General features: G+C 70.1%; 90 protein-coding genes, 1 tRNA gene and 3 pseudogenes (2 of these 94 only partly in view). 65 read left to right on the top strand and 29 right to left on the bottom strand.

All coding sequences use genetic code 11. From position 1 onward, the window contains the following. Nucleotides 1-58, bottom strand: the 5' end (the start) of a protein-coding gene (locus LUX31_RS06785; RefSeq protein ID WP_235473865.1) for a thiamine pyrophosphate-requiring protein. It extends 1,781 nt beyond the left edge of the window; only the first 58 of its 1,839 coding nucleotides appear in the window; its start codon is at nt 56-58; its stop codon lies off the left edge, out of view. A gap of 238 nt (nt 59-296) precedes the next feature. On the opposite strand from LUX31_RS06785, the gene LUX31_RS06780 reads away from it, so the two are divergent. After that, entirely contained in the window at nt 297-1,091 is a 795-nt protein-coding gene (locus tag LUX31_RS06780) for an RNA polymerase sigma factor SigF (protein ID WP_235473864.1), read from the top strand. Here the strand turns inward: LUX31_RS06780 and LUX31_RS06775 are convergent. Further along, nucleotides 1,072-2,265, bottom strand: a complete 1,194-nt coding sequence (locus LUX31_RS06775; RefSeq protein ID WP_235473863.1) for a GAF domain-containing protein — start codon at nt 2,263-2,265, stop codon at nt 1,072-1,074. The genes LUX31_RS06780 and LUX31_RS06775 overlap by 20 nt on opposite strands. A 67-nt stretch (nt 2,266-2,332) precedes the next feature. On the opposite strand from LUX31_RS06775, the gene LUX31_RS06770 reads away from it, so the two are divergent. The 4 genes from LUX31_RS06770 (at nt 2,333) to LUX31_RS06755 (ending at nt 6,579) form a co-directional block, all read left to right on the top strand. Next, a complete protein-coding gene (locus tag LUX31_RS06770) occupies nt 2,333-3,073 on the top strand; it encodes an ANTAR domain-containing response regulator (protein WP_235473862.1) in 741 nt (246 codons plus the stop codon). Between the two features lie 341 nt (nt 3,074-3,414). Then, nucleotides 3,415-4,140: a hypothetical protein gene (locus tag LUX31_RS06765; protein ID WP_235473861.1), complete on the top strand. Its 726-nt coding sequence runs from the start codon at nt 3,415-3,417 to the stop codon at nt 4,138-4,140. A 136-nt stretch (nt 4,141-4,276) separates the two neighbouring features. Next, nucleotides 4,277-5,524 carry an aminotransferase class I/II-fold pyridoxal phosphate-dependent enzyme gene (locus LUX31_RS06760; protein WP_235473860.1) on the top strand — a complete coding sequence of 416 codons (1,248 nt, stop codon included), beginning with the start codon at nt 4,277-4,279 and terminating at the stop codon, nt 5,522-5,524. Further along, the gene (locus tag LUX31_RS06755) at nt 5,521-6,579 is read left to right on the top strand and encodes an MBL fold metallo-hydrolase (protein WP_235473859.1); all 1,059 of its coding nucleotides are present in this window, start codon (nt 5,521-5,523) and stop codon (nt 6,577-6,579) included. The genes LUX31_RS06760 and LUX31_RS06755 overlap by 4 nt, the downstream gene beginning before the upstream one ends. A gap of 277 nt (nt 6,580-6,856) precedes the next feature. Here the strand turns inward: LUX31_RS06755 and LUX31_RS06750 are convergent, their stop codons facing one another. Continuing rightward, entirely contained in the window at nt 6,857-7,486 is a 630-nt protein-coding gene (locus LUX31_RS06750; protein WP_235473858.1) for a DedA family protein, read from the bottom strand. After that, nucleotides 7,483-8,259 carry an MBL fold metallo-hydrolase gene (locus LUX31_RS06745; protein ID WP_235473857.1) on the bottom strand — a complete coding sequence of 259 codons (777 nt, stop codon included), beginning with the start codon at nt 8,257-8,259 and terminating at the stop codon, nt 7,483-7,485. Before LUX31_RS06745 ends, LUX31_RS06750 begins: the two co-directional genes overlap by 4 nt. Before the next feature lie 124 nt (nt 8,260-8,383). Here LUX31_RS06745 and LUX31_RS06740 point away from each other — a divergent pair, with 124 nt between their 5' ends. The 6 genes from LUX31_RS06740 (at nt 8,384) to dnaK (ending at nt 16,490) form a co-directional block, all read left to right on the top strand. Further along, nucleotides 8,384-8,818 (top strand): hypothetical protein, encoded by a 435-nt coding sequence (locus LUX31_RS06740; protein WP_235473856.1) that lies wholly within the window; start codon nt 8,384-8,386, stop codon nt 8,816-8,818. A 94-nt stretch (nt 8,819-8,912) separates the two neighbouring features. After that, nucleotides 8,913-10,997, top strand: a complete 2,085-nt coding sequence (locus LUX31_RS06735) for an alkaline phosphatase family protein (protein ID WP_235473855.1) — start codon at nt 8,913-8,915, stop codon at nt 10,995-10,997. Nucleotides 10,998-11,148: 151 nt separating this feature from the next. Then, on the top strand, nt 11,149-12,210 hold the full coding sequence (locus tag LUX31_RS06730) for an ATP-binding protein (RefSeq protein ID WP_235473854.1): 1,062 nt from the start codon (nt 11,149-11,151) through the stop codon (nt 12,208-12,210). Continuing rightward, entirely contained in the window at nt 12,207-14,009 is a 1,803-nt protein-coding gene (locus LUX31_RS06725) for a vWA domain-containing protein (RefSeq protein WP_235473853.1), read from the top strand. The genes LUX31_RS06730 and LUX31_RS06725 overlap by 4 nt, the downstream gene beginning before the upstream one ends. Before the next feature lie 76 nt (nt 14,010-14,085). Continuing rightward, nucleotides 14,086-14,514, top strand: a complete 429-nt coding sequence (locus tag LUX31_RS06720; RefSeq protein ID WP_235473852.1) for an OsmC family protein — start codon at nt 14,086-14,088, stop codon at nt 14,512-14,514. Nucleotides 14,515-14,624: 110 nt separating this feature from the next. Then, the gene (gene dnaK, locus LUX31_RS06715) at nt 14,625-16,490 is read left to right on the top strand and encodes a molecular chaperone DnaK (protein ID WP_235473851.1); all 1,866 of its coding nucleotides are present in this window, start codon (nt 14,625-14,627) and stop codon (nt 16,488-16,490) included. Between the two features lie 102 nt (nt 16,491-16,592). Here dnaK and LUX31_RS06710 read toward each other — a convergent pair whose 3' ends face one another. The 3 genes from LUX31_RS06710 to LUX31_RS06700 all read right to left on the bottom strand — a co-directional run bounded on the left by LUX31_RS06710 (nt 16,593) and on the right by LUX31_RS06700 (nt 19,342). Beyond that, nucleotides 16,593-17,408 carry an SAM-dependent methyltransferase gene (locus LUX31_RS06710; protein ID WP_235473850.1) on the bottom strand — a complete coding sequence of 272 codons (816 nt, stop codon included), beginning with the start codon at nt 17,406-17,408 and terminating at the stop codon, nt 16,593-16,595. A gap of 92 nt (nt 17,409-17,500) precedes the next feature. After that, nucleotides 17,501-18,364, bottom strand: coding sequence for a helix-turn-helix domain-containing protein (locus LUX31_RS06705; protein WP_235473849.1), 864 nt, complete (start codon nt 18,362-18,364; stop codon nt 17,501-17,503). A gap of 132 nt (nt 18,365-18,496) precedes the next feature. Further along, nucleotides 18,497-19,342 (bottom strand): helix-turn-helix domain-containing protein, encoded by an 846-nt coding sequence (locus LUX31_RS06700; RefSeq protein WP_235473848.1) that lies wholly within the window; start codon nt 19,340-19,342, stop codon nt 18,497-18,499. 108 nt (nt 19,343-19,450) lie between these two features. On the opposite strand from LUX31_RS06700, the gene LUX31_RS06695 reads away from it, so the two are divergent. Together LUX31_RS06695 and LUX31_RS06690 are read left to right on the top strand one after the other, a co-directional pair. After that, a complete protein-coding gene (locus tag LUX31_RS06695) occupies nt 19,451-19,756 on the top strand; it encodes a 4a-hydroxytetrahydrobiopterin dehydratase (protein ID WP_235473847.1) in 306 nt (101 codons plus the stop codon). A gap of 21 nt (nt 19,757-19,777) precedes the next feature. Next, nucleotides 19,778-20,518: a class I SAM-dependent methyltransferase gene (locus LUX31_RS06690; protein WP_235473846.1), complete on the top strand. Its 741-nt coding sequence runs from the start codon at nt 19,778-19,780 to the stop codon at nt 20,516-20,518. Here LUX31_RS06690 and LUX31_RS06685 read toward each other — a convergent pair. Continuing rightward, complete coding sequence (locus tag LUX31_RS06685; protein ID WP_235473845.1) at nt 20,490-21,023, bottom strand: hypothetical protein; 534 nt, start codon at nt 21,021-21,023, stop codon at nt 20,490-20,492. The genes LUX31_RS06690 and LUX31_RS06685 overlap by 29 nt on opposite strands. After that, the gene (locus tag LUX31_RS06680; RefSeq protein ID WP_235473844.1) at nt 21,020-21,499 is read right to left on the bottom strand and encodes a hypothetical protein; all 480 of its coding nucleotides are present in this window, start codon (nt 21,497-21,499) and stop codon (nt 21,020-21,022) included. The genes LUX31_RS06685 and LUX31_RS06680 overlap by 4 nt, the downstream gene beginning before the upstream one ends. Before the next feature lie 71 nt (nt 21,500-21,570). Between LUX31_RS06680 and LUX31_RS06675 the strand changes: the two genes are divergently transcribed. Further along, nucleotides 21,571-22,587 (top strand): helix-turn-helix transcriptional regulator, encoded by a 1,017-nt coding sequence (locus LUX31_RS06675; RefSeq protein ID WP_235479818.1) that lies wholly within the window; start codon nt 21,571-21,573, stop codon nt 22,585-22,587. A gap of 42 nt (nt 22,588-22,629) precedes the next feature. Continuing rightward, a complete protein-coding gene (locus LUX31_RS06670; RefSeq protein ID WP_443045931.1) occupies nt 22,630-24,528 on the top strand; it encodes a rhamnogalacturonan lyase in 1,899 nt (632 codons plus the stop codon). A 70-nt stretch (nt 24,529-24,598) separates the two neighbouring features. On the opposite strand, the gene LUX31_RS06665 is transcribed toward LUX31_RS06670, so the two are convergent. Both LUX31_RS06665 and LUX31_RS06660 read right to left on the bottom strand, forming a co-directional pair. Next, complete coding sequence (locus LUX31_RS06665) at nt 24,599-27,259, bottom strand: cellulose binding domain-containing protein (RefSeq protein WP_235473843.1); 2,661 nt, start codon at nt 27,257-27,259, stop codon at nt 24,599-24,601. Nucleotides 27,260-27,495: 236 nt separating this feature from the next. Further along, entirely contained in the window at nt 27,496-30,411 is a 2,916-nt protein-coding gene (locus tag LUX31_RS06660) for a glycoside hydrolase family 48 protein (protein ID WP_235473842.1), read from the bottom strand. A gap of 276 nt (nt 30,412-30,687) precedes the next feature. Here LUX31_RS06660 and LUX31_RS06655 point away from each other — a divergent pair, with 276 nt between their 5' ends. Then, nucleotides 30,688-32,196: a cellulase family glycosylhydrolase gene (locus tag LUX31_RS06655; RefSeq protein ID WP_235473841.1), complete on the top strand. Its 1,509-nt coding sequence runs from the start codon at nt 30,688-30,690 to the stop codon at nt 32,194-32,196. Nucleotides 32,197-32,332: 136 nt separating this feature from the next. Continuing rightward, a complete protein-coding gene (locus LUX31_RS06650) occupies nt 32,333-34,039 on the top strand; it encodes a glycoside hydrolase family 6 protein (protein WP_235473840.1) in 1,707 nt (568 codons plus the stop codon). 133 nt (nt 34,040-34,172) lie between these two features. Here the strand turns inward: LUX31_RS06650 and LUX31_RS06645 are convergent, their stop codons facing one another. Continuing rightward, a complete protein-coding gene (locus LUX31_RS06645) occupies nt 34,173-34,352 on the bottom strand; it encodes a hypothetical protein (protein WP_235473839.1) in 180 nt (59 codons plus the stop codon). Nucleotides 34,353-34,375: 23 nt separating this feature from the next. Here LUX31_RS06645 and LUX31_RS06640 point away from each other — a divergent pair, with 23 nt between their 5' ends. From LUX31_RS06640 to LUX31_RS06630, 3 genes are all read left to right on the top strand, one after another. Further along, the gene (locus tag LUX31_RS06640; RefSeq protein ID WP_235473838.1) at nt 34,376-35,290 is read left to right on the top strand and encodes a class I SAM-dependent methyltransferase; all 915 of its coding nucleotides are present in this window, start codon (nt 34,376-34,378) and stop codon (nt 35,288-35,290) included. 114 nt (nt 35,291-35,404) lie between these two features. Further along, on the top strand, nt 35,405-36,106 hold the full coding sequence (locus LUX31_RS06635; protein ID WP_235473837.1) for an SDR family oxidoreductase: 702 nt from the start codon (nt 35,405-35,407) through the stop codon (nt 36,104-36,106). A 105-nt stretch (nt 36,107-36,211) separates the two neighbouring features. After that, nucleotides 36,212-36,985, top strand: coding sequence for a VOC family protein (locus tag LUX31_RS06630; RefSeq protein ID WP_235473836.1), 774 nt, complete (start codon nt 36,212-36,214; stop codon nt 36,983-36,985). A 28-nt stretch (nt 36,986-37,013) separates the two neighbouring features. Here LUX31_RS06630 and LUX31_RS06625 read toward each other — a convergent pair whose 3' ends face one another. Next, complete coding sequence (locus LUX31_RS06625) at nt 37,014-37,850, bottom strand: aldo/keto reductase (RefSeq protein WP_328285643.1); 837 nt, start codon at nt 37,848-37,850, stop codon at nt 37,014-37,016. 212 nt (nt 37,851-38,062) lie between these two features. On the opposite strand from LUX31_RS06625, the gene LUX31_RS06620 reads away from it, so the two are divergent. From LUX31_RS06620 to LUX31_RS06610, 3 genes are read left to right on the top strand one after another with little or no spacing between them, the layout of a single operon-like run. Further along, entirely contained in the window at nt 38,063-38,245 is a 183-nt protein-coding gene (locus tag LUX31_RS06620) for a hypothetical protein (protein ID WP_235480197.1), read from the top strand. Between the two features lie 26 nt (nt 38,246-38,271). After that, nucleotides 38,272-39,063 carry a polysaccharide lyase gene (locus tag LUX31_RS06615; protein ID WP_235473835.1) on the top strand — a complete coding sequence of 264 codons (792 nt, stop codon included), beginning with the start codon at nt 38,272-38,274 and terminating at the stop codon, nt 39,061-39,063. Nucleotides 39,064-39,074: 11 nt separating this feature from the next. After that, nucleotides 39,075-40,955 (top strand): discoidin domain-containing protein, encoded by a 1,881-nt coding sequence (locus tag LUX31_RS06610; protein WP_235473834.1) that lies wholly within the window; start codon nt 39,075-39,077, stop codon nt 40,953-40,955. Between the two features lie 6 nt (nt 40,956-40,961). On the opposite strand, the gene LUX31_RS06605 is transcribed toward LUX31_RS06610, so the two are convergent. After that, nucleotides 40,962-42,788, bottom strand: a complete 1,827-nt coding sequence (locus LUX31_RS06605) for an AMP-dependent synthetase/ligase (RefSeq protein ID WP_235473833.1) — start codon at nt 42,786-42,788, stop codon at nt 40,962-40,964. Nucleotides 42,789-43,121: 333 nt separating this feature from the next. Continuing rightward, a complete protein-coding gene (locus LUX31_RS06600; RefSeq protein WP_235473832.1) occupies nt 43,122-43,985 on the bottom strand; it encodes a LysR substrate-binding domain-containing protein in 864 nt (287 codons plus the stop codon). A gap of 171 nt (nt 43,986-44,156) precedes the next feature. Between LUX31_RS06600 and LUX31_RS06595 the strand changes: the two genes are divergently transcribed. Then, nucleotides 44,157-45,266 (top strand): bile acid:sodium symporter family protein, encoded by a 1,110-nt coding sequence (locus LUX31_RS06595; RefSeq protein WP_235479815.1) that lies wholly within the window; start codon nt 44,157-44,159, stop codon nt 45,264-45,266. On the opposite strand, the gene LUX31_RS06590 is transcribed toward LUX31_RS06595, so the two are convergent. Then, on the bottom strand, nt 45,205-47,106 hold the full coding sequence (locus tag LUX31_RS06590) for a sialidase family protein (protein ID WP_235473831.1): 1,902 nt from the start codon (nt 47,104-47,106) through the stop codon (nt 45,205-45,207). The genes LUX31_RS06595 and LUX31_RS06590 overlap by 62 nt on opposite strands. A 334-nt stretch (nt 47,107-47,440) precedes the next feature. On the opposite strand from LUX31_RS06590, the gene LUX31_RS06585 reads away from it, so the two are divergent. Next, nucleotides 47,441-47,872, top strand: a complete 432-nt coding sequence (locus LUX31_RS06585; RefSeq protein ID WP_235473830.1) for a MarR family winged helix-turn-helix transcriptional regulator — start codon at nt 47,441-47,443, stop codon at nt 47,870-47,872. A gap of 107 nt (nt 47,873-47,979) precedes the next feature. On the opposite strand, the gene fdhD is transcribed toward LUX31_RS06585, so the two are convergent. Beyond that, complete coding sequence (gene fdhD / locus LUX31_RS06580) at nt 47,980-48,837, bottom strand: formate dehydrogenase accessory sulfurtransferase FdhD (RefSeq protein ID WP_235473829.1); 858 nt, start codon at nt 48,835-48,837, stop codon at nt 47,980-47,982. Nucleotides 48,838-49,181: 344 nt separating this feature from the next. Here fdhD and LUX31_RS06575 point away from each other — a divergent pair, with 344 nt between their 5' ends. From LUX31_RS06575 to LUX31_RS06565, 4 genes are all read left to right on the top strand, one after another. Continuing rightward, nucleotides 49,182-50,516, top strand: coding sequence for an OFA family MFS transporter (locus LUX31_RS06575; RefSeq protein ID WP_235473827.1), 1,335 nt, complete (start codon nt 49,182-49,184; stop codon nt 50,514-50,516). Further along, nucleotides 50,491-50,637 (top strand): MFS transporter small subunit, encoded by a 147-nt coding sequence (locus LUX31_RS37810; protein WP_443045930.1) that lies wholly within the window; start codon nt 50,491-50,493, stop codon nt 50,635-50,637. The genes LUX31_RS06575 and LUX31_RS37810 overlap by 26 nt, the downstream gene beginning before the upstream one ends. 145 nt (nt 50,638-50,782) lie before the next feature. Beyond that, nucleotides 50,783-51,736, top strand: coding sequence for a beta-ketoacyl-ACP synthase III (locus LUX31_RS06570; protein WP_235473826.1), 954 nt, complete (start codon nt 50,783-50,785; stop codon nt 51,734-51,736). 113 nt (nt 51,737-51,849) lie between these two features. Continuing rightward, entirely contained in the window at nt 51,850-52,530 is a 681-nt protein-coding gene (locus tag LUX31_RS06565) for a GntR family transcriptional regulator (RefSeq protein WP_235473824.1), read from the top strand. Between the two features lie 82 nt (nt 52,531-52,612). Here LUX31_RS06565 and LUX31_RS06560 read toward each other — a convergent pair whose 3' ends face one another. Then, complete coding sequence (locus LUX31_RS06560; RefSeq protein ID WP_235473822.1) at nt 52,613-53,041, bottom strand: PaaI family thioesterase; 429 nt, start codon at nt 53,039-53,041, stop codon at nt 52,613-52,615. 264 nt (nt 53,042-53,305) lie between these two features. On the opposite strand from LUX31_RS06560, the gene LUX31_RS06555 reads away from it, so the two are divergent. The 16 genes and pseudogenes from LUX31_RS06555 to LUX31_RS06480 all read left to right on the top strand — a co-directional run bounded on the left by LUX31_RS06555 (nt 53,306) and on the right by LUX31_RS06480 (nt 74,500). Continuing rightward, entirely contained in the window at nt 53,306-54,487 is a 1,182-nt protein-coding gene (locus tag LUX31_RS06555; RefSeq protein WP_235479814.1) for an ROK family transcriptional regulator, read from the top strand. Nucleotides 54,488-54,665: 178 nt separating this feature from the next. After that, nucleotides 54,666-56,186, top strand: a pseudogene (locus tag LUX31_RS06550) (sugar ABC transporter ATP-binding protein); the annotation flags it as partial. 176 nt (nt 56,187-56,362) lie between these two features. After that, nucleotides 56,363-57,382, top strand: coding sequence for an ABC transporter permease (locus LUX31_RS06545; RefSeq protein ID WP_235473819.1), 1,020 nt, complete (start codon nt 56,363-56,365; stop codon nt 57,380-57,382). 17 nt (nt 57,383-57,399) lie between these two features. Next, nucleotides 57,400-58,446 carry a substrate-binding domain-containing protein gene (locus LUX31_RS06540; RefSeq protein ID WP_235473817.1) on the top strand — a complete coding sequence of 349 codons (1,047 nt, stop codon included), beginning with the start codon at nt 57,400-57,402 and terminating at the stop codon, nt 58,444-58,446. A 148-nt stretch (nt 58,447-58,594) separates the two neighbouring features. After that, on the top strand, nt 58,595-59,845 hold the full coding sequence (locus LUX31_RS06535; protein WP_235473816.1) for a Gfo/Idh/MocA family protein: 1,251 nt from the start codon (nt 58,595-58,597) through the stop codon (nt 59,843-59,845). Between the two features lie 15 nt (nt 59,846-59,860). After that, on the top strand, nt 59,861-60,865 hold the full coding sequence (locus tag LUX31_RS06530) for a sugar phosphate isomerase/epimerase family protein (RefSeq protein ID WP_235473814.1): 1,005 nt from the start codon (nt 59,861-59,863) through the stop codon (nt 60,863-60,865). Between the two features lie 81 nt (nt 60,866-60,946). Further along, nucleotides 60,947-63,493 (top strand): PQQ-dependent sugar dehydrogenase, encoded by a 2,547-nt coding sequence (locus LUX31_RS06525; protein WP_235473812.1) that lies wholly within the window; start codon nt 60,947-60,949, stop codon nt 63,491-63,493. A gap of 12 nt (nt 63,494-63,505) precedes the next feature. Next, nucleotides 63,506-64,873 (top strand): ThuA domain-containing protein, encoded by a 1,368-nt coding sequence (locus tag LUX31_RS06520; protein WP_235473811.1) that lies wholly within the window; start codon nt 63,506-63,508, stop codon nt 64,871-64,873. Between the two features lie 91 nt (nt 64,874-64,964). Beyond that, nucleotides 64,965-66,302: an inositol-3-phosphate synthase gene (locus LUX31_RS06515; protein WP_235473809.1), complete on the top strand. Its 1,338-nt coding sequence runs from the start codon at nt 64,965-64,967 to the stop codon at nt 66,300-66,302. Continuing rightward, nucleotides 66,299-67,288, top strand: a complete 990-nt coding sequence (locus LUX31_RS06510; RefSeq protein WP_235473807.1) for a sugar phosphate isomerase/epimerase family protein — start codon at nt 66,299-66,301, stop codon at nt 67,286-67,288. The genes LUX31_RS06515 and LUX31_RS06510 overlap by 4 nt, the downstream gene beginning before the upstream one ends. After that, nucleotides 67,285-67,923, top strand: a complete 639-nt coding sequence (locus LUX31_RS06505; RefSeq protein WP_235473805.1) for an EboA domain-containing protein — start codon at nt 67,285-67,287, stop codon at nt 67,921-67,923. The genes LUX31_RS06510 and LUX31_RS06505 overlap by 4 nt, the downstream gene beginning before the upstream one ends. Further along, nucleotides 67,923-68,771 (top strand): TatD family hydrolase, encoded by an 849-nt coding sequence (locus tag LUX31_RS06500; RefSeq protein ID WP_235473804.1) that lies wholly within the window; start codon nt 67,923-67,925, stop codon nt 68,769-68,771. The genes LUX31_RS06505 and LUX31_RS06500 overlap by 1 nt, the downstream gene beginning before the upstream one ends. Before the next feature lie 3 nt (nt 68,772-68,774). Continuing rightward, nucleotides 68,775-69,944 (top strand): metabolite traffic protein EboE, encoded by a 1,170-nt coding sequence (eboE, locus tag LUX31_RS06495; RefSeq protein WP_235473802.1) that lies wholly within the window; start codon nt 68,775-68,777, stop codon nt 69,942-69,944. A gap of 230 nt (nt 69,945-70,174) precedes the next feature. Next, a complete protein-coding gene (locus LUX31_RS06490; protein WP_235479813.1) occupies nt 70,175-71,542 on the top strand; it encodes a nucleotide pyrophosphatase/phosphodiesterase family protein in 1,368 nt (455 codons plus the stop codon). Between the two features lie 60 nt (nt 71,543-71,602). After that, nucleotides 71,603-72,643 (top strand): sugar phosphate isomerase/epimerase family protein, encoded by a 1,041-nt coding sequence (locus LUX31_RS06485; protein WP_235473801.1) that lies wholly within the window; start codon nt 71,603-71,605, stop codon nt 72,641-72,643. 228 nt (nt 72,644-72,871) lie between these two features. Beyond that, nucleotides 72,872-74,500, top strand: a pseudogene (locus LUX31_RS06480) (IS200/IS605 family accessory protein TnpB-related protein). On the opposite strand, the gene LUX31_RS06475 reads toward LUX31_RS06480, so the two are convergent. Next, nucleotides 74,497-75,867: an OFA family MFS transporter gene (locus LUX31_RS06475; protein WP_235479812.1), complete on the bottom strand. Its 1,371-nt coding sequence runs from the start codon at nt 75,865-75,867 to the stop codon at nt 74,497-74,499. The pseudogene LUX31_RS06480 and the gene LUX31_RS06475 sit on opposite strands and share 4 nt — an antisense overlap. A gap of 193 nt (nt 75,868-76,060) precedes the next feature. Next, nucleotides 76,061-77,293: a formyl-CoA transferase gene (gene frc / locus LUX31_RS06470; protein ID WP_235473797.1), complete on the bottom strand. Its 1,233-nt coding sequence runs from the start codon at nt 77,291-77,293 to the stop codon at nt 76,061-76,063. A gap of 118 nt (nt 77,294-77,411) precedes the next feature. On the opposite strand from frc (LUX31_RS06470), the gene sucC reads away from it, so the two are divergent. The 6 genes from sucC to LUX31_RS06440 all read left to right on the top strand — a co-directional run bounded on the left by sucC (nt 77,412) and on the right by LUX31_RS06440 (nt 83,854). After that, on the top strand, nt 77,412-78,542 hold the full coding sequence (sucC, locus tag LUX31_RS06465; RefSeq protein ID WP_235473796.1) for an ADP-forming succinate--CoA ligase subunit beta: 1,131 nt from the start codon (nt 77,412-77,414) through the stop codon (nt 78,540-78,542). Nucleotides 78,543-78,553: 11 nt separating this feature from the next. After that, on the top strand, nt 78,554-79,453 hold the full coding sequence (gene sucD, locus LUX31_RS06460) for a succinate--CoA ligase subunit alpha (RefSeq protein ID WP_235473794.1): 900 nt from the start codon (nt 78,554-78,556) through the stop codon (nt 79,451-79,453). A gap of 113 nt (nt 79,454-79,566) precedes the next feature. Continuing rightward, a complete protein-coding gene (locus LUX31_RS06455; RefSeq protein ID WP_235473793.1) occupies nt 79,567-81,123 on the top strand; it encodes an aldehyde dehydrogenase family protein in 1,557 nt (518 codons plus the stop codon). A gap of 36 nt (nt 81,124-81,159) precedes the next feature. Then, nucleotides 81,160-82,389: a formyl-CoA transferase gene (gene frc / locus LUX31_RS06450; protein ID WP_235473792.1), complete on the top strand. Its 1,230-nt coding sequence runs from the start codon at nt 81,160-81,162 to the stop codon at nt 82,387-82,389. Between the two features lie 52 nt (nt 82,390-82,441). Further along, on the top strand, nt 82,442-82,996 hold the full coding sequence (locus LUX31_RS06445) for a beta-class carbonic anhydrase (protein ID WP_235473791.1): 555 nt from the start codon (nt 82,442-82,444) through the stop codon (nt 82,994-82,996). Between the two features lie 54 nt (nt 82,997-83,050). After that, a complete protein-coding gene (locus LUX31_RS06440) occupies nt 83,051-83,854 on the top strand; it encodes an acyl-CoA dehydrogenase family protein (protein ID WP_235473790.1) in 804 nt (267 codons plus the stop codon). Between the two features lie 48 nt (nt 83,855-83,902). On the opposite strand, the gene LUX31_RS06435 is transcribed toward LUX31_RS06440, so the two are convergent. Further along, on the bottom strand, nt 83,903-84,586 hold the full coding sequence (locus tag LUX31_RS06435) for a GntR family transcriptional regulator (RefSeq protein ID WP_235473789.1): 684 nt from the start codon (nt 84,584-84,586) through the stop codon (nt 83,903-83,905). A 256-nt stretch (nt 84,587-84,842) separates the two neighbouring features. Between LUX31_RS06435 and LUX31_RS06430 the strand changes: the two genes are divergently transcribed. The 5 genes from LUX31_RS06430 to LUX31_RS06410 are packed head-to-tail and all read left to right on the top strand — an operon-like array spanning nt 84,843 to nt 90,959. After that, nucleotides 84,843-85,322: an NAD(P)H-dependent oxidoreductase subunit E gene (locus LUX31_RS06430; RefSeq protein WP_235473788.1), complete on the top strand. Its 480-nt coding sequence runs from the start codon at nt 84,843-84,845 to the stop codon at nt 85,320-85,322. After that, nucleotides 85,319-86,944: a formate dehydrogenase beta subunit gene (locus tag LUX31_RS06425; RefSeq protein ID WP_235473786.1), complete on the top strand. Its 1,626-nt coding sequence runs from the start codon at nt 85,319-85,321 to the stop codon at nt 86,942-86,944. Before LUX31_RS06430 ends, LUX31_RS06425 begins: the two co-directional genes overlap by 4 nt. Next, complete coding sequence (gene fdhF, locus LUX31_RS06420) at nt 86,941-89,769, top strand: formate dehydrogenase subunit alpha (RefSeq protein WP_235473784.1); 2,829 nt, start codon at nt 86,941-86,943, stop codon at nt 89,767-89,769. The genes LUX31_RS06425 and fdhF overlap by 4 nt, the downstream gene beginning before the upstream one ends. A 1-nt stretch (nt 89,770) precedes the next feature. Continuing rightward, on the top strand, nt 89,771-89,983 hold the full coding sequence (locus LUX31_RS06415) for a formate dehydrogenase subunit delta (RefSeq protein WP_232838468.1): 213 nt from the start codon (nt 89,771-89,773) through the stop codon (nt 89,981-89,983). A gap of 40 nt (nt 89,984-90,023) precedes the next feature. Further along, nucleotides 90,024-90,959, top strand: a complete 936-nt coding sequence (locus LUX31_RS06410) for a LysR family transcriptional regulator (protein WP_235473782.1) — start codon at nt 90,024-90,026, stop codon at nt 90,957-90,959. Between the two features lie 9 nt (nt 90,960-90,968). Here LUX31_RS06410 and LUX31_RS06405 read toward each other — a convergent pair whose 3' ends face one another. Beyond that, nucleotides 90,969-92,543, bottom strand: a complete 1,575-nt coding sequence (locus LUX31_RS06405; RefSeq protein ID WP_235473781.1) for a FadD7 family fatty acid--CoA ligase — start codon at nt 92,541-92,543, stop codon at nt 90,969-90,971. Nucleotides 92,544-92,798: 255 nt separating this feature from the next. Between LUX31_RS06405 and oxc the strand changes: the two genes are divergently transcribed. Both oxc and frc (LUX31_RS06395) read left to right on the top strand, forming a co-directional pair. Next, on the top strand, nt 92,799-94,547 hold the full coding sequence (gene oxc / locus LUX31_RS06400; RefSeq protein ID WP_235473779.1) for an oxalyl-CoA decarboxylase: 1,749 nt from the start codon (nt 92,799-92,801) through the stop codon (nt 94,545-94,547). A gap of 29 nt (nt 94,548-94,576) precedes the next feature. Then, nucleotides 94,577-95,833, top strand: coding sequence for a formyl-CoA transferase (gene frc / locus LUX31_RS06395; RefSeq protein WP_235473778.1), 1,257 nt, complete (start codon nt 94,577-94,579; stop codon nt 95,831-95,833). A gap of 76 nt (nt 95,834-95,909) precedes the next feature. On the opposite strand, the gene LUX31_RS06390 is transcribed toward frc (LUX31_RS06395), so the two are convergent. Together LUX31_RS06390 and LUX31_RS06385 are read right to left on the bottom strand one after the other, a co-directional pair. Next, nucleotides 95,910-96,347, bottom strand: coding sequence for a PAS domain S-box protein (locus LUX31_RS06390; protein ID WP_235473776.1), 438 nt, complete (start codon nt 96,345-96,347; stop codon nt 95,910-95,912). A 192-nt stretch (nt 96,348-96,539) separates the two neighbouring features. Continuing rightward, nucleotides 96,540-97,511, bottom strand: coding sequence for a 2-dehydropantoate 2-reductase (locus tag LUX31_RS06385; protein WP_235473774.1), 972 nt, complete (start codon nt 97,509-97,511; stop codon nt 96,540-96,542). A 236-nt stretch (nt 97,512-97,747) separates the two neighbouring features. Here LUX31_RS06385 and LUX31_RS06380 point away from each other — a divergent pair, with 236 nt between their 5' ends. The 3 genes from LUX31_RS06380 (at nt 97,748) to LUX31_RS06370 (ending at nt 101,558) form a co-directional block, all read left to right on the top strand. Next, nucleotides 97,748-98,422, top strand: a complete 675-nt coding sequence (locus LUX31_RS06380) for a GntR family transcriptional regulator (protein ID WP_443046043.1) — start codon at nt 97,748-97,750, stop codon at nt 98,420-98,422. Nucleotides 98,423-98,549: 127 nt separating this feature from the next. Beyond that, nucleotides 98,550-98,634 (top strand) — tRNA-Leu (locus LUX31_RS06375). Between the two features lie 389 nt (nt 98,635-99,023). After that, the gene (locus LUX31_RS06370) at nt 99,024-101,558 is read left to right on the top strand and encodes a tetratricopeptide repeat protein (RefSeq protein ID WP_235473771.1); all 2,535 of its coding nucleotides are present in this window, start codon (nt 99,024-99,026) and stop codon (nt 101,556-101,558) included. On the opposite strand, the gene LUX31_RS06365 is transcribed toward LUX31_RS06370, so the two are convergent. Together LUX31_RS06365 and LUX31_RS06360 are read right to left on the bottom strand one after the other, a co-directional pair. After that, a complete protein-coding gene (locus LUX31_RS06365) occupies nt 101,540-103,243 on the bottom strand; it encodes a hypothetical protein (RefSeq protein WP_235473770.1) in 1,704 nt (567 codons plus the stop codon). The two genes, LUX31_RS06370 and LUX31_RS06365, sit on opposite strands and share 19 nt — an antisense overlap. Nucleotides 103,244-103,640: 397 nt before the next feature. Further along, nucleotides 103,641-103,889, bottom strand: a pseudogene (locus LUX31_RS06360) (hypothetical protein); the annotation flags it as partial. Between the two features lie 77 nt (nt 103,890-103,966). On the opposite strand from LUX31_RS06360, the gene LUX31_RS06355 reads away from it, so the two are divergent. Continuing rightward, a complete protein-coding gene (locus LUX31_RS06355; protein ID WP_235473768.1) occupies nt 103,967-104,197 on the top strand; it encodes a hypothetical protein in 231 nt (76 codons plus the stop codon). A gap of 53 nt (nt 104,198-104,250) precedes the next feature. On the opposite strand, the gene LUX31_RS06350 is transcribed toward LUX31_RS06355, so the two are convergent. The 3 genes from LUX31_RS06350 to LUX31_RS06340 form a co-directional block, all read right to left on the bottom strand. Further along, nucleotides 104,251-107,079, bottom strand: coding sequence for a golvesin C-terminal-like domain-containing protein (locus LUX31_RS06350; protein WP_235473766.1), 2,829 nt, complete (start codon nt 107,077-107,079; stop codon nt 104,251-104,253). Nucleotides 107,080-107,258: 179 nt separating this feature from the next. Further along, entirely contained in the window at nt 107,259-109,454 is a 2,196-nt protein-coding gene (locus LUX31_RS06345; RefSeq protein ID WP_235473765.1) for a trypsin-like serine protease, read from the bottom strand. A gap of 50 nt (nt 109,455-109,504) precedes the next feature. Beyond that, on the bottom strand, nt 109,505-110,050 hold the full coding sequence (locus tag LUX31_RS06340; protein ID WP_235473764.1) for a hypothetical protein: 546 nt from the start codon (nt 110,048-110,050) through the stop codon (nt 109,505-109,507). A gap of 391 nt (nt 110,051-110,441) precedes the next feature. Between LUX31_RS06340 and LUX31_RS37435 the strand changes: the two genes are divergently transcribed. The 3 genes in view from LUX31_RS37435 to LUX31_RS06315 are tightly spaced (at most 55 nt apart) and all read left to right on the top strand, a layout consistent with a single transcriptional unit that may run on beyond the window. After that, the gene (locus LUX31_RS37435) at nt 110,442-113,801 is read left to right on the top strand and encodes an ALF repeat-containing protein (protein WP_268828120.1); all 3,360 of its coding nucleotides are present in this window, start codon (nt 110,442-110,444) and stop codon (nt 113,799-113,801) included. Nucleotides 113,802-113,856: 55 nt separating this feature from the next. After that, nucleotides 113,857-115,263, top strand: a complete 1,407-nt coding sequence (locus tag LUX31_RS06320; protein ID WP_235473762.1) for a NucA/NucB deoxyribonuclease domain-containing protein — start codon at nt 113,857-113,859, stop codon at nt 115,261-115,263. Nucleotides 115,264-115,277: 14 nt separating this feature from the next. Further along, a protein-coding gene (locus LUX31_RS06315; protein WP_235473761.1) for a DUF6461 domain-containing protein crosses the window boundary here: on the top strand, nt 115,278-115,343 show its start. It continues 582 nt past the right edge of the window; 66 of the gene's 648 nt are visible here — the first part of the coding sequence; it begins with the start codon at nt 115,278-115,280; its stop codon lies beyond the right edge, outside the window.

Below are 115,343 nucleotides of genomic sequence, written 5' to 3'. Positions count from 1 at the left end.
GTTCCACACCCCACTCCCGCAGCCGCTGCAGGACCTGGTCGGCAACCTTGGTGCTCATGAGAACTCCCGGGAGCGGAGACGTACGAGTGGTTCTGTGCCGAGTCACCAGGTCCCGTCCCCGAAAACCTGTTTGGCGGGCATGGGGCGGGGCAGCCGCAACATCAGTGCTTCGGACAGGAGGCACGTCCGTGGGAGCGGTGTACCGCCGACCCGGGTGTGTCTGTCCGGGCTGGACGCGCGCTTCCACGGGGACCGTCCGTCCAACCCTGAGCACTCCGAGGGAGTTGCGTCGCATCATGCGAACCCAAGTGAGTCCGAAGCGTCATCCCCACCATGACGCCCCCGACACCGCCGAGTTGTTCCGCAAGCTCGCCGCCCTTCCCGAGGGCCAACAGCGCGACACCCTGCGCCAGAGGATCGTCGAGGCCTGGCTGCCCATGGCCGACCGGCTCGCGGGCCGCTTCCGCAACCGCGGCGAGAGCATGGACGATCTGCGCCAGGTGGCCGCGCTGGGCCTGGTCAAGGCCGTCGACCGCTACGACCCCGCACTCGGGAACGCCTTCGAGAGCTATGCCGTACCCACCGTCACCGGTGAGATCAAGCGCCACTTCCGGGACCACATGTGGACCCTGCATGTACCGCGCCGGGTCCAGGACCTGCGCAACCGCGTACGGTTCGCCTCCCAGGACCTGGCGCAGACCATCCCGGGCCGCAGGCCCACCGTCGCTGAGATCGCCGAGCACGCCAACATGAGCGAGGAGGACGTCAAGGTCGGCCTGGAGGCCCTGGAGAGCTTCACCGCGCTCTCCCTCGACGCCGAACTGCCCGGCAGCGAGGACGGATACTCCCTCAGCGACGCCCTCGGCGCAGCCGACCCGGCCCTCGACACCGTCATCGACCGCGAGGCCGTCAAGCCCCGGCTGCGGGCGCTGCCCGAGCGTGAACGCGACATCCTCTACATGCGGTTCTTCGGGGACATGACCCAGAGCCGTATCGCCGAGCAGCTCGGCATCTCCCAGATGCACGTCTCCCGCCTGATCAGCCGCTCCTGCAACCGGCTGCGGGACCAGGTCATGAAGGACGTCGCCTAGATCCGGAACGACCGGGTGATCCGTTGTCCTTGCGCGCCTTCTGCGGCAACTCACCCATAGCCAGGGCGATGTGACGGGACATCATGTCCATCGTCTGCGCCTCCGCCAGCGAGAACGCCGGCCGTGTGCCGCTGCGGAACAGGGTGAGCACGCCGTGGACGACGCCGTCGCGGGTCAGCGGTACGCACAGCAGGGACGTCACGTTCGCCTGGACCAGGACCGGTGCACCGGTCGCGTCGAGGCCGAAGGCGTCCGGATCGTCGGGGCGAACCCGCGGCGCGGGGGAGCCACCCCGCGCCGCCTCGACGACCAGCGGACAGTCGGCGGGATCCTGAGCCGCGACGCCGGCCGTGTCCGTCCCGGACGGCCCCAGCACGGTCGTACGGGACGGACGGGCGCCGCCCGTGTCGGCGATCACCCAGTCCGCGAACCGGCCGTGCAGCACCCCGGCCGCCCGCTCCAGAACCGTCTGCGGATCATGGGACGGGCAGGTCAGCAGGGCCGAGGTCATGGCGTCCAGGAGGTCCAGCAGGGTCGCGTGCCGGGTCGCCTCGGAGAGATCGGGGAGGGCCGCGGCCGGGTTCCCCGCCGGTTCGGGCCGGCTCGGCGGCAGACTCAGGTCCGCGGGCTGGAGCACCACCAGGACCGTGGCGCGGGGTTCGCCGTTCGGTCTGAGCCCGGTGAGGGTCGTGTGCACCGGTAGGGACGGGCGCTGCTGGAGCCGTACGGTGAGGCCCCGGTCGCCCTCGCCACGGGCCACCGCCGCGACCTGGGAGCGGAACGCGGCCCGGTCGGCGTGCACGAGGAAGCCCGTCAGCGGACGGCCCGTCGCATAGCCCGCGCGGGCGCCGGTGAAGGCCGTCGCCGCGGGGTTCAGGCGACGCACCACTGTCTCGCGGTCCGTCAACGCCACGGGCAGCGGGAGCTGTTGGAAGATCATCCGCAGCAACTGCTGGTCCTGACGGTCCCGTTGACCCGCGCCTGCGGAGGGCAGGGTCGACGACAGCCGCTCGTACCAGGGCCACAACTGGTCGGCCACATGGTCGAGTTCGAAGATGGCCGCGTCCAGGACGGTCGGGAGGTCGTCGGGCGGTACTGACCTCGCAGCCTTCAACTCGGCGACCCTGCGCACAAAATCCACAAGTTCCTCACCGAATTCATCAGTCTGCGCCATGACATGAACCTAACCCGTTTTCCTTGTGGACAAGCGGGCAGGCGCGGAAAAGAAGGAGGTGGGCGCGATGCCGGACAGCGATCAACTCGGCCACTGGGCAAGGGAGTCGACCGAATCGACCGTGCCCGGACGCAGACTGTCGGAGCTTGTCGAGCAGGCCGTCCGCTGCACCGCCGACTGCTGCGGGGCCAGCAGCATGGTGACCGAGACAGGCACCGGAACCGCACAGGAGACGGGTCCGGAACGCTCGGCCGCCGTCACCCATCCCGACCTCGCGGGCCTCGTCACCGTCCAGCTCCGCTCCGGCGACGGGCCCATCCCGGCCGCCCTCGAACGCGGTACGCCCGTCGACTCGGCCGACCTGTTGAACGAGCGGCGCTGGCCCGAGTACCGAGCCGTGGCGCTCGACTCGGGGGTCCGCTCCAGCGTCACGCTGCCCTTCCGGCGCTCCGGGCTGACGGTCACCCTCAGCCTCTACAGCTTCCGGCCCGGCACCCTGGAGGACGCCCCGCACGGTCCCGTACGGGCGCTCGGCGACCTCGCGGCCACCTGTCTGGTCCGCGACCGCTCCTACGGCGCCGCCCTCACCGAACTGGAGCAGCTCGGCACCGCCCTGCGCACCCGGCCCGTCGTCGACCAGGCGTGCGGCATCGTCATGCACGTCCTGGGCTGCGACGCCGACGACGCCTTCGGCATACTGCGCCGGATCTCACAGGCCACCAACCGCAAGCTGTCGGAGGTGGCGGCGCGTGTGGTCGCGCGGCGGGGGCGGGGCTTGGAAGGGGAGCTGGTCTCCCTGTCGAACTGACGGTCGGGTTGGGGGGTGGTGGTTGGGCGAGCGCGGGTGGGGGTGCGCGAGGGTCGGGCGGTGCTGGTGGTGCTGGTGGTGCTGGCACCGGCACTTACAGATGCCGGTCGGCACGGGTACATCCACAGGTCGGCAGCGCAGGTACGGGCCCCGGCGCAGGGAGGCGCGAGCAGGAACCGGCGGATGCGGTCGGCCACCGGCAGCGGGTGTGTCACCCGCTCGGGTGTGCGCGTCCCGCGAATGGTGTCCGGCCGCGCGCGCCCCACGCCCCGTCGGGCTGTCATGGGGATGCGGGGCATCACCCGACGTGCTCCGCAGCCGCCGCTCGAAGGAGCCCAGCCATGCGCCGCACCGCCCGTGTCCTGTCCGTCGCCGCCCTGGCCGGTGCCGCCCTGGGCATCGCGGCCCCGGCCGTGTCCGCGGACGCCGCCGGGGAGGTCAGCCCGGGCACCGTCGGCCCCGGCGGCACCGTCACCGTCTCCGTGGCCTGCGAGGCGACCGGCGGGACCCCGCCCGTGTCGATCGACGCGCACTCGCAGGGCTTCGAGCTGGGCACCGTCCAGCTCCAGCAGGTCCCCGGCACCGACGACCCGACGGCCGGCCCCGCCTACAGCGGCACCGCGAAGATCGCGCCCGACCTGACCTTCGAGGCCGACCAGAGCGCCGGCGCACCGGCCTCCGAGCTGTCCGCCGACGGTATGTGTCCCGGGCAGGCCGGTGGCCAGGGCAAGGCGTGGAAGGCGACGTTCACCGTCACGCGCGACGGCACCGGCACCTGCGCCACCCAGTCGCACGGCGTCGACACCCAGAGCGGCGGCTCCCTGACCGGCGACTTCCAGGGCTTGGGCACCTGCCCGACGCACACTCCCACGCACGTCCCCACACACGTCCCCACACACCCCTACGAGCCCACCCCCGCCCCGGTGCAGCGCGGGGTGGAGGCCGGTCAGGGCGGTGCGTTCACCGACTCGGTGCCCGCGCTGGTCGCCGGGGGAGTGCTGATCACGGGCGCCGCCGGGGCCGCCGTACACCGGCTCCGCCGCAGGAACACGTCCGCGCGCGGGTGACCCGGGATGCCGCCCGCGCCGTCCGCGCGGCCGGCCGAGGCAACCCGAGCGGGCTCCCATGGGTCCCTGTCACCGTGGGTACCAGCACCCACAAACAGCCACCAGGCACCGCACCAGCAACCGCGCGGAGGTACGCATGCGGCGGACGGACCCCCAGGGGCACGGCCCCGTCCGCTACGGCCCGCCGCTCCCCGGCGACGGACTCCCCGTACTGCCCGAACTCGCCGCCGTCCTCGCCGCCGCGGCCACCCGCCCCGACGCGCAGCCGACCGGCGGCGGCCCCGCGCTCCTCGACGCGGCCTGCGGCTACTGGGCCCGGCGCGGACTGTCCGCCGACCTCGACCGGGTGGCCGCGGCCCCCGGCGCCCCGGCCCTGCTGCTCGCACTGACCGCCGCGATCGGCGGCGACGTCCTGGTGCCCCGGCCCTGCGCGGCCTGGTGGGAGCCCCAGGTGCGGGCGTTGGGCAGATCCGTGTTCCATGTGGGCACGCCCGCCGAGTGCGGGGGCGTGCCGGACCCGTACGCCTTCCTGGAGACCGTACGGAGGGTGCGCGCCGAGGGCGGTGATCCCCGGCTGCTCGTCCTCTCCGTGGCCGACGACCCGACGGCGACCGTCGCCCCGCCCGAACTCCTGCACGAGACCGTCGAGGCAGCGGCGGCGGAGGGCCTGCATCTGGTCAGCGACGAGACCTGGCGCGACACCCTGCACCGGCCGCACGACACCGTGCTGCTCAGCCCGGCCGAGATGCTGCCCGACAAGGTCACCGTCGTCACCGACCTGTGCGGCGCGCTGCTGCCGCCGGGCTGGCCCGCCGCCCTCGCCCGCTTCCCCGCGAACGCCGAAGGCGACGCCCTACGCTCGCGCGTGCTCGACGTCCTCACCGCGCTCGACGCCCGGATCGCCGAACCGGTCGCCGCCGCTGCGGCCTACGCCCTCGGCGAGCCCGCCCCGGTCACCGAACGGCTCACGGCCGCCGTACGCCTGCACGCGCGCGTGGCCGTCGCCGTGCACCGCGCGGTGATCGCCGCGGGCTGTCTGGCCCGGCCCCCGCGCGCGGGCCGCCATCTGTACGTCGATCTGGGCCCCCTGCGGACCGCCCTCGGTGCCCACGGTGTCGGTGACGCCCAGGAGCTGGAGGACTTCCTCACCGCCCGGCTCGGGATGCCCGCGCCGGGCGGTCACCGGTTCGGGGACGACCTCGCGGCGCTGCGCGTCCGGCTGGCCACGGGCGCGCTGCTCGGCGACACGCCCGGGGAACGGACGCAGTCGCTCAGATCACCCGAACCGTTGGAACTGCCACACGTGCGACGCGCGTTGACCCTGATGGGATCGATCTTCGACGATCTCCGTGACGACGCTCAGCGACGGGAGCCTCCTCGATGACGCAGCAGTCCGAGTCGACCACGACCAAGAGCATCAGCACAGGCACAGGCACAGGCACAGGTACTGGTACTGGCACTGGCCCGACCACGACTCCTGAGGTGCTTCAGCCGCCGCACGGCGACCGGGTGTGGCCGCGTTCCTTCGCCGACCGCCTGACCGCTCCGCTGCCCGGCCTCCGGGGCATGGCCAGATTCGCCAGGGAGGGCGCGGTACGGCCGACGCCGGAAGGTCTCGCCGACATTCCGCGTCTGCCCTTCGAACCCGGCCCGCTGCCCCGCGTGGACGCGCGCACGGTCGCCGTCTCCTGGGCGGGGCACGCCAGTTGGGTGGTCAGGATCGGCGGGCTCACCGTCCTCACCGACCCGGTCTGGTCGCGCCGCATCCTGGGGACACCGGCCCGGATCACCCCCGTGGGCGTCGCCTGGAGCGCGCTGCCGCGTGTCGACGCCGTCGTCATCAGCCACAACCACTACGACCACCTGGACGCCCCGACGCTGCGCAGACTCCCGCGCGACACACCGGTGTTCGTGCCGGCCGGGCTCGGCCGCTGGTTCCGGCGCCGCCGGTTCACCCACGTCACCGAGCTGGACTGGTGGGAGACGGCCGAACTGGGCGGCGTCCGCTTCGACTTCGTGCCGGCCCATCACTGGTCCAAGCGTGGCCTCACCGACACCTGCCGCACCCTGTGGGGCGGGTGGGTGCTCACCGACCTGGACGGTCAGCGGGTCTACTTCGCGGGTGACACCGGGTACGGGCACTGGTTCGCCTGTATCGGGCAGCGGTATCCGGGGATCGACCTCGCGTTGCTGCCGATCGGTGCGTACAACCCCCGGTGGTGGCTCAGTGATGTGCACTGCGACCCGGAGGAGGCGGTGCAGGCGGCCGTGGACCTGGGGGCGCGCCGGATGGCTCCGATGCACTGGGCGACGTTCGTCCTGTCGGCCGAGCCGGTCCTCGAACCGCTGACGCGGGTACGGGCGGCGTGGGAGAAGGCAGGCCTGCCGCGAGAGGACCTGTGGGACCTGCCGGTGGGGGGTTCGCGGGTGCTGGCCTGAATTTTCCTCGCCCCCGCCGCCCCTACCCGTCCCATCCTTCTGGGGGCTGCGCCCCCAGACCCCCGCTGTCGGCCTGAACGGCCTCGTCCTCAAACGCCGGACGGGCTAAAAGATCCAGCCCCTCCGGCCTTTGAGGAGCGGAGTCCCGGAAGCGGGGTGCAGGGGACGCAGTCCCCGCCGGGGGTTCAGGGGCTGCGCCCCCTGACGGGGTCGAAGGGGCGGAGCCCCTGGGGATGGGACGGGTAGGGGCGGCGGGGGCGAGAACCGGGCCGTTCTCTCAGGCCGCCCCGCGGACCCCGCGCACCCGGCGCCACACACCCGGCGCCGCGCTGATCGTCAGGGTCAGGGCGACCGCCGCCACCACGCCCTCCCAGGGTTCGTCGAACAAGGAACCGCCCAGGACGCCGATCAGTTGGTACGTGGCCGCCCAGGCCAGGCAGGCCGGGACGTCGCCGCGGGCGAAGCGGCGTACCGGCCACTTCGCCATCAGGCAGGCCAGCATCACCGGGATGCGGCCGGCCGGTACCAGGCGGGAAAGGACCAGGACCGTCACTCCGTGCTCGCTCAGCCTCTCCTGGGCCTGGGCAAGGCGGTCCTCCGGGGCCCTGGACTCGATCGCCGCCAGCCAGCGCGAGCCGTTCTTCGAGCCCATCCCGCGCCGGCCCAGCCAGTACAGCGCCACATCGCCGAGGAACGCGGCCAGCGCGGCGACCGCGAACACCAAGGTCATGGCGAGCGGGGAGGTCTCGTGGAAGGCGACCACCGCCGCCGAACTCACCAGCGCCCCCGTCGGCACCACCGGCACCAGCGCCCCGATCAGCACCAGCAGGAACAGCGTCGGGTAGCCGATCGCCTGCCCGGCCGCCCCCTGCCCCGAGGTCGCCGCGCCGGCCAGGAGCACGTTCACGGCGCGACCTCCAGGCGCATGCTCTCCCCGTGCTCCAGCCGGTGCACCTCGACCGAGGGCGCACGCTCCGCCGCGAGGCGTACGAACTCCTCACCCGGCGAATAGAACTCGTGGGGGCGTACGGCGTCCATCCCGATCGGCCAGTACGTGCCGTAGTGCACCGGCACGGCGGTGCGCGGCGCCAGTCGGGTCAGCGCCTCGGCCGCCCGTTCGGCGTTCAGATGGCCCTCGCCGAGGTACGGGCCCCAGCCGCCCACCGGCAGCAGTGCCACGTCGACCGGCCCGACCTCCTCGGCCATCGACTCGAACAGGCCCGTGTCCCCGGCGAAGTACGTCCGCGCCTCGCCCTCGATCACGTAGCCGAGCGCGGGAGCCCGCTGCGGTCCGAAGTTGAGCCGCCGCCCGTCGTGCCGCGCAGACACGGCCCGTACGACCAGGTCACCGACCTTGGTGTGGTCCCCGGGGGCCACCTCCGTGATCCGCAGGTGCGCCAGGCGGCGCGTCAGGCCCGGCACCGCCTTCGGTGCGCCCCGGGGCACGATCAGGTGTGCGCCGGGCGCGAGGCGCGCGAGGGAGGGGACATGAAGGTGGTCGGAGTGAAGGTGGGAGACGAGCGCCACCTGCGCGCTCCATGCGCCGGGCGGCGGCAACTCGCCCCGTCGACGGCGCAGATGGGCGAGCCGGCGCACGAACAGGGGGTCGGTCAGCAGACGTACGCCCGAGTCCTCGACCGTACAGGTGGCGTGCCCCCACCACGTGATGTCCACCGGCACCCCTTTGCCTCCTTCGCGCGACTCCCCGAAGACTACGGGCAGGAGTAGGGTCGGCGGGAAACCCGGGGCGAGTGGGGAAAACCCTGAGGTGAACGGGGAAGCCCGGAGCTTTGAGGGGGACGCCATGGGACACGCGCACGCCGCCTCCGGCCTGCCCGGCCAGCCGCCGCGGGTCACCGCGATCGCCAGTCTGACGCCGCTCGAAGAACTCGACGAGGAGCCGTTCCTCGTCGACTCCCGAAGCCAGCACGCGATGTGCGCCCGCTGGGCCGCCGAACATGGGTATGTCGTCACTCGTGAGTTGCTCGTCAACAGTCTGCGTCCCGACCACTCCGCCCTCTGGGACGGCGTCGAACCCGGCCTCGACCTCTTCGTGGCGCCCAGCCAGCGGGTCCTGGAACAGGCGCTGACCTCGGTCGACGAGTTCACCGCCGAGTGCGAGCGGCGCGGGGTGCGGGTGGAGACGGTGGGCCGCGCGGAACCGTCGTACGACGCCCAGATGAAGGCCCGGGTGCACCGCCGGCTGTCCATGCCTACCGCCGGGTACGACGGTCGCTGATCCCGCACAGGGCACGCCGGGCCGCGCCCGCCCGTTGTGACAGGGTGGGTGCAGGCCCGCCACGGGGACGGGCCGGGACGTGAGGTGTGCGGGCGTGGGTGCGGGGCCTTGGCGGCGGATCGCCAGCCAGATCGGGCGGAGCGTCGCGGTGTGGGCCGTGTCGACGCTCACGATGCTGGTGCTCGCGGGCATCCTGCCGGACTTCCAGATCCGGAGCGACGACGGCGACAGCGCCACCCGGATCGCGATCACCGCGGCCATCGGTGCCGGCGCCTTCGGTCTGCTGTCGGCGCTGGCCTGGCCGGTGCTGGTCCGGCTGCTGCTGCTCGTGCCCGCCCTGGTCCTCGGCCTGCTGGTCTTCTTCCTCAACGGCTTCCTGCTGCTCGTCGCCCTGCGGCTGACCCCGGCCGACCGCCCCGAGGTGGCGCCGGAGACGGCGGTGGTGGTCGCCGCGGTGATGTCCGCCGTGGCCTCCGCGACGGGCGCGGCCCTGGCCGTACGGGACGACGACGCCTACCGCAGACGGCTCTACCGCCTCGCCGACCGACGTGGCACCGCACGGCCGCTCACGGGGCCCACGACGCCCGGTGTGGTGTTCCTGCAGCTCGACGGCGTCGGCCACGACGTCCTGGTGCGGGCCGTCGAGAAGGGGCTGATGCCGACCGTGGCGGGCCTGCTGGACGCCACCCACCGGCTCACTCCCTGGCGTACCGACTGGTCCAGCCAGACCGGCGCCAGCCAGCTCGGCATCCTGCACGGCACCAACCACGACATCCCCGCCTTCCGCTGGTACGAGAAGGACAAGGGCGAGGTCATGGTCTGCAACCGGCCCACCAGCGCCGCCGAACTCCAGCGCCGGGCCGTCGAACGCACCGGCGACGGCGGCCTGCTCACCGTCGACGGCGCCAGCCGGGGCAACCTCTTCAGCGGCGGCGCCGACCAACAGGCCCTCGTGCTGTCCATCGCGGTACGGCGGCGCGGCCGGGAGAACCGTTCCCGGGCGGGGTACTTCGCCTACTTCTCCGACCCCGCCAACGCCGTCCGCACCGCCCTGTCCTTCGTCGCCGAGGTCGGCCGCGAGATCGGCCAGTCGACCAGGGCCCGGATGCGGGAGATGCGCCCGCGCGTCGCACGCGGGGGCCTTTACCCCCTGGTCCGCGCCTTCGCGACCGTCGTCGAGCGGGACGTGGTCGTCGCCGCTGTGATGGGCGACATGCTCGCCGGGCGCACCGCCGTCTACGCCGACCTGGTCGCGTACGACGAGGTCGCCCACCACTCCGGACCGCACAGCCGCGACACGGAGAAAGTCCTCCAACGCCTCGACCGTTCCCTCGCGTTGATCGCGAACGTCGCCGAACACGCCCCGCGCCCGTACCGGATCGTCCTCCTCTCCGACCACGGACAGAGCCCCGGCGAGACCTTCCGGGGACGGTACGGACTCACCCTCGGCGACCTGGTCCGGGCCGGCTGCGGGCTCCCCGTGTCGCGCAAGGCACAGCGCACCCACAGCGGGGCCGAGGCACGGGCCGCCGTACGCGCCGCGCTGCGCAGGCCCGTCGAGGAGAACGGCGGCCGGCACGTGCCCACGGGCCGTAACTCCGAACCTCTGGTGCTCGCCTCCGGCAACCTCGGCCTGATCTCCTTCCCGGACGTGCATCACCGCATGACCAAGGAGGAGATCGACGCCCGCCACCCCGCGCTGCTCACCACCCTCGCCAACCATCCCGGCGTCGGCTTCGTCCTCGTCCGCAGCGAGGAGCACGGCGGAGTGGTGCTGGGCGCCCACGGCGCGGAGATCCCGGTGGACGAGTTGGACGAGCCGGACGGTGAACACCCCGGTCCGCTGGCCGACTTCGGGCCCGGCGCGGCCGACGCGGTCCGCCGTACGCACTCCTTCCCGCACACCGCCGACATCATGGTCAACTCCTGGTACGACCCGGCCGAGGGCGAGGTGCTCGCCTTCGAGGAGCAGATCGGCTCGCACGGCGGGCTCGGCGGGGCCCAGGGCAGGCCCTTCCTGATGGCGCCGGTCGCGCTGTCCGCCGCGGTCGAGGAGGGGGAGGAACTGGTCGGCGCCGAGCACATCCACCGCGTACTGCGCCGCTGGCTGCGCGAGTGCAACGGTCCGCAGGTGCCCCTGGAGGCGCCCCGGGATCCGGGGGACCAGCGGGCGGCCTGAGTCGGGGCAGTCGTGGTGGCCGGGGCAGCCGTGCCAGCAGGGCCGCCGAATAATCGGCTGCGCCCACGCGCCTCCGTACCCACACTGTTCGTACCGGACCCCGCGCTGTCGCGCGCACTCCGTCCTCTACGAACCCCCTGGAGTTTTCTGTATGCAGGCTGCCGTCACCGTCACTCCCGCCCGGATTCCGGAGCTGCTGCTCGGTCTCGCGACCGTGCGGCCCGTGTTCCTCTGGGGCGCCCCCGGCATCGGAAAGTCCTCCCTGGTAAGGGAGTTCGCTCAGGCGCTGGGACTGGAGTGCGTCAGCCTGCTCGGTACACAGCTGGCGCCGGAGGACCTGATCGGCGTACCGCAGATCCGCGACGGGCGGTCCGTGTTCTGTCCGCCGGAGGCCATCGCCCGTGACGAGCCGTACTGCCTGTTCCTGGACGAGCTGAACGCGGCCACGCCCGACGTCCAGAAGGCGTTCTACTCGCTGATCCTGGACCGCCGTATCGGCAACTACGAGCTGCCGAAGGGCTCGATCGTGATCGGCGCCGGCAACCGCGCCACCGACAACGCCCTCGCCCGCCCGATCGCCTCCGCCCTCGTCAACCGCCTCGCCCACGTGCATCTTGAGGCCTCGCCGAAGGACTGGCTGGTCTGGGCCGCGAACAACGACATCCACCCGTGGGTCGTGGACCACCTCACCGACCGGCCCGACCACCTCTGGTCCAAGCCGCCGAAGACCGAGGAGCCCTTCTCCACGCCCCGCTCCTGGCACATGCTCTCCGACGCCCTGCACTCCTTCGGGCCCGCGCTCGACGAGGAGACCCTGAAGGTGATCGCGCACGGCGCGCTGACACCGACGCACGCCACCGCGTTCTGCGGGTACGTCAAGATCGTGCGCAGCCGGTTCGGCATCGACGCGATCATCAAGGGCGACGCGCGCTGGCCCCACCGCATCGAGGACCGCGACCTGCTCTACTACCTCGCCGAGTCGTTCCGCGGGCGCCTGGTCAAGGAACTCCCCGTCAGCAAGGGGCACATGTCGCCCAACGGCCGCGAGGCCGCGTACCGCGCCAAGTCGCTGCTCGTGCAGCTCGCCGAGATCTCGGTGGAGGTCGCGCAGAGCGTCATCGCCGCCGACGCCGACGGCAACCCCCTGCTGCCCGCCTGGTTCCTGGTCGAGGCGGCGCGGGACATGCCCCGGCTGGTGGAGGCGCGTCGGTGAGCCGGGCGCGCAAGCAGGCGCAGAAGAAGAAGGACCTCGCGCGGGAGGCGTACGAGGCCGGGCTGGCCCTCGTACGCGCCAACCCGGCGCTCGGCTCGGTGGACTTCGTCACCTGCCGGAACGAGGACTGCGTCCTCTCGCCCCGAGACGGACTGGTGTGTGTCGACTCGGACGGCGTGCTGCACGTCCACCCCACCCGGCGCGCCGAACCGGCCGAGTGGGCGTGGGCGGTCGCCCACGGTCTCATCCACCTCGGTTTCGGGCATGTCCCGGCGGCGAAGGGCGACCGCGTCCAGCCCGACCGCTACGACATCGCTGCCCGCTGCGTCGTTGTCAACCGCTTCCTGCTCGGCTTCCCGGTCGGCACCGCCCCCGAACTCCTGCCGCACGCCTACCCCGACGGCGACGAGGAGCAACTGGCCGCCCGCTGGCGGCGCGCGGGCTCGATCCCGGTCGCGTTCGAGCGCTGCGGTACGGCGGGCAGCGAGCCCGACCAGTGGCTCGAACCGTACGACAAGTGGGCCCCGGCGGTCCCCGACTGGCAGCTCGCCTTCGCCTCCGCCCTGACCCGCACCATGGCGACGGCGATGGACGTGGCCGGCGGCCGACGCGAGTCCATGTCCGACGACGCTGCTCGACTGCGGCCCTGGGAAAAGGCGTTGAGCTGGTTCGTCACCTCCTACCCGCTGCTCGGCGGGATCGCGGCAGGCATCAAGCTCGTCGCCGACCTCGAACTCGTCCACGCCCACGGCATCTCCGTCGCCGCCGTCAACGCGGAGGCGGGCGAGATCTACATCAACCCGCTCTGCCAACTGGACGACGAGGAATGGCGGTTCGTCCTCGCCCACGAGATGCTGCACGCCGCCCTGCGCCACGGCGACCGCTGCGGCACCCGCGACCCGTACCTCTTCAACGTCGCCTGCGACTACGTCATCAACAGCTGGCTGACGGAGATGGACGTCGGCACCGCGCCCCAAGGGCTGCTGTACGACGTCGAGTTGAAGGGCCTCTCGGCGGAGGAGGTGTACGACCGGATCGCGACCGACCTGCGCCGGATGCGCCGCCTGTCCACCCTGCGCGGGAAGGGTGCCTGCGATGTGCTGGGCAGCCCGCTCGGCTCACCGCGCGACTACGTCGACCTCGACGAGTTCTACCGGCGCGGTCTCGGCCAGGGGCTGAACCTGCACGAGCAGCAGGAACGCGGGTACCTGCCCGGCGGGTTGGTGGAGGAGATCCGCGCGCTCAATCATCCGCCGCTGCCCTGGGACGCCCAACTCGCCCGCTGGTTCGACGAGTTCGTGCCCCGCCCGGAGCCCGTACGGTCGTATGCGCGCCCCTCGCGCCGGCAGTCCTCCACGCCCGACATCCCGCGCGCGGGGCGGTACTTCCCGCCCGAGGAGATCGCCCGCTGCACCTTCGGCGTGGTCCTCGACACCTCCGGGTCCATGGACCGCACGCTGCTCGGGAAGGCGCTGGGCGCGATCGCCTCGTACGCCGGCGCACGGGACGTACCGGCGGCGCGCGTCGTGTTCTGCGATGCCGCCGCTCACGACGCGGGCTATCTGCCGGTCACCGAGATCGCCGGGCGGGTCCGGGTGCGCGGGCGCGGCGGGACGGTGCTCCAGCCCGGCGTCGATCTGCTGCACCGGGCCGACGACTTCCCGCCGGGGGCGCCCGTGCTGGTGATCACGGACGGCTGGTGCGACGTCCTGCGGGTGCGGCGTGAGCACGCCTATCTGATTCCGCAGGGCGCTCGTCTGCCGTTCACCGCACGTGGGCCGGTCTTTCGCGTGCAGTGAGCCGGAAGTGGGCCGGAGTGTGATCGGATGGGGGGTACGAACCCCGGCATCGGGATCACACGCGAAAGGAAGAACCGTGGCTACCACGCGCTCTGCACACACCGTCTGGGAAGGCAACCTGCTGGAGGGCAGCGGCGTTGTCACCTTCGACTCCTCCGGAGCCATCGCCGAGCAGCCCGTGACGTGGGCGTCGCGCGCCCAGGACGCGAACGGCAAGACCAGCCCCGAGGAGCTGATCGCCGCCGCCCACTCCAGCTGCTTCTCGATGGCGTTCTCGCACGCCCTCGCCGGCGCCGGGACCCCGGCCACCAAGCTCACGACCTCGGCCGACGTCGTCTTCCAGCCGGGTGAGGGCATCACCGGCATCCACCTCACCGTGGAGGGCACCGTGCCCGGCCTCGACGAGGACGCCTTCGTCGCCGCCGCCGAGGACGCCAAGGAGAACTGCCCGGTCAGCAAGGCCCTGACCGGTACGACGATCACCCTGTCGGCCAAGCTCGCCTGACGTTCGTCGGGAGTTTTTCACGCCCCCTGCCGCGCCCCTCGATGTCCGAGGTGCGCGGCATCGTCGTTTCCGGGTACCTCATAGGAGGGATCCGGAGGAAGGGGACAGCTATGGCGCGTGCGGTCGGGATCGATCTCGGGACCACGAACTCGGTGGTGGCCGTTCTGGAGGGCGGTGAAGCCACCGTCGTCGCGAACGCCGAGGGGGCGAGGACCACGCCGTCCGTCGTGGCCTTCGCGAAGAACGGCGAGGTGCTCGTCGGCGAGGTCGCCAAACGGCAGGCCGTGACGAACGTGGAGCGCACGGCCCGCTCCGTCAAACGCCATATGGGCGACGGGGCCTGGCGGTTCCCGGAGCAGGGTTCCGTGGACGGCACCCGCTACCGCGCCCAGGAACTCTCCGCGCGCGTCCTGCAGAAGCTCAAGCGGGACGCGGAGGCCTATCTCGGCGAGGACGTCTCGGACGCGGTGATCACCGTCCCGGCGTACTTCGACGACGCCCAGCGCCAGGCCACCAAGGAGGCCGGGGAGATCGCCGGCCTGAAGGTGCTGCGGATCATCAACGAACCGACCGCCGCCGCCCTCGCCTACGGCCTCGACCGGGGCGAGGAACAGACCGTGCTCGTCTTCGACCTCGGCGGCGGCACCTTCGACGTGTCGCTCCTGGAGATCGGCGACGGCGTCATCGAGGTCAAGGCGACCAACGGCGACACCCAACTCGGCGGCGACGACTGGGACCAGCGGATCGTCGACCACCTCGTCAAACGCTTCAAGGGGCAGCAGGGCATCGATCTCGGCAACGACAAGATGGCGCTGCAACGGCTGCGCGAGGGCGCCGAGAAGGCGAAGATCGAGCTGTCGAGTTCGTCCGAGACGACCGTCAATCTGCCCTACATCACCGCCTCAACGGACGGGCCGCTGCACCTTGAGGAGAAGCTGACGAGGGCTCAGTTCCAGGAACTGACGGCTGACTTGCTCGACCGCTGCAAGACTCCCTTCAGTCAGGCGATCAAGGACGCGGGGGTGAAGCTCGCCGCGATCGACCACGTGATCCTGGTCGGCGGCTCGACCCGGATGCCCGCCGTCACCGAACTGGTCAAGGAACTCACCGGCAAGGAACCGCACAAGGGCGTCAACCCGGACGAGGTCGTCGCGCTGGGCGCCACCCTCCAGGCGGGTGTCATCCGCGGCGACGTGAAGGACGTACTGCTGCTCGACGTCACCCCGCTGTCCCTCGGTATCGAGACCAAGGGCGGCATCATGACCAAGCTGATCGAGCGCAACACGACCATTCCGACCCGGCGTTCGGAGATCTTCACGACGGCCGCCGACAACCAGCCCTCGGTCGGCATCCAGGTCTATCAGGGCGAGCGCGAAATCGCCGCGTACAACAAGAAGTTGGGCGTCTTCGACCTCACCGGGCTGCCGCCGGCGCCGCGTGGCGTGCCGCAGATCGAGGTCGCCTTCGACATCGACGCCAACGGGATCATGCATGTCTCGGCGAAGGATCTCGCCACCGGGCGCGAACAGAAGATGACCGTCACGGGCGGCTCGGCGCTGCCCAAGGACGACATCGACCGGATGATGCGGGAGGCGGAGCAGTACGCCGACGAGGACCGTCGGCGTCGGGAGTCGGCCGAGACGCGTAATCATGCGGAGCAACTCGTCTATCAGACCGAGAAGTTCGTACGGGACAACGAGGAACGGGTTCCTGCGGAGGCGAAGGCGGAGGTTGGCTCGGCTGTTGCCGAGGTGAAGGGGTTGCTCTCCGAGGAGGCCGACATCAGTGCGTTGCGGGCTGGGGTCGAGAAGCTTGCCGCTGTCAGTCAGCGGATGGGGCAGGCGATGTATGCGCAGGCTCCTCCTCCTCAGCAGGAGGACGGGTCTTCTGCTGAGGAGGAAGGGGTTGTGGACGCGGAGATTGTTGATGACGAGCGGGAAGCGGGGGGTGGTGACGGGAAGGGGCGGGGGGTGTAGGTGCGTTGCGGGGTGCGGGTGCGTTGTGGCTGGTCGCGCCCACGCGGCGGAGCCGCACATCGATACAGCCCCGCGCCCCTGAAGGAAGCGCTCCGCGCTCCTTCAGGGCTTGCGGGCCACCCCTGCGTACACCGGCACGATGCCCTCTGCCTGGGCCGCTACGTCCTCCGGTTCCGGGCGCCAGCCGTAGACCGGGATCACGCCGGGGCCGAGTAGTTCCAGGCCGTCGAAGAAGTGGTGGAACTCGGTGAGGGGGCGAGGGAAGAAGGGGGTGCCGCTGCGGCGGAAGTGTTCGGTTGCCTTGGCTATGGCCTCGGGGCTGAGGTCCGGGGTGACCTGGGAGAGGATCAGGTAGCTGCCTGGGGCGAGTGCGTCGACGTATGTCTTGACGAGGCCGTGGACGTCGTCGCCGTCGGGGCCGTCGCTCAGGTAGTGGGTCAGCGCGACCAGTGACAGTGCGATGGGCCGGGTGAAGTCCAGGGACTCGGCGGCCAGGCCCAGGATCTTCTCGGGGTCGCGGGCGTCGGCGTGTACGTAGTCGGTGGTGCCCTCGGGCGTGCCGCGCAGGAGGGCTTGTGCGTGCCGCAGGACGATCGGGTCGTTGTCCGCGTACACCACCTTGGACTCGGGGGCGACGCTCTGGGCCACCTGGTGCAGGTTCGGCTCGGTGGGGATGCCCGTGCCGATGTCCAGGAACTGGCGGACACCGGCCTCGGCGGCGACACGCGTCGCCCGCTGCATGAACCGGCGGTTGGCGCGTGCGCCCCGCAGCACCGTGCCGTCCGCGGCGAGGATCTTCCGGGCCAGTTCCTCGTCCACCGGGTAGTTGTCCTTGCCGCCGAGCCACCAGTCGTAGACCCGGGCCGGGTGCGGTCTGCTGGTGTCGATACGGGGGGCTGCGTCCTCGGGTCCGGTCATGCCGTCTGTGCTCCTGAGTCCTGGGTCCTGGGTCATGGCTGCGGTTCGCGTGAGGGGGTGGGGTGGGGGGACGTGGAGCAGGTGCTGTGGGGTCAGTAGCCGTCTCGGTACTCGGCGATGATCTCTTTCGTGCGCTGGGCCGACGCAGCGCCCGCCGTCATGTGGTCCAGCACCTCCAGGTGCGCGGCGACCTCGCGGCGGGAGTCCAGATAGAGCGCACCGGTCAGGTACTCGGTGTAGACCATGTCGGGCAGTTCGGGCTCGGCGAAGCGGAACAGTTCGAAGGGCGCCGACGTACCGGGATGCGGGCCGTCCCTGAACTCGGCGACCTGGATGGTGACATGGCCGCTCTCCGACACGTCGAGGAGCCGGTCCAGCTGCTCGCGCATGACCTCGCCACGGATGCTCACGGGCCGGCGCAGTACCGTCTCGTCGACGATCACCCAGAGGTGGGGCGGGTGTTCGCGGGTCAGCAGCTTCTGCCGGGCCATCCGCAGCGACACATGCCGCTCGACCGCCTCGGGGCCCGTCTGCCCGACCGTCCCGGCCTCCATGACGGCACGCGCGTACTCCGGGGTCTGCAACAGGCCGGGCACGAAGTGGGGTTCGTACGACCGGATGAGCCGGGCGGAGCCCTCCAGGCTCACATGCATACTGAACCAGTCCGGCACGACATCGGCGAACCGCTGCCACCAGCCGGGCTCGTTCGCCTCCTCGGCGAGGTCGACGAAGACGGACGCCTCGTCCTCGGGCACGCCGTACGCCGTCAACAGCGCATGGACGTACGGGATTTTGAGGGCGACCTCGGCCATCTCCATCCGCCGTACGGTCGCCGAGGCCACCCGCAGAACCCGCGCGGCCTCTTCCCGCTTCAGCCCGGCCGCCTCGCGCAGCTCCTGGAGCCGTCTCCCGAGCACCACTTGGCCCACGGTGGGCGCAGCCCGCCGCTCACTCACGCCACGCCTCCCCTACGCGCCGAAGTACAGCGAGCAGTGTGTCACGTTCCGCTGCCGCCTCGACAGGTTCGAGCCATGGAGAAGCGGCGCACTCCGGTCCGGAACCCAGGCTTCCCCATGCCGGGGTCACCGTCAACTCATCATCGAGTGCAGGTACTTGACCGTCGCCGGGTCGGCCGGGAGGAGCGTCTCGATGGCCAGCTCGGCGACGGTGATGTCCATCGGGGTGTTGAAGGTGGAGATCGACGAGATGAAGGAGAGCAGCCGGCCGTCGTGCTCGATCCGCATCGGGAGGGCGAGCTGGGGCACGGGGTCGGTTGTCCGGTCCGTCGGGGTCTCCTCCTGCTCCGGTACCGGGTACGCGGCGACCTCGTCGTACAGCGCGCGCAGCGGCGGTGAGCGGTGCAGGGCTATCTGGCGTTCCATCTGGGCCAGCAGGTGCCCGCGCCACTCGCGGAGATTGCGGATGCGCGGGGCGAGGCCCTCCGGGTGCAGGGTCAGGCGCATCGCGTTGATCGGCGGCGTGAGCAGGGACTCCGGGAGGCCGTCGAGCAGCATCAGGATGCCCCGGTTGGCGGCCATGACGTTGTACGTGGCGTCGACGACGAACGCCGGATAGGGCTCGTATCCCTGGATCAGCCGCTCGACGCCGTCGCGCAGGGATTCCAGCGCCGGGTCGTCGAGGGGGGTCTCGCGGTAGCGCGGGGCGTAACCGGCGGACAGGAGAAGGGCGTTGCGTTCCCGGACCGGGACGTCCAGGTGCTCCGCGAGCCGCAGGAGCAGTTCCTCGCTCGGGCGGGAGCGGCCCGTCTCCACGAAGCTGATGTGGCGGGCGGACGAATCGGCCCGCAGCGCCAGTTCGAGCTGACTGACGCGCCGCCGCTCCCGCCAGGCCCGCAGCAGCGGGCCGACTCCCTCGTACGCCGTGTCCACGGGGCTGCTGGGGCGGGCGGTGTCGCCGGTGGGGACCCTGGTCATACGGGCACGGTAGCCGAGAGGCCGGCCGGTACCCTCCTGACCTGGGCTGGAAGGCGCGGACTGTGGCACGCTGGGAGAGCACGCCACCATCGTGGAAGGAGCGTGGTCATGGCTGTCGAACCGCTGTCGCAGAAGGAGATCGAGGACCGGCTGGCGGAACTGCCGGGCTGGTCGCTCGACGGAGACCGGATCGCCCGCTCCTACCGCCTCGGCTCGCACTTCGCGGCGGCGGCGCTGGTCCTCCACATCGCCCAGGTCCAGGAGGAACTGGGCCACCACTCCGACCTCACCCTCGGCTACAACACGGTGTCACTCACCGTGAACACCCACAGCGTGGGCGGTGCCGTCACGGACCTCGATTTCGAGCTGGCCCGCAGAGTCGAGGACCTCGCACCGGGGCACGGGGCGAGCTGACCGGGCCACAGGATCACGATCGTGCTGGACTACAGCCAGGAGGCCGAGCGGTACGACGCCCTGCGCGGCGGCGAACCCAGGGCCGCCGCAGCGGCGGACGCCGTACTGAGCCTCGTCCCCGAAGATGCACGCAGCCTGCTCGACGTGGGATGCGGTACGGGCATCGTGACCCGGCGGCTCGCTGCCGCGCGGGCCGGGATGCGGGTGGCGGGCGTCGACCTCACCGACGCGATGGCCAGACGGGCCGCCGCCCGGCTGCCCGGTGCCGTCGTACTCGCCGACAGCCGCCAACTTCCCTTCCCGGACGGCCAGTTGGATGCGGTGACCAGTGTGTGGGTGCTGCATCTCGCCGGGCGGCCCGAGGACGTCGGGGCCATCATCGGGGAGTGCGCGCGGGTGCTGCGGCCGGGTGGCGTGTACGTCACCACCGTCGACAAGGGCGCCGCGCACAACGTGGGCAGCGACATCGACGCCGTACTCGCCTCGCGCCCCTGGCGCGCGGCACCGGACACGGCGGCTGTCGTCGAGGCGCATGCCGTCGGGCACGGGCTGGTACCGGCCGGGGAAGCGCGGTTCCGGGGGTGCGGGCAGGGGCGCAGCCCCCGGCGGGCCGTCGCCGACCTGCGGCGCGGCTGGTTCATGACCCTGCCACCGGGCCACCCCCTGGCCGACGGCTTCGCCACCCGCCTGGAGGCCCTGCCCGACCAGGACTTGCCCCGCCCGGACCCGGTGTTCACACTGCGGGCGTTCCGGAAGCCGTAGTCCTCGGGAGGAGTGGCTGTTGCGGGGTGGCGGCGGTGACTCGGCTGAAGGCCATCGTCCAGTTGGTCACCCAGGTCGCCCCGCCGTCGGCCGAGAACGCCTGCTCCCAGTGCGCCGTGCGGTCCGAGATACCCGACCAGACGAACCGCACCCGGACGTCCTTGTCGTCGTACACGTCATCGCCGTGGAACTCGCCCCGGAGGCTGCCTTGTTGGCCGGTGAAGTCGCCCGTCACCGGCGGGAACAGTCGGCCGCTGCCGCTCGCCGACCAGTTGAGCGACCACCTCTCGGTCTCCCGGTCGAAGAGCCGCAGCGTGAGCCCCTTCGATCCGAGGTGCGGCATGTCGATCTCGTCGAGGTTCGCGGCCCCGTCGAACAGGCTCCGGCAGCGGCTCGTCGCGTCGAACTCCTCCCAACCGCTGTCGGGGTCGAGGAAGTCGGCGCGGTGGCGGTTGCGGACCGTCCAGTCGCCGTGCAGGAAGTCGAAGTCGTGCGGGGTGCTCATGAGCGGTCTCCAGTGGTTCCCTCGGGGAGGCTGTCGGCCAAGTAGTCGGCCAGGTCGGAGACTTGGGGTGCCAGCAAGTGCCGTACCCAGGCGTCGCGTTCGTGCAGGATCGGCGGAAGCTCCCAGACGCAGCCGATCCAGGGGAGGTCGGGCACGATGAAGTGCGTGGGGTCCCGGTCCGGGCAGCCCAGCACCGGCTGGCCCGCCGCCGCGCCACGGAAGTGCAGGACGTTGTCCCACACCCAGCTGTACGCGTTGAGGTAGGCGCCGTCGTCGCCGCCCCGGTGCAGGACGACGAAGGTGGCGGGCGGGGTGCCGTCCGGCTCCGGGAGCAGCTTCGGCAGCATCGCGTACGCGGCCTCCGCGACCTCGGGTGCGATGCCGTCCGGGTCGGCCGTGACGTGGTAGCGCTTGATGTGCCGGCCGGCCACCTCGATGGGTGGGGGGACGGTCAGCAGCTTCTCGGTGAAGGGCATGGGGGGACGCTAGGCCTACTTCACTGACAACATGCGTCAGTGAAGTGGACGAAAGTGTGGGTGAGGTGTCCGTGAGGGCCGGTCGGCTGCTGTCCGTGCTTCTGCTGCTCCAGACCCGGGGGCAGATGACCGCCGCCCAGCTCGCCGAGGAGCTGGAGGTCTCGGTGCGTACGGTCTACCGGGACGTCGAGGCGCTGAGCGCGGCGGGCGTGCCGCTGTACGGCGACGCGGGCCACGCCGGTGGCTATCGGCTGCTCGACGGCTACCGCACCCGGCTGACCGGCCTGACCGCCGATGAGGCCGAGGCGCTGTTCCTGGCCGGTGCCCCGGGCCCGGCCGCCGAGCTGGGCCTCGGCCCGTTCCTCGCCGCCGCCCAGCTCAAGGTGCGTGCCGCGCTCCCGGCCGAGCTGCGCGCGCACGCCGACCGCGTCGCCGGGCGCTTCCACCTGGACGCGCCCGGCTGGTACGCGGACGCCGACGACACCCCGTACCTCCCGGCCGTCGCGGACGCGGTCTGGCGCGGGCGGGTGCTGCGGGTACGGTACCGGCGCTGGCGCGAGCCCACGGATGTAGAACGACGACTCGAACCGTACGGACTGGTGCTGAAGGCGGGCCGCTGGTACGTGGTGGCCGGGCCCGGGCCGCGTACGTTCCGGGTCGACCAGATCCTTGAACTGGCGGCGTGCGACGAGGAGTTCGAGCGACCCGAGGGCTTCGACCTGGCCGCGTACTGGACGGCGTACCAGCGGGACTTCCACGACCGGCTCTATCGCGGCGAGGCGGTGGTGCGGCTGGCGCCCGGCGTGCGGCCTGCCGGGCCCGCCGGACGCGCCGTCGAGGTCAACGGCCGTACAGATGAGGAGGGTTGGACCCTGGCGACGGTGCCGATCGAGTCCGTCGAGCGCGCCCACGAGGAGTTTCTGCGCCTGGGGACAGACATCGAGGTGCTGGCGCCGACCGAGCTGCGGAAGCGGATCGCGCGGACGGTGACGGAACTGGCCGCCAGATACGCGAGATACGCCGGAGACACCGGATACGGCAACTCGGCGCACCCGGGCGGCAACTCCCTTGCGGGCAGCGGCGACTGAGGGGTGGAACCCGTCCGTCCCCCCCCGCAGGAGGTAGGTACCGTGCAGTACCCGCAGCCGCACGCACAACCCCATCCCCCCACCCCGATCCGTACGAGACGCCGGACTCTCCTGGCCGCCGTGACCGCCGGAGTCCTCGCCGCCGCAGGGCTGATGTCGCTCTCCGCCGCACCGGCCGAGGCTGCCACCGCCCGGCAGGTCGAGGCGCTCGACCGGGGTGTCGTCAGCGTGCACGTCGACAGCGGCAACCTGGTCAGCTGGCGCTGGCTCGGCACCGACCCGAACGACGTGTCGTTCAACGTCTACCGGGCCGGTGCGTTGGTCAACTCGACGCCGGTCACCGGCTCCACGAACTACTTCCACTCCGGCGCCCCGTCCCAGGCCGACTACACGGTCCGCGCGATCGTCGGCGGCGTCGAACAGGCCGACTCCGTCCACGCGATCCAGTTCCGCACCGGATACAAGGACGTCCCGATCACCCCGCCCGCCGGCGGCACGACCCCCGACGGTGTCGCCTACACCTACGAGGCGAACGACGCCTCGGTCGGCGACCTGGACGGTGACGGCGCCCTCGACTTCGTACTGAAGTGGCAGCCGACCAACGCCAAGGACAACTCCCAGTCCGGGTACACCGGCAACACGATCGTCGACGGCATCAAGCTCGACGGCACCCGGCTCTGGCGCATCGACCTGGGCCGCAACATCCGCTCGGGCGCGCACTACACACAGTTCCAGGTGTACGACTACGACGGCGACCGCAAGGCCGAGGTCGCCATGAAGACGGCGGACGCGACGGTCGACGGAACGGGCGTCGTCATCGGCAACTCATCGGCGGACTACCGCAATTCGAGCGGTTACGTGCTGTCCGGGCCCGAGTACCTGACCATGTTCAACGGGCAGACCGGCAAGGCGATGGGGACGGTCGACTACGTCCCGGCGCGCGGCACCGTCTCCTCGTGGGGCGACTCCTACGGCAACCGGGTCGACCGATTCCTCGCCGGTACCGCCTACTTGGACGGCGTCCGCCCCTCCCTGATCATGGCGCGCGGCTACTACACCCGCACCGTGCTCGCGGCCTGGGACTGGCGGAACGGGGCGTTCACGCGCCGCTGGACCTTCGACTCCAGCTCATCCACCAACACCGGCAAGGGATTTGACGGCCAGGGCTCGCACAGCCTGTCCGTCGGGGACGTCGACGGCGACGGCAAGGACGAGATCGTCTACGGGGCGATGGCCGTCGACGACAACGGCAACGGCCTGTGGACGACCAGGACGGGCCACGGCGACGCCCAGCACCTCGCCGACCTGGATCCGGCGCACGCGGGCCTGGAGTACTTCAAGGTCTCCGAATCGACCTCCCAGCCGGCCGAGCTGTACATCAACCCGGCCAACGGCACGGTCAACTGGAGCCTCGCCGCCTGCTGCGACAACGGTCGCGGAGTCGCCGGGGACATCTGGGCGGGCAATGACGGGGCGGAGGTCTGGTCGGCCTCCGACTCGTCGATCCGCGACGAGGCCGGCGCCACGAAGGGCCGCGAACCCTCCTCCGTCAACTTCCTCTCCTGGTGGGACGGAGACACGGTCCGCGAACTCCTCGACGGCACCCACATCGACAAGTACGGCACATCATCCGACACCCGCCTGCTGACCGGCGCGTCCGTCCACTCCAACAACAGCACGAAGGCCACCCCGGCCCTCTCCGGTGACCTCTTCGGCGACTGGCGCGAGGAGGTCGTCTGGGCGACCAGCGACAACACGGCCCTGCGCATCTACTCGACACCGATCGAGACGACGACAAAGATCACCACACTGCTACACGACCCCATGTACCGCACGGGCATCGCCTGGCAGAACACCGCATACAACCAGCCCCCACACCCCAGCTTCTTCATCGGCAACGGGATGCCTACGGCACCTAGGCCGACGGTGTACACGCCCTAGCGGACAGAAGCCAAGGACGGCGGTCGTGCGGAGCCCGCACGACCGCCGTCCCGTGTCCCACCGAGGTGTGTCAGACCACCGTGCAGGCCTGGTCGCCCACCGTGAACGCCGGCGGCTTCCCGTTCGTCCCCGACCAGCTTCCCGTGAACCCGAAGCTCACCGATGAGCCCGCCGCCACGTTCGCGTTCCAGGTCACGTTCTTTGCCGTCACCGTCGCGCCCGACTGGGTGTACTCGGCGTTCCAGAGTTGGGAGACGGTCTGGCCGTTCGGGAAGGACCAGCCAAGTGACCAGCCTGCCCAGGCAGTTGTGCCCGTGTTGCTGAGCTGTACGTCCGCCTGGAAGCCTCCCGACCACTCGCTGGTCACCTTGTATGTCACCGCGCAGGCCCCCGTGGGGGTCGGATCCGTGCCGCCGCCGCCCCCGCCGCCGGTCGAGTCCGACGACTCGCCGTAGACGACACCCCGTCCGTTCGTCGCCACGTACACGCGCCCGTACACCCTCGGGTCACCGGTGATCGCCGCGCCCGTCCAACCCCACTGGTGGGCATCGTCGTTGATGCGGGTCCAGGTCGCGCCCTTGTCCGTGGAGCGGAAGATGCCGCGCACGCCGGCGATCTTCGCGCTCGTGTAGAGGGTCTGGTACGTCGCACCCGTCGCCGCTTTGCCGAAGCCGATCGTGTCGGCCTGTTCGACGTTCGCCAGCTTGGTGAAGGTCGTACCGCCGTCCGTGGAGTGCCACAGGCCGTACGCCCCGTCCGTCGCGCCGCCCGCCAGCCAGATGTCGCCCTTCGTGCCCGGAAGTGCCTTGAAGCGCACGCTGTCGCCGGCCGGAAGGCCTGTGGCGGCCGATGCCGTGAACGTTGCTCCGCCGTCCGAACTCACGTAGAACTTGCCCGACTTGAAGCCGTAGAAGGTTCTTGGGTCCACCCGGTCCGACTCCACGATCGCGCCCGCCGGGATACCCGTCGACGCCGACCACGAATTGCCGAAGCCCGTCGCGTACTGCACACCCGTGCCCGTCGGGCTCCACACGAACCGGCTGCCGTCCGACGCCGACGCGATCGTGCCGCCGCCGCTGACGCCCGAAGGGTCCGTCCCGGCAAACCAGTTGGCGCCGTTGTCCGTCGAGAACGCGACGTGCGGGCCCGAGTCCAGGTTGCCCACGCGGGCCACGATCCCGGGGTTCGACTCGGCGTAGTCCAGGCTCGTCGTGGACGTGAAGTTCGGTGAAGTGAACATCATCGAGGGGACCTTGGTGAGATCCGTGTGCCGGAAGCCGCCTATGTCGCCGAGCGCGCTGAGCAGCACGGCCCCGCCCGACGGGGGAGCCGCCAGGTCGTTGACCGCCGTCTCCTCCAGGCCCTGGACCATCGGTTTGATGCTGAACTGGCTTCCGCTGTCCCAGTTCGTGAGGTTCTCCGTGCCGTAGATCGTCGCGCCCGTTCCGTACATCATGCGGTTCGAGTCGAACGGGTCGATCTCCAGCGACTCCGTCATCCACCCCAGTTTCGGGCTCTGTTCGGGCGGCGACGGGTTCGCGCCGAAGGTCAGCCAGGGCGAGGACGACACGTCCATCGTGAAGCGGTTCGAGCGGTTGGGGTACGAGGTGTAGTCCCAGGCATTCGTCCAGGTGCCGCCGCTGTCCGTCGATCGGAAGAGCTGCGTGTCCGGCCACCACGAGCTGTACGCCGTCGCCATCACCGTGCCCGGCTTCTGCCGGTCGATCGTCAGCCCGCTGAAGCCGTAGTAGGTGTCCGCCTCCGCGACCGGGCTGATGTTCGTCCACGTGCCGGTCGCCGTCGCGTACCGCCACAACTGGCCCTTGCCGCCGTCGTACGGACCGCCCTTGTCGCTGTACGGCAGGTACAGGTAGCCGTTCGTGGCGTCCAGTACGCCCTTGTGGGCCAGATAGCCGGTGGGCTGGCCGGCGACCCTCGACCAGGTCGCGCCCGCGTCCGTCGAGCGGTACACCGCGTTGTCCTTGTCGGCGACCCCGACATAGATCGTGCGGGTCGCGCTGCCCGCCGTACCCGTCGACTCGTCGAAGGTGACCCAGACGATCCCCTGGTTGTCGCTGGCGTACCCGCTGGTGTCGGTCGGATCCTGCGCGTAGTTGCCGACGTTGGGGAAGTTCGCCACCTGCGACCAGGTCGCCCCCGAGTCCGTCGACCGCCACAGGCCCTTGCCGCTCGGCGCGCCCAGATACAGCACGCTGTTCCGGTTCGGGTCGATCGCGAGCCGCTCACCCATGCCCCGGCCGGGCATGTTGCCGCCCAACTTGAAGGGCAGATCGGCCCGTTGCCAGCTCGCGCCCCGGTCACCGGACCGCAGCACGGCTCCGTTTCCGGGATCCCAGCTGTTCGTATACGTCCCGACAGCCGCGTACACCTTGTTCGGATCCACGGAGTCGGAGGCGAGACTGACCACCCCGGTGTGCCCCCAGCGGTCCCAGCCGACCGAGTCCAGCAGAGGAGTCCACGTCTTCGTCGACTCCTGCCAGCGATAGGCACCGCCGATGTCCGTACGGGCGTACGCCAGGTTCTTCTCGGCCCGGTTGAACACGATGCCGGGGACGAACCCGCCGCCGTCGATCCGGGCGTTCTTCCAGGTGTACGTGTCGGCGGCGAGGGTCACTTCTGCGCCGCTGGGAGCGGCAAGCGCGAGCGGGCTGCCGGTCAACAGACCTGCGGTCAGGGCCAGTACGGCCGTGAGGATACGGGTTCTTCGCATGGGGGTCCTTTCCGGGTGGGGGAGATCGGGGAAGGCAAAGCAAGGGAGGGTAAGGCACGGACGGCAAGCGCTTTCCTCGCGCCGCGAGAGGTGCCGGGCGACCCCCAGTGCGGGAGGGGGCCGCCCGGCGGGCGGTGCGGGGAGCGCCCTTAAGGGGCGCGGGGAACTGCGCGACCAGCCACGTACAACCCGCAGCTTTCGTACCGACGTTCCCCGCGGAGCGCTCCCTCTGGGGGCTATTCGAGAAGCTCCGCGTACGAACCCATGGCGAGGGCTATGTCCGCTTGGGCCCAGAACCGGTGATACGTGAACGAGGGCGCGGCGCCGCCCGCCAAATACCCCTCGATCTTCGACCAGTTGGGGTCGTCCTCGTAGAAGGAGCGGATCGAGTCGAACGTCGACGACGAGTTGATCGCGTCGCCGTTCGGCATCGTGCCGGTCCAGCCCGACGGCACGTAGACACCGTCGTCGAAGCGGTTGTAGTCCGCGCGGGTCTCCGGGACGGCGATGCCCAGGGTGTCCTGGTGGTTGGCCCACATGCCGTCGAGGAGTGCCTTCGCCGTCGTCGCCGCCTCGGTGTCACCGGAGCGGTCGGCGTAGTACGTCAGCGTCTTCGCGTACGCCGCCGCCACACCCACGTCGTTCGTGTAGTCGGCGACGGTGACGTGAAGTCCCGCGTTCGCGCCCGGAGTTGACGCGTTCCAGGTGTCCGGGGCGCCCGACCATTGGAGTGTCGACGGGATCCGGTATGTGCCGTCCGGGTTGATGGTCGTATTGGACAGCGCCCAGTCGACCCACTTGTCCAGGACGGTCTTCGCCGCCGCGTTGCCCGTCTGCTGGTAGTACTCGGCGACCCGCTCCATGGACCACGCCTGGAAGCCGAACCACTGGTTGGACGGCGGGTCGTGGTACACCGGCTGCTGGTCGTAGTACATGCCGTAGAAGGTCGGCGTACCGGCCGGCGGGGTCGCGTAGCGGCCCGCCCAGCTGTTGGTCGCGCCGCCCGCGATGCCGCCCTCGTTGGACTGGAGCCAGCGGTAGAACTCGATCTGCCGGGTCAGGGAGGTCGCCCAATCCGCCTGCCCTGTCGCCGACTTGGGCTTCAGGTCGGCGTACGAGCTGAGCGCGTAGGCCGCCAGGGGGTTCTGGTAGCCGCCGTGCGTGTGGCTGGAGCCGATGCGCCAGGCCCAGCCCGCCGCGGTGTCGGTGGCGCCGCCCCACGCGTAGTACCAGGACATCAGATAGTGCGAGGCGTCCTTGCCGGTACCGGCCGGGCAGGTCGTCGGGCCGACACAACTCCCTATTTTCTTGAAGTACTTGTCGTACATGGAGTAGCGCAGATAGTCGCCCATCTTCGCCGCCTTGCCGACGGTCGCCGAGACATCGGCACCCTTGCCCTGCTGCTTCGCCCAGATGTCCGCCCAGTAGGCGGCCTGCACGGCACGCGCGTCGGCGTCCGGGGCGTTGGTGAACTTCCACTGTCTGGCGTACGACGCGTCGCCGGTGAACAGGTCCAAGTACCCGTTCGTACCGCCGTACTTGAAGGCGTCGCAGGTCGGCTGCGGAACCGTCTCCCACACCGATTCCTGCGGTCCGCGCTGGAAGGTGTTGATGTAGGAGGGACCGGTGTCCGCCGGACCCGCCTCGCACTTGCCGGGCGAGTTGCCGTAGCCGTAGACGTTGTCGACGTCCTGCAGCCAGTGCATACCGTAGACGTCGTCCGTGCCGTACGCGGTCTTCAGCTCGGCCGCGATCGGGTCGGTGCCGACCGAGACGGCGGTGTTGAGCGCGGCCGGGTACTGGCTCGGCAGGTCGTACTCGGGGGCGTACGTCGCCGGTTTCGACGCGTTGTAGAAGGAGTTGGTCGGCTGGTCGGTGTGGGTGGGGATCATGTACTGCTCCATGATCGACCAGGCGCCGTTGAACTTGCTCCAGTCGCCCGTCACCTTGCCGTACATGGCCTGGAGCCACAGGAGGTAGCTGTACGCCTCCGACGTGGTCTCGTGGCCATGGTCAGGCGCCTCGACGATCAGCGTCTCCACCGAGTGGTAGGGGATGCCCTCGGGGGAGAAGTAGCCGCTCGCCGGGTTGGTGATCTTGCCGTAGAGGTCCAGGAACCGGGCGTCGTACACCTTCGAGGCGGCCAGCTCGGTGACGGTGACCGTCGCCTTGGCGTGGCCGGTGGCCGTCGAGTCGAAGGCCGCCGATCCGGTGCCCGTCGCGTTGGCGGTGATGGTCACCTTCTGCGCTGTGTTCCAGTTCGACGGCGTGAAGGTGAGCGAGGCTCCGCCCGTCACCGACAGGCCCGTGTTGCCACTCGCGCGAGCGGTCGTCACGGTGACGTTGGCGCTCGGCTGTGTCGACAGCTTCACGTCGTACGTCGCCGACTGGCCCTGCTGCACCCCGAGTTGGGTCGGTACGGCGACCACGGCGGGACCCGAGGCGACCGTGATGCCGACCGGCGTGGACGGCGCCGAGGCGCCCAGGCTGTCGTATGCCTTCGCCAGCAGTGAATGTGCGCCCACGGCAAGGCCGGTGGCCGAGTAGATGTACGGCGCGGTCGTGTCCGTGCCGAGCAGCGTGGTGTCGTCGTAGAACTCGACCTTGGTGATCGTCGCGCTGTCCGCCGCCGCTGCCGTGGCCGCCATCGGCACCGCGTCACCCTGCGAGTAGACGGCGCCCGCGGCCGGGCTGGTCAGCACGGTCACCGGCGGCTGGTGGGCCCCGGCGCAGGTCGTGCCGTTGATGGCGAACGAGGTCGGCGCCGCGTTGGCGCCGCTGTATGTGAACTGCCCACCGGTGCTGACGGCCGCGCCCGCGGCGATCGTCGCGTTGTATGTGGCGTTCTGCACGGTGACCGTCTGGCCGGACTGGGACCAGGTGCCGTTCCAGCCATTGCTGAGCCTCTGGTTGCCCGCGTAGGCGTACGTCAGTGTCCAGCCGTTGATGACGTCCGTACCGCGGTTGGTGATCGTGAGATCCGCGGTGAAGCCGGAGCCCCAGTCGTTCGTCGTGTAGTCGACGCTGCACTGAACTGCCGCCGCCTGGGCGGGAGTTGTGCCTGTTGCGAGCATGGTCAGGGGGAGGGCGAGGGCCGCCACGACAGCGGTCCAGAACCGCCGCGCGAGGCGGCGTCTGTGTCGGGGGTGCATGGTGCTGGTTCCTCCTAGCGGCTCGGAGGTGCTCGTGGAGATGTGGGGAGGAGCAACAAGCCTTGAACCAGTGGGAGCGCTCCCATAGTGGGGAGAGGTGTGTCAAGGGTCAAGGTGTTTGAAGAGTCGAAAAGATTCGACGGCGACATCTGATGGAAACACGTCAACCCCTCTGTCCTTTACCGTCACTTGGCGCTAGCTTCGTTGACACCAGTGGGAGCGGTTCCATCAGTCGACGCGTCCGTCACGACGCGCCCGATCTGCAAGGAGTCGCTCATGCGACACCCCCCGCGTTCAGGTCTTTTAGTCGTGCTCGGCGCTGCCGTCGCCCTTGTGGGCACCGCGGTCGCGCCGGTCCTCACGGCGTCGGGAGCCACCCCCGCGTGCACGGTGGAGTACTCGGTCACCAGTGAGTGGGACGCCGGCTTCCAGGGTTCCGTCAAGGTCACCAACAACCTGGCGGCGCTCAGCAGTTGGAGTCTCACCTTCGACTTCGGCGCAGGTCAGAAGGTCACCCAGGGCTGGAACGCCAAGTGGTCCCAGTCCGGTGTCACCGTCACCGCGGCCAACGAGAGCTACAACGGCTCGCTGGGCACGGGCGCGAGCGTCAGCGCGGGGTTCCTCGCCTCACGGTCGGGGAGCAATCCCGTACCGGCGTCGTTCAAGCTCAACGGGACGACGTGCAACGTGGATGCGGAGCCGACCCCGACCTCCACCTCGACTCCCAGTCCGACGCCGACTCCGTCGCCCTCCGATCCGCCGGTCCCCGAGGACGGACCGCCGGCCCTGCACGTGTCCGGCAACAAGCTCGTCGACTCCGGCGGCGCCACCCGGCGACTGCTCGGCGTCAACCGCTCCGGCGGCGAGTTCGCGTGCGTCCAGGGCAACGGCATCTGGGACGGGCCCGTCGACGACGCCTCGGTGCAGGCGATCGCCGACTGGAACGTCAACACCGTACGCATCCCGCTCAACGAGGAGTGCTGGCTCGGGCTGTCCAACATCAGGCCCGAGTACGCGGGCGCCAACTACATCGCCGCCGTCAAGGACCTGGTGGCGAAGGTGAAGGCGCACGGCATGACGCCGATGGTCGAGCTGCACTGGACCTGGGGCCAGTACACGGGCAACTCGGCCGGCTGCTCCGACGTACACGCCAGCTGCCAGAAGCCGATGCCCAACATGCAGTACACGCCCGCCTTCTGGACCTCGGTCGCCAACACCTTCAAGGGTGACCCGGCCGTCGTGTTCGACCTGTTCAACGAGCCCTACCCGGACCGCGCCACCTCCACGGCGGCCCAGGCCTGGACCTGCTGGCGGGACGGCGGCACCTGCCCCGGCATCGGGTACGAGGTCGCCGGTATGCAGGATCTGATCGACGCGGTCCGGGCCACCGGCGCCCAGAACGTGATCCTCGCGGGCGGGCTCGCCTACTCGAACGACCTCAGCCAGTGGCCGGCGTACAAGCCGACCGACCCGACGGGCAATCTCGCCGCCGCCTGGCATGTCTACAACTTCAACTCCTGCTCCAACGAAAGCTGTTGGGACTCGACACTCGCGCCGGTCGCCGCGCAGGTCCCGCTGGTCGCGGGCGAGATCGGCGAGAACACCTGCGCGCACTCGTTCATCGACCGGGTCATGAAGTGGTTCGACGACCGTTCCCTGTCGTACCTCGGCTGGACCTGGAACACCTGGAACTGCGCCACCGGCCCGTCCCTGATCTCCGGTTACGACGGCACACCCACGGCCTTCGGTATCGGACTGCGCGACCACCTGCGCGCCATCGGCTAGCGCTCCGACGGGCTGGCGCTCCATCGGTCGGTGCTCCATCGGTCGGTGCTTCAACTCCCCATCACAGCAAGGCGCTTCTCACCCCACCCGGAAAACGAACGGAAGACAACCGGAACACGAGAGGACACCCGCACTCATGAGCCGTACCAGAACAGCGATCCTCGCCGCCATGGCGCTGGTCGCCGGTGCCACCGGCGCCGCCGTCGCAGCCGCACCGGCCGACGTCGGCATCGCCGCGATCCCCTGCACCGTCGACTACCAGGTGCAGAGCCAGTGGTCCACCGGCTTCACCGCCGCCGTGACGGTCACCAACAACAGCGCGGCCAAGTCGAGTTGGGCCGTGAAGTGGTCGTACGCCGGCAACCAGCAGGTCACCAGCGGCTGGAACGCCAAGCTCACCCAGAGCGGGACCGCCGTGACCGCCGCCAACGAGACCTACAACGGCACGCTCGCCACCGGGGGTTCGGTCAGCTTCGGCTTCAACGGCAGCTACAGCGGCACGAACGCGCTCCCGACCTCCTTCACCCTCGACGGCGTCACCTGCAACGTCGACGACGGCGGCGGCACCGACCCGGATCCCGGTACGCCGTCCAACCGGGTCGACAACCCGTACGCGGGCGCCCGGGTGTACGTGAACCCGGAGTGGTCCGCGAAGGCCGCCGCCGAGACGGGCGGCAGCCGGATCTCCAGCCAGCCCACCGGCGTCTGGCTGGACCGGATCGCCGCGATCAACGGAGTCAACGGCGGGATGGGTCTGCGCGCCCACCTCGACGCCGCCCTCCAGCAGAAGGGCACCGGCGAACTCGTCGTCCAGCTGGTCATCTACAACCTGCCAGGACGCGACTGCGCCGCCCTCGCCTCCAACGGCGAACTCGGCCCGACGGAGATCGACCGCTACAAGACCGCGTACATCGACCCGATCGCGGCGATCCTCGCGGACACCAAGTACGCGGGCCTGCGCATCGTCACGACCGTCGAGATCGACTCGCTGCCCAACCTCGTCACCAACACCGGCAGCCGGCCCACGGCCACGCCCCAGTGCGATGTGATGAAGGCGAACGGCAACTACGTCAAGGGCGTCGGCTACGCACTCGGCAAGCTCGGTGACGTACCGAACGTCTACAACTACGTCGACGCCGGCCACCACGGCTGGATCGGCTGGGACGACAACTTCGGTGCCTCCGCCGATGTGTTCAAGCAGGCGGCCACCGCCGAGGGCGCGACCGTGGGCGACGTGCACGGGTTCATCACCAACACGGCGAACTACAGCGCCCTGAAGGAAAACAACTTCACCATCAACGACACCGTGGCCGGCAAGTCCGTCCGCGAGTCGAAGTGGGTGGACTGGAACCGGTACACCGACGAGCTGTCCTTCGCGCAGGCGTTCCGGAATCAGTTGGTCACGGTCGGCTTCCCGTCCGGGATCGGCATGCTGATCGACACGTCTCGGAATGGGTGGGGTGGCGCTGCGCGGCCTGCCGGGCCCGGGGCTACGACCACGGTCGACACGTATGTGGACGGCGGGCGGTACGACCGGCGGATCCATGTCGGGAACTGGTGCAACCAGTCCGGGGCGGGTCTGGGTGAACGGCCTGTGGCTGCTCCGGCTGCCGGGATCGACGCGTATGTGTGGATGAAGCCTCCGGGGGAGTCGGACGGGTCCAGCACGGCGATTCCGAACGACGAGGGTAAGGGGTTCGACCGGATGTGCGACCCGACGTATACCGGTAACCCGCGGAACAACAACAACCTGTCGGGGGCGTTGGCGAACTCGCCGCTTTCGGGGCACTGGTTCTCCGCGCAGTTCCAGGAGCTGATGAGGAACGCGTATCCGGCACTTTAGCTCCGCTGGTTCGGCGGTTTGGTTGCTGCGGCCCGGTGGGGGCTGGTCGCGCAGTTCCCCGCGCCCCTGAAAGCGGGGCGCCCTGCGCACCGGCGTTCATCAGGAGAGGTGAATAGCGATCCGCCAGGGAACCTCAGGCGTTCTTGCCCAGGCCCTGGCGGATCGCGAACTCCACCGCCGAGTAGGTCTTGTCCTCGCGGCGGGCCCGCGCATCCGGTTTTTTTTGCCGTGCGCGTTCGAGGAGGTCGTCCAGGTTTGCCGTATCGGCAACAGAACTGGCCTGGTCGGCGGGGGCGGAGCAGGCTGGTGGCAACGACGACGGGAGGCCCGTAGACCATGGCCCATCAGCACCGGCACGAGCACACGCATGAGCGCACGCACGAGCATGCCCAGGCACACAACCACGGCGACATCGACTTCGCCAAGATGATCCCCATGCTGGAGGGGCAGGCACAGCTGTTCGCCCCGCTCTACGCCGACGCGCTTGCCTGGCTGTCCCGGCAGCAGCCCGAACCGGGGCTGATCGTGGACGCGGGCAGCGGCCCCGGCATCATCTCGGGCTTCTTCGCGGAGGCGTTCCCCGAGGCGCGCATCGTCGCGGCGGACAGTTCGGCGGCACTGCTCGAGCGGGCCCGCGAGAACGCCGAACGCCTCGGCAACACCGACCGCTTCAGTACCATCGAGGCCGAACTCCCGGACGGGCTAGGCGAGTTGGAGTACCCCGCCGACCTGGTGTGGTCGAGCCGTGTCGTCCACCACGTCGGCGACCAGCGGGCCGCGCTCACCGCGCTCGCGGCCGTCCTCGCGCCGGGCGGCACACTCGCCGTCATGGAGGGCGGCCTCCCGGAGCGGAACCTGCCGCGTGACCTCGGCTTCGGGCGCCCCGGACTGGAGACGCGTCTCGACCTGATCGAGCAGACCTGGTTCACCGAGATGCGTACGACGCTTCCCGGCCATGTCCGCGAGACCGAGGACTGGCCGGCCCTGCTCACCGCCGCCGGTCTGCGCCCCTCCGGCACCCGCACCTTCCTCCTCGACCTCCCCGCCCCGCTCACCGACGAGGCCCGCGCCCACGTGATCGACGTCTTCGACCGGCGCCGCACGATGTTCGGGGACGAACTCGACGCCGAGGACCGCGCCACCCTCGACCGCCTGCTCGACCCCGACGACAAGGCGGGCCTGCACCACCGCCCCGACCTCTTCGTCCTGTCCGCGCTCACGCTGTACACGGGCACCAAGCCGAGGGAGTAGCCCGCAGGGGCCCGTCGCTTCTGACTGTCCCTGACGTCCTTGACTTGGAGAGCGCTTCAAGTGATGGACTCTCTGTCGTTCACTGCACACGCACGGAACAGTCAGGGGAAAACCATGACCGACTCACCCGTCGCGCTCATCACCGGTGGCGGCAGCGGTATCGGTGCCGCCGTCGCGCGGCAGTTGCTGGGCGCCGGTCACCGGGTCGTCGTCACCGGCCGGGGCGAGGAGCGGCTGCGCGGCTTCGCCGAGGAACTCGGCCGCCCGGCGGGGTTGTTGACGATCGCCGGGAACGCGGCCGAGTACGACGACGTGCGCGGCGCCGTCGAGACAGCACTCAAGGAGTTCGGGCGGCTGGACACGGTCGTCGCCAACGCAGGGTTCGCCACCCACGACACCGTCGCCGAGGGCGACCCGGCCGGCTGGACCGAGATGGTGCTCACCAACGTGCTCGGTCCCGCGCTGCTCATCAGGGCTTCGATCGACGCGCTGAAGGAGACCCGGGGCCGGATCGTGCTGGTCGGCAGCGTCGCCGGGTTCGTGCACGGGCCGGGCAACATCTACGGGGCAACGAAGTGGGCGGTGACGGGGCTGGCCGAGAACACCCGACGTCAGGTCACGGAGTTCGGCGTCGGCGTGACGCTGATGGCCCCCGGGCGCGTCGAAACCCCGTTCTGGGACAGCTCCGGCAGCCTTCCGCCGGGGCATCTGCTGACGGCCGACCAGCTGGCCGACTCGATCGTCTGGGCGATCCGGCAGCCGGAGGGAGTAGACGTCAACACCGTGGTCGTACGGCCGATCGGGCAGCCCACCTGACCGCCGCCCGATCGGCCGGGAACGGATCAACCGCCGTGCGGGGAAGTGTAATTGTCTGGGATGCTCAGAACGTCCAGGCAGTTCCTCGTGGCGCGGAGGCCGCACATGCTCACGACCGACCAGGTACCGGGCGCGCCGAACTGGGTCGAGCTGCGCACGCCGGACATGCGGGCGGCGAGCGAGTTCTACGCGGCCCTGTTCGGCTGGGAGCGGGACGCCGAGGTGTTCCGGCTCGACGGGACTGTGGTGGCCGGGGTGCGCGAGGCCGAGGCGGTGGTGGGTGGTTGGGCGCTCTCGTTCCACACCCGGGACGCGGAGGCGACGGCCGGGGCGGTGACGGCGGCAGGCGGTGAACGGGCGGTGGAGGCCGGTGCCTGTGTCGAGACCGGCGTTCTGTACGTCACCGATCCCGCCGGCGTCCGTTTCGGCCTCCGCGAGCCCGGGCCGGCCCCGGTTCTCGGCCTTGTGGACGCCCCCGGCGCCCTGTGGTGGACGCAGTACTACACCATGGACGTACCGGGGGCGAAGGCCTTCTACCAGGCGGTGTTCGCGTGGGACGGCATGGATGTCGTCCTGGAACGCGGCGCAGCCTGCAGCATCCTCTCGCCCGCAGGCAAGGGGCTGCCGGGAGCCCAGGGCGCCCTGATGACGACACCGGCCGAGGCCCTCGGGATCACACCGCCCGCCAGCTGGTTCGAGCCGGGGGCGCGCTGGCTGCCGTACTTCACGGTCCTTGACTGCGACACGACCGTCGACGCGGCGCTCGCCCGGGGCGCCACGCTCGTCTACCCGGCCGAGACCCAGCAGGCGATCGGCCGCCAGGCGACGCTCCTCGACCCGTGGGGCGCCGCGTTCGCGGTGAACGCGGGCGCCGCCTAACCCATGGCAACCGTCCTAAGGATCAGGATCAGCCGGACTCGAAGGTCGCCGGGTCCGGGCCCAGCCGCCGGTTCTCGTTCAGCGCGCTGATCGCCGCGAGGTCCTCCGCGTCCAGGCTGAAGTCGAAGACCTCGATGTTCTCCTTGATCCTGGACGGCGTCACGGACTTGGGGATCACCACATTGCCCAGCTGGAGGTGCCAGCGCAGCACGATCTGGGCCGGCGTACGCCCGTGCTTCTGGGCGATGGCCACGATCGCGGGGACCTCCAGCAGGCCCTTGCCGGAGCCGAGCGGGGACCAGGCCTCCGTGGCGATGCCCTGCTCCGCGTGGTACTCACGGGCCGCGTGCTGCTGGAGATGCGGGTGCAGCTCGATCTGGTTGACGGCCGGGATGACCGACGTCTCGGTGAGGAGTCGATCGAGGTGCTCCGGAAGGAAGTTGGAGACACCGATGGCCCGGGCGCGGCCATCCGCGGCGAGCTTCTCGAACGCCTTGTACGTGTCGACGAACTTGCCCTTGGCCGGCTGCGGCCAGTGGATCAGGTACAGGTCGACGTACTCCAGGCCGAGCTTCTCCAGGGAGGTGTCGAAGGCGCGGAGCGTCGACTCGTACCCCTGGTCGCCGTTCCAGAGCTTGGTGGTGACGAAGAGGTCCTCACGGGAGACGCCGGACGCGGCGACGGCCTTGCCCGTGCCCTCTTCGTTGCCGTAGATCGCGGCTGTGTCGATGCTGCGGTACCCGGTCTCCAGCGCGGTGGCGACCGCTCGCTCCGCCTCGTCGTCCGGCACCTGCCAGACGCGGAAGCCCAGCTGGGGCATCTCGACGCCGTTGTTCAGGATGATCGGGGGGACCTTGCTGCTCACGAGCTCTCGATCCTTCAGTCGTCGGAGTGATGCCCCCATCGTCAACGATCACGGGCCGTGGTGCATTCCTGTCCGGGGAATCCGTCGGAACTGACCGATGAGTCGGCGTCGGGGGAGCGAGATTGGCCGGAAATTCATCCGACGTCTTCGGTCCGGACCATTGACCCTGGAACGTCCTGCCGCGACGCTGGTTCGCGCCGACGGCTGAGTTGATGAACTCGGTACATGGATGTGAACGCTCGCGCCCGTCTGGGCAGCCGCAACCCCCGCCCGGCGCGAACGTCGGCGACTACGCGTACTGCATCGCCCGCACCCGGGCCACCAACGACTTCCACGGCCTGGGCGCCTTCCTGATCATGAATGAACAACTGCGCCGTACAGACGGGCAGTTGTGACGAACGACTGAGAGGTGATTAGTGTCATGAGCGCATCCAGAAGGGTGCTACTGGGCGCCGCCCTCGGCGGTGCCGCCGGCGCGGCCGTCGGTCTGCCGACCGCCACCACCGCCCACGCCGCCTCCTGGCAGCAGAAGTGGGCCCCGTCGGCGAGCGTGAACGGCCTCGGCGCCTTCGAGACCATCGAGGACGACCGCGCCGACTCCCACACCTCCGCGAGCCCGCACATCTACGCCACCGGCAACAACTGGCGCTTCAACATGCACACCGTCGACCGCGACACCTCGACCGACCGTCAGCGCCAGGAGGTCACGGGCCTGCGCAACGGAAGCGGCAGCAACTACCTGAAGTGGACCGAGGGGCAGACCTGGCGGATCACCTACTCGATGTACATCCCCAGCTCGCTCAAGGCGACCACCACCTTCACCCACATCATGCAGATGAAGCAGCCGGGCAGCGGCACCTCGCCGCTCGTCGTGCAGTCGCTGCGCCGGGTGAACGGCGTGCAGACCATCGAACTCAAGCTGGCCATCGACAACTTACTGATCGGCCGTACGAACCTGGAGCCGCTGCACAACAAATGGACCGACGTCGACTTCCAGATCAAGGTCGGCAACGGCTCGGCGGGCACGGTCCGTTGGATCCTCACGTCGGGCGGCTCGACGGTGATCGACGCCTCGAAGACCGGCGTCGACACCTTCCTGGCTGACCGGGTGCGCCCGAAGTGGGGCATCTACCGCTCCCTCGGCGATACCTCCGGGTCCCTCCAGGACACCTACCTGCTGCTCACCAACCTCCGCGGCTACCAACTCGTCTGAGGAGCCGTCACATGCCACCACCCCCCACGTTCCGAACCCGTGGCGCGGCGACGATGGTCCTGCTGGTCCTCGCTGTCGTCCTCGGTCTGACCGGCCCCTCGACCGCTCTCCCGGCCCCGCGACAGTCCGTTGCCACCTCTGCCGTTGACAAGGCCGTTGCCGCCAGTCCGCGTGATCTGGAGAACCCCCGCCAGGAGTTCCTGCGCAACTCAGTCGGCGGCCTCTTCCTGCACTGGGGTCTGCGCACCGCGCCCGCCCACACCGACTGCACCGCCTGGGAGAACGACGTCACCAACGGAGGCTGGACGCCCGACTACTGGGTGCGGGAGGCGCAGAAGCTGCACACCCAGTACCTCGTCCTCGCCAGCTTCCACAGCCGCCTCGGCTACGCCCGTGCCTGGCCGTCGGACATCCCCGGATCCTGCTCCACCCAGCGGGACTTCCTCGGCGAGCTGATCACCGCGGCCAAGTCCAAGGGCCTGAAGGTCATCCTCTACATGACCGACGACCCCCAGTGGCACGCCGAGGGCGGTCACGAGTGGCTCGACTCGGCCGCGTACTCCGCCTACAAGGGCACGAACGTCGACCTGACCACCCGCGAGGGCTTCGGGCAGTACAGCTACGACAACTTCTTCGAGGTCATGGACCGTTACCCCGACCTCGGCGGCTTCTGGATCGACAACGACAACGCGTACTGGGAGAGCCACGACCTCTACCGGCAGATCTACGAGAAGCGTCCGCACTACACGCTCAGCAACAACAACGAAGACACCCCGATCATGGACATGGTCAGCAATGAGCAGAAGACGGGAATGACCCCGGCCTACGACTATCCGCAGGCCGTCTACACCGCTCAACCCCGCCTGACCGAGGCCGACTTCAAGCTGCCCTCGACCGGAGCCTGGTGGTACGACGGCTCCGATCCGGCCGTCGACAGAAAACTCACCCTGGGCCGCCTGATCACCAACGCGGGCTCCTCGGTGAAGGCACTGATGGCCGAAACAGCTCAGGTCAACGGTAAGTTCCCGGCGAACCAGGCGGCCTTCAACGACTTCGCCGAGTCCTACCTGGACCCCATCTGGCAGTCCCTGCACGGCACCGAGGGCGGCGGCTACATGTACGGCGGCCTCAAGCCCGGCTTCTGGAACGACGGCGCGCACGGCGTCACGACGATCAGCAGGGCCAACCCCAACCGGCAGTACGTCCACGTCCTGACCCCGCCCACCACCAGCACCCTGCGCATCCGCGACAACGGCTACCGCATCGCCTCCGTCACCAGCCTCCGTACCGGAGCGGCCATTTCATGGTCCCAGTCCGGTGGCGTGCTCACCCTGACCGGGCTCGGCGACTGGGATCCGTACGACACCGTCTTCAAGGTCACCACGGCCGGCCGCCAGGGCATCCTGACCGGCGTCACGACCAGCGCGAGCGCCTCGACGAGCGGTCACGCCGGATCGGCCGCCGCCGACGGCGACCACCTCACCTACTGGGACAGTGACAAGACCCTGCCCGTCGACCTGACCTTCGATCTCTGCTCGGTGAAGCGGGTGCGGTACATCGGGCTCAACCAGCGCGAGGACTCCGTCGCCTACGCCCGCTCCGCCACCGAGCAGTCCGCGCGGATCAAGGACTACAAGGTCTACCTGAGCGACGACGGCTCGGACTGGGGGAGCGCGGTCAAGACCGGGCAGCTCCCAAGTCACCGTGGAATCCAGGTCATCGACCTCACCGCGGCCGACACCCGGTACGTCCGCCTGGAGATCGACTCCACCTGGGCCGCCGCCACCGACACCACCCGCCACCAGCGGCTGCGGATCGACGAGGCCTGGATCGGCAGGGCGTACGCCACACCGACCGCGCGGGCCGCCCTGGACATCGGTCAGGCCCGCTGAAAAGGGTCAGGCCCGGTACAGGGCCTCGACCTCCTTCGCGTACGCGTTCTCGATCGCCTTGCGCTTCAGCTTCAGGGACGGCGTCAGCAGACCGTGTTCCTCGGTGAACGGCTGGGCCAGGATACGGAAGGTGCGGATCGACTCGGCCTTGGAGACCAGGGTGTTCGCGGCGACCACCGCGCGCCGCACCTCCTTCTCCAGGTCCGGGTCGCGCACCAGTTCCGTCGGGGTCAGCTGCGGTTTGTCACGCATCGTGAGCCAGTGCTCGACCGCCTCCTGGTCCAGGGTGACCAGGGCCGCGATGTACGGGCGGTCGTTGCCGACCAGGATGCACTGGGCGACGAGCGGGTGGTCCCGGACGCGTTCCTCCAGGGCCCCGGGGGAGACGCTCTTGCCGCCCGAGGTCACCAGGATCTCCTTCTTGCGGCCGGTGATCGTGAGGAAGCCGTCGTCGTCGAGGGAGCCCAGGTCACCGGTGGCGAGCCAGCCGTCGTGCAGGGTCGCGTCCGTCGCCTTCTGGTTGTTCAGATAGCCCTGGAAGACGTTGTCGCCGCGCAGCCAGATCTCGCCGTCGTCCGCGATGTGCACCGTCATGCCCGGGATGGCCTGGCCGACCGTGCCGTACCGGGTGCGCTCGGGCGGGTTCGCGGTGGCCGCGGCCGTCGTCTCCGTGAGGCCGTAACCCTCGTAGATGTGGACGCCCGCGCCCGCGAAGAAGAGCCCGAGCCGCCGGTCCATCCCCGAACCGCCCGTCATGGCGTGCCGTACGCGCCCGCCCATCGCGGCCCGGATCTTGGAGTACACGAGCTTCTCGAAGAGCTGGTGCTGCATCCGCAGGCCCGCCGACGGACCGGGGCCCACGTCCCAGGCCTTCTCCTCCACGGCCTCCGCATAGCGCACCGCGACCTCGACGGCCTTCTCGAAGGGGCCCGACTTGCCCTCCCGCTCGGCCTTGCGGCGGGCCGCGTTGAAGACCTTCTCGAAGATGTACGGCACCCCGAGGAAGAAGGTGGGTCTGAAGGCGGCGAGGTCGGGCAGCAGAGCCGCCGCGTTCAGCTGGGGCTGATGGCCGAAACGCACCCCACCGCGGATCGCGGCGACCTGCACCATCCGGCCGAAGACATGGGCGAGGGGGAGAAAGAGGAGCGTCGCCACCTCGTCGCCCTTCCTGGAGTGGAACACCGGTTCCCAGCGCTCGATGACGGTGTCCGCCTCGAACATGAAGTTGGCGTGGGTGATGACACAGCCCTTGGGGCGGCCCGTGGTGCCGGAGGTGTAGATGATCGTCGCCGTCGAATCGGGCGTGACCGCGAGCCGCTGCCGGTGCACCATCTCGTCGTCGAGGTGCGCCCCGGCCTCGTACAGCTCCTGCACGGCGCCCACGTCGAGCTGCCACAGCTGGCGCAGCTGGGGGAGGCGGTCGATGACCGTGGCGATGGTCATCGCGTGGTCCTCGTGCTCCACCATCGCCGCCGTCACCTCGGCGTCGTACAGCATCCAGAAGACCTGCTCGGCGGAGGACGTCGGATAGACGGGCACCACCTGGGCGCCGATCGTCCAGAGCGCGTAGTCGAAGAGCGTCCACTCGTAGCGTGTACGGGACATGATCGCGACGCGGTCCCCGAACCGGATGCCCTGGGCGAGCAGGCCCTTGGCGAGGGCGAGCACCTCGTCGCGGAACTCGCCCGCGGTCACGTCCCGCCACTGGCCGGCCTCGTCCTTGCGGCCGAGCGCGACCCGGAGGGGGTTCTCCTGGGCATGCTCGTAGACCACGTCGGCCAGTCCGCCCACGGGCGGCGCCAACGCCAACGGAGGGTTGGTGAATTCGCGCAAACCCGCTCCTAGTGACGCTCCGGCTCGGCGCGGTGAAAGCTACCTCACAGCCCTGTGCCGCGGGAGGGGGTACCAAACCGAACGGTGTTCGGCTTCGACGCCGTCACCGGGCGGAAAATGCGTCTGTATGGGTAGGGGACGGACAGAATCTCTTACGTCGAAGTACGTTCCGGGTCCGTAATCTCCACCGAATCCGACCGAGCCGATCACCGCCCGCACCAGGCCTCTTGGGGCGCTCTTTAAGGTTCAAGGAGCGCTTCGGGCGACCGCTTCGCTCTCTCTGTCTGCGCCCCGGACGCCGTTCTTGTCACACCTGGATCGCAGTTGCGGCCTTCACCGCCGGTGCAGCCGGTCCCCGCTCGTGAGGATCGCCGCCGCCAGCGCGTCCGCCGCGCTCTGGGCCGACGTACGACGACGGCCGTGGACCAGGACGAAGTCGACCCGCCCCAGCTCCGGCAGCCCGAAGCGGTCGGGTACGCGGACCAGGCCGGGCGGGATCAGTCCGCGCGAGTGGGCCATCACACCGAGGCCGGCCCGGGCCGCCGCGATCAGCCCGTTGAGGCTGCCGCTGGTGCAGGCGACGCGCCAGGCCCGCCCCTGCTGCTCCAGGGCCTCCATGGCGAGGGCGCGGGTGATGCCCGGCGGCGGGTACACGATCAGCGGCACCGGGCGGTCGGGGTCAAGCCGGAGCCGTTCCGCGCCGATCCACACCAGCTCGTCGTGCCACACCGGCTCGCCGCGCGGGTCCTCGGGGCGCCGCTTGGCCAGCACGAGGTCCAGCTTCCCGGCGGCCAGTTGCTCGTGCAGGGTGCCCGACAGCTCCACGGTCAGCTCCAGATCGACCTCGGGATGGTCGTACCGGAAGCCCTCCAGGATCTCCGGCAGCCGGGTCAGTACGAAGTCCTCCGACGCGCCGAACCGCAGCCGGCCGCGCAGCCGCGTACCCGTGAAGAACGCCGTCGCCTGCTCGTGCACGTCCAGGATGCGGCGGGCGAAACCGAGCATCGCCTCGCCGTCCTCGGTCAGCTCCACGGAGTGCGTGTCCCGGGTGAACAGCTGCCGCCCGGTCGCGTCCTCCAGGCGCCGCACATGCTGGCTGACCGTCGACTGACGCAGCCCGAGCCGCCGGGCGGCCTGCGTGAAGCTGAGCGTCTGGGCCACGGTCAGAAAGGTCCGCAGATGAGAGGGGTCGTACACACCCTCCACGCTAGCGCGTCATCGCGAAACGTGATGACAGTCAGAGCGGTGTACGGGATTCCCGATCACGAACCCGAGGAGGACGATGGAAAGGGCACGACCGTCCATGAACCTGACATCCCTGTCCCCGAGTAGTGGAGCACCGTGAAACGCCTGAAGTGGCCGAGCTGGATGCCGATCGACCCCTACATCCTGCTGTTGCTCGGGACGGTGGGCCTCGCGGCGCTCCTCCCCGCGCGCGGGACGGGCGCCGACGTCGCATCCGGTGCTTCCACGGCCGCCATCGCCTTCCTCTTCTTCCTCTACGGCGCCCGCCTCTCCACCCGCGAGGCGCTGGACGGGCTGAAGCACTGGCGGCTGCACGCCACGGTCCTCGCCTGTACGTTCGTCGTCTTCCCGCTGCTCGGCCTCGCCGCCCGTGGACTCGAACCGGTGTTCCTGACCCACGACCTCTACACCGGCCTGCTCTTCCTCACCCTCGTCCCGTCCACGATCCAGTCGTCCATAGCCTTCACGTCGATGGCCCGGGGCAATGTGCCCGCCGCGATCTGCGCGGGCTCCTTCTCCTCCCTCGTCGGCATCGTCGTCACCCCGCTGCTCGCGGCCACCCTGCTCGGCAGCACCGGCGGCGGCTTCTCGCTCGACTCGCTCCTGGAGATCGTGCTCCAGCTGCTGGTCCCGTTCGTCGCCGGGCAGCTGCTCCGGCGCTGGATCGGCGCGTTCATCACCCGGCACAAGAAGGTGCTCGGGCTGGTCGACCGGGGCTCCATCCTCCTCGTCGTCTACACCGCGTTCAGCGAGGGCATGGTCGAGGGCATCTGGCACCAGGTCAGTCCGGCGCGGCTCGCCGGACTGCTGGTCGTCGAGGCCGTACTGCTCGCGGTGATGCTGACGCTCACCTGGTACGGCGGCAAGGCGCTCCGCTTCGACCGCGAGGACCGGATCACGATCCAGTTCGCCGGCTCGAAGAAGTCCCTGGCGGCGGGACTCCCCATGGCAAGCGTCCTGTTCGGCCCCCAGGCCTCACTGGCCGTACTGCCCCTGATGCTCTTCCACCAGATGCAGCTGATGGTCTGCGCGGTCATAGCCAAACGCCGCTCGCAGGACCCGGTGGGTTCGGGTGCGCAATGCGCCCCGAAAGGGGCGCGGGGCTGTGTTGATTTGCGGCTCCGCCGCGGGGCGCGACAAGCCCCCACCGGGCCCGCGGCCGACGAACCGCCTACTTCACGGCGCGACTCGCGGTCACCTGATCCAGAGGCAGCCAAAGCACCGTATTGCTAGTGGCCGTAGCCGGATCCACCGTCGCGGTCATCGCCGCGGCGGACAGCTCCGCCGTGCCCAACGCCCGGTCCCACACCCGCACATCATCGATCGCACCTCCGAAGTGCTGCAGACTGTCCATCCGCTCCCCGACATGCACCCCGAACGCCGAGTTGCGACTGACAGACCCGGCAACGTCCGCGACACTCACCGCCGTACCGTCGACGAAGAGCGTGAACTGGCCACCGCCACGACGCAGAGCGGCGAAGTGCCACTGCCCGTCGTTGTAGGTACCCACGGAGGTCGCCGACGCCGTCCTGACCGCCGACGCGCCGTCCCGGACGGTCATCAGCCCCCGGACACGGTTGCTCGCGGGCTCGGCGCGCAGCCAGACCTGCGGCTGGGTGGAGCCGACCCCGCCCATCCACAGCAGCGGCCGGTCACCCGTCGTCGCCGTGGTACGGAACCAGAGGGCCACCGTGAAGTCCTTCGTGCCGAGCGGCAGCCGGTCGCTGTACGGGAGGCGTACGGCGTCGTCCACGCCGTCGAACTCCAGTGCGCCGCCACCGAACACACCGTCGGTCCGCGCGGCGCCGCCGAGAACGGCGGCCGGGCGGGCGCCCGGGGCCAGGTCACGGGTGGTCGGATCGGGGCCGCGCGCCGGGGTCAGCCAGTCCTCGGAGAAGCGGGCGAAGCGGATCTCGTCGCGGGCGTCGACGGTGCCTCCCTCGTACAGCAGGCCCACCATCGTGCTGTCGATCTTCACCAGATCGGAGTAGCCCGACCAGTCCCGGGTGACGACCGTGCCCCGGTCCACGCTGTCCCAGGTGCGTCCTCCGTCGTACGACGAACGGATCATCATCGTCCGGCGCCGGTCGGGATCGCCCGGGCAGGCCAGCAGTACGCGGGCGCCGAAGTCGACGGTGGAGCACTGGACCTGGGGCGCGTAGAGGTCAGGGAGGGCGTGGAACGGGGTCTGGAAGCTGCTGCCGCCGTCGGCGCTGAAGGCCTGGGTGCGGTGTCCGAGATCCGTACCGTCCTGTTCGCGCCCGCTGACCAGGATCACCCCGTCCTGGCGCTCGGTGAGCGTCACCTCGGAGGGTTTCTGCCGGAAGGTGCCGTCGGCCGCGATCGGCCAGGTGTCGGTGGCGCCGACCTTCCAGTGGTTGCCGCCGTCGTCGCTGATGATCAGCGCGGCGTGGTTGGCGCTGATCCGGCTGCCGTCCCACGTCTCGGTGTTGACGCCGAAGACGAGCCGGCCCGCGTGCGCCCCCCGGGTGAGCTGGATGCCGTGCACGGGGCCCGTCGCGTACCAGGAGTTCCACTCGGGCGGCATGATCTCGGCGCTGAGGTCGCGCGGCTCGGACCAGGTCAGTCCGTCGTCGTCGCTGTACTGCAGATGGGGGCTGCGGTCGCAGGGCACCGGGCAGTTGCCGCCGCCCCGGCCCGTGTTCCAGGTCTCCGCGAGGAGGATGCGGCCGGTCTCCCGGTCCACGATCGGCGCCGGGTTGCCGTGGGTGTCGACCCCGCCGTCGTCCACGACCTGGAGCGGACCCCAGGTGACGCCGTCGTCGGTGGACCTCTTGACGACGATGTCGATGTCACCGGCGTCCCCGCAGTTGTCCTTCCGCCCCTCGGAGAACGCCAGCAGCGTGCCCTTCAGGGTCCGGACGACGGCCGGGATCCGGTAGCAGGCATAGCCGGGGTCCTGGGAGGCCCGGAAGAGTACCTGCTGCTCGAACGTGGCCGTCGGGGTGGCCTGTTCGGCGCCCGCGGGGCTCGGCAGCGCGAACAGCAGAGCGGCCGTGGTGAACACGGCCGTGAGGGTGGATCTGAGACGTGCGCGAAGACTTGACGGCATGTGCGGCCCTGCCCTTCAACGTCTGGACTTCATGCGTCTGGACTTCAGAGTTCTGAACGTGAGTCGGTGATTTCAGAGGTCTGGACATCTGAACAACAGGGCATCCGGAAATTCGGACATCCCACGTCCAACTTGCGCGCATCAGACGGTAGTTGGCTGCTCAGCTGCCCCACAAGAACCGCGTGACGCGGTATCAGGACAACCTTGCTATTCGGCCGGGCAGGGCCACGCCGCCGACATCGACCACACCGCACCTCCGCGAGAACCGTTGGGAGTCCCAACGATAAACGTATAACCGTTGGGAGGTCCAATGATTATTCGCTAGTCTTTTCCTATGTCTGCCGAACTTCGTTCGATACGCGTCCTCCCCAGCTGGATCCTGGGGAGGGCAGCCGACCGCGGGCGGGCGCTGGTCGCCGCCGCGCTGGCCCGTGAAGGGCTGAAGATGTGGCATCACGTGGTGCTCTCCGCCGTCGCGGAGCTGGGCCCGGTCGCGCAGGCCGAACTGGTGCGCGGGGTGGGGCTCGACGCCAAGGACATGGTCGGCGTGCTCAACGATCTCCAGGACGCCGGACTGGTCGTCCGCGCACCCGACCCGCACGACCGGCGCAAGAACGCGGTGACGCTCACCGCGGACGGACGGCGGCTGCTGGCCCGCTGCGAACGGGCCGCGCGCAGGGCCAACGACGAGCTGCTGGCGCCGCTCACCGTCGTGGAACGCGAACTGTTGACGTCCCTGCTCACCCGGGTCTCGGGCACCGGGTAGCGGAGGACCGGTGGTAGAGGCGGGGCCCCAGTGGCGCAGGGGGCGCTCCCCGCCGTTCGGGGCCCCGCCGCCGTGCCGCGGGGAAGCCGGTCAGCCCTGGCGGCCGGTCAGCCCTGGGAGGCCGCGGCCGTCAGGGCGATACGGTCCTCGCCCGCGTACACGTTCATGTTGGAGCCCCGGAGGAACCCCACCAGCGTCAGCCCCGACTCGGCCGCCAGGTCGACGGCGAGCGACGAGGGTGCCGAGACGGCCGCCAGTACCGGGATCCCGGCCATGACCGCCTTCTGTGCCAGCTCGAACGAGGCCCGCCCCGAGACCAGCAGGATCGTCCGGGACAGCGGCAGCCGGCCGTTCTGGAGTGCCCGCCCGACCAGTTTGTCGACCGCGTTGTGCCGGCCGACGTCCTCACGGATGTCGAGCAGTTCGCCCTCCTCCGTGAACAGGGCCGCCGCGTGCAGGCCCCCGGTCCGGTCGAACACCCGTTGGGACGCGCGGAGCCGGTCGGGGAGGCTCGCGAGCAGTTCGGGTGCAAGCCGGACCGGGGGAGCGTCGGCGCCGTCGTCGATGGGCCAGCGGGCAGTCGTACGGACGGCGTCCAGACTGGCCTTGCCGCACAGCCCGCACGAGGACGTCGTGTACACGTTCCGCTCCAGCGTGATGTCGGGCAGCACCACGTCCGGAGCCGTCCGCACATCGACCACGTTGTACGTGTTCGAGCCGTCGTCCGTGGCGCCCGCGCAGTACACGATGTTCTGGAGTTCGCGCCCCTCGGCGAGCACGCCCTCGCTCACCAGGAAGCCGGCGGCGAGTGCGAAGTCGTCGCCCGGTGTCCGCATGGTGATGGCGATCGGCTTGCCGTTCAGCCGGATCTCCATGGGTTCCTCGGCGACGAGGGTGTCCGGACGGGCGGAGACCGCGCCGTCCCGGATGCGGATCACCTTGCGTCGTTCCGTGACTCGTCCCATGCCTTGATCAGCCCCGGTTCTGTACGTGCTGGTGGGTGGCCTTCACGGTCTCATTGTCCTGCACGGGCGAGGAGCGTGGCCGTGAGGTGGAACCGTGCTGGCGAATATTGTCTACAGTATGGTAGTTGCCTCGGCAAGGGGTGTGGCAAGACCTGCGGCACGGGTCGGACGGGCCGCGCGAGGCGTCCGTGGCTCGGAAGCGGTGTTCGGCGCTGCCCCGGGGATACCGTTCGTCCGGTCCGAACGACCGTTCGGCGCACCCCGGATACCGCTCACCGCATACGGTCGGCGAGTTCGACGGGCCGTCTTCCCAAGGATGCGGCCGGTTCCTATCGTCCGGGATCATGAGTCCCCCCATCGCGCCACCCGGCTGGAGCCGCTGGCTCGTTCCTCCGGCCGCCCTCTCGGTCCATCTCTCCATCGGCCAGGCCTACGCCTGGAGCGTCTTCAAGCCGCCCCTGGAATCCGCCCTCGGCCTCAGCGGCACGCAGAGCGCGCTGCCCTTCCAGCTCGGCATCGTCATGCTCGGCCTGTCCGCCGCGTTCGGCGGCACCCTCGTCGAGCGCAACGGTCCGCGCTGGGCCATGACCGTCGCCCTGGTCTGCTTCTCCTCCGGCTTCCTGCTCGCCTCGCTCGGCGCCGCCACCGAGCAGTACTGGCTGATCGTCTTCGGCTACGGCTTCGTGGGCGGCATCGGCCTCGGCATCGGGTACATCTCGCCCGTCTCCACCCTGATCAAGTGGTTCCCCGACCGGCCCGGCATGGCCACCGGCATCGCCATCATGGGCTTCGGCGGCGGCGCGCTCATCGCCTCGCCCTGGTCGGCGCAGATGCTGGAGTCGTTCGGCTCCGACAGCTCCGGGATCGCGCTCGCCTTCCTGGTGCACGGACTGTCGTACGCCGTGTTCATGTCGCTCGGGGTACTCCTCGTGCGGGTGCCGCGCGGCGACAAGCCCGCCGCGGGCGGGGCGAGCGGGCCCAGTTCCCTCTCGGGCGTCCAGGTCTCCGCGCGCAGTGCCGTGCGGACCCCCCAGTTCTGGTGCCTGTGGGTCATCCTCTGTATGAACGTGACCGCGGGCATCGGCATCCTGGAGAAGGCCGCGCCCATGATCAAGGACTTCTTCGCGGACAGCTCCACACCGGTCTCGGTGTCGGCGGCGGCCGGCTTCGTCGCGCTGCTGTCGGCGGCCAACATGGCGGGCCGGATCGGCTGGTCGTCCACCTCCGACCTGATCGGCCGCAAGAACATCTACCGCGTCTACCTGGGCGTGGGCGCGCTGATGTACGCCTCGATCGCCTGGTTCGGGGACTCCTCCAAGCCGCTGTTCATCCTGTGCGCGCTGGTGATCCTCTCCTTCTACGGCGGCGGCTTCGCCACCATCCCCGCCTATCTGAAGGACCTCTTCGGGACCTACCAGGTCGGCGCGATCCACGGGCGGCTGCTCACCGCCTGGTCCACGGCCGGTGTCCTCGGCCCGTTGATCGTCAACTGGATAGCCGACCGGCAGGAGGAGGCAGGCAAGACCGGCTCCGCCCTGTACGGAATGTCGTTCTACATCATGATCGGACTGCTCGCCGTCGGCTTCGTCGCCAACGAACTCGTCCGCCCCGTCGACCCCCGCCACCACATCCCCGCACCGAAGGAGGCCGCCGATGGCCGGCGAGAGCAGTCCGTCTGAGAGCGCGGGACCGCCCGACCGGCGGCCCTTGATCGTGTTCGCCTGGGTATGGGTGGGGGCCCCGCTCTGCTACGGGGTCTACGAACTGGTACAGAAGGCGACACAACTGTTCACGGGGTAGGTGTTCGGTCGCCATGGGGTCTGATGGAAGCCGACAACCCTGCCGCGTGAATCCTGTGGCATCGCGTGCCGTCGTACTGGTGAGTCACTGATCAGACTGGTGGATCCCGCTACCGAAATGCAGTAAGCAGTAAGGGGACCCACTCATGAACGGCTCGCGCATCGCCGCCGTCGGTCACTACCAGCCCGCCAAGGTGCTCACCAACGAGGATCTGGCGGGTCTGGTCGACACCAACGACGAGTGGATCAGAAGCCGGGTGGGCATCCGTACGCGCCACATCGCCGGGCCCGACGAGCCCGTCGACGAGCTGGCCGCGCACGCCGCAGCCAAGGCGCTCGCGGCGGCGGGCCTGGCCGCGAGCGACATCGACCTCGTCCTCGTCGCCACCTCCACGGCCGTCGACCGCTCCCCGAACATGGCCGCCCGGGTCGCGAACCGGATCGGCGTCCCCTCGGCGGCCACGATGGACCTCAACGTCGTGTGCGCCGGCTTCACCCACGCCCTGGCCACGGCCGACCACGCGGTACGGGCCGGGGGATCGGTACGGGCACTCGTCATCGGCGCCGACAAGATGTCCGCGGTGGCGGACTGGACCGACCGCACGACCTGCGTACTCGTCGGGGACGGGGCAGGCGCGGCGGTCGTCGAGGCCTGTCCGCCGGCTGAGGGGGGAATCGCCGGCATCGGGCCCGTGCTGTGGGGTTCCGTGCCCGAGATGGGGCACGCCGTACGGATCGAGGGCACCCCCTCGGTGTTCGCACAGGAGGGGCAGAGCGTCTACCGCTGGGCCACCACCCAACTGCCGCGCATCGCCCGCCAGGCCTGCGAGCGCGCGGGACTCGCCCCCGAGGACCTCGCCGCCGTCGTCCTGCACCAGGCCAACCTGCGGATCATCGAACCGCTGGCGGCGAAGATCGGCGCGGTGAACGCCGTCGTGGCCCGCGATGTCGTCGAGTCCGGCAACACCTCGGCCGCCAGCATCCCGCTCGCCTTTTCGAAGCTCGTCGAGCGCGGCGAGATCGCCACCGGCGACCCGGTCCTGCTGTTCGGCTTCGGCGGCAACCTCTCGTACGCCGGACAGGTCGTCCGCTGTCCCTGAGTGCCCCGGTGTCCGTGCGCCCTCCGGCTCCTGTGCACCGTGGACTGTAGACGAAAGACAATTCATACTGGCGTCCCGGCTGCTCTGCCCGGCGCTGACCCAGGGGGACCGCGATGTTCTCGACGACAGGACTGCCGCAGGGCGCGGTACCGAAGCTCGAACGTCCCGGTCCGCTCCGTGACCGGGTGTACGAGGCGCTGCTCGAACTGATCACCACCCGTGCCCTGCAACCCGGCCAGCACCTCGTCGAGAGCGAACTCGCCGGGCATCTGGGGGTCTCCCGGCAGCCGGTGCGCGAGGCGCTCCAACGGCTCAGCACGGACGGGTGGGTCGATCTGCGGCCCGCCCAAGGTGCCTTCGTGCACGAGCCGACGGAGGAGGAAGCCGACCAACTCCTCACAGTCCGCACGCTGTTGGAGGCCGAGGCGGCCCGGCTCGCCGCCACGGGCGTCGGCCGTGCCGGCATCGAGGTGCTGGAGCAGCTGTGCGCCGAGGGCGAGCGGGCGGTGGCCGAGGACGACGTGGACGGCGCGGTCGCGATGAACGCCCGATTCCACGCGAAGGTCATGGAGCTGGCCGGCAACACGGTTCTGGCGGAGCTGGCAGCGCAGGTGGACCGGCGGGTGCGCTGGTACTACACGCCGGTGGCCCGGCAGCGCGGTCGGCAGTCGTGGATCGAGCACCGCGAACTGATCGCGGCGATCGCGGACGGTGACGGACAGCTGGCCACGGAGGTCATGCGGGCCCACACGGAACACACCCGCAAGACGTACCACGAGCGCCCGCGCGACTGAGCGCTCCGCCGGGCTTCCGGCATCTGCGGTATCTGTCGTATCTGGGGGATCCGTGGTAGCTGCGAGTCATGTGCCGCATGCCCTACTCGCCGCCCAGCACCGCCTGCGTCTGTGTCGTCTGGCCCACCCGCCTGCCCTCGTCGTCGTACAGATCCGTCTGTACGACGACGAAGGACCGGCCCACATGCAGCGGCCGTGCCTCGGCCCTGACCTTGCCCGAGCGGACACCTCGGAAGAAGTTGGTCTTCGACTCCACCGTCGAAGTCCCCGCGCCCGGCGGCAGATTGAGGAACGCGCACACCGCGCCGACGGTGTCCGCGAACGCCATCAGCGCACCCCCGTGCAGGGTGCCGCCCACCGTGCACAGCCGCTCGGACCACGCCAGCACGCCCGTGGTGCGCTCGGCCCCGGCCTCCTCCAGCTCGATGCCCAGCTCCGCCGCGAAGGGCAGCGCGGCAAGGATCGTGGCGGCGAGTTCGCCGGGGCGGGGAGCTTCGGGCGGCGTGGTCATGGCTCTCCTCTCACGGTGACGGGCGCGGGCTGAACCAGTGTGCTGTCGCGGGCGGGCCGGGTCGATGACCCGCGAGGTAATGCGCCATGCGTCGGTACGCGGCTCCTCCTTTGTCCTCTCAGAGGAAGAAGTCGGCGGCAATCTGTGCGCAACTTCTTCCCAGTCCCGGCAGCCGCTGCTACGTTCCACTCGAAAGCCCGGCGAAGTGGCCGGAAACCATGGCCGGTTGGTGCCTGACTAGGCGGGGAGGGGCTCGTGAGACGTATGACCGCGCGACCCGCGAACGCCCATCAGGCCCGGCTGCTGCGGCTGTTGCGTGACGGTGGGCCCAACTCCCGGGCCCAGCTGGGGGACCAGGTCGACCTGTCCCGGTCCAAGCTGGCCGTGGAGGTGGACCGGCTCCTGGAGACGGGCCTGGTCGTGGCCGACGGACTCGCCGCCTCGCGCGGTGGCCGCCGCTCCCACAACATCCGGCTCGCCCCCGCCCTGCGCTTCCTCGGCGTCGACATCGGCGCGACCTCGATCGACATCGCGGTCACCAACGCCGAACTGGAAGTACTGGGACACCTCAACCAGCCCATGGACGTACGCGAGGGCCCGGTCGCGGTCTTCGAGCAAGTCCTGTCCATGGCGGCCAAGTTGAAGGCCTCCGGGCTCGCGGAGGGGTTCGACGGCGCAGGAATCGGCGTCCCGGGCCCGGTCCGCTTCCCCGAGGGCGTACCGGTCGCCCCGCCGATCATGCCCGGCTGGGACGGCTTTCCCGTACGGGAGGCGCTCAGCCAGGAACTGGGCTGCCCGGTGATGGTCGACAACGATGTGAACCTGATGGCGATGGGGGAGCAGCACGCGGGCGTCGCCCGTTCCGTGGGCGACTTCCTCTGCGTCAAGATCGGCACCGGAATCGGCTGCGGCATCGTCGTCGGCGGTGAGGTCCACCGCGGGGTGACGGGCAGCGCCGGCGACATCGGACACATCCAGGCCGTGCCCGACGGCCGCCCGTGCGCCTGCGGCAACCGGGGCTGCCTGGAAGCCCACTTCAGCGGCGCCGCACTCGCCCGCGACGCCAAAGAGGCGGCCCAGCAAGGACTTTCGGCGGAACTCGCGGCCCGGCTGGAGGCGAGCGGCGCCCTGAGCGCCGTCGACGTCGCCGCCGCCGCTGCCGCCGGGGACGCCACCTCGCTCGACCTGATCCGCGAGGGCGGCAACCGCACCGGCCAGGTCATCGCCGGCCTGGTCAGCTTCTTCAACCCCGGCCTGGTGGTGATCGGCGGCGGGGTGACCGGCCTCGGCCACACCCTGCTCGCCGCGATCCGCACCCAGGTCTACCGGCAGTCACTGCCGCTGGCGACCGGCAACCTGCCCATCGTGCTGGGGGAGTTGGGCCCCACCGCCGGAGTCATCGGCGCGGCCCGGCTCATCAGCGACCACCTGTTCTCACCCGCGTAGCCACTCCCTTTTCTCACCTGCGTAGCCACTCCGTACCTACGGCTCATCAGTCCCGTAATTACGGCTCACCAGTACAGCGCCCTGCTCTGCCCTGCTCAAATCGCCTGCCCAGCAAGCGATTTGCCCACCCAACGACTTGCCCTGCAACCGGCCCGCACGCCCGCCAAGGGGAACCGTCATGGCACCAGAACCACCGCTGCTCAGCATGTCCGGCATCACCAAGTCGTTCCCCGGCGTCCGGGCCCTCGACGGCGTCGACCTCGATGTCCAGGCCGGTGAAGTGCACTGTCTGCTCGGCCAGAACGGCGCCGGGAAGTCCACGCTCATCAAGGTCCTGGCCGGCGCCCACCAGCCCGACGACGGCACCATCACCTGGCGCGGCGAGCCCGTCACCCTGCGCTCGCCCATCGCCGCCATGCGCCTCGGCATCGCCACCATCTACCAGGAACTCGACCTGGTGGAGCACCTGTCGGTCGCCGAGAACGTCCACCTGGGCCATGAACCCACGACCGCCGGATTCGTCGTGCGCGGAAAGGCGGCCAAGGCCTCGACTGCCGCCCTGCTCAAGCGACTTGGGCACCCGGAGGTCGATCCCGGGCGGCTGGTGGGGGAGTTGTCGGCGGCGCAGCAGCAGATCGTGTCGATGGCGCGGGCTCTCTCCCATGACGTACGGCTGATCGTCATGGACGAGCCGTCCGCCGCGCTCGACCCGGAGGAGGTCGACAACCTCTTCCGGATCGTCGGTGACCTGACCGCCGACGGGGTCGCCGTCGTCTACATCTCGCACCGGCTGGAGGAGATCCGCCGCATCGGCGACCGCGTCACCGTCCTCAAGGACGGCCGGGCGGTGGCGGGCGGACTCCCCGCGAAGTCCACACCGACCCGCGAGGTCGTCGCCCTGATGACGGGACGGAACGTCGAGTACGTCTTCCCGGAGCGCCCGACGACACCGGGGGATGCGGGCGCCGCGCCGGTCCTTCAGGTCCAAGGACTGGCCAGGGAGGGCGAGTTCGCACCCGTCGACCTCACCGTGCGACCCGGCGAGATCGTCGGCCTCGCCGGACTGGTCGGATCCGGGCGCTCCGAGATCCTGGAGACGATCTACGGCGCCCGCAAGCCGACAGCCGGTCAAGTCCGCGTCGACGGCAAGGCGTTGCGGCCGGGCAGCGTACGGGCCGCCGTGCGCGCCGGACTCGGCCTCGCCCCCGAGGAACGCAAGGCGCAGGCCCTGCTGATGCTGGAGTCCGTCACCCGCAATGTGTCGGTCTCCTCCATGTCCCGCTTCGCACGCGGGGGTTGGATCGACCGGGGCGCCGAACTCGGCGCCGCCCGCGCCGCCACCCGCGAACTGTCGCTGCGGCCCGACAACCCCTCCGTACCCGTCCGCACCCTCTCCGGCGGCAACCAGCAGAAGGCGGTCCTCGCCCGCTGGCTGCTGCGCGGCTGCCGGGTCCTGCTGCTCGACGAACCGACCCGGGGCGTCGACGTCGGCGCCCGCGCCGAGCTGTACGCGGTGATCCGCCGCCTCGCCGACGAGGGCCTCGCCGTCCTGCTGGTCTCCAGCGAAGTGCCCGAGGTGCTCGGCCTCGCCGACCGGGTGCTCGTACTGCGCGAGGGCCGCGTCGTGCACACGGCACCGGCCCGCGAACTCGACGAACACCGCGTACTCGACCTCGTGATGGAAGGAGCCCCTGTGGCCAGCGCAAGCGCAGCGGCCGGCAGCTCTGTGGCCGATGCTGCATCTTCCCGGGGGGCGTCCCCCGGACCCCCGGCAGAAGAACAGGTCGGTCCGACTGACCGGCGTGCACCTCGCGAGGCGGACCCGAGTAACCCCGCCGCCGGTAGCCCTGCGGACGGTGAAAGGGGCCCGGCATCATGACGCAGCCTGTCTCCCCGCCGCGTGACAGCACCGACAAGGTCCCGTCGACCGGTCAACTCCCTGCCTGGAAAGGCATGGTGGCCCTCGCCGACGTCCGTACCCTCTCCCTCCTCGGCGTGCTCGCCGCGCTGATCGTCGTCGGCGGCATCACCAAGCCCGACGAGTTCCTCGACACCCGCAACCTCCAACTCGTCCTCACCCAGGGCTCGGTGATCGGTGTCGTCACCGTCGGGATGACCTTCGTCATCATGTCGGGCGGCATCGACCTGTCGGTCGGCGCGATCGTCGCCCTCGCCTCGGTCTGGGCGACCACCGTCGCCACCCAGGAGTACGGCTTCGCGGGCATCCTCTTCACCGCGGTGCTCGTCGGAGTGGGCTGCGGCTTGGTCAACGGGCTGCTCATCGCGTACGGCGGGATGGTCCCGTTCATCGCCACGCTCGCCATGCTGGCCTCTGCGCGCGGACTCGCCCTCCAGATCACGGACGGCAAGACGCAGATCGTCACCATCGACAGCGTCCTGGACCTCGGCGAGCGCGACGCGTACATCCTCGGCATCCCGCCGCTGGTGTTGGTCTTCGCGGTCGTGACGGTCATCGGCTGGCTGATACTGAACCGCACCACCTTCGGTCGCCGCACGGTCGCCGTCGGCGGCAACGCGGAGGCTGCCCGCCTGGCCGGCATCGACGTACGCCGCCAGCGCCTCTACCTCTACCTCCTGTCCGGACTGTGCTGCGGAATCGCCGCCTTCCTGCTGATCATCCTGTCCGGCTCGGGCCAGAACACCAACGGCAACCTGTACGAGCTGGACGCAATCGCCGCCGCGATCATCGGCGGCACCCTGCTCAGCGGGGGTCGCGGCACCATCGTCGGCTCCGTCCTGGGCGTCCTGATCTTCACCACGATCACCAACATCTTCGCCCTGAACAACCTGCAGAGCGACGTACAGCAGATCGCCAAGGGCGCGATCATCGTCGCCGCCGTGCTCGTCCAGCGCCGTACCGCAAGCACGACCTGAGGGAAGGGTTCACCGCCATGCCAGAGTCGACGCCTTTCACGAGCCGCAGAGGGCTGCTCTTCGGGACCGCCGCCGTCGGGGCGGGAGTCCTGCTCTCCGGTTGCACCAGCAACGAGTCCGACGACGAGCCCGCGACCAACGAGCAGCCGGCCGCCAGCGACACCCCCGGCAAGGCCGTCACCATCGGCTTCGCCGGACCGCAGGCCGACCACGGCTGGCTCAACGCGATCAACGACAACGCCAAGAGCCGCGCCAAGAAGTACTCCGACGTGACCCTGGAGATCACCGAGGGCTCCAACGACACCGCCGCGCAGATCGGCCAGATCGAGACCCTGATCAACAAGAAGGTCGACGTCCTGGTGATCCTGCCCGCCGACGGCAAGGCGCTCACCCAGGTCGGCCTCAAGGCCATGCGCGCCGGAATCCCGGTCGTCAACCTGGACCGGATCTTCAACACCCCGCAGGCGTACCGCTGTTGGATAGGCGGCGACAACTACGGCATGGGCCTCAACGCCGGTCACTACATCGGCGAGCAGCTCAAGGACGTGGACGGCGCCAAGGTCATCGAACTCGCGGGCCTCGACAACCTGGAACTGACCCAGCAGCGCACCAAGGGCTTCGACGACGCCCTGAAGAACTACCCGAACATCAAGAAGGTCGCCCGCCAGGCCGCCGAGTTCACGGTCGAGTCGGGCCAGGCCAAGATGGCCCAACTCCTCCAGGCCCAGCCCGAGTTCAACGCCCTGTGGAACCACGACGACGACCAGGGCGTGGGCGCCCTCCGCGCCATCGAACAGGCCGGCCGCGACGACTTCCTCATGGTCGGCGGCGCGGGCGCCCTCTCCGCCTTCCAGGCCATCAAGCAGGACAACGGCGTCCTGAAGGCGACGGTGCTCTACCCACCCACGATGGCCGCCTCGGCCATCGACCTGGCCCGCGCCCTGGGCCAGGCCAAGGGGGTGAGCGGCCTCGCCGAGTTCGAGATCCCGTCATCGATCACGCTCTATTCGGCGGTCGTCGACAAGACAAACGTCGACCAGTACATGCCGACGGGCTTCAAGTAGAGGGACCGGGGCCGGGGGCTGGGGGCGACTTCCAGGGCTTGCGGTTCGGCCGCGCCCCCAAAGGGGCGCGGGGAACTGCGCGACCAGCCACAACGCACCCGCAGCCGACCCGCTGGACCACCCCCCACCACCTGAGGAGGACATCCGCATGGCAGAGCCGCAGGCAGACGCCGCCGAGGCCGACAAGCCGGCACTGGGCATCGGCATGATCGGATACGCGTTCATGGGCGCAGCCCACTCCCAGGGCTGGCGCACAGCGGGCCGCGTCTTCGACCTGCCCCGGCGCCCGCTGCTCGCAGCGATCTGCGGCCGTGACGCCGACGCCGTCCAAGCCGCGGCGGACCGCCACGGCTGGGCCGCGGCCGAGACCGACTGGCGCGCCCTGATCGAACGGGACGACGTCGACGTCGTAGACATCTGCACCCCCGGCGACAGCCACGCCGAGATCGCCCTAGCCGCCCTCGCCGCAGGCAAACACGTCCTGTGCGAGAAGCCCCTCGCGAACTCCGTCGAGGAGGCCGAGGCGATGACGGCGGCGGCCGAACAGGCCGAGCAACGCGGCCAGTTGGCGATGGTCGGCTTCAACTACCGCCGCCTGCCCGCCACCGCACTCGCCCGTTCCATGGTCGCCGAGGGCAGGCTCGGCAGCCTGCGGCACGTTCGAGTGACGTACCTTCAGGACTGGCTGGTGGACCCGGAGTTCCCCCTCACCTGGCGGCTGCGCAAGGAGGCCGCGGGGTCGGGCGCGCTCGGCGACCTGGGCGCCCACATCGTCGACCTCGCCCAGTACCTCGCGGGCGAGGAACTCACCGGAGTCTCCGCCCTCACCGAAACCTTCGTACGGGAACGCCCGTTGCCCGGCGGCCCGACGAGCGGTCTCTCCGCCGCCGCAACCGCCGGTGTCGGACAGGTCACCGTCGACGACGCGGCCCTGTTCACCGGCCGCTTCCCCTCGGGCGCCCTCGCCTCCTTCGAGGCCACCCGGTACGCGACCGGCCGCAAGAACGCCCTGCGCATCGAACTCAACGGCGGGCACGGCTCGTTGGCCTTCGACCTGGAGCGCCTCAACGAACTCGCCTACCACGACGGCACCGAACCCGGCACCCACGCGGGCTTCCGCCGCATCCTCGTCACCGAACCCGACCACCCCTACCTCGACGCCTGGTGGCCGCCGGGCCACGGCCTCGGCTACGAGCACAGCTTCGTCCACCAGGCCCGCGACCTGGTCCACGCCATCGCGGCGGGCAGTCGGCCCAGGCCGTCCTTCGCGGACGGCCTCCAGGTGCAACGCGTCCTGGCGGCGGTCGAGGAGAGCGCGGAGAAGAACTCCGTCTACACGCCCATCAAGGTCTCACCCACCACGGCCCCACCCACCACGGCCTCGCCCGTATCGGTCTGAGGAGGCTCGACGAGAATGCCGCGCGATTTCACTCTCTTCACCGGCCAGTGGGCCGACCTGCCCCTCGAAGAGGTCTGCCGCCTCGCCCGTGACTTCGGCTACGACGGACTCGAACTCGCCTGCTGGGGCGACCACTTCGAGGTCGACAAGGCGCTCGCGGACCCCTCCTACCTGGACGGCCGCCACCAACTCCTCGACAAGTACGGCCTCAAGTGCTGGGCGATCTCCAACCACCTGGTCGGCCAGGCCGTTTGCGACGCCATCATCGACGAACGCCACCAGGCGATCCTGCCCGCCCGCATCTGGGGCGACGGCGAGGCGGAGGGCGTACGGCAGCGGGCGGCGGCCGAGATCGCCGACACCGCACGGGCCGCGGCCGCCTTCGGCGTCGACACCGTCATCGGGTTCACCGGCTCCGCGATCTGGCACCTGGTCGCGATGTTCCCGCCCGCCCCGGAGTCGATGATCGACCGTGGCTACCAGGACTTCGCCGACCGCTGGAACCCGATCCTGGACGTCTTCGACGCCCAGGGCGTGCGGTTCGCGCACGAGGTCCACCCGAGCGAGATCGCCTACGACTACTGGACAACCCAGCGTGCCCTGGAGGCAGTTGACCACCGGCCCGCGTTCGGCCTGAACTTCGACCCCTCGCACTTCGTGTGGCAGGACCTCGACCCGGTCGGCTTCCTGTGGGACTTCCGCGACCGGATCTACCACGTCGACTGCAAGGAGGCCCGCAAGCGGCTCGACGGCCGCAACGGCCGCCTCGGCTCGCATCTGCCCTGGGGCGACCCGCGCCGTGGCTGGGACTTCGTGTCGGCGGGCCACGGCGATGTCCCCTGGGAGGACGTCTTCCGGATGCTGCGCTCCATCGGCTACCAGGGGCCCATCTCCGTGGAGTGGGAGGACGCCGGCATGGACCGGCTCCAGGGCGCCCCCGAGGCACTGGCGCACCTCAAGGCGTACGACTTCGAGCCGCCGTCGGCTTCGTTCGACGCGGCGTTCGGCAGCAACGACTGAGCCTTTCCCGAGTACTTCTCGAGACCTGAGTACTTCCCGAATGTTCCGGGGTGACGGCGCACCCCGGCGTATCGCACCCGCATGTACAACGAGCCCCATTCGGAGGCATTCGTGCACGCGAAAGACGGCACCACCCGCACCGGCAGAACCGAGAGTCACAGACGACACCCCGGATTCCGCAGAGCGCTCGCCCTGTTCACGGGCGCCGTGCTCGCGGGAGCGTCACTGACACTGGCCGTTCCCCAGGCCGGCGCAGCCGTCGCCGACCCGGCGGACACCCCCGTGGCGGCAGCCGCCGCCGAGGACTTCCAGCAGGTCACCCTCGCCAAGGGCGAACCGGAGGTCGGCGAGCCCATGTCGCTCGCCGTCCTCCCCGACCGCTCGGTCCTGCACACCTCGCGCGACGGCGAACTCCGCATCACCGACGCCGCCGGAAACACCCGGCTCGCCGGCAAGCTCGACGTCTACTCCCACGACGAGGAAGGCCTCCAAGGCATCGGCGTCGACCCGGAGTTCAGCACCAACCGCTTCATCTACCTGTACTACGCACCCCCGTTGAACACCCCGGCGGGCGACGCCCCCGAGACGGGCACCGCGGCCGACTTCGCGCCCTTCGAGGGCGTCAACCGGCTCTCCCGGTTCGTCCTCAACGCCGACGGCACCCTGAACAACGCCAGCGAGACGAAGATCCTCGACGTCCCGGCCTCGCGCGGCCTGTGCTGCCATGTCGGCGGCGACATCGACTTCGACGCGGCGGGCAACCTGTACCTGTCGACGGGCGACGACACCAACCCCTTCCAGTCCGACGGGTTCACGCCCATCGACGAGCGCGCGAACCGCAACCCGGCCTTCGACGCCCAGCGTTCGTCCGCCAACACCAACGACCTGCGCGGCAAGATCCTGCGCATCAAGGTCAACGCGGACGGCTCGTACGCCGTCCCGGACGGCAACCTGTTCGCGGCCGGCACGGACAAGACGCGCCCCGAGATCTACGCGATGGGCTTCCGCAACCCGTTCCGCTTCAGCGTCGACAAAGCGACCGGCATCCTCTACATCGGTGAGTACGGCCCCGACGCGGGCGCCGCCGACCCGAACCGAGGCCCCGCCGGCCAGGTCGAGTTCGCCCGCGTGACCGGCCCCGGCAACTACGGCTGGCCCTACTGCACCGGCGCCAACGACCCCTACGTCGACTACGACTTCGCGACCGGCACCTCGGGCGCCAAGTTCGACTGCGCCGCCCCGAAGAACACCTCGCCCAACAACACCGGCCTCACCGACCTTCCCCCGGCGCAGGCCGCCTGGATCCCGTACAACGGCCCGTCCGTACCGGAGTTCGGCGACGGCTCCGAGTCCCCGATGGGCGGCCCGGTCTACCACTACGACCCCGCGCTCGACTCCCCGGTCAAGTTCCCGGAGGCCTACGACGGCGACTTCTTCGCCGGTGAGTTCGGCCGCCGCTGGATCAAGCGCATCAGCAGCGACGCCGACGGGACCGTCCAGTCCATCAACGACATCCCGTGGACCGGCACCCAGGTGATGGACATGGCCTTCGGGCCCGACGGCGCGCTGTACGTCCTCGACTACGGCCTCGCCTGGTTCGGCGGCGACGAGAACTCCGCCCTGTACCGCATCGAGAACGCCACCGACGGCCACTCCCCGGTCGCGCAGGCCGCCGCCGACGTCACCTCCGGACAGGCCCCGCTGAAGGTGAAGTTCTCCTCCGCCGGCACCACCGACCAGGACGGCGACGCCCTCACGTACAGCTGGGACTTCGGCGACGGCGGTACGTCGACCTCGGCGAACCCCACCCACAAGTACAGGACGAACGGCACGTACACGGCGACGGTGACCGCCAAGGACGCCTCCGGTCGCACCGGCGGCGCGAGCGTCCAGGTCGTCGTCGGCAACACCGCGCCCAAGGTGGTCCTCCAACTCCCGCAGGACGGCCAGCTGTTCGAGTTCGGCGACGCCATTCCGTTCCAGGTGAAGGTCACCGACCGCGAGGACGGCCGGAACATCGACTGCACGAAGGTCGAGGTCACCTTCATCCTCGGGCACGACAGCCACGGCCACCCGCAGACCTCGGCCAACGGCTGCTCCGGCACCATCCAGACCAGCGCCGACGGCGGCCACGACCCCAACGCCAACATCTTCGGGGTCTTCGACGCCCAGTACACCGACCTCGGAGGCGGCGGCCAGGCACCTCTGACCACCCACGACCAGAACGTCGTCCAGCCCACCCACCGCCAGGCCGAGCACTTCAACAACTCCTCGGGTACGACGGTGAGTTCACGCGAGTCGGCCAACGGCGCCAAGACCGTCGGCGACATCGACAACGGCGACTGGATCGCCTTCACGCCGTACGTCCTGAGCAACGCCAAGTCGCTCACGGCACGCGTCGCCTCCGCCGGCGCGGGCGGCAGGCTGGAGATCCGCGCGGGCTCACCGACCGGCAAGGTGCTGGGCCGTACGACCGTACCGACGACCGGCGGCTGGGACACCTACCAGGACGTCACCGCCACCCTCTCCCACACCCCGAAGGGCACGACCACCTTCTACCTGGTCTTCAAGGGAGCGACGAGCGGCGACCTCTACGAGGTCGACGACTTCCACTTCACCACTGGCTGAGGGGAGTGCGCCATGCGACCAACAGGCCGAACCATCACCGCTGTTGTGGGCACGGCACTGCTCCTCGGATGCGTGTCGACCCCGGCCGCCTCCAAGCCCGCACCACGACACACCGACCGGGTGCTCGTCTTCTCCAAGACGGCGGCCTTCCGGCACGACTCGATCCCCGACGGCATCGCAGCACTCAAGGAACTCGGCGCGAGCGCCGGCTTCCGGGTCGACGCGACGGAGGACGCGACCGCGTTCAACCCGGCGAACCTCCGCCGGTACGCGGCCGTCGTCTTCCTCTCGACGACCGGCGATGTCCTGACGGACCGTCAACAACGTTCCTTCGAAAGCTACATCCACCGCGGCGGCGGCTATGTGGGCATCCACGCGGCTGCCGACACGGAGTACGACTGGCAGTTCTACGGTGGCCTCGTCGGCGCCTACTTCCAGGGCCACCCGGCGATCCAGCCGGCCCGGACAGTGGTCGAGGACCGCGCCCACCCGGCCACCTCGGCCCTGGGCGCGGACTGGAACCGTACCGACGAGTGGTACAACTACCGCTCCAACCCCCGGAGTTCGGTACGCGTCCTGGCCTCCCTCGACGAGTCCTCGTACACCGGCGGCACGATGAACGGCGACCATCCGATCGCCTGGTGCCAGAACTACGCGGGCGGACACTCCTTCTACACCGGCGTCGGCCACCTGCCATCCGCGTACGCCGAACCCGCCCTCCGGCAGCACCTGTTGGGCGCCCTGCGCTGGGCCACCGGCAAGGCCCAGGCGGACTGCCGCCCGGAGAACGGTTACCAGCCGCTCTTCGACGGCACCTCCCAGACGGGCTGGAGACAGGCGGGTCCGGGCACCTTCACCCTCTCCGACGACGGCACACTCACGTCGTCGGGCGGGATGGGGATGCTCTGGTACGCCGACCGGAGCTTCGGCGCCTACTCGCTGAAGCTCGACTGGAAGGCCCACGGCGACGACAACTCCGGGGTGTTCGTGGGCTTCCCGCCCTCGGACGACCCCTGGTCGGCCGTCTCCCAGGGCTACGAGATCCAGATCGACGCCACCGACGCCCCCGACCGCACCACCGGGGCCGTGTACGGGTTCAAGTCCGCCGACGTGAAGAAGCGCGACCGCGCGCTGAATCCGCCGGGGGAGTGGAACACGTACGAGATCCGCGTGGAGGGCGAACGCCTCCGCGTCTGGCTCAACGGCGTGCAGATCAACGATTTCACCAACACCGATCCGGCCCGCAGCCTGCGGGACGGCCACATCGGCATCCAGAACCACGGAGCCGACGACCAGGTGTCCTTCCGTGACATCCGGATCAAGGAACTGCCCGTCATGCCCGCGAACACGCCGGCGACCCCGGCCACCACGGGCCACTGAGCGGCGGCGGGCGGGGGACGCCGGACCCCCGCCCGCCGCCTTCCACCCGGCCCGCCGCCGGAGCGCGTGAACGACAAGGAGGCCGCTGCCCATGTCCACGTCGTCGTCCCAACCTCGAACCCGTGTGGGGGTATGGCTGATCGGAGCCCGCGGCTCCGTCGCCACCACCGTCGTCGCGGGCTGCGCCGCCGTGACAGCGGGCCTGCACCGCCCCACCGGCATGGTCACCGAAACACCCCCGTTCACCGACTGCGGCCTCCCACCCCTGTCCGCCCTCGTCTTCGGCGGACACGACACGATGGACTGCCCACTCCCGAAACGCGCGGAGGCACTGACGGCGGCAGGAGTCCTGCCGTACGGCCTCACGTCGGCGATCGCCGCCGAACTGGCCGCAGCGGAACGGGAGATCAGACCCGGCGCGCCCACTCCAGATGAGCTTGACCGAACGCCTGACGACCTGGTGGCGGCCTTCGCCGCGGACATCCAGGACTTCGTACGACGCCACGCCCTCGCCCGGGCGGTGGTGGTGAACGTGGCCTCCACGGAGCCCACCCCGACCGGCACCGCACTCCCGCCCAGCTCGCTCTACGCGGCAGCGGCCCTGCGCGCGGGCTGCCCTTACGTCAACTTCACCCCGTCGACAGGCCTGCACCACCCGGCGCTGGCCCGGGCGGCGGAGACGAGCGGTCTCCCCTACGCAGGCCGAGACGGCAAAACAGGCCAGACGCTCCTCAGATCGGTCCTCGGCCCGATGTTCACGCAACGGGCCCTGGAGGTCCGAGCCTGGTCGGGCACCAACCTCCTCGGCGGCGGCGACGGGGCGTCCCTCGCCGACCCCGCCGCGGCCGCTGCGAAGAACGCAGGCAAGGAACGCGTCCTCGCCGACACGTTGGGCACAACACCGGAGGGCACGGTCCACATCGACGACGTCCCGTCCCTCGGCGACTGGAAAACCGCGTGGGACCACATCGCCTTCGACGGCTTCCTCGGCACCCGCATGGTCCTCCAGACCACTTGGCAGGGCTGCGACTCGGCCCTGGCAGCCCCACTCGTCCTAGACCTGGCCCGCCTCACTGCCCGCGCCCACGAGGCCGGCCTCTCCGGCCCCCTGAGCGAACTCGGCTTCTACTTCAAGGACCCGGTGGGCGAGGGCCCGTCGGGGCTGGGGGAGCAGTACGCGGAGTTGGTGGGGTTCGCGGGGCGGTTGGGGGGTGGGGAAGGGGCGGCGGGGCTGTCGGAGCTGGTGGGACCTATTGAACTGGCGGGGCTTGCGGGATCGGCCGGGCCCACTGCTCCCGCCGAGCCCTCGGGATCGGCTGGCCCTTCGGGTGTGGGGCCGGGCCAGGACGCGGAAGCCTGGGCGGAGGGACCCCGGCCTAGGGGACCCCTGGGCACGCGACCGGCCGACGGGGACGGGGAACGCCGGTGAACACGCGATCCGGCGGGACCCTCCGAGGCGGCGCCCAGGCCAGGGGCGACCGGGCACGCGCTCGGTCCAACGCACCGTACGACGCCTCCGCCGCCACCCCCCTCCGCTTCGGCTACGGAACCAACGGCCTCGCCGACCTCCGCCTCGACGACGCCCTCGGCCTGCTCGCCGACCTCGGCTATGACGGCGTCGGCCTGACCCTCGACCACATGCATCTCGACCCGCTGGCCCCCGACCTTCCCGCCCGTACCCGACAACTCGCCCGCCGCCTGGACACCCTCGGCCTGGGCGTCACAGTGGAGACCGGCGCCCGCTATGTACTCGACCCGCGCCGCAAACACGGCCCCTCCCTCCTCGACCCCGACCCGGACGACCGCCGACGACGCGTCGACCTCCTGCTCCGGGCCGTGCGAGTCGCCGCGGACCTCGGCGCCCACGCCGTGCACTGCTTCAGCGGCATCACCCCCGCCGACACGGACCCGGACACCGCCTGGCACCGACTGACCGACGCCCTCATCCCCGTCCTGGACGCGGCCACAGCGGCAGGCGTCCCGCTCGCCGTCGAACCCGAACCCGGCCAACTCCTCGCCACCATCGCCGACTTCCACCACCTCCGTCACGCACTCGACGACCCGGAGCCCCTCGGCCTCACCCTCGACATCGGCCACTGCCAGTGCCTCGAACCACTCCCTCCCGCCGACTGCGTCCGCGCCGCCGCACCCTGGCTGCGCCACGTCCAGATCGAGGACATGCGCCGCGGAATCCACGAACACCTCCCCTTCGGCGACGGAGAGATCGACTTCCCGCCCGTACTGGCCGCCCTGTCCGCCACCGGCTACCAGGGCCTGACCGTCGTGGAACTCCCCCGCCACTCCCACGCGGGCCCCCACTACGCCGAACACTCCCTCCACTTCCTCCGCCGAACGGCGCCCTCCGCCCCGACGGCACCAGCTCCAACGTCAGTCGCCGAAGGGAGCACCCCATGACCCAGCCCCACGTCGGCCCTGGCACCCACCTCACCGACCTCCGCACCCAACTCACCGCCCACCTCACCGAACCCGCCCGCGCCTGGCTCGCCCGCGCCCTGGACGAGGCAGCCGCCCGCTCCGGCGCCCACGGGCCCATCTCCGCCTGGGAGTTGCTCCTGGCCGAGGCCGGTCGCCGCTGCGGCACCGATCACGCGGACGCCGTACGAGTCCTGATCCTGCATGCCGCCCAAGCCGGCCCGGACGCCCTCACCCGCGTCTACCGGCAGGGCACCGCCGCCGAACGCCGAGCCGTCCTGCACGCCCTGCCCCACCTGGTTCCCGGCCCCGACGCCCTCCCCCTCGTCGAGGACGCCCTGCGCACCAACGACACCCGCCTCGTCGCCGCAGCCGTCGGCCCGTACGCCGCCCGGCACCTGGACGCCCACAACTGGCGCCACGCCGTACTGAAGTGCCTGTTCACCGGAGTGCCCGTCGACGCCGTGGCCGACCTCCACCACCGGGCCCGCGCCGACACCGAACTCGCCCGCATGCTCGACGACTACGCCGCCGAACGCACCGCCGCCGGCCGCCCCGTCCCCGAGGACCTGCACCGAGTCCTGGCCCTGACGGCGTCCGAAGCCAAGGAGTCCTGATGCGCATCTTCGACCCCCACATCCATATGACGTCACGGACCACCGACGACTACCAGGCCATGCACACCGCAGGTGTCCGCGCCGTCGTAGAACCCTCCTTCTGGCTCGGCCAGCCCCGCACCTCACCCGCCTCCTTCCTCGACTACTTCGACTCCCTCCTGGGCTGGGAACCCTTCCGCGCCGCCCAGCACGGCATCGCCCACCACTGCACGATCGCCCTCAACCCCAAGGAGGCCAACGACCCGCGCTGCGCCCCCGTCCTCGACGAACTCCCCCGGTACCTCGTCAAGGACCGCGTCGTCGCCGTCGGCGAGATCGGCTACGACTCGATGACCCCCGCCGAGGACACCGCCCTCGCCGCGCAACTCCAGCTCGCCGCCGACCACGAGCTGCCCGCGCTCGTCCACACCCCGCACCGCGACAAACTCGCCGGCCTGCGCCGCACCCTCGACGCCGTACGGGAGTCCGCGCTGCCCCCGGAGCACGTCCTGCTCGACCATCTCAACGAGACCACCGTCAAGGAGGCCAAGGACGCCGGCTGCTGGCTCGGCTTCTCGGTCTATCCGGAGACCAAGATGGACGAGGAACGGATGGTCGCGATCCTCCGCGCCTACGGGCCCGAGCAGATGCTGGTCAACTCCGCCGCCGACTGGGGCAGAAGCGACCCCCTCAAGACCCGCAAGGTCGGCGACCTGATGCTCGCGGAGGGCTTCACCGAGGACGACGTCGACCGCGTCCTGTGGCGCAACCCGGTCGCCTTCTACGGCCTCAGCGGCCGGCTGGACCTCGAAGTCGAGGCGACCGACGCCACCCACGAGGGCAACTCCATCCTGCGCGGCGGGGAGTGAACGATGCGCTTCCGCCACCCCGACGGCTCCACCGTCCACCTCGCCTACTGCACCAACGTCCACCCCGCCGAAACCCTCGACGGAGTCCTCACCCAACTCCGCGACCACTGCGAACCCGTACGCCGACGCCTCGGCCGCGACCGCCTCGGCATCGGACTGTGGCTGGCCAAGGACGCCGCCCACGCCCTGGTCACCGACCCCTCCGCCCTGCGCGGCCTGCGCACCGAACTCGACCGGCGCGGCCTCGAGGTCGTCACCCTCAACGGCTTCCCCTACGAGGGCTTCGGCGCCGAGGAGGTCAAGTACCGCGTCTACAAGCCCGACTGGGCCGACCCCGAGCGGCTCGCCCACACCACCGACCTGGCCCGGGTCCTCGCCGGCCTCCTCCCCGACGACGTCACCGAGGGCAGCATCTCCACCCTGCCGCTCGCCTGGCGCACCGCATACGACGGCGAACGCGCGGCCACGGCCATGACCGCCCTGGGCACCCTCGCGGAACGCCTCGACGCCCTCGCCGAACTCACCGGCCGCTCCATCCGCGTCGGACTGGAACCGGAACCCGGCTGCACCGTCGAGACCACCGCCGACGCCATCGCCCCGCTCACCGCGATCGGCCACGACCGCATCGGCATCTGCGTCGACACCTGCCACCTCGCCACCTCCTTCGAAGATCCGCACACCGCCCTGGACGCGCTCACCGAGGCCCGCGTCCCCGTCGTCAAGTCCCAGCTCTCAGCCGCCCTGCACGCCGAACACCCCCATCTCCCCGAAGTCCGCGAGGCCCTCGCCGCCTTCGACGAACCCCGCTTCCTGCACCAGACCCGCACGGCCACCGCCGCCGGACTGCGCGGCACGGACGACCTGGGCGAGGCCCTCAAGGGCGACACCCTGCCCGACGCCTCCGCGTGGCGCGCCCACTTCCACGTCCCGCTCCACGCGGCCCCCGCCGCACCCCTCACCTCCACACTCCCCGTACTCAAGTCCGCCCTGACCCGGCTCGTCGGCGGCCCGCACCCCCTCACCCGCCATCTGGAGGTCGAGACCTACACCTGGCAGGCCCTCCCGCCCGAACTACGGCCCCGCGCCCGCGCCCAGCTCGCCGACGGCATAGCCGCCGAACTCACCCTCGCCCGCGACCTTTTGACTGACCTGGGCCTGAAGGAGCTGCCATGAGCCCCGGCCCCGCCGGCGAAGACCCCGTACCGCCGAAGGCCCCCGCACAGTCGGAGCCCCCGGCACCCTCGGAGGCCCCGTCGCCTCCAACCCCGGCACCACCAGAGCCCGTACCTCCGGACCCCGCGCCCACTGACCTCGTCCCTCCTGACCCCGCACCCAGTGACCCCGCACCCAGTGACCCCGCACCCCCTGAGCGCGCACGCAGTGCCCCCGCACCCACCGACCCCATCCCCCTCCTCGTCCTGGACGTCGTAGGCCTCACCCCCCGCCTCCTCGACCACATGCCCCACCTCAAAGCCCTCGGCCAGTCCGGCTCCCGTGCCCCACTGGGTACCGTCCTACCCGCTGTCACCTGCGCCGCCCAGTCCACCTTCCTGACCGGCACCCTCCCCGCCGAGCACGGCATCGTCGGCAACGGTTGGTACTTCCGTGAACTCGGCGACGTACTCCTGTGGCGGCAGCACAACGGACTCGTCGCCGGCGACAAACTGTGGGACGCCGCCCGCCGCGCGCACCCCGGCTACACGGTCGCCAACATCTGCTGGTGGTACGCCATGGGCGCCGACACCGACATCACCGTCACTCCCCGTCCGATCTACTACTCCGACGGCCGTAAGGAACCCGACTGCTACACCCGGCCCCCGGCCCTGCACGACGAACTCACCACCCGGTTCGGCACGTTCCCCCTGTTCCACTTCTGGGGCCCCGGCGCCGACCTCACCTCCAGCCGCTGGATCATCGACGCGACCCGGCACATCCTGCGCACCCGCCGGCCCGACCTGGCTCTGTGCTACCTCCCCCATCTCGACTACGACCTGCAGCGCTTCGGCCCCGACGACCCACGCTCCCTGAAGGCCGCCGCCGACCTCGACGCGGCCATGGCCCCGCTCCTGGACGACGCCCGGGCCGAAGGCCGTACCGTCGTCGCGCTCTCCGAGTACGGCATCACCCGTGTCGACCGGCCCGTCGACATCAACCGGGCCCTGCGCCGCGCAGGCTTGCTCGAAGTGCACACCCAGGACGGCATGGAGTACCTCGACCCGATGGCGTCACGCGCCTTCGCCGTCGCCGACCACCAGATCGCCCACATCTATGTGCGGAGACCGGAGGATCTGGAGACCGTGAAGGAAGCGCTCGCCGACCTGCCAGGGATCGAGCAACTCCTCGACGACGAGGGCAAGAAGACCCACCATCTCGACCATCCGCGCGCCGGCGAACTCGTCGCCGTGGCGGAGCCGGACGCCTGGTTCACGTACTACTACTGGCTCGACGACGCACACGCGCCCGACTTCGCACAGCTCGTCGAGATCCACCGCAAACCCGGATACGACCCGGTCGAACTCTTCATGGATCCGCGCGACCCCTACGTCAAGGTCAAGGCGGCGACCGCACTGGCCCGCAAGAAACTCGGCCTGCGCTACCGCATGGCGGTCGTGCCCCTGGATCCCTCACCTATTCGCGGCAGCCACGGCCGCCTTCCGGCGAGCGACGACGACGGTCCGCTCCTCATCTGCTCCACCCCCCGTGCCGTCGACGGCCGTATCGCGGCCACCGACGTGAAAGCACTCCTGCTCCAACTGGCCGGTCTCTCCTGACTGGTCACAAGTGAAGCACTCACCACTGACAACGCCCTCCGATCCCGAGGAGTTCCAGCAATGAGCCGCACTCACCACACCGACCCCGAACTCGCCCACCGCCTCAGCAGACGGAACATGCTCGGCGTGGCCGCGGGCGCCACCGCCGCCGCGCTCCTGGGCGCCGCCGCGGCCCCCGCCGGTGCCGCCACCCAGACCGCGTCCGGCGGCGCGGGCCGGGGCCGTCCCGTCCTGCCGCCCGGCCGACTCGGCATCCAGCTCTACAGCCTGCGCGACAAGGTCTCCACGCTGGGCTTCGCACCCGTCTTCGCCGAACTGAAGAAGTACGGCTACGACGAGGTCGAGTTCGCCGGATACACCCAGGGCTCCGCCGGCCCCATCACCCTCGCCCAGCTCAAGCGACTGGCCAGGAACAACGGCCTGAACCCGATCGGCAGCCACGTCGGCTACTACTCCAGCGACCCGAACGCGTACACCTTCGCGCAGAACCTCGACAAGGTCCTCGACGACGCCCAGGCCCTCGGCCTCAAGCACATCGGCACCGCCTCCGGCCCGTTCCGCTACGGCTCCACCGTCGACGCCTGGAAGCGGGCGGCGGAGGAGTTCAACACGTACGGCGCGGCGGCCAGGGCACGCGGCATGAAGTTCTACCAGCACAACCACTCCGAGGAGTTCTCCTTCGCCACCGACAACCCCAAGGTCCGCCTCTACGACGTACTCCTCGCCGAGACCGATCCCAAGCTCGTGTACCTGGAGATGGACATCTTCTGGGCCTACTCCGGCCAGTTCCGTTTCTCCAAGCGTCCCGACGGCACCCCCGCGCCCTTCGAGCCGCTGAACTACGTACTCAGGCAGCCCCACCGCTACCCGCTCTTCCATGTGAAGGACGGCGTCAGCGACCCGGGCAACCAGTACGGCTACCGCATGACCGATGTCGGCGACGGCGACATCGACTACCAGCGGTTCATCTCCGCCGTGACCCGGCTGCGCGGGGAGCGGCTGGCCCACCACTGGCAGGCCGAGCACGACAACCCGACCGAGTCCTTCACCTTCGCGCGCCGCTCCAGCGAGCACCTCCACTCGCTGCGCGAGAAGTGCTGACGGCACCGCATACACGTGAGGAGGCCCTCCCGGGAATTCGCCATTCCGGGAGGGCCTCCTCACGCGCGTGTGCCGTCACCGCGCGGGCTGCGGCTCCGCGGTCCGGGCAGTCGTGGGGTCGGTTTCAGCTGGGAACTGGCGTTCTCGCGTCGAATGCGTGACCTTCACGGGTGGCGCTCGTTTCTCATGGCGACGGGATCTTCCGGTGGGGCAGGGCGGGGGGACGGGGTGGGCGAGTTGAGAAGCATCGCGCCGCCGTTTGTCGCGTCCGGTCCGTCTGGTGTGGCCGTCCGGACCCGTCTCAAGGACCTGGCGCCGGACGATGAGATGGTGCTGCGTCTGGTGGGTGCGCATCTGGGGTCGCTGGCCTCGAAGGATCTCAAGGCGCGCTGCCGGGACGCCTTGGCACACTCCAGTGAGACGTGGGCGGTGCGTAAGCGGGAGCTGACTCCGGTCTCGTCGTCGCGGTGGGCGGGCAGTATCACCAAAGCGTCGCATGACCAGTGGGCGTTGGCCCGCCGCTGCCAGCTGGCGCACCTGCAGAACCTGGAAGCGGGCATCCGTACCATCGAGGACCGGCTGTCCCAGCCGGTCGGGCAGAGAGGAACCAAGAAAGCTCCCGGAGGTTACCGGTCCCAGCGGGAGTGGCATGCGAAGTCCCGGCGGCTGCGGGTACTTGAGGACCGGCTGGCTGCCGCGCGGGCCGACCGTGAGGCCGGAGTCGTGCACGTCGTGCGCGGCGGTAAGCGACTGGCCTGCGCCCGGCACCACTTGGAGGCGGCTCAGCTCACGGAGTCCGGGTGGCGGGGGCGTTGGGAGGCGGAGCGCTGGTTCTGTGAGGCGGACGGGGAGTCCGGCAAGCGCTACGGCAACGAGACGATCCGCGTCAGCCCGGACGGTGAGGTGAGTCTCAAGCTGCCCGCGCCGCTCACGCATCTGGCGAATGCCCCCTACGGCCGGTACGTCCTGGCCTGCCGGGTCGCGTTCACGCACCGGGGTACGGAGTGGGCGGACCGCGTCGAGGCCAACCGGGCCGTGGCCTACCGCATCCACTACGACACTGGCCGGGACCGCTGGTATCTGACCGCCTCCTGGCAGATCCCGCCCACCCCCACCCTCCCCGTCGAGGCCGCGCTCGCCCATGGAGTGATCGGCGCCGACATGAACGCCGACCACCTGGCCGCCTGGCGCCTCGACATCCACGGCAACCCGACCGGCAGCCCCCGCCGCTTCTTCTACGACCTGACCGGCACTGCCGAACACCGTGACGCCCAGGTTCGCCACGCCCTGACCCGCCTCCTGCACTGGGCCCGGAGTTGTGGTGTGCGGGCGATCGCGGTGGAGGACCTGGACTTCGCTGCCGAAAAGAGCCGGGAGAATCACGGCCGCCGCAAACGCTTCAGGCAGCTGATCTCTGGCATGCCCACAGGAAAGCTTCGCGCCCGACTGGCCTCGATGGCCGACCAGACGGGCATCGAGGTCATCGCGGTGGATCCGGCCTACACCAGCCGGTGGGGTGCCCAGCACTGGCAGAAACCACTCACCAGCACCACCCGTAAGACCACTCGCCACGATGCTGCTGCCGTGGCGATCGGAAGGCGCGCCCAGGGACACCCGATCCGGCGACGGACGGCACCGCCCCCTGCTCACCGGAGTGATGAGCAGGGGCATCGGACCGTCCAGGCCGGTCGGCGTGTTCCCGGGCGTGAGGGAACCCGCCCCCGCATCCCCGGACCACGGACACGATCCGTGCCGCCCGGACGCGGAGCGAACGCGGGCAACCAGAACGCCCAACACCGTCCGGGGCGTTCGACTGAGCATGAGACCTGGCGACAGGACTCACAGCTCAGTCTCTAGGAACGGTTGGGGGAGACCCGGCGGGCGGCCGTCGGCTTGCCCGGTGCCTTCAGGAATACGGCGAGCACCGCGGAGGCCAGACCGATGCAGCCGGCCAGGACGAACGCGCCCTCGTAGTCCCAGTTGGCGACGACCACCGCGCCCACTCCGGAGCCGACGAGGCCGGAGATGAGCTTCGAGCTGTAGACCATTCCGTAGTTGGAGGCGTTGTTGTTCTCACCGAAGTAGTCCGCCGTCATGGCCGCGAACAGAGGGAAGATCGCCCCGCCGCCGAATCCGGAGACCATCGAGCAGAACAGGAAGAACGGCATGCTGCCCATCTGGCCGGAGACCAGCACACCGAACTGGGCCGTGCCCAGCACCAGACACACGATGATCAGCGTGTTGCGCCGTCCGTAGCGGTCGGATATCCAGCCGATGACGCCACGCCCGGTGCCGTTGACGATGGCTTTCAGGGACATCGCCGTGGCCACGATCCCGCCCGCGAAGCCCATGTCCTTGCCGAACGGCACCTGGAAGGCGATACCGAAGATGTTGATGCCCGCCGTGCAGAGCAGGCAGAACCACATCATCCAGAGGACGGGCTGACGGGCGGCTTCCTTCGGGGTGTACTGCTTGACCGCCGGCGGGTTCTTCTCCAGCGCCCGGCGGATCTTCGGGTCGTCGGTGGCCTTGAGCGGGTCGACGTGCGCGGGCCACCAGTTCTTCGGCGGGTCCTTGAAGAACCAGCCGGCCGACGCCACGACCAGGCACAGCCCGACGCCTACGCAGGCGAGCACGGTCTGGTAGTTGCTGATGTCCATGTACGAGGTGAACAGGAACACGAAGGGCACCGAGCCATAGGCGAAACCGCCGTTGACGAAGCCCGTCTTGCCGCCCTTGCGCTCCGGATACCACTTGCCGACCATGTTCACGCAGGTCGCGTAGACCAGACCGGCGCCGATACCGCTGCACATGCCGAAGCCGAAGTACGCCACGAGCACGTTCGGCGCGTACGCCAGTGAGACGTAGCCGAGCATGGTGCCGACCGCGCCGATCATCATCGCCGTACGCGCGGGCAGTCTGCCGCTCTCCCGCAACTGACCGGCGGGGAAGGCCACGGCCGCCTGGAAGAACACCCAGACGCCCATCAGCCAGAAGATGTGTCCGCTGTCCCACAAGTGGGCCTCGTGGAGGGTGTCCTCCGCGGACGTGAACGCGTACTCGGCGGAGCTGATGCCCATCATGCCGATCCACGGCAGGATGACCATCCACTTGCGCCCACGGCCCATGATGTCGACATCGGACTCGCCGATGCGGTACTTGCGGCCGTTGGGATCCGTCACCTCCCGGTACGGGACGGACGTCGAGTAGTCGATGGTTGTCATCTTGGTCAAGACTCCTTGCGTCGAAAGATCTGGCCAGCGCCCCCTGTCCAAATGCCTTTCGTGCGCGCATGGGTCCCGGGGCTGCCGACGCGCACCGTCGGCCGCTCCCTGTGCTCGGTTACGTCATGAACCGCCCCCAACAGCCGGACGGCTCCGCACCTTCACCTTCGCGGTGCGCTCCAGGGCCCCCACGTCAGATCACCCCGCTCGACCTGAGCAGGCGCAATTCCTCGTCGCCCAGGCCGAGTTCGCCGATGAGGATTTCTTCGGTGTGCTGGCCGAGGAGGGGTGGGGTGGTGATGCGGGTGGGGGAGTCGGAGAGTTTGAGGGGGTTGCCGACGGTGGTGAACTCACCGCGCTGGGGATGCCCGACGGTGACGATCATGTCGTTCGCGGCGAGGGAAGCGTTCTCGATGATCTCCTTGGTGGACAGGATCGGCCCGCACGGAATGCTGTATGCGTTCAGCCGCTCCAGGACCTCCCACTTCGCCAGCGTCGACGTCCACTCCTCGATCAGCTGGAACATCTTCGCCAACTTCGGCAACCGGGCTTCGGGGGTCGCCCAGTCGGGATCGTCCGCGAGTTCCGGCCTGCCGATCAGCCCGGCCAGGGGCTTCCAGCCCGGCGGCTGCACGATCACGTACACGTAATCGATCGGGCCGCCCGGCGCACACCTGACGGCCCACCCGGGCTGCCCACCCCCCGACGCGTTCCCCGAACGCGGCACCTCGTCGCCGAAGTCCTCGTTCGGGTACTCCGGCAAGGGTCCGTGCGCGAGGCGTTGCTGGTCGCGCAGCTTGACCCGGCACAAGTTCAGCACCGCATGCTGCATCGCCACATTCACCCGCTGCCCCCGCCCCGTCGACTCCCGCTGGAACAACGCGGCCAGGATCCCCGCCACCGCGTGGATACCGGTCCCGGAATCCCCGATCTGCGCCCCCGTCGCCAACGGCGGACCGTCCGGGAACCCGGTCGTCGCCATCGACCCGCCCATCGCCTGCGCCACCACCTCATAGGCTTTGAAGCCGGTGTACGGGCCCTCCCCGAACCCTTTGATCGACGCGTACACGATCCGCGGGTTGATCTCCCGGATCCGCTCCCAGGTGAAGCCCATCCGGTCCACCGCACCCGGACCGAAGTTCTCCACCATCACATCCGCACCCCGGATCAACTCCGACAGGATCTCCCTGCCCCGCCCCGTCTTCACGTTCAACGTGACACTGCGCTTGTTGCAGTTCAGCATCGTGAAATACAACGAGTCCGCACCCGGCACATCCCGCAACTGCCCCCGCGTCACATCCCCACCCGGAGCCTCCACCTTCACCACATCCGCACCCAGCCACCCCAGCAACTGCGTCGCCGACGGACCCGACTGCACATGCGTCAAATCCAGCACACGCACACCCTCAAGAGCCCTCGTTGCCACAGGTCACCTCGCTTGGCACATTGCATACAGTCGACGAATACTGTATGAAGATTGTTATCCCGCATCCGATGGGTGATGTCCAGGGGGCGTGCACCACTTTTAAGACGGGAGCCGAATCATGGACCTGTACGAGCATCAAGCCCGCGGACTCTTCGAAGAACACGGCATCCTCGTACCGAGGGCGGAGGTCACCGACTCGCCTGAGGAAGCAAGGGAGTTGGCCCGTCGGCTCGGCGGTCGCGTCGTGGTCAAGGCGCAGGTCAGGTCCGGGGGCCGGGGCAAGGCGGGCGGTGTGCGGCTCGCCGCCGATCCGGCCGCCGCGGAACTCACGGCACGTCAGATCCTCGGCATGGACATCAAGGGCCACGCGGTCGGCAAGGTCATGCTGGCCCAACCCGTGGACATCGAGAGCGAGTTCTGCGTCTCCTACGTCCTCGACCGCACGGCGGGCCGCTTTCTCGCGATCGCCTCCGCCGAGGGCGGCACGGAGATCGAGGAGGTCGCCACTGCTCGGCCCGAGGCGGTGGTCCGTACGCACATCGACCCGGCCGAGGGCGTGACCTTCGCGAAGGCCAGGGAGATCGCAGAGGCCGCCGGGCTGCCAACGCAGGCCGCCGACGTCCTCGTACGGCTGTGGCAGGTGCTCGTTCGTGAGGACGCCGTCCTTGTCGAGGTCAACCCGCTCGTCCGTACCCGGCAGGGACAGCTCCTTGCCCTCGACGGCAAGGTCACCCTCGACGACAACGCCCGCTTCCGGCAGGCGCGTTGGGGAGCGGAGGAGGCGGAGCACGAGGGCACGCTGGAGGCGACGGCTGCCGCGAAGGGCCTCAACTACGTGAAGCTCGACGGCGAGGTCGGCATCATCGGCAACGGCGCCGGCCTGGTCATGTCGACCCTCGACGTGGTCGCCGGTTGCGGCGCGCGCCCCGCCAACTTCCTCGACATCGGCGGTGGGGCGTCCGCCCGCATCATGGCCGACGGGCTGTCCGTCATCCTCTCCGACCCGGACGTGAGGTCGGTGTTCGTCAATGTCTTCGGCGGGATCACGGCGTGCGACGCGGTCGCCGACGGCATCGTGCAGGCCCTGGACGCCGTCCAGTTGACCAAGCCGCTCGTCGTGCGCCTCGACGGCAACAACGCGGCGCGCGGCCGGGCCGTCCTCGACGAGTACGCCCACCCGCTGGTCCAGCAGGCCACCACCATGGACGGCGCCGCTCGCCGAGCCGCCCGACTCGCCAACGCGGCCTGAGGAGACGGAACATGGCGATCTACCTCACCAAGGAGAGCAGGGTCCTCGTCCAGGGCATGACCGGCGGCGAGGGCATGAAGCACACCCGCCGCATGCTTGCCGCCGGCACGAACGTCGTCGGCGGCGTCAACCCGCGCAAGGCCGGCCGTACCGTCGACTTCGACGACCGAGCGGTGCCTGTGTTCGGGTCGGTTGCCGACGGTATACGGGCTACCGGAGCCGACGTCACCGTCGTCTTCGTGCCGCCCGCCTTCGCCAAGGCGGCAGTCGTCGAAGCGGCCGACGCCGGCATCGGACTCGCCGTCGTCATCACCGAGGGCATCCCCGTCCACGACACCGTCGCCTTCACCACGTACGCGAAGGAGACGGGCACCCGGATCGTCGGCCCCAACTGCCCGGGGCTGATCACGCCCGGCCAGTCGAACGCGGGCATCATCCCCGCCGACATCACGAAGCCGGGCCGTATCGGCCTGGTGTCCAAGTCCGGCACGCTCACCTACCAACTCATGTACGAGCTGCGGGACATCGGCTTCTCCACCTGCGTCGGCATCGGCGGCGACCCCGTCGTCGGCACCAGCCACATCGACTGCCTGGCCGCCTTCCAGGACGACCCCGACACCGAACTCGTCGTCCTCATAGGGGAGATCGGCGGCGACGCGGAGGAACGCGCCGCCGCGTACATCAAGAAGCACGTCACCAAGCCCGTCGTCGGCTACATCGCCGGCTTCACCGCGCCCGAGGGCCGAACCATGGGACACGCGGGCGCCATCGTGTCCGGTTCGGCGGGCACGGCGCAGGCGAAGAGGGCGGCACTGGAGGCGGTCGGCGTCCAGGTGGGAACCACCCCGACTGAGACGGCCCGCCTGGTGCTCGCCCTGCTGGAAGCCGACCGCGACGCCAGCCATGGCTGACAGGCCTTGACCGCGCCGGGCCAGCCGATCCGGCGCCACCGCGTTCATCCGCGCATTGATCCACGTGTTCATCCATCCCGCCCCCGACTGTGCACCGAGAGCGGAGACACCGAATGGCAACCACCCTCAACTCCACCCACCTCGTGGTGAAGTCCGGTACGTCCTGGACCGACGCCTGGCAGCGATGTCTCGCCGTCGCCCCCGAGGCGTTCCGCGACGACCGTGTCCTCAACCTCTGGAACTCCGCCTGGCAGGCCGACGGCCGGGCCCTGCCCGCCACCAGCCCCGTCGACGGCAGCCCCATCGCCGGCCCGCCGCGCCTCGACCGGGACGTCGCCCACCAGGCCGTACGCGCCTCCCTCGACCAGCACCGCGCCTGGCGGCACATCCCGCTCGACGAGCGCCGCGCCCGCGTCGCGGCCACCCTCGACGCCCTCACCCAGCACCGCGAACTCCTCGCACTCCTGCTCGTCTGGGAGATCGGCAAGCCGTGGCGGCTCGCGCAGGCGGACGTCGACCGGGCCATCGACGGGGTGCGCTGGTACGTCGACGGCATCGAACCGATGGTCGCCGACCGGGGCCCGCTGGACGGCCCGGTGTCCAACATCGCCAGCTGGAACTACCCGATGAGCGTGCTCGTTCACGCATTGCTGGTACAGGCACTGGCAGGCAACGCGGTCATCGCCAAGACCCCGACCGACGGCGGTGTCGCCTGTCTGACCCTGGCCTGCGCGCTCGCCGCCCGCGAGGGGATTCCCGTCACCCTGGTCAGCGGCAGCGGGGGAGAGCTGTCCGAGGCGCTGGTGCGAGCGCCCGAGATCGGCTGCGTCTCCTTCGTCGGCGGTCGCGACACCGGCGCCGCGGTGGCCACGGCCGTCGCCGACCTCCGCAAGCGTCACGTACTCGAACAGGAAGGACTCAACACCTGGGGCATCTGGAACTACTCGGACTGGGACGCCCTCAAGGCCGTCGTCCCCAAGCTCTTCGACTACGGCAAACAGCGCTGTACGGCGTACCCGCGCTTCGTCGTCCAACGGCAGCTGTTCGACGAGTTCCTGGCCGCCTACCTCCCGGCGGTGCGCACCCTGCGCGTAGGCCACCCGCTCGCCGTCGCGAACGCCGACGACCCCTACCCGGCACTGGACTTCGGGCCCGTGATCAACGCGGCCAAGGCGAAGGAACTGCACGACCAGATCGCCGAGGCCATCGACCGCGGTGCCGTGCCCGTACACCGGGGCAGCCTGGCGGACGCCCGCTTCCTGCCCGGCCAGGACACATCGGCGTACGTCCAACCGGTCACCCTCCTGAACCCGCCGCCGTCCTCGCCGCTGCACCACGCGGAGCCGTTCGGGCCGGTCGACACCATCGTCCTCGTCGACACCGAGGCGGAGCTGCTGGCCGCGATGAACGCCTCGAACGGCGCGCTGGTGGCCACGCTCTCCACGGACGACCGGGCGACCTTCGACCGGCTCGCCCCGCAGATCCGCGCCTTCAAGGTCGGCCACGGCAAACCGCGCTCGCGAGGCGACCGCGACGAGCTGTTCGGCGGCTTCGGCGCGTCCTGGCGCGGTGCGTTCGTCGGCGGTGAGCTGCTGGTACGCGCGGTGACCCAGGGCCCGGTGGGGGAGCGGCTGCCCGGGAACTTCCCCGAGTACCAGCTCATGCCGTGACCCGACAACCGTCGACACACAAGCGAGGTGGCGATCATGACGAAGGCTCTTGAGGGTGTGCGTGTGCTGGATTTGACGCATGTGCAGTCGGGTCCGTCGGCGACGCAGTTGCTGGGGTGGCTGGGTGCGGATGTGGTGAAGGTGGAGGCTCCGGGCGGGGACGTCACGCGGGGGCAGTTGCGGGATGTGCCGGGTGCGGACTCGTTGTATTTCACGATGCTGAACTGCAACAAGCGCAGTGTCACGCTGAACGTGAAGACGGGGCGGGGCAGGGAGATCCTGACGGAGTTGATCCGGGGTGCGGATGTGATGGTGGAGAACTTCGGTCCGGGTGCGGTGGACCGGATGGGCTTCACCTGGGACCGCATCCGGGAGATCAACCCCAGGATCGTGTACGCCTCGATCAAAGGGTTCGGGGAAGGCCCGTACACCGGCTTCAAAGCCTATGAGGTCGTCGCGCAGGCGATGGGCGGCTCGATGGCGACCACCGGGTTCCCGGACGGTCCGCCGTTGGCGACGGGGGCGCAGATCGGGGACTCCGGGACCGGCATCCACGCCGTGGCGGGCATTCTGGCCGCGTTGTTCCAGCGGGAGCGGACGGGGCGGGGGCAGCGGGTGAATGTGGCGATGCAGCATGCGGTGCTGAACTTGTGCCGGGTCAAACTGCGCGATCAGCAACGCCTGACCCGCGGGCCGTTGGCGGAGTATCCGAACGAGGACTTCGGCAGCGAGGTGCCGCGTTCGGGGAACGCGTCGGGGGGCGGGCAGCCCGGGTGGGCTGTGCGCTGCGCGCCGGGTGGCCCGAATGATTACGTGTACGTGATCGTGCAGCCGCCCGGCTGGAAGCCCCTGGCCGGGCTGATCGGCAGGCCGGAACTCGCGGACGATCCCGACTGGTCCACCCCCGAAGCCCGGTTGCCGAAGTTGGCGAAGATGTTCCAGCTGATCGAGGAGTGGACGTCGACGCTGGCGAAGTGGGAGGTCCTGGAGCGGCTGAACGCATACAGCATTCCGTGCGGGCCGATCCTGTCCACGAAGGAGATCATCGAGGACGCTTCACTCGCCGCGAACGACATGATCGTCACCGTCGGGCATCCTGAACGCGGTGAGTTCACCACCGTCGGCAACCCCCTCAAGCTCTCCGACTCCCCCACCCGCATCACCGCCCCGCCCCTCCTCGGCCAGCACACCGAAGAAATCCTCATCGGCGAACTCGGCCTGGAAGAAGACGAGTTGCTGGTGCTCAAGGCGCAGGGTGTGATCTGACCGACGGCGGCCGACGTCGCCTCCGCTCCGTCCCGAGTGAGGTAGTCCATCCATGTCCACACACGCATCCTGTTTCGCCACCGAGACAGTCACGGACCGGCTCGTGGAGTCCAACCGCACCTACGCCGCCGGATTCACCGACCCGGGGATGGACGCCCGCCCGGTGCTCCAGGTGGCCGTCGTGGCCTGTATGGACGCCCGTATCGACCTCCACGCCGCCCTCGGCCTGGAGTTGGGCGACTGTCACACCATCCGGAACGCGGGCGGCGTCGTCACCGACGACACGATCCGTTCCCTGACGATCAGTCAGCGGGCGCTCGGCACCCGCAGTGTCGTACTCATCCACCACACCGGCTGCGGTCTCCAGACCCTGACCGAGGACTTCCGGCACGAACTGGAGCTGGAGGTCGGACAACGGCCGGCCTGGGCGGTGGAGGCCTTCCGGGACGTCGACCAGGACGTACGGCAGTCGATGCAGCGCGTGCGCACCAATCCGTTCCTGCCGCACACGGACGACGTCCGGGGCTTCGTCTTCGACGTGGCGACCGGGCTGCTGCGGGAGACGGCCCCACGAACTGATGCCGTGCGCGATCACTCCGAAGTCTGAATAAGTCAGAAGTCAGAAGTCTGAGAAGTCAGAAGAAGTCCGAAGGGGGCACCCGTGTCGTACCGCACCGCTCTCGCAGAAGTCCTGCACCGTGCCGTCGCGCCCTGCGCCGAACTGACCGGCATGGAGGGCAGGTTCCCCCGTGGGGCGGTGACGGCCTTCGGGGCAACCGGGCTGCTGGGGCTCACCGTCTCCACCGAGTTCGGCGGCGCCGGACTGGGGCTGCCGGAAGCCGCCGAGGTGGTGGCCCGGACGGCCCTGGTCTGCCCGGCGACGGCGGCCGTACTCCGGTCGCACTACACGGCGGTCGCCGTCATCGAGTCGTACGGCAGCCCCTGGGTGCGCGGTGAGATCGCCGCCGGACGTCATCTCAGCAGCCTCGCCCTCCTGGAGGGCGTCACCGGTTGCGGGCAGGAGACGGAGGCCCAACTGCTCATGGCGCGCGGCACGGCCGTTCGTTCCGGTGGGGTGGTCGCCCTGCGTGGGCGTAAGTACGGGGTCGTCGCGGCGGGGGAGGCCGACAGTTACGTCTGGTCCTCCCGGCCGCTCGGTACGCCCGACGGTCTGAGCCTCTGGGGGGTTCCGGCGTACGCCCCGGACCTGTTCGTGCCCGCCCGGCCCGGCGCGACGGGGCCGCCGGGCAGTGCGACGTCCACGGTGTTCGCCGACCCGGTGCTGGTGCCCGCCGAGGCGAGGCTCGGTGCGGACGGCGGCGGGCTCGACATCGTGCTGGGTACGGTCCTGCCGTGGCTGCGCGAACTGCGGGCCGCCGCCGCTGCCGACGGGCGGGCGCAGCACCGCACGCCCGTCGGAGTCCGACCCGCCGATTCCCTCACGCCGTCCCCAAGCAGGGCATGAACTCCGGCCCGTGGACGGCTCGTTCACGTGCTCCTACGAATGTCGGTCCTAGTTAGCCCCGGCCGCGATCTGCTTGCGATAGAACTCGGCCGTGCGTTCCGTGTGCTTGCGCATGATCTCGCCCGCGCGGTCCGCGTCGCCCTTGGCGATGGCCTTGATCAGCTGCGTGTGCTCGTTCCAGGCCTCCTTGCCGCGGGGCTTGGCGATGGGCGTGTAGTACCAGCGCACCTTCTGGCCCACCTGCGACAGCATCTCGGCCAGTACGTCGTTGGCGGCCACGGACGTGACGTACGCGTGCAGGGCCGCGTTGGCCGCGACCAGGCGATCGACGTCACCGGCGGCGAGTGCCTCGACGCCCTCGTTCTGAAGCTCGCAGAGCTGCTCGACGTCCTCGGGCTTCGCATTGCGGGCGGCGAGTTGGGCCGAGTACGTCTCCAACACCGAGCGGACGCCGAGGAGTTGGGCGGCTTCCTCCTCGGTGGGGGAGTGGACGAACGCGCCCTGGGCGGGTCGCAGGTCGACCCAGCCGGCGGTCTGGAGCCGCTGCAGGGCCTCGCGGACCGGCTGCCGGCTGACGCCGAGATGCTCGGCGAGTTCGGCCTCGACCAGGTGCTGGCCCGGCTTGAGGGAGCCGCTGACGATCAGTTCGGTCAGGGCGTCGTACACGGCCTGGCGCAGTGGTGCCGGGCGGGTGACGCGCCGAGACGCTGCGGCCGTGAGTGCCTCGCGCATGGTTGTCCCGTTCCGCCGCCGGGCCGACGGCTTTGCCAATTCGCCAAGGGGGTGGTCGTCGAGAGGGATGCCGACGACGGTTTCACCATACAGGTTTTGGTATGCAACATGGCATGGGTCGCCGATCATGCAATCACGTTCAGTCGATCGTGTGAAACGCCTTCGACTGTCGTCTGTATACAGAAGCCTGTATGGGGTATCGTCTGAGTCTCCTGCACCCCTCGCCGGGGACCGCGTTTCGGAAGGCGGAGCGATCATGACGACCAGCGGGAGCGATGAGACGGTCGAGAGCGTGGTCAGGAGGGTGGTGGCCGATCACCGGGGCCTGCGCGGTGCCCTGCTGCCCGTACTGCACGCGGTCCAGGCCGAGTTGGGCCATGTGCCGCAGGAGGCGATACCGGTGCTCGCGGACGCGCTCAACCTCTCCCGGGCGGACGTCCACGGAGTGGTGACCTTCTACCACGACTTCCGTCGCGAGCCCGCGGGCCGCACCACGGTACGCATCTGCCGAGCCGAGGCATGCCAGGCCCTGGGCGCCGACCGCCTCGTCAACTACGCGCGCGAGACAGGCCTGACCTTGGGGGAGACGTCAGCTGACGGCTCGGTGACCGTCGAGCAGGTTTTCTGCCTGGGCAACTGCCCGTTGGGGCCGTCGGTCGAGGCGAACGGACGGCTGTACGGACGAGTGGGCCCGGCCCGACTCGGCTCCCTACTCAACGGGACGGTCTCCTCATGAACAACCCCTCCCAGCCCTCCAGCTCCGCCCACTCGACGGCGACGGTCTACGTCCCCCGCGACTCGGCGGCCAGGTCCGCCGGCGCGGACGAGGTGGCCGCCGCCCTCCAACGCGCCGCCACGCGTGGGGACTTTGCCATCGACGTCGTACGCAACGGATCGCGCGGCATGCTCTGGCTGGAGCCGATGGTCGAGGTCGTGACCCCGCAGGGCCGAGTCGGCTACGGCCCGGTGACCCCCGAGGACGTGGACGCACTCCTGGCCGCAGGCCTGCTGGACGGCGCGGACCACCCACTCCGCCTCGGCCTCGGCCTCGTGGACGAACTGCCCTGGCTGGCCCGCCAGAACCGCGTCACCTTCGCCAGAGTCGGCGTGACCGACCCCCTGTCGACACAGGACTACGTCGACCACGGCGGCCTCGCGGGACTGCGTGCCGCCCTGGACATGGCGTCCGCCGACGTGGTCGCCGAGGTCACCGAATCAGGCCTGCGCGGTCGCGGCGGCGCCGGATTCCCGGCCGGCATCAAGTGGAAGACAGTGCTGGAGTGCGCCGACGAGCTGAAGTTCGTCTGCTGCAACGCCGACGAGGGCGACAGCGGGACCTTCGCCGACCGCATGGTCATGGAGGGCGACCCGTTCCTGCTCATCGAGGGCATGACCATCGCCGCGCACGCGGTTGGCGCGAGCGAGGGCTACCTCTACATCCGCTCCGAATACCCGGACGCCATCGCCACGATGCGCGAGGCCATCGAACTCGCCCGTGAGCACGGCTGGTTGGGCAAGGGCATCCTCGGCTCCGCACTCGACTTCGACCTGCATGTCCGCGTCGGGGCAGGCGCGTACATCTGCGGCGAGGAGACCTCCATGCTGGAAAGCCTGGAGGGCAAACGGGGCATGGTCCGCGCGAAGCCGCCGATCCCGGCGATCGAGGGCCTCTTCGGCAAACCGACCGTGGTCAACAACGTCCTCACCCTGACCACCGTCCCGGTCGTCCTCGCCAACGGCGCGAAGGCCTACCAGGACCTCGGCGTCGGCCGCTCGCGAGGCACCCAGGTGTTCCAGCTCGGCGGCAACATCGCGCGCGGCGGCATCGTGGAGACCGCCTTCGGCATCACCCTGCGCGAACTGATCGAGGACTACGGCGGCGGAACGCACACCGGGCGTCCGATCCGCACGGTGCAGGTCGGCGGACCACTCGGGGCGTATCTGCCCGAGTCGCTGTTCCATCTGCCCATGGACTACGAGGCGTTCGCCGAGGCCGGCGCGATGCTCGGGCACGGCGGGATCGTCGTCTTCGACGACAGCGTCGACATGGCCGCGCAGGCCCGCTTCGCGATGGAGTTCTGCGCCGAGGAGTCCTGCGGCAAGTGCACACCGTGCAGGGTCGGTTCGGTGCGCGGTGTCGAGGTGATCGACAAGATCGTCGCCGGTACGCACCGGGACGAGAACCTCGCCCTGCTCGAAGACCTCTGCGACCTGATGACCGACGGCTCCCTGTGCGCGATGGGCGGGCTGACCCCGATGCCCGTCCGCAGCGCCCTCACGCACTTCCCCGACGACTTCCTCGGCGGCCGTCGGCTCCTGGAGATCCACCCCGTACGAGCGACGGAGGGCACGGCATGAGCCTGCTCAAGGAACCCGACTTCGGCACCCCCGAACGGCCCGGCCCGGCAACGGTGTCGGTGGAGGTCGACGGTCTGCCGGTGACCGTCCCGGAGGGCACCTCCGTGATGCGCGCGGCAGCCCAAGCAGGCGTCGACATACCCAAGTTGTGCGCCACCGACAGCCTGGAGGCCTTCGGTTCCTGCCGGTTGTGCGTGGTCGAGATCGACGGCCGACGTGGCACCCCGGCCTCCTGCACCACACCGTGCGCCGACGGGATGAAGGTGAGCACCCAGACGCCGAAGGTGGAGAAGCTCCGCCAGGGCGTCATGGAGCTGTACATCTCCGACCACCCCCTCGACTGCCTCACCTGCCCGGCCAACGGAGACTGCGAACTCCAGGACATGGCAGGCGTGGTGGGCCTCAGGCAGGTCCGGTACGGCTACGAGGGCGCCAACCATCTCGACGCCGAGAAGGACACCTCCAACCCCTACTTCGACTTCGACCCGTCCAAGTGCATCGCCTGCTCCCGCTGCGTACGGGCCTGCGGCGAGGTCCAGGGCACCTTCGCGCTCACCATCGAGGGGCGCGGCTTCGACTCCAAGGTCTCACCGGGGGCGGGGGAGTCCTTCATGGACTCCGAGTGCGTCTCCTGCGGCGCCTGCGTCCAGGCCTGCCCGACATCGACGCTCCAGGAACGCTCGGTCGTCGAACTCGGCATGCCCACCAGGTCAGTTGTGACCACCTGCGCCTACTGCGGCGTCGGCTGCTCCTTCAAGGCTGAGCTGCGCGGCGACGAACTCGTCCGCATGGTGCCCCACAAGGACGGCGGCGCCAACGAGGGCCACTCGTGCGTGAAGGGCCGCTTCGCCTTCGGCTACGCCACCCACCCCGACCGAGTGCTCAAGCCCATGGTGCGGGAGCGGATCACCGACCCGTGGCGCGAGGTCGAGTGGGACGAGGCGATCGGGACCGTCGCCCGGCGGATGCGCGAACTCCAGGACCGGTACGGGACCAGCTCGGTCGGCGCCATCACCTCCTCGCGCTGCACCAACGAAGAGGTGTACGTCGTACAGAAGATGGTGCGCGCGGCCTTCGGCAACAACAACGTCGACACCTGCGCGCGCGTCTGCCACTCCCCGACGGGATACGGACTCAAGCAGACCTTCGGCGAGTCGGCGGGCACCCAGGACTTCCGTTCCGTGGACGAGGCCGACGTCATCATGGTGATCGGCGCCAACCCCACTGACGGACACCCGGTGTTCGCCTCCCGGATGAAGCGAAGGCTGCGCGAGGGCGCCAAGTTGATCGTCGTGGACCCGCGCCGTATCGACCTCGTACGCTCGCCGCACGTCGAGGCCGAGCACCACCTCCAGCTCAGGCCGAGCACCAACGTCGCCGTCGTGAACGCGATGGCGCATGTGGTGGTCGCCGAGGGCCTGGTCGACCGGTCCTTCGTGGACGCGAGGTGCGAAGGGTTCGACGACTGGGCGGAGTTCGTCGCCCGACCGGAGAACAGCCCGGAGGCGGTCGAGGAGATCACCGGCGTACCGGCCGCCGAACTGCGGGCAGCGGCACGGCTGTTCGCGACCGCCCCCAACGGCGCCATCTACTACGGCCTCGGTGTCACCGAGCACAGCCAGGGCTCGACCATGGTCATGGGAATGGCCAACCTCGCGATGGCTTGCGGGAACATCGGGCGGGATGGCGTCGGCGTGAACCCGCTGCGCGGCCAGAACAACGTCCAAGGCTCCTGCGACATGGGCTCGTTCCCGCACGAACTCCCCGGCTATCGCCACGTCTCGGACGACGCGGTACGCACCGTCTTCGAGAACCTCTGGGGAGGAACTCTCCTCGCGGAGCCGGGACTTCGCATCCCCAACATGTTCGACGCGGCGATCGATGGCACTTTCCGCGGCCTGTTCGTCCACGGCGAGGACATCGCTCAGTCGGACCCCAACCTCAAGCACGTCACCGCCGCCCTCGAAGCGATGGAACTGGTCGTCGTACAGGACCTGTTCCTCAACGAGACGGCCAAGTTCGCGCAAGTCTTCCTGCCCGGCGCGTCGTTCCTGGAGAAGGACGGCACGTTCACCAACGCCGAACGCCGGATCAACCGCGTCCGCGCGGTGATGAAACCGAAGACGGGAAAACACGAGTGGCAGATCGTCAGCGAGGTCGCCACCGCGATGGGTTACCCGATGTCGTACGACCATCCGCGCGCGATCATGGATGAAATCGCCTCCGTCACACCGACGTTCGCCGGAGTCTCCTTCGACCTCCTCGACAAGCTCGGCAGCGTCCAGTGGCCGTGCAACGAAGAGGCGCCGGAGGGCACGCCCATCATGCACGTGGACGAATTCGTGCGCGGCAAGGGCAAGTTCGTGGTCACCTCCTACGTACCGACCAACGAACGCAGCACGCGCCGCTTCCCGTTGGTCCTCACCACGGGACGCATCCTCAGCCAGTACAACGTCGGCGCGCAGACCCGCCGTACCGGCAATATCGCCTGGCACCCCGAGGACATCCTCGAACTGCACCCCCACGACGCCGAGGACCGAGGCATCAAGGACGGCGACATGGTCACCCTCGCCAGCCGCGTCGGGCGGACGACTCTGCGCGCGGAGATCTCCGACCGGATGCCCACCGGGGTCGTCTACACCACCTTCCACCACCCCGTGACCGGCGCCAACGTGGTGACGACGGAGAACTCCGACTGGGCGACCAACTGCCCGGAGTACAAGGTGACCGCCGTCCAGGTCGGCCTCGCCCGCCCGAGCGAGACCGCTGAGGCGGAACCGACGGCGGAACCGGTGGCGGACGACCTGATCATGGTGGTGGACTGAGATGACAGCGACCGTGCCGTCCGAGCGCAGGATGGCGAACGACATCGCCAGAAACCTCGGACACCTGCCGGGGGAGCGGGCCGCCGAGGAGATCGCGGGGCACATCGGCAGGTTCTGGGACCCACGCATGCGTACCAGGCTGTACGAGTTCGTCGACGCCGGAGCGGACGGCCTTGACCCCCTGGTGGTCGCCGCCGTGAAGCTCCTGCGCTGACCCGTAGGCTGGGGCGGCCCCGGACGGAGAGGAGTCGTTCATGCTGTTCCGGCAGCTGGAGTACTTCGTGGCGGTGGCGAGGGAACGGCACTTCGCCCGCGCGGCGGAGTCCTGCTACGTGTCCCAGCCGGCGCTCTCGGCTGCGATCGCCAAGCTGGAGCGGGAGTTGAACGTCACGCTCATCAACCGCGGGCACAACTACCAGGGCCTCACCCCGGAAGGCGAACGGCTCGTCGTCTGGGCCAAGCGCATCCTCGCCGAACAGGACGCGTTCAAGGCCGAGGTGGCCGCCGTACAGTCCGGCATCACGGGCACGCTGCACCTCGGGACGGACCCCACGGCGTCCACGACCCTCGCGCTGCCCGTCGCCGCCTTCTGCGCGGCGCACCCGCTGGCCAAGGTGCAGGTGCGGTCCCGGCTGTCGACCAAGGAACTCCACCGCCAGCTACGGGACTTCGAGCTGGACGTGGCGATCGCCCACTTCGACCCGGACGACCAGGAGGGCCTGCAGGTCGTCCCCCTCTACCAGGAGCGGTACATGCTGCTGGTCTCGGACGACCAACTCGTCGCCCAGTCCGCCACCGTGACCTGGGCGGACGCCGCCCAACTGCCCCTCGCTCTGCTGACGCCCGACATGCGGATCCGGCAGATTGTAGACACCGTGTTCGCGGAGAAGGGGTTCGTGGTGACCCCGCAGGTCGAGACGGACTCCATCGCCTCCCTCTACGCCCATGTGGGCGGCGGCGGTTGGGCGAGCATCGTCCCGCACACCTGGCTGCGCGCCATGCCGGTCGTCGGTAGGACGAGAGCCCTGCCCCTGGTCGACCCCGAGGCCGGCGCCCAGGTCTCGGTGGCGATCCACGCGGCCACCCCCGGCTCGGTCGCCGCCCGCGCGTTCGTCAACGCCGCCACGGGCCTGTCCCTGGACGACTTCTTCGCCCGCCCGCTGCCGACGGCCGAACCCCGCGTGCGCTGAGCCCAGCCGTCAGGGCGCGTACCGGGCCTGTACCGCCTTCCGGTCCAGTCCCCCCTTGGCGGTGTACGGCAGGGCTGCGACCAGCTCGATCCGGTCCGGCACCTCCAACACGGCCAGCCGGTCACGGCAGTACCGCAGAATCTCGGCGGGCCCGACGCTCTCACCCTCGTGCACCACCACGACGGCACCGACCCGCTGCCCGTACACCGCGTCCGGTACGCCGAACACGGCCGCCTCGGCGACACCTGGGCACCCGGCGAGGATGTCCTCGACATGCTCGGGCGCGATCTTCTCCCCGCCCCGGTTGATGAGGTTCTTGATCCGCCCGGTCAGCGACAGATACCCGTCCTCGTCCAGCGCGCCCAGATCACCGGTGCGCAGCCACCCGTCGACAAAGGTGTACTCCGTCCCGTCCCGGTCGGCGAGATAGCCCCGGGCGACGGTCGGACCGTGCACCCACACCTCGCCCTCGACGCCCACCGGACACACCCGCCCGCTCCGGTCGACGACCCGCACCTCGACCCCGGTCGGCCGCCCGACCGACCCCTGCTTCAACTCCCCCCGCTCGGGCAGGGGTTCACTGGTCGCCTGGTGCGAGGACTCGGTCATCCCGTACGCGGACAGCAGCGGCGCGCCGAACGTGCGCTCCAGCGCGCGCTGCGTTGCCGTGTTGAGGGGCGCGCTGCAACTCCGTACGAACTTCAGGGGAGGTGCCTGCGGCCCCGGGTATTCGCGCTCCGAACGGTCGAGCAGGATCTCGTGGATAGCAGGCACCGCGGTGAACCAAGTGGCGTTCACCGCCCGCATGTCGTCCCAGAACGTGCCCGCCGAGAACCGCCCCCGCTCGGGCAGCAGTACGCAGCCCCCGCTGGCCAGGGATGCCAACAGCGCCGCGAACAGCCCGTGGCCGTGGAAGAACGGCATCACCGCGACCGTCGCGTCACAGGGGCCCAACTCATAGGTGGCACACACACCTTGGACCGACGCGGCCACATTGGCATGGGTCAGTGGGACCATCTTGGCTCGGTCGGTGGTCCCCGCAGTGCACAGGACGAGGGCGTCACGGTCCGACAACTCGCCTGCCGCACCTCGCACTTCGGGGACGGCACCGGTGTCGAGCGTGACCGACGCCGTGCCCGCCCGTGAGACGTCCACCCGCAGCGGCCACACCGGGACCGGCAGTACGGCCCCGTTCATCGAAGGACCGACGAGAACCGCCCGTGCCCCCAACGCCGCCAACTGTGCGGAGAGTTGGACCACAGGCAGCGTCGGATCCAGTGGAGCGACCACCACACCAGCCCGCGCCGCACCGAGCAACCCAACAACGAACTCAGCGGTGTTGGCGCAGATGAGCCCCACCGCGTCACCGCGCCCCAGCCCCGTACGGACGAGTCGCGTTGCCACGTCATCGGCCAGCGCGGCGAGCCCCCGGTAGGACAGGTGCACCCGGTCATCGGAGACCACGAGGGCCCGGGCGTACGGGCGTTCACGTACCTGTCGGTCGAGGAGGTCGGCGAGGCCCGTGACCGTCGGAGGCCGGCACCGGTCGGCGTCGCGCACGGATGCCGCGGCCGGAACGGCCATGACCCCACCCCCTCACGCCAGTTCTGACAGAACAGTCCTCTGCGAGCCTGCGGTGACCTGCGATCGGCGTCCAATACGCGCTCGTGAACGGCCGATAGCAGCTGTCTATCAAGGGAGTTGGCGACCCCGCGCCAGCGGTCGATAGACGCTGTTTATCGGCTGGTCGCCGATGGGTCTTGGACGCGGCCCGGGGTGCTGCGGATGGTGAGAGGAGTAGCCGCTCCGGCAGGACCTGCCCAAGGAGGACCTCGGACCATGACCGCTCCCTCGCCACTGGAGACCGCGGCAGCAGCCGACGTTCCGACCGAGCTCACCGACGGGTACCATCTGGTCGTCGACGCGCTCAAGATGAACGACGTCGACACCATCTACGGAGTGGTCGGCATCCCGATCACCGATCTGGCCCGTCTCGCCCAGGCCCAGGGCATCCGCTACATCGGCTTCCGGCACGAGAGCAACGCCGGACACGCGGCGGCGGCGGCCGGCTACCTCACCAAGAAGCCCGGCGTGGCACTGACCGTGTCGGCACCCGGCTTCCTCAACGGCCTGGTCGCGCTGGCGAACGCGACCACCAACTGCTTCCCGATGGTGCAGATCTCCGGCTCCAGCGAGCGCCACCTCGTCGACCTCAAGCAGGGCGACTACGAGGAGATGGACCAACTCGCCGCCGCGCAGCCCTTCGTGAAGGCCGCCTACCGGGTCAGCCGCGTGGAGGACATCGGCCGCGGCATAGCCCGCGCGCTGCGCACCGCGATCTCCGGGCGCCCCGGCGGCGTCTACCTCGACATCCCGGCCGCGGTGCTCGGCTCCATCATGCCCGCCGAGGAGGGCGCGAAGACGCTGAGCCGCCTGGTCGACCCAGCGCCCCGCCAACTCCCGGCCCCGGAGGCGGTGGACCGGGCGATCGAGCTGCTGGCCTCCGCCGAACGCCCGCTGGTGGTACTCGGCAAGGGCGCCGCGTACGCCCAAGCCGACGCCAAGGTAAGGGAGTTCATCGAGTCGACGGGCATCCCGTACGTACCGATGTCGATGGCCAAGGGCCTGCTGCCCGACGACCACCCGCAGTCGGCGGCCACCGCGCGTTCCCTCGCGCTGAAGAAGGCCGACGTCGTGATGCTGATCGGCGCCCGCCTCAACTGGCTGCTGGGGCACGGCCAGACGGGGTGGAACCCCGACGCCAAGTTCGTCCAGATCGACATCGACCCCAAGGAGATGGACAGCAATCAGCCCATCGCAGCCCCCCTCGTCGGCGACATCGAGTCGGTCCTCGACGCCCTCGCCGAACGCACCAAGCCCGGCCAGATCGCGGCCCCTTCGGCCTGGCGCGAGGAACTGGGCGCCCGCTCGGCGCAGAACGTCGCCAAGATGGCCAAGCGTCTGGAGGCCGACCCGCATCCCATGCAGTTCATGGGCGCCCTGAAGGCCGTACGCGACGTCGTGCGCGCGCGCCCGGAGACGTACATCGTCAACGAGGGTGCCAACGCCCTGGACATCGCGCGCAACGTCATCGACATGCACGTACCGCGCCACCGCCTCGACAGCGGCACCTGGGGCGTCATGGGTATCGGTATGGGGTATGCCATCGCCGCCGCCGTCGAGAGCGGTGCACCGGTCGTCGCCGTCGAGGGCGACAGCGCCTTCGGGTTCAGTGGGATCGAGATCGAGACGATCTGCCGCTACCAGCTGCCCGTCGTCACCGTGATCATGAACAACGGCGGGGTCTACCGGGGTGACGACACCAACCCGTACGACGACACTCCCTCGCCGACGACCCTCATGGGCGCGGCCCGCCACGACCTGTTGATCGAGGCGTTCGGCGGCAAGGGCTACCGCGCGACCACGCCCGCCGAGGTCACCGCCGCCCTCACCGAGGCGCTGGCCTCGGGCGGACCGGCGCTCATCGACTGCGTGATCGACCCCTCGGCCGGCACCGAGAGCGGCCACATCTCACACCTCAACCCCAAGGGCATCACCGTCGGCAACATCACGTCGGCCAAGAAGTGACCACGCAACTTCACGAAAAGGAAGCAGACATGAGTGAAAAGCCGCTCGCCGGAATCAAGGTGATCGACTTCACCGGGGTCCAGGCCGGCCCCGCCTGCACACAGTTGCTCGCCTGGTTCGGCGCCGACGTCCTGAAGGTGGAGCGCCCCAACGGCGGCGACGTCACCCGGAAGCAGCTGCGGGACATCGAGGACCTCGACGCGCTGTATTTCACGATGCTCAACAGCAACAAGCGCTCCCTTGCCATCAACACCAAGACCCCTGAGGGACTTGAGGTGTTGGAGAAGCTCATCACCGACGCCGACGTGCTGGTGGAGAACTTCGCCCCGGGCGCCCTGGACCGGATGGGCCTGACGTGGGAGCGCATCCAGGAACTCAACCCGCGGCTGATCTTCGGCTCGGTCAAGGGCTTCAACGACGACTCCTCGTGGAACGACCTCAAGGTCTACGAGAACGTCGCCCAGTGCGCGGGCGGCGCCGCCTCCACCACCGGCTTCTGGGACGGCCCGCCGACCATCTCCGGTGGCGCCCTCGGCGATACCAACACCGGGATGCACCTGGCGATCGGCATCCTCACGGCGATCATCGACCGCAACAGGACGGGCAAGGGGCAGAAGGTCTCCGTCTCCATGCAGGACGCCGTGCTCAACCTCTGCCGCGTCAAGCTGCGCGACCAGCAGCGCCTGGAGCGGGTCGGCTATCTGGAGGAGTACCCGCAGTACCCCAACGGGGAGTTCACCGACGTCGTACCGCGTGGCGGCAACGCGGGCGGCGGCGGGCAGCCCGGCTGGGTGCTCAAGTGCAAGGGCTGGGAGACCGACCCGAACGCGTACATCTACTTCACCGTCCAGGAACAGAACTGGAAGCGCACCGCCGAGGTGATCGGCCGCCCCGAGTGGGCCGAGGACCCGGAGTACGCCACCGCGCGCGCCCGTCAGTCGCACATCTTCGAGATCTTCGAGGAGATCGAGAAGTGGCTCGCGGACAAGACCAAGTACGAGGCGGTGAACATCCTGCGCGAGTGGGAGGTGCCCTGCGCTCCGGTCATGAGCATGAAGGAGTTGGCCTACGACGAGGACCTGCGTAAGAGCGGCACGGTCGTCGAGGTCGAGCAGAAGGGCCGCGGCACCTACCTGACCGTGGGCAGCCCGGTGAAGTTCTCCTCCTTCAAGCCGGACATCGCCGGCGCCCCGCTGCTGGGCGAGCACAGCTCCGAGGTCCTGGTCGAGCTGGGCTACGACGAGGAGACCATCGGCCGGCTGAAGGAGAGCGGGGTCATCGTCTAGATCGTCCAGTGGGCGGATGACGTGGAAGCGGCCGTGGCCCGAAGGCCACGGCCGCTTCCACGTGTCCGGTGACGCCTCAGACCGTCGCCTTGTTCTCGGCCTCGGCCCGCCGTCGGATCAACTCCCGCTCCCGCTCGCGCCGCGCGGTGACGTCCCGGATGACCGCCCCGACGTACGTGCTGCCGTCGGGGCCCGGCAACAGGGCCACGCTGAACTCGATGGACAGCTTGCGGCCGTCCGCCGCCAGCGCGGGCACGTTCAGGAGATCCGCGTCGCCGTACTTGGTCGTCCCCCGGTCCATGGCCTCCTGGAAGCCGTCCCAGTGCCGCTTGCGGTGCCGCTCCGGGATGATGACGTCCAGACTTCGGCCGTCCACGTCGCCCGCCGAGAACCCGAAGATGCGCTCCGCGCCCCGGTTCCAGAAGCGGATCAGCCCTTCGCCGTCGATGATCACTATGCCGTCGGGTGCCTGGGCGGCCATTCCCAGCACCACCTCGGGATGCAGATCTTCCATGTCGCCTCCGTGCAGGGGCAGTTGGATAGCGAACGCATACTGGCCGACAGTATGCAGACGGATGGTATACAGAATACATACCGCCTGAAAGGGCTCGCGCTCCCGAACAGAGGCGGGACCCCCGCGGCGCAGGGGGCGCTCCCCGCCGCCAGGGGCCCCGCCGTCGTGGGCCGTGGCTCGACTACTCCGGCATCATGCGGCGGTCCCGAGTGCGAGGAGATCGCTGATGGCATGGACGGTCCGCAGGGTGGGGACATCGACGCCTGTGATGTCGGCGAGTTCGATGACGGCGGTCAGGAGGACGTCGAGTTCGAGGGGTTTCCCGCGTTCGAGGTCCTGGAGGGTGGAGGTGCGGTGGTCGCCCACCTTCTCGGCGCCGGCGAGGCGGCGCTCGATGGAGATGCCGACACGGCAGTTGAGGGCCTCGGCGACGGCCAGGGTCTCTTCCATCATGGTCTGGATGACCTGACGGGTGCCGCCGTGATGGCACATCTGGCGCATCGTGGCGCGCGCGAGGGCGCTGATCGGGTTGAAGGAGATGTTGCCGAGCAGCTTGAGCCAGATGTCGTTGCGCAGATCGGGCTCGACGGGGCACTTGAGTCCGCCGGCCCGCATGGCCTCGCTGAAGGCGTGGCAGCGAGGGGAGAGGGAGCGGTCCGGTTCGCCGATCGAGAACCGGGTGCCCTCCAAGTGCCTGACGACGCCCGGCCCTTCCAGCTCCGTCGCCGCATACACGACACAGCCGATGGCCCGTTCCGGCGCGAGTACGGCACTGACCGTGCCGCCGGGGTCCACACTCTCGACACGGTGGCCGTCGTGGGGTCCGCCGTGGCGGTGGAAATACCACCACGGAATGCCGTTCTGGGCGGCGATGACAGCGGTGGACTCGTGGAGCAGCGGCTCGATGAGCGGCCCGCACGCCGCGTACGAGTTGGCCTTGAGCCCGAGGAAGACATGGTCGACGGGACCGATGTCGGCGGGGTTGTCGGTGGCGTGGGCATGCGCGGTGAAGTCACCGCGGGGGCTGAGAACCCGTACGCCGTGTTGCCTCATGGCCGCGAGGTGCGGTCCACGGGCGACGAGATGGACGTCGGCGCCTGCTTGGTGCAGGGCGGCGCCGACATAGGCGCCGATGGCTCCGGCGCCGAGGATGGCGACTTTCACTGGGTGGCGCTCCGTTCGGTCGAGGGTGTACCGCGGAACTGTCGAGAACTGTCGACGAAATATTGTCTACAGGATGGAAGTGGTGGCGGCAAGGGTCCGGGACGGCGCCCGGACGGCCACCCGGGGCCGCGTGAGCTGGGTTTCCGGTCGTTTGTGCGCCGTAGACTGTAGGCGAAAGCCAATTCATACTGGGCTCTCACATGTGGCGACGACGCTGCGGAGGAGGGGCCGTCATGCTGTCGACGACAGGACTGCCGCAGGGCGCGGTACCGAAGCTCGAACGTCCCGGTCCGCTCCGTGACCGGGTGTACGAGGCGCTGCTCGAACTGATCACCACCCGCGCCCTGCAACCCGGCCAGCACCTCGTCGAGAGCGAACTCGCCGGACACCTCGGGGTCTCCCGCCAACCCGTCCGCGAGGCGCTCCAACGGCTCAGCACCGAGGGCTGGGCCGACCTGCGGCCGGCCCAGGGTGCCTTCGTGCACGAGCCGACGGAGGAGGAGGCCGACCAACTCCTCACCGTCCGCACCCTGTTGGAGGCCGAGGCGGCCCGCCTCGCCGCGGCCAACGCGGGTGCCGCGGCCATCACCGTGCTGGAGGACATGTGCGAGGAGGGCGAGCGCGCGGTCGCCGCCGACGACGTGGACGGCGCGGTCGCCATGAACGCCCGGCTCCATGCGAAGGTCATGGAACTCGCGGGCAACACGGTCCTCGCGGAGCTGGCCGCGCAGGTGGACCGTCGGGTCCGCTGGTACTACACGCCGGTCGCCCGTCAGCGTGGCCGCCAGTCGTGGATCGAGCACCGCGAACTGATCGCGGCGATCGCGGACGGCGACGGACCTCGGGCCACGGAGGTCATGCGGGCCCACACGGAACACACCCGGAAGACGTACCACCAGCGGGAGCGGTAGCCGGGTGGGCGTACGGTCACCGTCCCGTTGCCCGTGGTGAGAGATATGCAGGTGAAAGGCACTCTGAAAGCTTGGTATTGTTGTTCGTGTCGCTGCGGGGAGCACTCCCGACGGCGACAGACACCTAGTCCGGGTGGCGGAATGGCAGACGCGCTAGCTTGAGGTGCTAGTGCCCTTTATCGGGCGTGGGGGTTCAAGTCCCCCCTCGGACACACTCTTTGCGCACACGGATGGCGTCGGCCGGGTTTCGGTCGACGCCATCCGTGTTTCGTGGTCGTAGGTCAGGCGTAGCCCGAGCAATCGGGCGATGGTAGCCGGGCAGCGCCGGATTCCAAGGCGGCCCGGTACCAGGTGAGCTTGTGCACGGGTTCGGATCGGATCGTGTCTGCTCGATTGCGGTGAGTGAGGCCGGCTCGGAGGGCGAGCCCTCAGTCCTCTCCTGCTCCGGCGTCACCTTCGGCACCGGCGAAGGGGGGAATCCCGCACTGAGCCGCGTCGGCGAAGGGCGAGCAGACGGGGTGTCACTGGGCAAGCGGCCAAGATCTCCTTACGGTTGGACCCGACCGCCCTGCAAGGGGTATCGGGGCACGAAGGGGGCTCAGTGGAAGCCGAGTTGACGGCACTCGCGGCGACGGCGGTGACAGCTCTGACCGGGCTGATGGTGACGGAGTCGTGGGAGCAGGCCAAGCTGAGACTCGCCCGGTGGTTCCGGCGTCGCGGCGGGGACGAGAACGTACAGGGCGAACTTGAAGCTGCGGGCGAGGAGTTGGCGCATGCCCGCGAGGACGGAGATGTACGGGCCGCCGGGCGGGTCGAGGAACGTCTGCGTGAACGTCTCCTCGGCGTTCTGCAGGACGATGCGGAAGCCGCAGGGGAACTGGCGCGGCTCATCAGCGAACTGGCGCCGGACGCGCCGGTCACTTACGTCAGCTCGGTCAGCGGTGGCACGCATCACGGCCCGTCCTTCCAGGGCGCGCACATCCACGGTGACATCACCTTCACCGTTCCGGCGCCGGTATCGGTATCGGCGGGGACACGACCGCGGCCGAACCAACTGCCCGCCCGGACGTACACGTTCGTCAACAGGGACGAGCAGATCCACGAACTCAGCCAAGCGTTCCCCGCTGCCCGGGCCGGCTCCGACCGCGTCGACCTCGTGGTGGTGTCGGGGGTTTCGGGCGTCGGGAAGACCGCGACGGCCCTCCGGTTCGCGGAGACGGTTCAGGACCGCTATCCCGACGGCCAGTTCTACGTCTCCCTCGCCGGGCTGCGCGACCAGTCGGCACGGACGCCCGTGGTTGGGAGGGACACCATCGATCTGGGTGAGGCGCTGGCCATCTGCCTGAGTGCGCTCGGCGTCGGTGAAAACGACATTCCGCGGACCATCGAGGCGCGTACCAACGAGTTGCGGTCCTGGACCGCCGGTCGGCGCATCCTGCTCGTACTCGACGACGTGACTGAACCCGCACACGTTCGCGCGCTCATCCCGCAGGGGCCCGGCAGCGGGGTGCTGGTCACGTCGCACAGGACGCTGGGCGAACTCGTGGCTCGGGACGACGCGACACCGGTCAGCCTCAAGCCGCTCGACGATCACGGTGGTCTGGCCCTGCTGGCACACATGTGCCCGAGAGCTGTGGACGCCGATCGGGTGGCCGCCGGGCAGCTGGTGAAGCTGTGCGGCGGTCTGCCCATCGCCCTGCGGATCGTGGCGGCCCGGCTCAGGACCGAGGAGGGTCTGACCACGGCCGAGCTGGTGGAGGAACTGTCCGACGAGACGGACCGGCTGGCCGGACTGTCCCTGCCTACCGAGGAGCTGTCCGTGTCCACCGCACTGGGTCCTTCCTACCGGCTCCTGCCGCCCGACGCGGCCCGCCTCTACCGCCTCCTCGGCTGGCTGCCGACCGGCCGTTTCGACGCCGGGGTGGCCTCCGTCGCCGCCGACGTCGACACGCGGGTGGTCAAGCGGCTGCTCCGCGTACTCGCGGGTGCGGGGCTCGTGCAGCGGGAGGCGGACGGTCGCTACGTCATGCACGACCTGATCCGGCTGCATGCCCGGGAGTGTGCGGACCGGGAGGAGCCCGCGACCGGGGAAGCGGAGCTGATCGGGCGGGTGGGTACGCACTACCTCGTCCTCAGCGCGTTCGCCGACCGGGCGATCAAGAAGAAGAGAAAGCGGATCGCCGACCTGTCCGTACTGCTCCGCGAAGCCAACGACCCCTTCGCCGCCCCCGGCGGTCCGGCGCCGCTCATCTGGCTGGACACTGAGCGCGCCGCCATCCTGGGCGTCCTGCGCGCCGCTTCCCGGCACGGCCGGCACACCCTGGTCTGGCAGCTGGCCGAGGCATTCACCGCCCTGTTCTTCCACCGCCGGTATCTCGAGATCTGGCGGGAGGCGCTGGAGTTGGGCGCGCAGGCCGCCGCGGCGGACCCGGACCGGATGGCCGGAGAGGCGGCCGAGGCCCGGCTGCGCAGCCTGCTTTCCCGTCCCCTGATGGACCTGGACCGGCACGACGAGGCGCGCACCCAGCTGGAGCAGGCACTTCGGCTCGCCGAGACGGTCGACGACCTCGTACTGCGTGCCTCGGTCCTGGAGTTCCAGGGCCGGTACCTGGACCGGCACGACCCCGAGAACGCGGTGGCCGCGTACCGGCATTCTCTCGCCCTCAACGAACAGGCCGGGGAAACACGAGGAGCGGCCATCGCCCGTGCCTTCCTCGGCAGCGCGCTGTCAGCCGACGGGGACCACACCGAGGCGCTGGCGGTACTGCGCCGAGCTCACCACGACCTGCTGGCCGACGAGGAGCCGGACGTGCGGATGGCGGCCCGGGCGCTGGCCGCCATCGGCCTCGTACGTGATCGCCTGGGCGACACGCAGGAAGCGGACCGTGACCTGAAGGAAGCGGTCGGGATCCTGCGGGAACGCGACGCGATGCACTACGCGGCCGAAGCCCTGGTGGGACTCGCCGACATCGCGCAGCGGACCGGTGCCGGCACGGACGTGGTGCGGGACCACCTCGCCGAGGCGCTGGAGATCTATGAGCGCGACGGCAATCCGGTGGCGGGTGAACTACATGGCCGGATTCAGGAGTTGGACGCGGCAGAGGGGCCAGAAACCGATCACCGAGGGCCCCGGTAGGTTCGCCGGGCGCCGTCCGGGCGGAGCCGCAGGACGACGTCCTGGGCCCGCAGATCACCGGTCCGTACCGTGACATAGGAGCCGTCCATCGGGAGGCCCGCGCGAAGGGCGGCGTAGACGACCGAGGCCAACACCCCCGGGTCCCGGGGTTCTCCCGTGGCGGTCACCTCCACGACCCGGCCGTCCCGGAGCCCAGCCAGACAGGCATGTCCTCGTACGGCTGACACGGCCAGGAGACTTCCCGGCAGCCGTGCGAGCGTGTCCCGGACCCAGCGCAGCGCACCGGCGGTCGTCGGGTCCGTCCGGCGCCGGACGATCGCCGAGGCGCTCGCGGCCACCCGTCCGTCGCGTTCGTCGTCCGTGCAGGCGAGGTGGGAGAAGAGAGTGGGACCGTCGGGAGCCTCACCGGCGTATCCGGCTACGGCGGCCGGGACCCGCCGTACGGCGACAGTAGGCCCGCCGTCGTCCTTGCCGACCTCGGTGGTCACCCGCCAGGAGGTGACTTGGGTGGTGGGCGGCACGGGCAGGGGTACGGCGAGGGGGTGCGGTTGCTCTGTGGCGGGCTCGGCGAGCTGGAGCAGGCGGTAGAGGGCGGTGCGCAGGCGGGCGAGGGCATGGCCCGGTTCGGCGAAGGCCCGCGCGGCGACCGGCGTATAGCGCTCGGGTGTGTGCTCGCGTACGGCGTCCTCGATCTGCTCGTGCAGGTCTCCGCGTGGGTCGAGCCGGGGTGCCAGGTCCGCCATCGCGTGGGCGGCCGTGCCCGACACCGCGTCGGCGCCGAACGCGGCGAGCAGCAGCGGCGTACCCAGGGACGCGCCGTACAGGCTGACCGATCCGTGGTCGCCGACCAGGACATCGGCCGCGACGAGGGCCGGGCGCCAGGCGTGCACGGCCGGCATCAGCAGCAGCCCGGCGTCCAGCGCGGCAGCCTGCAACGTGCGCAGCTGCCAGGAGCCGTGCGCCGACCAGACGTTGGGGTGGACGATCGCGCCGACCTTGTAGTCGTCGTAGGGGAGCTGGGCGAGGAGGCGGGCGGGGAGGTCCGGCTGCGTCCCCAGGAGGGAGGTCGGTCCCCAGGTCGAGCTCACCATGACCAGCTTCTGGTCCTCCCGGACACCCAGTGCCTCCCGATAGGCCGGTCTCATCGGCCCGCTGCTCAGCAGCTCGTCGAGACAGGGATCGCCCACCAGGAGAGTGCGTCCCGTGGCCTTCGGGTGGGTGGCGAGCAGCTGCTCCTCCTGCGACGGATGGGAGACGGCCAGCCAGGCCCGGCCGGATTCGAGCAGCGAGTCCGGGACGACGCCGGACAGTCGTTCGTGCGGGCCGCGCGAGTCCGGGACGAGCTTCTGGAACCCCACGCCGTGCGGCAGCACGAGGACGGGGCAGTCGCCCTCCGGTACGTCGATGTTCTCGCTGGCGGACAGGATGAGATCCGGGGCCGCCTCTGCCAGCTGCTCCCATGGCATGACGCGGCATCCGGCGTCGTGCAGGAGGGCGAGGACGCCGGAGTCGAAGGCCGAGGTGGGGTCGTGCGCGAAGACGACGGTGACACGGTGGTCGCCGCGCAGCAGCGCCGGGAGCGATTCGAGGACGCGTACGGTCGAAGTGACCGTACGGGCGGCCACGACGAGGGTTCGTTCGCCGTGGAAGGTGCTCCACCGGTGGGCGTCGTGCCCTATGGGCACGCGAAGAGGCCGGCTACCGGACAAGGCACCCACCTCTAACAAACCCGCTCCTCCAGCCGGTCAGCGGCTCGCGGCTCGCGGCTCGCGGCTCGCGGCTCGCGGCTCGCGGCTCGCGGCTCGCGGCTCGCGGCTCGCGGCTCGCGGCTCGCGGCTCGCGGCTCGCGGCTCGCGGCTCGCGGCTCGCGGCTCGCGGCTCGCGGCGACGATCTTGTATCACACGTCAAGCCGTGCTTCCACCCTCCATGTCGGGACCACCCTCGCTGCTCGTGAACAGGTACACGGTAACCAGGGTGCCCGACAGCCCGGATCACCGAGGGCGGGCCGGAGGTCACGACGGCGTCGTTCCGCCCCGACGGCCGCACCCTGGTGACGGGCACGGGAGAGTCCGGCAGCTGCTTTACAGAGCGCTCGCCTCGGGGCACAGCGTCAGAGGGCCCGTCTCATGGAACACCTCACCCCTCACCCGCTCCACCATCGCCTTCACCAGCCCCGCGAACAGCGGGTGCGGGCGGGTCGGCCGGGAGCGCAGCTCCGGGTGGGACCGGGCCGCGACCAGGTAGGGGTGGACGTCGCGCGGGTACTCCACGTACTCCACCAGCTTGCCGTCCGGGGACGTGCCCGAGAACAGCAGGCCCGCCTTCTTCTTCCGAACTCGGCGCGGGCCTCGGTGTCGCCGTCCTCGGCACCGCGCTGACCCTCGTCTACCGCACCGGCCTGCCCGAGGTGCCGGGCCTGAGCGCCGGGGACCGGGCCCACGCCGAGGAGTCCTTCTCCGCCGCCGAGGACGTCGTCGCGCACCTCCCGCCGGCCACCGCCGACGCCGTCCTCACTGCGGCCCGCCAGGCGTACGACCACGGCTTCACCGTCGTCGCGGTGATCGCGACGGCGGTGCTGGTCGGTACGGCGGTGATGGCGGCGCTGATGCTGCGCCCCAAGGCGTCCCAGGGCACCTGACCACAGCCGGTGTTCTGCTGCACCGCTCCGTCGTGGATGCCTTCCCGGGCCGGTTACTCGATGAGGCGTACGGCGTCGGCGACGACGTATCCGTCGGCCGCGTCGGAGAGTTCGACGGTGGCCGGTTGTCCGGGTGTGAACCGGAAGCTGCCGAGGGACACCCATTGGCCTCCGCGTTCGCGCTGGTCGACGGGTATCACGGTGGAGCCGTCGGCGTGGTTGACGACGTAGGGGGCGTTCGACGCCCGGTTGGTGTGAGCGGTGAACCAGACGGCTACCTCGTACCTCCCGCTCGTCGGCACCTCCAGCCGCCAGCGCACGACCGAGCCGCCCGTGCCGGCGGGCCGGGTGCGGTAGGTCGGACCGTAGGACCCGGCGACTCCCGTCGCCTTGTTCCACTCGCCCGACACCACCTCATAGCGCGAGGCGTCGTCGTTGTCGGCGACGACACCGTGGTGCGTGGTGCGTACGGCGTCGGCGACGACGTATCCGTCGGCCGCGTCGGAGAGTTCGATGGTGGCCGGTTGTCCGGGTGTGAACCGGAAGTTGCCAAGGGACACCCATTGGCCTCCGCGTTCGCGCTGGTCGACGGGTATCACGGTGGAGCCGTCGGCGTGGTTGACGACGTAGGGGGCGTTCGACGCCCGGTTGGTGTGAGCGGTGTACCGGACGGCCACGTCGTACGCCCCGTCGGCCGGTACGTCCAGCCGCCAGCGCACGACGGCGCTGCCCGTACCGGCGGGCCGGGTGCGGTAGTTCGGGCCGTAATACCCGGCGACTCCGCTCGCGTTGTTCCACTCGCCCGAGACGGTGTCGAACTCGGCCGAGTCGTTGTCCGCGACGGCGCCCCGGTAGGCGAGACGTACGGCGTCGGCGGCGACCGTCCCGTCAGCGGCATCCGTGAGTTCGATCGTGCCCCCGCCACCGCCGGAGAACGCGAAGTCGCCGAGCCGTACCCATCGTCCCCCCTCGGACCGCTGGTCCACCGCGACCGTGCTCTGGCCCTCGGCGTGGCGGATCACGTAGGAGGCGTTGGATGCCCGGCCGGTCCCGGGCGGGAACCAGGCGGAGACCTCGTACACACCGCTCATCGGCACATCCGGCCGGAACCGCACCTTCGCGGTGCCGGTCCCCGCGGCATGCGTGCGGTGGCTCTGCCCGTACTCCCCGGCGGCCTTCTCCACCCGGGGCCAGGTGCCCGACACCACCTCGAAGCCGCCGCCGAAGTCGTTGTCCGCCACTGCCTTCGGGGCGTCGGAGGGGTGTCCGCCGGAGGTCAGGAGCAACTGGTCGGCGGTGACGACGCTGCCGCCGCCGTGCCCCTGGCCGGCCAGGGCGAACCGGATCGAGTGGCTTCCGGCGGCCAGCGGGACCGTACCCAGGCGGTAGAGCTGGTAGCCCTCGCCCACCGTCGCCGTCGGGTCGATCAGACCCTGGCTGAGCGCTGTGCCGTCGATGCTCGCGCGGAGCTGTCCTGCGTCTGCGCGGCGCTGAAGCCGGACGGCCACCTCGTACGTGCCCGCCGCCGTGACGTCGAAGGGGACATCGACGTAGTCGCCGACCTCCGGAGCCGTGTACCTCAGCGTCCTGCCGCCCCGCGCGTTGGCGTCGGACACGACCGGCGCCGCGGCACCCGTGTCGGTACGGGCCTGTGCGGTGGCCAGTTCGTACTCGTGCCGGGAGAGTCCGGGACCGGTGGCAAGGCTGTCGCGCCCCTTGGTCAGCCACTCGAGGTCGAACCGGGCGATCGAGACGCGCTCGGGGTACGTGTAGTCGGCGCCGTCCCGGCCGTAGACCAGCAGGATCGTGCCGTCGGACAACCGGGCGAGGTCCGAGTAGTAGGACGCGCCCGGATTGATCACCCGGCTGTAGCGGTAGCTCGCCCCTTGGTCGTACGAGACCGAAACGGTCATGTTCTCCCGGGCCGAGGCGTCCGGCCGGCTGAACAGCACCCGGTCGACCGGGTCGCGACTGTACTGGAGCACGCTCGCGTCCACCGAGACGAACTGTCCGGTAGAGCCATCGATCACGGGTGCGGACCAGCTCTCGCCGCCGTCCGTACTCGTCGCGGTGATGCGGTAGCGGGTACCGCCCGAGCCCCACCGGCCGTTGAGGACGATCGCTCCGTCCCCGCGTTCGTAGACGCGGCTCTCGTTGACCGGGTACGAGACGGACACCGGCACCCGGGCACTGCGCCGCCATGAACCGGGATCGCCGTGGGCGTCGCTGTACAGCATGTCGATGCCGTAGTCGGGGTCGGGGTCGGGAGCGCGGTGTTGGACGGGTATCAGCAGTCGGCCGTTCCGCAGCTGGATCCCGTGGCCGGGGCTCGGGGAGTTCAGCGTCCAGCCGTACGGGTTCGGGGCCGAGGAGAACAACGAGGTCAGTTCCTCGGGGGCCGACCAGCTGGCTCCGGCGTCGTCGCTCCGCTTGACGAAGATGGTCCCGCCGGACCCCTTGTAGAACAGGCACACCCGGCCCGTCTGTTCGTCCACCACCGGTGTCGGGTTGCCCCAGCTGTGGTCCGGATCCGTCGGGACCACGGGCACACTCGCCGACCAGGTACGCCCCGCGTCCACACTGCGGCGGACGACCAGATCCTTCGGTCCCGCATCGCTCTTCTCGGGTCGGCCCTCGGCGAACGTGAGGACGACGTCCTCGGCCAGCGCCTGCCCGTCCCCGGCGGGCGGCACGGTTCCTGCGGGGATCACCGTCAGGCCCTGCACATGGAAGCTGGCGTACCCGTCGGCGTCGGTCGAGTCCCACAGCTCGGACTCGGCGAACGAACCCGCATCAGCGGCCGCGGCTGCGGCCGACTCGATCGGGCCCGGTTCGGCCGTGCCCTGCGGGGCCGACAGCGCCAGTGACACCAGCAGGCTCACTCCCAGCGCCCGAAGCACCGTTCTTCGGATCCGGCGCCTCAGCCCGGTTCCCCTCATTCCCGTCCCCCTCATCGGTCCCGCCCATCTGTTCCCGCTCACGACAATGACGCACGCACGCTACTGGCATGGGCCCCGGAGGAAGTCCCCCCGGGGCCCGTCGTGCCCGTGGAGCCGGCGGGTCAGCGGATCGCCATCCCGAAGGCCTTGCCCGTCAGGGCCAGGCCGTTGAGGCCGGGCTGGTACGTCGTCACCGTCGCGCCCGTGCCGCCCATGGCGTTCGACCACGGCAGGCCGTGGATCGCGCCGCGCTCGGCCGGGCCGTGCGGCATGCCGATCCACAGATGCGTGCCGGTGGCGTTCAGGTACTTGCCCACGAGCTGCGACGCGGCCGGAGTGCCGGGCAAGCCGCGGCCGTTGCCCGCCTCGATCCAGTGGTCGGAGTCGCCCGGTGCGCCCAGGAGCGAGAAGGTCTGCACGATGCCGGCGTCCGTCGCCGTACCGATGTCCTTGCCGGGTACGCCGACCGCAAGCAGCATCGTCGAGGCCGTGCCGACCGAGCCCGGCGCGGTGTTCGCGGCGGCCACCTGCGTACCGAAGCCGTCACCGGCCGCCGAGGCGCCGTTCACGCCCTCCGTTCCCTGGTGGATCGTGGCCAGTTCACTGACCGCGCCGGCCCCGGTCACCCGGAGCGTGGTCACCTGCCCGGCCTGCGCGAAGGAGGTGGTGCCCACCCAGAGCGTCTCGCCGGGCGTGCCGACCGCGAGGACGGAGTCGGTCGCGGCGGAGGCGCCGGAGGGGCGGTACGCGACCATCGAGAGCGACGAGCCGAACCGGTCGCCGGCCTCGCCCGCGTCGCTGACGCCGTCGGTGTCCTGGTTGACGCTCGCCACCGGGGTGGGGATGCCGTCCGCGTTCAGTTCGTGCTTCAGGACCGCCACCATGCCGGCATCGGCGCTGGTGCCGACCGTCTCGCCCGGCGAACCGACCGCGATGTGGTTCGGCGAGCCCGCGACGGCGGCACCGAACTCGTCGCCCGCGCTGATGACGCCCACCACACCGGGGGAGTCCTGGTGGAAGGAGGCGCTGGCGGACCCGCGCAGATAGTAGACGAGGCCGGCGTCGACGTACCCCTTCAGGTTCTTGCCGGGCGCGCCGATCAGCAGGTACGGCTCACCGGTGGCCGTCCGTCCGGCGGCCAGGGCGGCCCCCATGTGGTCGCCCGCCTCGGACGCGCGCTCGCTGATGGCGCCCGTGCCGGTGCCCTGCTGGAGGTTGAGGGCGGCCTTGCCATGACCCAGTCCGTCCGGGGAGCCGTAGAGGACGGTCACCCAGCCGGCGTCCGCCGTCGTGTCGACGTCCTCCAGGGGGGTGCCCACGGCCAGGTCGGTGCAGCCGTCCTCGTCGTAGTCGACGACGGCCAGCACACCGCCGAACTCGTCGTCCGCCTCGGCGCCACCGGGTACGTAGGACAGGTCCTGGTGGAGGGTCTCGCTGCCCTTGGCCGCGCCGTAGACGACCTTGACCAGGCCGGCTTCGGACAGGCCGGCCACGGACGCCTTCGGGTCGCCGACCGCGACGTCCTCGGCGGCGTCGCAGTTGAAGTCGGTCACGCGGGTCTCGGCTGCCTTGGCGGCGACCCAGGCGCCCAGGTCGTCGACGCGGGTGGCGACGCCTCCGGTGCGGGTCTCGTTGGCCTCGCTGCCGAGGCAACCACCCTGCCAGGAACGGCTGTTGACGGCGACCAGGGTGGCCTGACCGTTCGTCACCCGGACCGCGGGGCCCCCGGCGTCTCCCAGGCAGACGGCGGCGCCGTCCTTGCCGGTCACGGTCGCGGTGGTCGCGTCGGAGGCGTCCACCGAGAAGGCACCGGTGTGCAGCTTCAGCGGGGCCCACTCGTCCTTCGTACGGCCGTATCCGGCGACGCGCAGTTCCTCCCCGGCCGTGGGCGCGGTGCTGGCCAGGGCCACCGGGGTGGCGGTGGTGACCGGCCGGGAGAGACGGGCGAGGACCAGGTCGCGGTCGGTGCGCGGGACCAGTTCCACGACCTGGAGGACCTGGCCGGCGGTGGTGGTGAGGTCGGTGCGGCCGATGGTCGCGGTCGTCTTCAGCTTCGGGGCGCCGGTGGGCACGGTGAGGTCGGCGGCCGGGTTGTCGGCGAAGCAACTGGTCGCCGTGAGCAGCCACTCGGCATGGACGAGGGTGCCCGAGCAGGCCCGCGTCCCGTCGCCGATGTCGAGGCGGGCGGTGTAGGCGTAGGTGGCGTCGGACGCGGCGGTGCCGCTGACGGGGTGGGCCGGTACGGCGCTCAGCGCGAGGGGTGCGGTGACCAGGGCTGCGGTCAGTGCGGCCAGGCGCACGGGTCTGGTGTGTCGCATGGGTGACTGTTTCCTTGGTGGCTGGTCCGGCGAGTGGACGTGGCTGCGCACTACTTGGAGGTCCTGATCTCGACGAGCATGTGTTCGCGGCCCTGCTCGTCCGCGGCCTCGCCGACGGCGGTCCAGGTGTTCTTCTCGATGTCGAAGGACTTCTCCTCCGTACCGACGGTCATGTCGACCTCGGTGGTGTAGTCGTTGCCCTTGACGGCGTAGACCGAGGGGATCTCCAGGGTCAGCCAGCCGGAGTTGCCCACGACCCGGAAGCAGATCTTGTCGGTCTGCTCGCGGGCCCAGACCTCCAGCAGCCCGGTGCCGCTCGCGCAGTCGGCGAGCGTGATGTGGCCGTCGCCGCGCTTGAGGACGATGTTCTGCTCGGCCAGGATCTTGTCCGCGTTCGGGTACGCGAAGTCCTCGACCGCGTACCCGGGAGCCTCGTCCGCGACCGACGTGGCCGCCCCGGAGACGGGGTCGGAACCGCCGGGAACACCGGCCGTCAGGGCGACCCACGCCAGGGCGCCGACGGTCGCCGCGCCCAGCGTGCGGACCAGGAAACTCTTCCGCCGCAGTCTCGCCGTAAATGTGGTGCGTGCCTTCATCGCATTCCTAAGTTCGTCGCTTCCGATCGGTTTCCCAATGCGGCTGGAGACGGAATGAAGGCTTCCGATAATTCACCTGGAGCCCCCGTCCGAAAAAGACCCCCTAAATCCGGGGAGCCGCTTCGCCGTCGCCATGCCACCTTGCTCTCCCGGCTTTGTCCACTGCTCGAACACCCGCAAAACGTACGTCAGTTGATGCTCTGCTGTGAGCCGTGTCACCATCCGAAAGGGTTGCACGGGCCTTTGTGAAGAAATTGCAAAGGATGCTCTCGATGCTCTTCCCGGCAATGCGTCAAATTCATTGCCATGTGAACTCGCGTTGGTATGGTCGAGCCATTGCACAGGGAACCGCGTTCACCTCACCGGAAGAAACCACGAGGACGACACCCATATGCAGACCATTTTCTGGAGTCGTAGACGGCTCCTCGGCACACTCGCCGCAGTCACCGCCGCGGCGGCCTCGCCGCTCGCCCTGGCTCCCGTAGCCCGCGCCGCCACCGAGGCGGACACCGCGACCGAGGCGCTCGCGCTGCCGGACACCGACCGGGCGAAGGTCGTCAGGGCCTGGCTGGCGGCCGGGAAGGCCGGCCGGGCGGCGGCGACCTACGCGCTCGCCGGCACCGACGCCGACATCCGGACCTTCCTCACCGAGACGCTGCCGAAAGTGACGGTGGAGGACAACCGCGTCGCGATCGTCAGCTACCTCGCCCGTTCGGGCAAGGGCCTGCGCCGCGAGGCCGTCGCCGCACTCGACAACGGCGACAGCACCATCGCCGCCTTCCTCACCGAGGGATTCAAGCCCGCCCTCCTGGAGGACCTGCGTGTGGCGGCCTCCACCGTGTCCGCCACCGGCGACAAGGCGGTCAAGCGGGACGCGTCCGCCGCCCTGGCGACGGGCACGCAGAAGGCGCTGGAGGACTTCCTCACGGAGGGTCAGTTCACCGCCCGGCTGGAGGACGCGCGGACCCAGGTCACCGCCATGCTGCTCAAGGTCGGGCCCGAGGTGCAGAAGTACGCGAGCCGCGCCCTGAACGGCACCGCGACGGAGGTCCAGTGGTTCCTCGACACCGGCCAGCACATCGCACGCGCCCGCGACCAGGAGACCGCGACGATCGAGGAACTCGTCGCGGTGGTCGAGCGGGAGGGCAAGCGCGCCCAGGCCGAGACCGACCTGGCCGTCGAGGCGTCCGAGCGGGCCCAGACCGCGGCGGCGAAGGCCAAGGAAGCGGCGGAGAAGGCCGCGGCCGAGGCCGCCGCCGCGAAGGAGGACGTACAGAAGTCCGCGGCGGCCGCCCGCAAGGCGTCCAGCGCCGCCCAGGGCGCGGCGAACGCCGCCCGTAATGCCATCAACGCCTCCAATGCCGCCGTGGCCGCGTCCCGCCGCGCCTCCTGGGCGGCTGCCGCAGCCTCCCAGGCCGCGTCGACCGCCGGCGGCGCCGCGTCCCGCGCGTACAGCGCCGCCATCGCCGCGTCCAAGGACGCCTCGAAGACCGAGGCCGCCAAGAACGCCGCGGTCGCCGCCCGCAACTCCGCCGCCAAGGCGCGTGCCGCCTCCAAGGCCGCCGAGTACGCGGCGGCCGCCTCCGAACAGGCCGTCGCCGCCGGTAACTCGGCGGCCTCCGCCGCCCGTAACGCCGCTGCCGCCGCGAACGCCTCCGCGCAGGCCGCCGCCGCGGCCGGAGCGGCCCAGTCGGAGGCCGCCGAGGCCAAGCGCCAGGCGCAGATCGCGACCACCGCCGCCAACCGCGCCACCAACGCCGCCTCCACCGCGCAGGCCCTCGCCCACACCGCCGCCACGGCGGCCAGGGTCGCGCGCGATGCCGCCAACTCGGCCGCCGACCACGCCGAGAAGGCGGCCGACGCCGCCGACGAGGCCGTGAAGTACGCGGGCCAGGCCATCGACTACGCCAACAGGTCCACCGCCCATGCCGCCGAGGCCGTCAAGGCGGCCAACACCGCCACCAAGGCCGTCGCCGACGCGATCGCGGTGGAGCAGGCGGCGCGGGAGGCCGAACTGGCGCGCCTGGAACAGGAGAAGCTCCAGGGCCTGGACGAGGCCCTGCAGCTGTCCCAGGTCGAGGCGGTCGAGCGGGCCGAGTACGAGAACAAGCGCGCGCAGGAGGAACAGACCGCGCAGGCCGTCAAGGACCTGATCGCCGCGGCCGAGGACGCCCTCTGGAACGCCGGCGACCTGGCCCTCGCCGCCACGCTCGGCCGCAAGGCAGCCACCGGTCTGCTCACCGCCAAGGGCGCCTGGACGCGGGAGGCCGCCCAGTTCGCCCTGGCCGGCGGCGACAACGACGTACTGTCCTGGGTCGACCTGGACCGGGGCATCGCCCAGCACCAGGACGACCGGGAGACGGTCCTCTACATCGCCCAGATCTCCAGCCCCGCCATCGCGGAGGCGGCGCACGCGGCGCTGGCGAGCGGCAGCGCCTCGGCGGTGGGCGACTTCATCACCTCCGGGGTGATCCGCTCCTCGCAGGACGACAACCGTGTGCAGATCGGCCGCATCCTCGACCAGAAGCCCGGCAAGGCCGTCACCAAGGCGGCCAACGACGCGCTCGACGCGAACACCCCGGAGGCGTTGCAGAAGTTCTTCGACAAGACCTACCCGGACGCGATCCGGGAGGACGACGCCGTCACCACCGCGACGCTGGTGACCACCGGAGGCGAGTACACCAAGGCGTACGCGGAGGTCGCCCTGGAGGGACCGACGTGGATGCGCCGGAACTTCGTCCAGGTCGTGCAGTACGCGGCGGCCCAGCTCGACCACGACTCCGCCACCCACATCGCCGCGGTCCGCGGGGCGATCGCCGCCGCAGCCAAGATCGCCTACACGGCGCAGCAGAACGCGGAACTGGCGTCGAAGGCGGGAGCGGACGCCCGTCAGGCCGCCGCCGAGGCGAAGGAGTGGGCAGACAAGGCACTGGCCTCGGGGCAGCAGGCCGACCAGTACTCCACGCAGGCGAAGCAGAACGCCGACGCCGCGGACAGGTCGGCCGCCGACGCACAGGCCTCGGCGAACCAGGCGAAGGCGGCGGCGGCGACCGCACGCGGAGCGTCCCGCTCGGCGAACTACTCCGCCAACAAGGCCATCGACTCGGCCCGTTCGGCACTGAACTCCTCCTACAGCGCGCAGGCCTCGGCGGCCAGTGCCCGCGCGTCCCAGCTCGCCGCGGGCAAGTCCGAGGCGGAGGCGTCGGCCGCGGCCAGCCAGGCCCGCGCCATCGCCGTCCAGCTGCGTCAGGCCGAGATCGTCCAGGAGGCCCGTGACGCCGCCGAGAAGGCGCAGCAGGAACGGGACAGCGGGAGTGACCCGGCCGACAACGGCACCCACGACGACGTCAACGAGAACGGCACAGGACCGGAAAGGGAGGACTGGTGGTCGGACGCCGGCTGGTGGGCCGACGCCTTCAACACCGTCAGCGTCGCCTCGGGACTCATCGGCGCCGGACTGGGCCTCGCCAGCCTGGTCTTCCCGCCGCTGGCCCCGGTCGCCGCGTTCTTCGGCTACGTGTCCATGGGCGCCGGCGCGCTCGGCGCCATCTTCACCGGCATCGAACACGGCTTCACCAGCGGCCCGTTCATCGAGTCCGCCGGCCGTGCCGCCCTGGGTCTGGTCACGTACGGCCAGTCCAAGTGGGTCGTCCCCGTCGCCAAGAAGGTGGCCCCCGTGGTCAACAAGGTCGCGGAGGAAGGCAAGGAACTCGTGTCCTCGATCACCAGCGGTCTGTCCTCGCTCCTCTGACCGTCGCCGCGAGAGCGATCCCGGCGTCCTGGTTCGTTTACGGAAGGAACAGCACGTGCCTCACCACAACTGGCGCGGATTCGTCGTCGCGGTGTCGACCACGGCGGCGTTCTGCCTCACGGCGGGCGTCGGCTCCGCCACCGCGTCGACGCGGAACGACGACGCCCGCCCCGCCGACCGCCCCGTCACCGGCTTGCTCGACACGCCCGCCGAGGCCGGTGGCGAAGGACAGGGAACGCCGCGTTTCGCCGGCTCCGGATCCTGTACGGGGGTCCCGGCGGCCGTGCGCGCCACGCTGCGGACGGCGGTCACGGAATGCGTCACGGTGCGTACGCCGGAAGCCGCCCGGAACGACACGCGGGCCGCCGCCTCCGGAGCGGGGATCACCACCCTCGCCGCCGAAGCCGCCGCAGCTGAGGACGACCCCGACGAGTACGACCCCGGTGTGTACGACCCCGACCCCGGCGACCCGCCCGCTTCCGCGACCTGCACCATCACCCAAGGCGTGTACGAGTGGACCCGGACGGGCGGACTCTGCGGCAAGGTCCAGGTGACCTACACGCTGTACGACACGAACGGCAAATCCGTGGGCACTGGCCTGATCAACGTCTCGACGAGCCTGCGGACGCATGTGGCGGACACCGACCTCAGCGAGGACATCCGGGCCGAGGTCGTCCAGGTCACCGGCCAGGTCACGGCGTTGAACATCAGGTTCCGGACCGACTGCACCAGCGGCTGCCTCGCCACCCTGCGCACCCCCTGGTACGGGAACACCGAACTCACCACGGGACAGTCGAAGTCCGGCACGGTCACCTACAAGGGCTCGATTCCCGCGTCGGCGACCCGGGCCAGCTTCCAGACGAAGTACCAGATGTACGTGACCACGGCGGGCGCCACACCTGTGGACCCCTCCGCGAGCTGGTCGCCCCCCGCGGACGCGGTGATCAGGTGTGACTCGGAGATGCCGACGACCTCCGGCTGCGTCATCCCGTTCACGGACGACGAGGACGCGCCGATCCTGGAGTACTCGCTCTCCAACCCGAACCACGGTCAGGCGTCCGCGACCTATGAACTGGGCCTGCGGATGCGCGGCAGCAGTCTGTTCCACGGCGAGAACAAGGACGTCGGCAGCGCGAACCGGCGGAACACCTGCGGCTCCGCCAAGTTCACCAATCTCTTTCCCACCATTCCGGAGGCGGATTCCTGTGACGAATTCCCGTTCGCCGGAACGCAGGAAGGCGGAACCGACGGATCACTGTGCGCAGAGATCACGCCGACCAAGGTGAACGGAGTGTGGACCACCCCGCCCACCCACGCCGACAAGCCGGTCACCGATCAGCCCTGTATCCAGTCCCACATGCCCCTGTTCAACAACAAGTCCGCCGGTAGTGTCTACGGGAACTTCAAGAAGGACCAGCGCATCATCAAGGGCGACGCTTTCTGGATGACCATCACGCCCTGAAGGGACGAGCAGAGATGGCGGAGTTGTCGGCAGGCCCTTCCTCCGACTGGGTTCGCGCCGGATCGTGGTGCGTCACCTTC

It is taken from the genome of Streptomyces sp. GQFP, assembly GCF_021545335.1.
Classification (GTDB): Bacteria; Actinomycetota; Actinomycetes; order Streptomycetales; family Streptomycetaceae; genus Streptomyces.
Note: the sequence above shows the minus strand (reverse complement) of the source record. Positions and strands in the feature narration are given on the sequence as shown.

Coding starts and splice junctions, on each gene's coding strand:
- LUX31_RS06780 (WP_235473864.1), top strand. CDS start 297: ATGCGAACCCAAGTGAGTCCGAAGCGTCATCCCCACCATGACGCCCCC.
- LUX31_RS06775 (WP_235473863.1), bottom strand. CDS start 2,265: ATGGCGCAGACTGATGAATTCGGTGAGGAACTTGTGGATTTTGTGCGC.
- LUX31_RS06770 (WP_235473862.1), top strand. CDS start 2,333: ATGCCGGACAGCGATCAACTCGGCCACTGGGCAAGGGAGTCGACCGAA.
- LUX31_RS06765 (WP_235473861.1), top strand. CDS start 3,415: ATGCGCCGCACCGCCCGTGTCCTGTCCGTCGCCGCCCTGGCCGGTGCC.
- LUX31_RS06760 (WP_235473860.1), top strand. CDS start 4,277: ATGCGGCGGACGGACCCCCAGGGGCACGGCCCCGTCCGCTACGGCCCG.
- LUX31_RS06755 (WP_235473859.1), top strand. CDS start 5,521: ATGACGCAGCAGTCCGAGTCGACCACGACCAAGAGCATCAGCACAGGC.
- LUX31_RS06740 (WP_235473856.1), top strand. CDS start 8,384: ATGGGACACGCGCACGCCGCCTCCGGCCTGCCCGGCCAGCCGCCGCGG.
- LUX31_RS06730 (WP_235473854.1), top strand. CDS start 11,149: ATGCAGGCTGCCGTCACCGTCACTCCCGCCCGGATTCCGGAGCTGCTG.
- dnaK (WP_235473851.1), top strand. CDS start 14,625: ATGGCGCGTGCGGTCGGGATCGATCTCGGGACCACGAACTCGGTGGTG.
- LUX31_RS06710 (WP_235473850.1), bottom strand. CDS start 17,408: ATGACCGGACCCGAGGACGCAGCCCCCCGTATCGACACCAGCAGACCG.
- LUX31_RS06700 (WP_235473848.1), bottom strand. CDS start 19,342: ATGACCAGGGTCCCCACCGGCGACACCGCCCGCCCCAGCAGCCCCGTG.
- LUX31_RS06695 (WP_235473847.1), top strand. CDS start 19,451: ATGGCTGTCGAACCGCTGTCGCAGAAGGAGATCGAGGACCGGCTGGCG.
- LUX31_RS06685 (WP_235473845.1), bottom strand. CDS start 21,023: ATGAGCACCCCGCACGACTTCGACTTCCTGCACGGCGACTGGACGGTC.
- LUX31_RS06680 (WP_235473844.1), bottom strand. CDS start 21,499: ATGCCCTTCACCGAGAAGCTGCTGACCGTCCCCCCACCCATCGAGGTG.
- LUX31_RS06665 (WP_235473843.1), bottom strand. CDS start 27,259: ATGCGAAGAACCCGTATCCTCACGGCCGTACTGGCCCTGACCGCAGGT.
- LUX31_RS06660 (WP_235473842.1), bottom strand. CDS start 30,411: ATGCACCCCCGACACAGACGCCGCCTCGCGCGGCGGTTCTGGACCGCT.
- LUX31_RS06655 (WP_235473841.1), top strand. CDS start 30,688: ATGCGACACCCCCCGCGTTCAGGTCTTTTAGTCGTGCTCGGCGCTGCC.
- LUX31_RS06650 (WP_235473840.1), top strand. CDS start 32,333: ATGAGCCGTACCAGAACAGCGATCCTCGCCGCCATGGCGCTGGTCGCC.
- LUX31_RS06640 (WP_235473838.1), top strand. CDS start 34,376: ATGGCCCATCAGCACCGGCACGAGCACACGCATGAGCGCACGCACGAG.
- LUX31_RS06635 (WP_235473837.1), top strand. CDS start 35,405: ATGACCGACTCACCCGTCGCGCTCATCACCGGTGGCGGCAGCGGTATC.
- LUX31_RS06630 (WP_235473836.1), top strand. CDS start 36,212: ATGCTCACGACCGACCAGGTACCGGGCGCGCCGAACTGGGTCGAGCTG.
- LUX31_RS06620 (WP_235480197.1), top strand. CDS start 38,063: ATGAACTCGGTACATGGATGTGAACGCTCGCGCCCGTCTGGGCAGCCG.
- LUX31_RS06615 (WP_235473835.1), top strand. CDS start 38,272: ATGAGCGCATCCAGAAGGGTGCTACTGGGCGCCGCCCTCGGCGGTGCC.
- LUX31_RS06610 (WP_235473834.1), top strand. CDS start 39,075: ATGCCACCACCCCCCACGTTCCGAACCCGTGGCGCGGCGACGATGGTC.
- LUX31_RS06595 (WP_235479815.1), top strand. CDS start 44,157: ATGCCGATCGACCCCTACATCCTGCTGTTGCTCGGGACGGTGGGCCTC.
- LUX31_RS06590 (WP_235473831.1), bottom strand. CDS start 47,106: ATGCCGTCAAGTCTTCGCGCACGTCTCAGATCCACCCTCACGGCCGTG.
- LUX31_RS06585 (WP_235473830.1), top strand. CDS start 47,441: ATGTCTGCCGAACTTCGTTCGATACGCGTCCTCCCCAGCTGGATCCTG.
- fdhD (WP_235473829.1), bottom strand. CDS start 48,837: ATGGGACGAGTCACGGAACGACGCAAGGTGATCCGCATCCGGGACGGC.
- LUX31_RS06575 (WP_235473827.1), top strand. CDS start 49,182: ATGAGTCCCCCCATCGCGCCACCCGGCTGGAGCCGCTGGCTCGTTCCT.
- LUX31_RS37810 (WP_443045930.1), top strand. CDS start 50,491: ATGGCCGGCGAGAGCAGTCCGTCTGAGAGCGCGGGACCGCCCGACCGG.
- LUX31_RS06570 (WP_235473826.1), top strand. CDS start 50,783: ATGAACGGCTCGCGCATCGCCGCCGTCGGTCACTACCAGCCCGCCAAG.
- LUX31_RS06565 (WP_235473824.1), top strand. CDS start 51,850: ATGTTCTCGACGACAGGACTGCCGCAGGGCGCGGTACCGAAGCTCGAA.
- LUX31_RS06560 (WP_235473822.1), bottom strand. CDS start 53,041: ATGACCACGCCGCCCGAAGCTCCCCGCCCCGGCGAACTCGCCGCCACG.
- LUX31_RS06555 (WP_235479814.1), top strand. CDS start 53,306: ATGACCGCGCGACCCGCGAACGCCCATCAGGCCCGGCTGCTGCGGCTG.
- LUX31_RS06545 (WP_235473819.1), top strand. CDS start 56,363: ATGACGCAGCCTGTCTCCCCGCCGCGTGACAGCACCGACAAGGTCCCG.
- LUX31_RS06540 (WP_235473817.1), top strand. CDS start 57,400: ATGCCAGAGTCGACGCCTTTCACGAGCCGCAGAGGGCTGCTCTTCGGG.
- LUX31_RS06535 (WP_235473816.1), top strand. CDS start 58,595: ATGGCAGAGCCGCAGGCAGACGCCGCCGAGGCCGACAAGCCGGCACTG.
- LUX31_RS06530 (WP_235473814.1), top strand. CDS start 59,861: ATGCCGCGCGATTTCACTCTCTTCACCGGCCAGTGGGCCGACCTGCCC.
- LUX31_RS06525 (WP_235473812.1), top strand. CDS start 60,947: ATGTACAACGAGCCCCATTCGGAGGCATTCGTGCACGCGAAAGACGGC.
- LUX31_RS06520 (WP_235473811.1), top strand. CDS start 63,506: ATGCGACCAACAGGCCGAACCATCACCGCTGTTGTGGGCACGGCACTG.
- LUX31_RS06515 (WP_235473809.1), top strand. CDS start 64,965: ATGTCCACGTCGTCGTCCCAACCTCGAACCCGTGTGGGGGTATGGCTG.
- LUX31_RS06505 (WP_235473805.1), top strand. CDS start 67,285: ATGACCCAGCCCCACGTCGGCCCTGGCACCCACCTCACCGACCTCCGC.
- LUX31_RS06500 (WP_235473804.1), top strand. CDS start 67,923: ATGCGCATCTTCGACCCCCACATCCATATGACGTCACGGACCACCGAC.
- eboE (WP_235473802.1), top strand. CDS start 68,775: ATGCGCTTCCGCCACCCCGACGGCTCCACCGTCCACCTCGCCTACTGC.
- LUX31_RS06485 (WP_235473801.1), top strand. CDS start 71,603: ATGAGCCGCACTCACCACACCGACCCCGAACTCGCCCACCGCCTCAGC.
- LUX31_RS06475 (WP_235479812.1), bottom strand. CDS start 75,867: ATGACAACCATCGACTACTCGACGTCCGTCCCGTACCGGGAGGTGACG.
- sucC (WP_235473796.1), top strand. CDS start 77,412: ATGGACCTGTACGAGCATCAAGCCCGCGGACTCTTCGAAGAACACGGC.
- sucD (WP_235473794.1), top strand. CDS start 78,554: ATGGCGATCTACCTCACCAAGGAGAGCAGGGTCCTCGTCCAGGGCATG.
- LUX31_RS06455 (WP_235473793.1), top strand. CDS start 79,567: ATGGCAACCACCCTCAACTCCACCCACCTCGTGGTGAAGTCCGGTACG.
- frc (WP_235473792.1), top strand. CDS start 81,160: ATGACGAAGGCTCTTGAGGGTGTGCGTGTGCTGGATTTGACGCATGTG.
- LUX31_RS06445 (WP_235473791.1), top strand. CDS start 82,442: ATGTCCACACACGCATCCTGTTTCGCCACCGAGACAGTCACGGACCGG.
- LUX31_RS06435 (WP_235473789.1), bottom strand. CDS start 84,586: ATGCGCGAGGCACTCACGGCCGCAGCGTCTCGGCGCGTCACCCGCCCG.
- LUX31_RS06430 (WP_235473788.1), top strand. CDS start 84,843: ATGACGACCAGCGGGAGCGATGAGACGGTCGAGAGCGTGGTCAGGAGG.
- LUX31_RS06425 (WP_235473786.1), top strand. CDS start 85,319: ATGAACAACCCCTCCCAGCCCTCCAGCTCCGCCCACTCGACGGCGACG.
- fdhF (WP_235473784.1), top strand. CDS start 86,941: ATGAGCCTGCTCAAGGAACCCGACTTCGGCACCCCCGAACGGCCCGGC.
- LUX31_RS06415 (WP_232838468.1), top strand. CDS start 89,771: ATGACAGCGACCGTGCCGTCCGAGCGCAGGATGGCGAACGACATCGCC.
- LUX31_RS06410 (WP_235473782.1), top strand. CDS start 90,024: ATGCTGTTCCGGCAGCTGGAGTACTTCGTGGCGGTGGCGAGGGAACGG.
- LUX31_RS06405 (WP_235473781.1), bottom strand. CDS start 92,543: ATGGCCGTTCCGGCCGCGGCATCCGTGCGCGACGCCGACCGGTGCCGG.
- oxc (WP_235473779.1), top strand. CDS start 92,799: ATGACCGCTCCCTCGCCACTGGAGACCGCGGCAGCAGCCGACGTTCCG.
- frc (WP_235473778.1), top strand. CDS start 94,577: ATGAGTGAAAAGCCGCTCGCCGGAATCAAGGTGATCGACTTCACCGGG.
- LUX31_RS06390 (WP_235473776.1), bottom strand. CDS start 96,347: ATGGAAGATCTGCATCCCGAGGTGGTGCTGGGAATGGCCGCCCAGGCA.
- LUX31_RS06345 (WP_235473765.1), bottom strand. CDS start 109,454: ATGCGACACACCAGACCCGTGCGCCTGGCCGCACTGACCGCAGCCCTG.
- LUX31_RS06340 (WP_235473764.1), bottom strand. CDS start 110,050: ATGAAGGCACGCACCACATTTACGGCGAGACTGCGGCGGAAGAGTTTC.
- LUX31_RS37435 (WP_268828120.1), top strand. CDS start 110,442: ATGCAGACCATTTTCTGGAGTCGTAGACGGCTCCTCGGCACACTCGCC.